Here is an 84,705-nt window from a genome sequence, read left to right on the forward strand (position 1 = left end):
GTTCTGAGTGCAATTTATCTCACTTAGCCCCAGTCTCCCATAAAATAGGTACTTTATTTCCGCCATGCTGTACTAGCATTGTCAGAATCCTGAGTGCGATCGCTATCTCCGAAACCCAATGCGGTTCGCCACTGATCGGGATGGCGCGGCATCAGTATTCGCACATCAGGATCGGGCAAGCCGATGCCAGCATCTTTGAAGGCAAGAACGATTGCCCCTCTCACGGCGGAGGTTGTCGCCACAAAGTCAGTACGCCGCGAGTCCGTCCAAAACCGCACCTCAACAAAGATGTCATCCTGTCCCAACTCTCGAATTCGCACGGAAACTGGCGGATCGTTGAGCACGGCTTCCGTAGCTTGCGCTGCCTCTGTCATCACAGTTACCGCTGTTTGCAAATCGCTATCGTAGCCGATAAACAGAGTCACGCTGCTGCGACGAATCGGGGCGGCGGTGTTGTTGGTAATGCGCGAGGTGAACAATTCCGCATTGGGAACCAATACCACTCGACCATCATAAGTACGGAGTTGGGTTGCCCGCAATTCGATCCGCTCGACATTGCCTTCAGTTTCCCCGACAACAATTTGATCCCCAAGTTCAAAAGGACGCAATACCAGAATTAAAATGCCGCTGATAAAGTTAGAAAGGATATCTTTTAAAGCAAAGCCGAGAGCAAGACCCGTTAAACCCAATCCGGTGGCAACTGCTTGCGGATCGAACCCAAAGGCATCCAGGGCCACAATAAAACCCAGACTCCAGACAACATAGTAGGCGACTTGTTTGATTAGGTTTTCTACCGTTAAGTCTTCTACAATGTGACGGAAAATCACGCGCATCAACCAGCGCACCAAAGCCGCGATCGCCCAAAATAATCCAATCACCAGTAATGCAGCTAGCGCGCGGGGAATAATCGCGATCGCAGATTCACCCAGTCGTCCAAATCCGGTTTGCACCGAGGATTGCACCTCTGCCACAAAGCGTTCCGAAGGGGAAAGACGGCGCTGACTGGCTCGCGTTAGGGCGGTAGTAATCGCCTCTGACCACTGAGTTGCCAGCGTATCAACCGTTGTCAAATTATCCTGAGCGTCTGCTTTAGTTACGGTGACAACAGGGACTCCAGCAATCGTAATCACCCGCTGATCGCTATCTTGAGTCGGTTCAATGCGGGGAGGTGCGATCGCCGTAGGATTCTCCAACAGTCGGCTCATGCGCCGCTCAATCTGCCGCGCACGTGCGGTTGCATCTACGTTTTCTACCGCACTCACCCGAAACATTGCTCGACCATCTAAACGCACTGTTACCCGTTCGTCTTGCGCGCCTGCGGAATTCGGGGTAATACACGTTATCGTTATGGCAATTAAGAGCGCGAGGAACAGAACCGACCGCACGCTCGATCGGGCTAAGCGCCTCCAATGAATTTTTATGCTTTGCTTGATTCGATGCACTACCGCTGTTGTTGTCTAACTTGGGCTAAAAGAAATAGCGATCGAGGATATCCTAAACGAATACCAATATCCCGAATCCACGGATTACTTTACAATAATAAAACAAAGCGATCGCTCAAGGATGAAAATCAGTATGTAAGTGCGATCGCTTTTAGGATTGATACTGCTTTAAAAATCAATTATGCTTTTTAGCAGCACTAGCAGGAAGGTATTTTGTAGCTTCCTCATTATTAGAGAGTGGTTCGCTCTGACCTAGATAAACCAAAGCTTGATGAATTAGCGCCGTAGCACTCCCCCGACTGAGCAACTCGGTTGGATTAACAACTCTGGGGTCTGGATAGTTGACCGGGATATTTGCTTTTGTCGCTGCTGCCACTTCATCAACCACATCTTTAGGAATTTTGTCGGCATCTTTATAATAGGATTTGACAACTTCTGATGCCGATCTCCCACAAGGTGCAGTTGCAGTTGTTACTGTTGTTGGGGGAGCACTTTTAGCAGGCGTAGACTGTGGGTGCCGCTATAATACTGGTAATAACGGCTGCATCAAATCGCAGCGATGCTAAACGAGAAAGCTAGGAAGGCTGCACTTATTAGCGACAAACGCCAGCAATTAGATAGGATAAATCTTCTCCTTTGTTTGCATGGCTAGTGATTTTTTAAGTTCGTATTTGCGCTTCAACGCTCATGTGGGCGAAGACAGCGCAACTACAAACCCTTGTTCAATTCATTCGCACTCTAACGCCCTTCTCTCTTCACGTCCAACTCTTCGCGACGCAGTGTTTCCGTTGCCTCAACAATCTCCGTTTCAACTTCTTTCCTGATGTTAACTTCTTCGCGCACGAAAGCTTCTTTTTTGATATCAGCAGTTTCTTCGTAAACTTCCATACGCATCACCTTTTCCTGCTTGAAGGGAGTATCCCGATTTACTGGCGCACCTGCCTTTCCTGGAGTTACACTCTCAATTACAACTCGCTCTTTTTCTGTTGGAACTGAAACTCGTGCCGTTTCGGTTTCAACTCGCTTGCCAATTGCTACCTCGCCAGCTTTGTGACGGCTTTTTTCTGCAACCAGTCGTTCTTCGTAGAGTCGGAATTTGTGATGCTCGCGCTCGTTCATCTGATACAAGTGAGGCTCTTGTTCGTAAGTGTAGGTGTTGCGGTCATAACCAGCAGCGCTAGCTTGGTTAGAGACAGAACGCGGCATAGAAACTGGTGCAGATTCTTGTACAGGCAATGAGGTTTCTAAAGGCAATGATGCTTCTACAGGTGCAGACCCTTCTACAGTTAGAGTACGATAAACACCCCGCACTTGTTCTTCATAATCGTAATCAACTACCATCCCATCCTCATACCTGGGTAGTCTTTCTGCTTGGTCTTTATTCCTCAAACCCGTCGCATAGATGCGCTCTGCATCAACCTCAACTCGACAAAGAGCAACTGGAACTAATACCTTCTTGCCAAAGATCCAGAAACCCGTGTCAACAACAAAATATCGGAAACGTCCTGTCTCATCCACTAGCGCGGTATCGATAGAGCCAATCTTCTCCTCTGTATTTCCAGCATAGATATCCAGACCTTTGATATCTTCGCCATTAAAAGCAGCTTCGCGGTAGTTGGGATTAAAATCTTCAATTTTGTAAAGTAACATAGGAGTCCTTCCCTTTCTATTTACATCAAGTTATGCCCTCATTTTAGATAGAACTCAAATTTGATGCTTCCTTCTTATGAAGGATTAAATGAAACAGAATAGTAAGATGAGTATATTTATTTTAATCTTTTTCTGTCTTTGGATAGATGACTTGTCATTTTTTATCCACCTTCCGCACCCTCAAGTTTGACAATCGGTTTTTAACTATTTTTATAAAAAAAAATTATAAATTCGACTTTGATACTTTACATTAACGGCTCAAAAATATCTACATAGGGCTTGCCGAAAAAGCCTAAAACCTCGACAGAGAAAGACTTTGAATGGTTTGAACGCTCCGCGTGTGCAAGCTTATGAGCTAAAATCTGTCCAAAGCCTAGTACAACATCACTTTCGTAATGTACCGAAAAGTTGACCCAACCCCAAACCCCCCATCCAACTTTGACTTGCCTTTTGAGGGGCAATTGTTAGAAGATAATCGTTGGGTAATCATGGCGAAACTAATTCCGTGGTCAGCATTTGAAGCAGAATATGCTCAAAACTTTTCCGTAGATATGGGAGCTCCAGCGAAATCTTTTCGGATGGCATTGGGAGCATTAATTATCAAAGAAAGGTTAGGAACCAGCGATCGCGAAACAATAGAACAAATCCGAGAAAACCCCTACTTACAATACTTTATAGGCATGACCAGCTATAGCAGTCAAGCACCATTCGACTCATCAATGTTGGTTCATTTTAGGCAGAGAATAGGTGTCAACCTAATCAATAAAATCAATGAAAAAATGGTCAAAGAGCAGACCGAAGCACCAGGCAAAGTAGTCGATAAAAAGTCATCGGACATCAGCGAGCCGAAAAATCAAGGAAAATTAATATTAGATGCAACCTGCGCACCAGCCGACATTAAATATCCTAACGACTTAGGAATATTGAATCAAGCCAGGGAACAAACCGAAACAATCATAGATGCTTTGCACACTCAAATTCAGTCACCCGAAAAAAAAAACCAAGAACTTATCGAAACCTAGCCAGAAAAGAATACTTGACAGTAGCAAAGAAACGAAGACCATCACAAAGAAAACGAAGAAAAGCGATTAAAAAACAACTTCAATATATTAAAAGAAATTTAGCTCATATCGCGGCCATGGGTGAACTAACGTGGCTGACTAAATATTATTATAAAATGCTATTAGTAGTCACAGAAGTCTACCGTCAACAGTTATGGATGTATGAAAATAAAACACATAGTATTGAGGACAGAATAGTAAGTTTAACACAACCACACATCCGCCCGATAGTTAGAGGAAAAGCCGGGAGATCCGTCGAATTTGGGGCAAAGCTGTCAGCGAGTTGTCGTAACGGCTATGTATTTCTAGACCGGATTAGTTGGGATAATTTTAACGAATCTGTAGACTTAAAAACACAAGTAGAAGAATTTAAATGGTTCACAGGCTTCTATCCCGAATCAATTCATGTAGATCGAATTTATCGAACTCGCGAGAATCGAGCTTGGTGCAAAGAAAGAGGAATTAGAATGAGTGGTCCCCCTTTAGGAAGACCCTCGACAAATATTAGCAAGTCAACGAAGAAACAAGCTTTAGAAGACGAGAGAATTCGTAACTCGATTGAGGGCAAATTTGGAGAAGGTAAAAGAAGATTCAGCCTCGGTAGAGTGATGGCTAAACTTTCTAATACTTCTCAAACCACCATCGCCATAACTTTTCTGGTGATGAATCTTTCGGCCCTGCTACGGCAGGCTTTTTGGCTTTTTTTATGTCTATTTCAGAATATACACTTTTTTTCCTGTTTTCCACCTGTGATGATTAATAAAGATTATGCTTGGGACAAAATATCGTAAACAAAGCTTATATTATCAAGGGATTCGCGAGTTCATTCATCTTTCTAAATGCTGTTTTCTTACTTTTTCAGCAAGCCCCAAGTATAGCACCGAAATTTGAGAAAAATCAGAGGTTTGAAACCGCATAAAAACGCAGACAAATGCCGATTTATTGGCAGTTTATCTGCGTTTATTTTGGTTCATCTGCGGTGAAAAATTAAATCTGATTATCTTCAGAAAAAAGTCCCAACAAAGGGCCGAGAATAGCGCCGAAAACAAAGCCGCCGGCGTGGGCCCAGTAGGCAACTCCCCCGGATTCCATGCCGACACTTGCCGGGGCATTTAAGGAAGCCAAGCCACTCAATGCTTGCTGTGCAAACCAAAATCCTAGAAAGAAGAAAGCGGGGACTCTGACAGTGGTAATAAAGATTCCCAAGGGTAGCAGTGTCAGAACTTTGGCTTGGGGATATCTGAGAATGTAAGCTCCCATCACGCCTGCGATCGCGCCGCTAGCACCTAGGGACGGAATGGCAGATGCTGAGGAAAAAAACCACTGAGTTAGTGATGCTAAAACGCCGCAAGTAAGGTAAAATATTATAAACTTGACGTGTCCTAAACGGTCTTCTACGTTGTTGCCAAAAATCCACAAAAATAACATATTTCCCGCAATGTGGAGAAAGCCTGCGTGCAGGAATTGGGAGCTAATTAGTGTTGTCCATTCGGGGAATGGCGAAACTGGCAGAGCAACCTGACACATATTGCTTAACTGGCAAGGAATTACGGCCCAAGAGTAGAAGAATTGGGTTAATTGTCGATCGCCCAAACTGAGTTCGTACAAAAATACTAATATGTTTGCGGCAATCAGCCCGTAGGTGACGTAGGGAGTGATAGTAATGGGATTGTCATCGCGTAAGGGAACCACAGCCTTTTTTTCCTCATCAAAATATTGGCAACACAGTAGCGCATTTATTGCCCAGATGTCTCCTGTCTAAAGGAAGAGGGAACAAGTCAATCGATTTTAGATTTTAGATTTTAGATTAAAGAATTGAATAATTAAAGAATTAAATAATTGAATAATTGAATAATTGAATAATTGAATAAAGCGACTTGACGGATGTATCCGGGGGCTGCTTATCGGATACTATATTTTTTATTTGTGCACGGATGAATCCGGGGGCTTGTACCGCCCCCGGATGCCGCAAGGTTCCTTCAAGCCCCGTGTCCCGCTGAAACAAAAATAGAACCCATTAAATAAAACCCTCCACCTTGCAGTTAGTTGAATATCTGCTTTTTAGTGTTGGGTTTTATTTTACCGCAAAGGCGTGTATTGTAGGATTGCAGAGCAAGTTTGTAGTGGCGATATTGGTACGGGTTTTCACCTCTCAACAAAACTACAAACTTATTTATCCCCTTGCTAATTACATTTTTACAGCGGGGCTAGTCGAAGGTTTAGGCGACTTAATTTCCTGGGAAACTGCACGGGCGCGGAAGAGTTTAGCAACGACTTGCTCACACTTAGACAAATCCGATTCTATCTCTGTCAAAATGGCCGTAGATACAGGATCTGTGAACTTCACCCGCAGGTTGTTGATATCGACAACACCGGTTTGCAACTCACCTAGAGTGCTCCGCAGCAAGAACGTTTCATCGGTTCCTTGCATCGAGGTTTTTAATTTAGCGTATTTGTCAGCAATTTGGGCAGGAATTGAGGGTTTTTCACCAAAATCGTTGAGGCGACTTTCGAGAGCGATGATGTGGTGCTGTTTGTTTTGAATCATTTCTCTCAAGAGCGATCGCAAATCGCTGTCTTGGGTTTTTTCCGCATAATTTTGAAAGGCTTCGCAAGCATAGCGTTCCCCTGCGAGGGCGGTATTCAAACCTTTAACAATGTCGCCTTGTGTTGAACCTCCCCAACCATTAGCTAGTTTCCACCATTCTGCATTTGTGTCAGTTTCTTCTGGCAAACCGACTTCTTTTCCGCCGTAACCAAGTCGAGCCAGAATTGCGGTGGTAAATATTGCTAAATCTCCCGGTTGGCGGGAAGTGATCAAGTTGCCGTCAACTACCAAAGCTTCGTTGATGTAGTTAGCTCCGGCATTGCTCATGTCTTTTTTAATTGACAAGAAACCTGTGGCTTTTTTGTCTTTTAACAAGTCGGCTTCAATCAAAAGTTGCGGGCCGTGGCAAACAGCAGCGACGATTTTTCCTTGCTCAAATGCTTCTCGTACAAAACGTACTGTATTGGGATTAGTCCGCATCATATCAGGAGCCATACCGCCGGGAATTATCACTGCATCGAATTCTGCGGGTACTGCTTCTGTGGTAGTTCCGTCAGCCTGCTGGGCAACTTTTCCTTGTTTCCCTGCATACTTTTCGTTTGTCCGGGAACCGAGGACAACTACTTCAAATCCTGCTTGTTTTAAGGCGTTGTAAGGAACTAAAAATTCGGAATCTTCAACTCCATTTTCGATGAGTATGGCAACTCGTTTGGTTTGGGCTTTGTTATCGGCTGTCATAATCAGTTTCCCTTAATGTAGCATTTTTTATTAACCTAATTCATTTGTTGCTGTTTTCGCGTCTGGCTAAAGTGATAAATTAGTTGATAGCAAAATGTGTGCTGGTGAGTCTTTGGAGGTAGGCTTCTGTGCGTAATACTCACCCTACAATGAGAGGTTTTCTGCAAGTTGTGCGATCGCCTCAATGCACGTAAGAGGCTCCATTAATGTCGATCGTTGTCCCGGTAGCGTGTGACGCCAAGCCCGACGCTAAAAACGCGATAACATTGGCAACATCTTGAGGAGGAGCGATTTTGCCGATCGGGATATCGCGAATAATATCAGCTTCGCCGAACTCCTGAATAAACTTATCTGCCATTTCTGTACTGACAAATCCCGGTGCAACTGTAAAAGCCAAAATATTCTCAGCCGCAAACCCTCTAGCAATGCTGCGAGTTAAAGCAACAATAGCACCTTTTGACGCGGCGTAGTGCAGATAATTCGGGTCATCGCCACGAAAAGCAGCGCGACTTGCTATATTAATAATTGTACCGCCCTTGCGAGTTTTAAAATAAATAATTGCTTCCCGGCACAAATCAGCCACCGCAACTAAATTAACTTGTACAGTTTGCTGCCAAGCTGACGACCAAATATCGAACTCGTCCTCTATACCTGCTGACTGCATAATCCCCGCATTATTAACTAAAATATCAATATGACCCCGCCATTTTAAACCATCTCGCCACAAAGTCGAGGCCGCGTTTTCCACCATCAAATCTGCTGCCAATAAATAACAGCGATCGCGCGCAACACTTGCTGCGATCGCTTCAGCTTCTTTTTGACTGCGAAAGTAATGCAAAATCACCTCAGCCCCAGCATTAACCAGAGTCCGCACCGTCACTGCACCAATCCCTTTCGAGCCGCCAGTTACTAAAATTACCTTTCCGGTTAAATCAATCATTTCTGTCTCTCTTTTCTCTTTCTCTGTGGCCTCTGCGCCCTCTGCGGTTAATAAAAAAAATAAATCGCCTTTACACCAAAAATATAATTGCTATATGATACAGCACATTCCATCTAATGTGTATGCCATTGCCTCATGCTGATAGATATTTGCAACACATATCTCCAAAAACTTCCAAATCTTTTCCCAGGTTGGTTTCTCTTGGAAATATAGCCACTGCTGAAAGCACTATAGCTTCTTTGTCCTTAAACTCGATAGCTAAAGTGGATTCGGCAGCAGAGGTCGAATCAGCTCCATAATTCGATCAGAATTAAAATTATTGATATAATCCGTTAGTGCCTTGGATAAACCTGCTTGAGATTCGGGAATTTGTACAATTAATTCGTTCATAACTTCGGTATCGAGATAGTAAGCGGCGTGATACATTTGTTCTAACCACTGAGGGGGCATCATGGATATATCTTCTACAGAAAGCGTTTCAACCAATAGTTTTTGTGGAGTTTGTCCTAGGACTTCGTAGATATATTGCACTCCCCAATATTTAGCAAGTTTGTCAAAGATGTCTCTCTGCTGAAATGGCTTGCTTATAAAATCGTTACAGCCAGCCCTAAGAACTTTCTCTCGCTCTTCTTCCAAAACACTGGCAGTTAAAGCAATAATGACAGTTTCTTGGCTCTGAGGGCCTTCTCTAATATATTTAATAGCAGTGTAGCCATCCACGATCGGCATTCGCAAATCCATCAGAATCAGGTGCGGCTGCCAACTCTCCCACAGTGAGAGTGCCTCCACTCCCTGTTTTGCTTCTCTTACCTCAAAACCAACCGAGGTAAGGATCTCGACTAACAAGCGGCGATTTTCTTCTAAATCTTCAACAATCAGAATCCGGTAAGTTGGTTGTCCGGGAGCTAAACCAATTACTCTTTGATTACTTGATTCTGGGGGTACGGATTCTGCTTGAGGTAACTTTACAGGAATCTCAAAGGAAAAAGTGCTACCTCGGTGCAAAGTGCTTTTAACGCGAATTTTACCGCCCATGAGTTTGACGAGTTTTTGACTGATGGCTAAACCAAGCCCGCTGCCTTGACTCAAATTATTCCCAGCTTGGGATTGCACAAATACCTTAAATAAGCTATCAATTTCTGTGGGCGCAATTCCTACGCCTGTATCCTCAACTTCAAAACATAGGTGACAGGATGTTTTGTCTCTTTGTGTTGCTTTTACCCGTAGGGTGACGCTTCCTTGGTTGGTAAACTTAATCGCATTACCGAGCAGATTGACCAAGACTTGATAGAGTTTTTTCTCGTCGCTATGCACAAATTTAGGAAAGTCGGGAGCTAGCTCGAAAATTAGTTGTACTTCTTTAGATTGGACTTTAACTTGGAACATTTCTTCAATAGAAGCCAGCAAATTTGTCAAATCAAAGTCAGAAAGATTGAGTGTCATCCGTCCGCTCTCTATTTTGGATAAATCTAAAATATCGTTAATCAAGTCCAATAAATGTCTACCGCTACGATTCACAATCTGTAAACGTTCTTGAAGAGAAGGAGTCAGATTGCTCTCATAGCTCATCAATTGCGTGAATCCCAAAATTGAGTTGAGGGGGGTGCGGAGTTCGTGGCTCATATTGGCGAGGAAGACAGTCTTCGCTTGGTTTGCTTCATTTGCCTGCTGAAATTCCAACTCAGCTTGTTTGCGATCGCCAATGTCAATTAAATATCCCAAGATTTCTACTGGTGTACCTGAAGCATCTCGAATTAGCCTAAGCTGACCCAGCATCCAGCGATAAACCCCATCGGAGCGACGAAAACGGTATTCGTGGAAGTAAAAATCATTAACGAATAAATTTGCTAAGCCATTAAGCACGGGTTCTACATCATCGGGGTGTAAGTGATTCACCCAAAATTTAGAATCTTCTAAAAACTCCCTGCTTTCGTAGCCCAATACATCTTTGATATTTTCGCTGATGAACGTTGCGCTATAATCGCCAGCAGGTTTACTGCTAAAAATGACAACGGGGCTGTAGTTTAGAAGAAAGTTAAGGCGATTTGTGGTAGCTTGCAAGGCTTGCTCAGCCAGTTTTAGCTCTGTTGCGTCCTCCTGAACGGCAACATATACAGTTCCGTATTCAGGATGCTCAAACATGGATGTATGAACTCTGCACCAAAAGAGAGTTCCATCTTTCTTTATATTGTGGACTTCATATTTCGCTTCCCCGCTCTGTTCAATTTGAGTGAGGATATCTAGAACGGTTACCTCTGGTGTAACCTTTGTATCGACATAATTCAAGACACCAACGGATTGACCTATGAGTTCGCCCTCTGTGTAGGCAAACATAGCGTCAAAGGTAGGATTGGTGTAGACTATCGTGAGGTCTGAGGCTTTAATCAAACACACTCCTCCTCCCATGTTATTCATGATAACGCTTTGAATTTCTAGCGTTTTTTGAGCTTCTTTTCGAGCCGTAATTTCTTGAATTTGAGAAATAAAATGCAGTGGATTTCCCTGTCCATCTTGTACTAGCGATCCATTAAGAATAATCCAAATAATATGTCCTTGTTTATGGAAATACCGTTTTTCCAGTTGGTAAGTTGAAATTGTTCCTGCTAATAGTTGATGTGCATAACTAAGATCCCCGTCTAAATCGTCAGGATGGGTAATGTCTTGGAAAGTTAACGCTAACAACTCTTCTGAGGAGTAGCCAAGAATCTGACATAAGGCAGGATTGACTTTAATCCAGTGCCCATCAAGTGAAACGATCGCCATCCCGATAGAGGCATCTTCAAACGCATGGCGAAACTGCTCTTCACTGTTTCGTAAAGCCATCTCAATTTGTTTGCGATCGCTAATATCGCGCAGAATAACAGTAAATACCGTTTCCTCTCCCATTTCCAGCCTAGAAATAGAGGCTTCAGCCGAAAACTGCGTTCCATCTCGACGACGGCCCAAAATCTCGCCTCGTTCTCCCATTCTTCGCGCTCTGGTAGAAGAGTGTGCAAATTGTTTGATATGCTGCGGATGTGCATCTCTAAACTGTTCTGGCAGCAGTAAATTCAGTGGCTCCCCTAAAATATCCTCCATTTTATAGCCAAACATCTTTTCTGCCCCTTGATTAAACAGGGTAATGCGTTGAGTGCGATCGACTGAAATAATTGCATCATTGGCGATTTCTAGAATTCCCGCAAAACGAGCCTGCGATTTTTGTAAAGCATCTGTTCGTTCAGCCACAAGAATTTCTAAAGTTTCGTTAAGTTTTTTAATTTCTTTTTCCGCTTGTTGGCGCTTGTAATCTATCTGGTTCAAAAAGCGAGCCGTCCCCAAGATGAGAATTGAGAACGTGAAAACCATAACAGTTGAACGCAATGTATAGCCAAAATTAGCGTTATACCAGCCTAAATTTTGTCCCTGAAGAGTGAACCAGTTCACTGTCACTGGAAAGATTGTCCCCCAAGGCAGCAACCACCGAACCATTACTCCGCCGACCAGGGGACTGGTTACTACTTGCATTAATCCTTCCTTGGGGCGGAGCCATAAAATTCCTCCATAGAGGATGAAAAAGGTGACGATCGTGTCTAGGGGTTGAGTCGTCCTAATTGTGACCAACCCTTCAAGAATATCGACATTGAATAGGTGTGCAAATAAAGCTAGTAGAGAAATTAAAGCTGCAACACTACTAAAAATTTGAGCCAACCAAGTGTCCCGTTGGGAATTTTGCCCTAACAGTAACAGTGCTAGTCCCATCAGCACAAAATTGAGGGCGGTATTTACTCCCATTCTTCCCGGATAAGGAGTCGCTGAAGACACGAAATCTCGGAAAAGCCACTCATCAATACCCAGCTTCCAACCAAAAATATACTGGCTCAGCGTCAGCACACCGATGATAATTATGAATCCGGCCATCCCTTGAGCGATGCGATTGTGCAGTCGGGTTCTTTGGTACTGCAACAATCTCAAGGATACTCCAGCCAGCAAAAAGCAAAGTGCCGTGTTTGCTTTCATGGTCGAAGTCATACCGGGAAAACCACTTTTGAGTAGCCAGATGTCAAATTGCCAACCAAGCAGCACGAGACATCCGATAGCAATGACGAGTAGGCTTGCCATTTGAGAAATGCGCTTGTTCATAAATCGGCTGCTTGGGTTGAAACACTCTTCTGATGTTAGGCGAAGCCAAGAAGGGCAACCACGGGGGGACTGCCCCTACTCGAACAATTCAGATTTGTAAAGCTGCGCCCCCTTGCCAGCCCACTATCTCGGGGATCGCAGAACTTCTTTCGGCGTAAAGTGACCTTTATAACGTAATAATTCAACTATACTATTTGTGCATAGGCTTATATTCCTCTAGCAGGAAACTAGGGAAATCTGTATGATTGTCGATAGAACTAGCGATAGGATTAGCGATCGAGCTACAAACTACCGAGGCAATATTTTAATTGTTGATGATTTGCCTGATAACCTGCGTCTTCTCAGGGATACTTTGAGGGCAGAGGGTTATAAAGTTCGCAGTGCTATAACAGGGGCAATGGCTATCCGAGCCGCCCAATTGCCATCGACGGAGCTAATTTTACTCGACATTAAATTGCCAGATATTGATGGCTATGAAGTGTGTAAACAATTAAAATCTGACCCTCGCACCGCCGACATTCCCATAATTTTTTTGAGTGCGCTAAATGAAACTTATAATAAGGTGCAAGGGCTTGCTGCGGGAGGGGTAGATTATATTGCTAAGCCATTTCAACTCGAAGAAGTATTAGCTCGTGTCGAAACCCACCTAACTATCGGAAGGCTGCAACAAAGACTCCAAAAGCAGAATTTACGTCTTTTGAGAGAAATTGAAGAACGGCAACGTCTCGAAGAGTCTCTCTTTGCCGAAAAGGAATTGGCTCAAGTGACACTGCAATCAATTGGTGATGGGGTTATCACTACAGATGCCCAAGGTAATGTGAGATATTTCAACCCTATAGCTGAGCGACTGACAGGCTGGCAAACTCATGAGGTTCAAGGACTTGCTTTCTCTAAATTATTCCTAATTGTTGATCAAGTAACGCGAGAGCCAGTAGAGAATCCTATAAACAAGGCTCTATTAGAGGAGCGAATTGTGACCTTAGCTAACAATACTATTCTGGTTGCTCATGATGGAACCGAGTATCCCATTGCTGACTCGGCTGCACCGATTCGAGACCGCCAAGGTCAAATTATTGGGGCAGTTATCGTCTTTCATGATGTTACTGAATCGCGCTATCTCACCCGTCAACTCTCTTGGGAAGCGAATCACGATGCCCTGACGGGGTTAATCAACCGTCGAAGATTTGAGCAGCAGCTAGTTGAGGCGATCGCCTCTGTTCAAGATAGCAATCACCAGCACGCTCTCTGTTATTTAGATTTAGATCAGTTCAAAGTCGTTAACGATACCGTCGGTCATATTGCTGGCGATGAGCTCCTGCGCCAAATCACCGCACTTATTCAACAGGGAGTCCGTGCTAGTGATATGCTGGCTCGCTTGGGAGGTGATGAATTTGGTATTTTGCTCACTCAATGTCCACTATCTCAAGCAGCTAAGATTGCGGAAAATCTCAAAGACCTAGTGCATCAGTTTCGGTTTATTTGGAATGGCAAAACCTTTATCATCGGAGTCAGCATTGGAGTTGTTGCTATTGACCAAAACAGCCAAGATTTGAGGGAGCTTCTGGGAGCGGCTGATGCCGCTTGTTATGCCGCCAAAGCTAGAGGCCGCAACTGTGTTCATATTTATAGTCTAGATGATAGCGAACTAATTAAACAACGTGGTGAGAGGCAGTTGATTTCCAAAATCAGCCGAGCGCTGGAAACCAATCGTTTTTGTCTCTATTACCAAAAGATTGTCTCTATTACCACTAAACCATTAGTAGAGCATTATGAGATTTTGCTCAGAATGCGGGACGAAAATGGAGAAGTAGTATCTCCCAATGAGTTTATTCCCGCCGCCGAGCGTTATGGCTTGATAACTGAGATCGATTGTTGGGTTATCGAAAAATTTTTCTCTAATTATCACAATTTACCGAAGAAAGATGTTGTTAATCAAGGCTTGTATACGATCAATCTTTCTGGGGCTAGCATTAGTAACAATCAGTTTATGAGGTTTTTAATCGAACAATTTTCTCGCTACCAAGTCCCCCCACAAACCATTGGTTTTGAAATCACGGAAACCGCAGCGATCGCAAACTTTGAGCAAGCCAGATATTTCATGAGCGAACTCAAAAAGATTGGCTGTTGCTTTGCTTTAGATGATTTTGGCAGTGGGTTGAGTTCGTTTGCTTATCTGATGAATTTACCAGTGGATTATCTAAAAATTGATGGTGCTTTTGTCAAGAATATTAGTCATAATTTGATTTCTCAAGCGCTGGTTGAAGGCTTTAATCGTATTGCCCATGCGATGAATCTGCAAACTATAGCTGAGTTTGTCGAAGACGAGGCGATCTTAGAAAAATTGCGGGAGATTGGAGTAGATTATGCTCAGGGTTATGGGATCGCTCGCCCTGTTCCTATTAACTTTAATCGCTAGCCATCGCACTCAGCCAGCGAACCCATTGCCTCACGCCTGCGCCCTGTCTGGAGGTCTCCAAGAGTCGATCGCCCGCTGCTACAAGGCTGGCTCAATTTACTGTGTCACATTTAGATCGAATGTGCTGTAATTGTAAAGGATTGAGTGTTCTATTGGAAATAAACCGGAAAATTTGCCATGAAAGCAGTTGCGTTCGATCGCTACGGTTCCGCCGAGGAGTTGCAGTACCGAGAATTGGAAAAGCCGATCGCCAAATCCAACGAATTGTTAGTGCGAGTTCGCGCTAGCAGCGTCAATCCCGTTGACTGGAAAATCCGGCAAGGACACCTGCAACTATTAACAGGATATAACTTTCCTCGAATAGTCGGTTCTGACATATCGGGAGTTGTCGTGGAAGTCGGCCGGGAAGTCACCAAATTTCAGCCAGGAGATGAAGTTTATACTTTCTTAAATCCCCTAACTGGCGGTGCTTGTGCCGAATACGCTGTCGTGCCAGAATCGAGTGCCGCAATTAAACCGAAAAACATCACTCATGCAGAAGCAGCAGCAGTACCGATCGCAGGTTTAACTGCTTTGCAATCGCTCAGGGATTTGGGTCAAATTCAAGCAGGAAACAAAGTATTGATTAACGGCGCTTCCGGCGGAGTTGGCACTTTTGCCGTGCAAGTTGCGAAAGCAATGAATGCGGAAGTAAGAGGAGTTTGCAGCGGTAAAAATAGAGAATTTGTCAAGAGTTTGGGAGCCGATTTTGTTCTGGATTACGCAGAAGTTGACTTTACTCAACAGCCCGAAAAATATGATATAATCTTGGATGCTGTCGGGACAAGAACATTTGCTGAATGCGAAAAAGTGCTGCAACCAGAGGGAATTTATATCTCGACTTTGCCGAGTTTAGAGAACCTCGCACCGATGTTAACAAGCTGGTTTATATCGGGTAAAAAAGCTAAATTAATTGTCGCCAATGCCAACAACAGCGATTTAAGGGCTTTGCGGGAGTTAATAGAATCCGATAAAGTTGAGCCGATTGTCGATCGCACTTACAGCTTAGCAGAAGTAGCAGCAGCCCACGTTTACAGCGAAACGGGCCGCGCGGTCGGCAAAATTGCGATCGGCATTGAATAATGAAGGCAATGCACGGATTTTGATACCCCTACACGGATTAATTATCGATCGTTCCTTCTGCTGCTGAAGTCAGAATGAAGAATGAAGAAGGAATTCGGAGCAATTATGAAATAACTATTCCCAATTACTAATTTCCAATTACCAATTTTCAATTACCCCTTCTCTCTTCCCAATTACCCCTTACCAATTACCCATTCCCTATGACTGCTCCCTCAAACTTGGAGACATCCGAACAAGGTTCCGACAACAACCTCGAAACAATTAGCCCGGAAAATAGCATTGCACCAATCGCAGGCGGTGCGATGGGTTCTCGCAACTTAGAAAACGAATTTCTCGACGAACTTCCCGACGAAGTTGAAATGTCTTTATTCGACCATTTAGAAGAATTGCGACAGCGACTTTTCTACTCGCTAATTGCAGTAGCAATCGCAGTAACCGGTTGCTTTTTCACAGTTAAACCCATCGTGCAACTGCTAGAAGTACCGGCCGGGCCCGTCAAGTTTCTGCAACTAGCTCCGGGCGAGTATTTCTTTGTTTCTATCGAAGTAGCGGGATACAGTGGCTTGCTCATCGCCAGTCCGTTTATTTTTTACCAGATAGCGCTGTTTGTTCTCCCCGGCTTGACTCGCAAAGAACGCAGGTTGCTGGGGCCGGTGTTTTTCGGTTCCAGTTTCCTATTTTTGGGCGGTTTAGTATTTGCTTACATCGCTCTGATTCCGGCGGCGCTTAACTTCTTTGTTACCTATGGAGCGGATGTTGTAGAGCAGTTGTGGTCGATCGACAAATACTTTAAATTTGTGCTGCTGTTAATGTTCAGCACGGGCTTAGCTTTTCAAATCCCGATTGTCCAAGTATTGCTCGGCGTTTTGGGCATAGTTTCTTCCAACCAAATGCTCTCCGGCTGGCGGTATGTAGTCTTGGGAGCGGCAGTTTTGGGAGCGGTGTTAACGCCTTCTACTGACCCTTTAACGCAAAGTCTTTTGGGAGGTGCGGTGCTGAGCTTGTATTTTGGTGGGGTTGGTTTGGTGAAGCTTTTAGGGCGCTAAAAACTCCACAGAAAGAGCGATCAACTCGCAGCCCAAAAAATATAGAGACGCGATCGCCCGCGCCTCTATAATTACTAAAAGTTAAAATTCCACACCAAAGTTTTGTCAAAACTTTGACTACATTCGGAACTGTTCTACTTCGGGAGTAAAGCCGATCGGCAAAACGTAATCCAGATTCTCGTGGGGACGAGCAATTATGTGATACGATAGCAACTTTCCGCCATCGACCTTTTTAACTGATTCAATTCCAGCAGCCACTGCTGCTTGCACTTCAGAAACATCTCCTCGCACTATAATTGTCCAGTAGGCGCGGGTTATTTTCTCATAGCGAACTAAAGTAACACTGGCTGCTTTCACCATTGAGTCCGCAACTTCTACTGCAGCGGGAAATCCTAAGACTTCAACCATTCCCAGTGCAACACCCATTACAACATTCTCCTAAATTTCACAAGATATCTGACACTCATTGTATGTGAAATTGTTGACAGAAATTGGTTCTGATGATTTTGGTCAGCGTCGCAAGTCCGATCGCCCAAAATTTAAAAAGCCCCACAAGCTGTTGCAGCATTTAAATCCCACAGCAGGGCCCGCGCCGGAAATCCCGCCACACAAGAGCTGGTTTAGCACATCACGATCGCTATAGTTTCCCAAAGCGAGGGGGGAGGCTCGCACTCCGGTATCATTCGGATGTAGCGCTTTGGTTTCCCTCGGCGCAGCCAAGGGGGGAGGCTCGCACTCCGGTATCATTCGGATGTAACTGGATTTGATATGACGGAGGACTGATGAGTGAGGACTAATGACTGATTCAAAACTCGTCTAGCAACCACTCCGAGGCTCTTTCACCCAAATCTAAGGCGACGCTGACAGCTTTACCCAAGCGGGGGCGATCGCGAGTAGTTATGATGTATTCTCTCACCTGTTCTGTGCTCCCCCAGCCGTTGAGGTAATTGGCCACCGCATCCAAATGCTCGAAATAATCAGCCTCCGTCATCGGAAAAGATGCCTGTTCTAGATATTTCCACATAACTTGCACAAAAATCTTGCCCCGCGTCCGCCGCAATCTGATATCGTAAGACTTTCCCCATTTTTCTAGCAGTAGCTGGTGTAAATCCTGGCCCGTCATGGTTGCTCCTGAGTTAATCCATTAAACAATAAAAGACAAAGTTCAAAAAATGTAATAATACTCTAATAAAGGCTGGAAGGCGCATTCTTAAAAGGAATTTTCGCGGCCTAAAATTTGTGCGAGCAGATTAACGGCAATTATCCTCCTTCCTCTGCACGTACAGGTTCGCTAACAGCTAACAAACAAACGTAACTTAAAACCGTAAAGGCAGGTCATGGCTCAATCTTCTGCTGGAAATCCCGATGTCCCCGATATGGGGCGTCGCCAATTTATGAATTTGCTGACGTTCGGTACAGTCACAGGTGTGGCACTGGGCGCACTCTATCCCGTTGTCCAGTATTTTGTTCCTCCATCGAGTGGGGCAGTTGGTGGCGGGGTGACAGCTAAAGATGCTTTGGGTAACGACATCATCGTTAGCGAATATTTGGCTTCGCACCCTGCGGGCGATCGCAGCTTAGCCCAAGGTCTCAAAGGCGACCCCACCTATGTTGTGGTGAAAGAAGACTTATCTATCGCCGACTACGGCATCAATGCAGTCTGCACTCACTTGGGTTGCGTCGTGCCTTGGAATGTTAGCGAAAACAAGTTTATCTGTCCTTGCCACGGTTCTCAATACAACAATGAGGGCAAAGTGGTGCGCGGCCCCGCGCCTTTGTCTCTGGCCCTGGCCCACGCCACTGTCGCAGATGACAAGATCGCTTTTACAACTTGGAAAGAAACTGATTTCCGCACCGGCGAAGCACCTTGGTGGTCTTAAACTATTTTGGATTTTAGATTTGAGATTTTAGATAGGGGGTGAATGGTGAAAACCACAGATAAGTGCATCCCTAAAGCAGTCTAATAATCCAAAATCCAAAATCCAAAATCCAAAATCCAAAATCCAAAATCCAAAATCCAAAATCCAAAATTGTCTGACCTTTGAGATTGAATACTCTAATGCCACAAACTAATTTATCTGCGATATTTCGCCGCAGTGCCAGGACGATCGCGAAAACAGCCTTAATTGCGATCGTAGCCGCAGGATTTTTCCTCACCAGCGACATCGCACTTCCCCAAGCAGCATTTGCTTACCCTTTCTGGGCTCAGCAAACAGCACCCGCTACTCCCCGCGAAGCAACAGGTCGCATTGTTTGCGCTAACTGTCACCTCGGTGCAAAACCGACTCAAGTTGAAGTGCCGCAATCTGTTTTACCTGACACAGTGTTTGAAGCTATTGTCAAGATTCCCTACGATACTAGCGTGCAACAAGTTGTCGGCGACGGCAGCAAAGGTGGCTTGAATGTCGGCGCAGTTGTGATGTTGCCCGAAGGTTTCAAGATTGCTCCCGCTGACAGAATTCCCGAAGAAATGAAGGAAAAAGTCGGCGATCTTTACTTCCAACCTTACAGCGAAACCCAAGAAAATATTGTTTTAGTGGGCCCAGTACCGGGAGAACAGTACAAAGAATTGGTATTCCCAGTTTTGTCGCCGAATCCGGAAACTGACAAGTCGGTTCACTACGGCAAATACCAAATTTATGTTGGTGGCAACCGCGGTCGCGGTCAGGTTTATCCTACTGGCGAAAAGAGCAATAATACTGTTTACAATGCTTCGGTAGCTGGCACCATTTCTAAGATTGCTCAACAGGAAGATGGCGGTTATCAAGTGACAATTCAACCTGCAGAAGGTGCAGCCGTTGTTGATACGATTCCCGCAGGCCCAGAACTGATTGTTACCGAAGGACAAACAGTTGCAGCAGGCGAACTTTTGACGAACAATCCTAATGTGGGCGGCTTCGGTCAAAAAGACGTAGAGATTGTGCTGCAAAGTGCCGATCGAGTTAAAGGATTGATGGCTTTCGTAGCTTTGACCATGCTGGCTCAAATTATGCTGGTTCTCAAGAAGAAACAGGTCGAAAAAGTTCAAGCTGCTGAAATGAATTTCTAAACGCGGCTGTAATTAGTTGGGTAAGGTGATCTGTGCACACCCAACTATTAGGTAAGTAGGGCGGGTATTCCCCGCCTTATTCTTTGATAAATAACCAGTAAAATAATGTTAATTGATGAGAAAATAGTTGAAGTAGGCCCGCTGCAATGGTTTTATCGGGAAACAAATCCGGTTAACGAAACTGGTAAACCCCCCGTACTGCTGCTGCACGGTTTGCCGTCCCAGAGTTTTACCTGGACTGTAATGATGCCGGATTTGGCGGCCCAGGGATTTAGATCGATCGCCCCCGATTGGGTGGGTTACGGGCGATCGACAAAACCAGACAAGCGCGACTTTGCCTACACTCCCGATGCTTTTATTGACGCCCTCGCTGGCTTTATTCAAGCTATAGAATTAGACCGATTTTACCTCGTTGTCCAAGGATTTTTAGCTTCAGCCGGCATTCAATACGCTTTACGCAATCCCGATAAAATTGAGCGTCTAGCTGTCATAAATACACCAGTGTCAGCAGATATCAAGTTGCCTTGGAAAATGCAGCAGTTGGGGCTGCCTTTTATTGGCGACATGATGACGCAAGACCCACTTTTGGTTGACAGAACTCTCGAAGGTGGCAGCCGCCAGACAATATCAGACAAGGATTTAGATGTTTACCGTCGGCCGTTTTTGAAGAGTTCGGATGCAGGTCGATCGCTGATGAATACAGTCCGCAATATTCAGTTGCCGCAGTCAATGGCCGAAATTGAATCCGGCTTGAAAGGATGGACTCGACCAACTTTATTTGTCTGGGGTTTGACAGATCCTTGGCTGAGTGTTGAACCTGTTCAAAAGCTAGTCGGTTCCCTGCAAAATGCAGAGTTAGTCACACTGGAACAAGCGGGGCATTATCCTCAAGAACATTGGTCAGAAAAAGTTGGCAATGCTGTGATCACTTTTCTGCGCCGCCAGGAGGTAAAATAATATTTTGTACATAACTCTCGGTGCTAGGTCAGTGAACCAGCTCCTCACCGAGCTGCATTCCCAGCCTCTGCCTGAGAACGAGAAATCTAAAATCTAAAATCTAAAACATTGATATGACTCGTCCCCGTTCAATTTTTGCCTTGATGATGGCGTTTTTGATGGCATTTCTGGTTAGTTGCAGCAGTGTCGAAGCAAAAGTTCCAACGACTTACACAGCAGCACAGACCCAGCAAATTCAGCGCTATGTTCCTACCCTGACAGAGTTCCGATCGCGCATGGACAACCTGGGAACCCTAATTCAAAAACGGAATTGGGTTGATACCAGAACTTACATTCACGGGCCTCTAGGCGACTTGCGGAACACGATGAAAACCGTCTCTGCGAGTTTGTTGCCTAGTTCTCAACAACAAGCTGTTGATTTAACTAAGAGTTTGTTTACCGAGTTGGTTAACATTGATCTTGCTGCTAAAGAGCTTGACTATGCAAAAGTCACGACCAGCTATCAAAAAGCTGTCAATGATTTCGATACCTTTTTACAGCTAATTCCTAAAGCTTAATAGCTTGAGGGCTTGGCATAGGGTACACACGGCTCACCGAGAAGATAATGTGCTCCGTGTGTACCCTACGAAAAACTACCAGAAACTTCTATAAAATCTAAAATCTAAAATCTAAAATCTAAAATCTAAAATTGAATGATTCGCGTTGCAATTATTGGTTGCGGTATTGTTGGGGGTTCGATCGCCTTTGAACTAAGTCAATTTCCCGAACTGAAAGTTACTGTGTTCGACAAACAGCCGCCGGCTCAAGGTTCGACTGGCGCTGCACTCGGTGTTTTGATGGGAGTTATCAGCCACAAAACTAAGGGTAGAAATTGGCAGTTGAGGGAAACCAGCCTTCAGCGCTACGAAACTTTGATTCCCAAATTGGAAGCAGTTACGGGGCGAAAAATTCCTTTTAACAAACAAGGAATTTTAATGCTTTGTTCGGAGGGAGAGGATTTAAGTAAGTGGGAAAAGTTGATAGCCACTCGCCGTTCTCAAGGTTGGCAATTGGAACTTTGGGATGTGGAACGAGTGCGCGAAGTCTGCCCTCATCTCTATTTAAATGATCAGATTATTGCTGCAATTTATTCGCCTCAAGACCGGCAAGTCGATCCGACGGCGCTAACTTTGGCTTTGGTTGATGCTGCTGAACGAAATGGGGTGATTTTTGAGTTTGGGGTGGAAGTTAAAGGAGCGGCGATTGCTGCTAGTTTGGAGTTCGACCGACTAATTGTGGCGGCTGGTTTGGGTTCTGCTGCTGTGACTGCATCGTTAAATCAGTTGGTTGATATTCGCCCGGTGTTGGGACAAGCGCTGCATTTGCGATCGCCCAATCCTGTAGGAAACCCAGATTTTAGGCCAGTAATTACTTGCGATGACGTTCACATTGTGCCTTTGGGAAATCAGGAATTTTGGGTGGGGGCGACGTTGGAGTTTTCAGAAAATGGCGGGGAAATTCAGGCGAAGGCTGATATGTTGGAGCAAGTGATGGCGAGGGCGAGTTTGCTTTGTCCGGCCTTAGCAGAAGCTGAAATAATCAAGGAATGGTCAGGATTGCGCCCGCGACCGGAAGGGCGGCCGGCCCCAATTATCGAGACGCTTCCCGGTAACGATCGCGTTCTCATCGCCAGTGGCCACTATCGCAACGGTGTTCTGCTGGCCCCTGCAACAGCGCGATCGATTCGAGAAATGATTTTGCAATAATTAACAAATGTTAATACAATCAAGATAGCCATTCATATCTTACATCTCAATATGTCCGACAAACCTTTAGGTAAACCGCGCTCTTTGTGGCGAGTAATTTTGCTGTCAGCAGTCAGTTTACTGCTATATTACGGATGGTACAAATGGATTATTCAAGAAGAATTGCGTCGCTATAACGGCAGCGGTTGGTCGGGAACTCTTTGCTTGCTTCCTTTTGTTTTAGGAGTAGCCGTCCCCCAAGCTTTGCGGATATTCGACCCTGACGTGCCCGGATGGTTTGGTTGGTTTTCCTTGCTCGGTATTGCCTGGATTTACATCGTGCAGTTCAAACTTTACAACGCAGTGAACGAATTGTACCGCCAAGAAGGAATCAAAGAACCGCTAACAGTTTGGTGGCTTTTTGTACCCGGTTTAAATTTAGTTGTCGGCTTGCGGCAAATTCACTTTTTGAGCCAGTTTTGGGCGAGAAAACAGGGAATTGAAGTTAAGGATAACTTAGCCGAAAGCATTCCTTTCCTCTCAGCTAACGCTTAAATAAATGGCTCTCCGGTACTTGCTATGCTAAAAAGTTAGTAGAACGACCCAAAAGCTAGCAAGCTTCGGAGTTTAAAATTTTCAAAATTAGCAAACCCATAAGCGGCTCTTTTAATAAGTTTTAGCTTATTGTTAATTCCTTCAACAATTCCATTAGTGGTTCGATTATCAAAATAATTCACAATTTCTCCAAACCATCTCATAATCGTCTGACTAGCTTTAGGAAAATACGCCACAGATTTTTCTAACCAATCCAGTAACTTTATTAACCCTTCGGCATTTTTTGCAGTTTCAAATATTTCCCTTAATTCTTCTTTAAGTACCTGCATGGTGGCTAGCTTTGGGAACATTTTTTTGACTTCTTTTAGCTTATGCTTTTGAGGTTCATTTAAATCTTTTTCATTTTTCAACAAGGCATACTTACTTTCTTTGATGGCTGCTAAATGGCGGGGGTTTTGGGTCTTCTTGTTTAAAGCTTCAGCTTCTCTTTTTTCACTTTTTCTTTGCTCGTCTAATTCTTCATTGACCTGTTTCATTACATGAAATCTGTCCGCCACTACGTCAGCATTTGGCATCAATTGTTGAACCAAAATTTTATAGGGTTTCCATAAATCTATGCTGACTTCTTCTATTTGATTTAGAATCTCAGAACCCCAACTCTGTAAGACTTTACGCAAATCTTCTATCCGTCTAGATTCGACAATAGCCAAGAGCTGTCTAGTCTCTATATCTACTAATACAGCACAATAGTTTCCCTGGCCTTTTACCAAGGCAATTTCATCCATGCCAAGTCTTCTAAGTTGTGAAGGTTTTTCTATTAATAACTCTTGGGCTACATCTTTTAACATTGTTTGAACTTCTTCTTCGCTCAACCCATTTCTTCGGGCTACACTCCGAATATTGCTGTCTAAAACTTCTTCAATAATTCGGCTAGCGAGCCTTTTCGTATAATGTCTATTTCTTCCGACATAATCTAAAGATTCACTAAAAGGTTTTTGACATTTTTCGCATTTGAATTGACGGCAGTTTACTCGCAAATAAACAAATCGAGCTGCTGTGGGTAAATCTTTAACTAAATGCCAATGATTTTGATGGAGTCTGTCACTTTTTAGGCCACATCTAGGACAAGAAGCTTGCTGTTGCTCTCCTTCTATATGTATAATTACTCCGATTTCTTTATGAAACTGATAATCCTTAATTAATACCCCAGGCAAGTCCAATAATTTGGCGAGGAGATTAAACTGAGCGTTGGAAGGCATAATTGACTTTTGATACCAAAATTTTTGCTTTCTACTTTATTTTATCGGCAACAAAGCTAAAAGTCAAGCTGGGATTAGCTTTCATCCAATATATGTACAACAAAAATTAAAAAACTTAGAAATTTACTAACTTTTTAGCATAACAAGTACCGGAGAGCCAAATAAATTAAGCTCCAATCGCTTGGCGCTGCGAGTAAATTTCTTCTATAAGCAGGTCACGCAGTTCATCCGCTATGTCGGTGGGAGGGTTGCCTGCGAGGGCGCGTCCAATCAGCCGTTCTGCTTCTCGGAGTTGGGCACACTCAAGGGCAAGTACGGCGGCGCTCCGATGCAGTATAGAACGAGTAGGCTCAAAATCCCATTCGTTTGCTACTAAATCTGCTGCGGCCCGTTCTTTCGCAAAGGCGGCTCTGGTGAGTGCAGTCACTTGGTTGATATCACCGCACTGACGGGCGAGAACTGCTCGATCGACCAGTTCCATTGCTTCATGGTGAAGGGCTTCTACGGTCTGCATTTTTTGACGATCCGTGCTTTGGGAGTACCGAACTCAATTACAGATACATAGCCAGGAGCTACGTCATCTGAAGGGCGGATTTGTTCTAATTTTATGTTAACTCTGGCTTGAATAATGCTGTCAGAACCTTTACGAATCCCGGAGACTTCTAAGCGGGCTTTACGCTGAAATAGGGTGCCTGGATCTTCGAGCGAACCAAGCCAAAAGTCAAAACCTAACCCTTTACCTTTGACAGAGCGTTCGATGATGGTGAGTCCAGTTAGATGAGGCATGATCAACGCCGCGATACCGTAGGCTCCATATTCAGTGGCAACTTCCCGATCGGCATTGAAGCGACGGATGGTATCATCGATCGCATCCCATTGAATTTGGATTTCACAGGGTTGAATCCCCTCGATGGTCAGCGTCACAGGGATAGAGTGTTCTCCATCGTCGAGGCAAACGGCGGCTGCATCTGCACAGATGGCTCCGAAGGTGAGTGACCAGCCTGGACGTTCTGGCTTGTTGTCGCGCAGGTCATTGAGCGAGAGAATTTTAATCGGGTTAAGGTGGGTCATCAGAGGAGATGGCATGGCGATCGCATCTCCCGAATCTTACTGCATATAGTCTTCAGTCATTTTGTTCTTTTAGCGGGTTCACCCGAATTTATGGTTGAAAACCAAAGTATTGGTAAACCCGCCCTTACCGAGCGACTCTTCACCAGAACCGATTCGGCAAATCCGCCAAAATGAGTTTGAGTTCCGGTTCATTAACCCGCTTAATTGCTTTAGGAATACTTACCCACTGCCGCTTTCTCTTGCCAGCTTCCGGCCAAATTTCTAGAACTGCTTGCACTTGCATTAAAAATACTTCTACCTGACAAGTATAGCCGGACTTTTGATACTCGTAAGTTCCCAGCAAATCCGGGAATACTTTACCCAACAAACCTGCTTCTTCCCAAGCTTCCTTGGCGGCGGAATCTTGGGGAGTCATGTCAGGTTCAATTAATCCTTTGGGAATCACCCAGCGCTTGCTAGCCGAAGAAGTAATCAGCATTACTTCAATTTCTCCGTCTTGAATGCGATAGGGAATTACCCCCGATTGATCGACCAGTAAAGCGATTTTTATACTCATGATTTCTGCAATATTTGTGGCTACAAAAGCTGCTGTAACCTCATGAACGGTTTACAACTAAAAAATAAAAACACCATCCTGATTCTCGACACTTCCCAAGTTGAGACAGCAATAAAGTGGAGAATAAACATATTTGGCTTTTCCTGTCTGTCGAAAATAGGAAATTCCCATGCACTCCCACTCAACAATAATATTATTATAATAACCGCGCACAATCCTCTACCGACAAGCAGATAAAAGCCGATCGCCAATATCTGCCTTTATCTGCGCCGGTATGGGGTTTTACACCTAATCTTTCTTCGCCTTAGCCTCCAAATTTTCCATCCGACTCCTCAAATCTTGATTATCCTTTTTCACCTGGTCTAATTCCTCCCGCAACTGCTTGACCGCTGCATCAGAACCAGCATTTTTCTGCACTCTTTGCACAGCTTCATCAGCCATGCGGCGGACGCGGCCATCGGGAGTTTGGTCAGCTAAAGAACGCAAAATGCGAATTGCTTTGCGAGTTTGCATTTGTCCTAATCCCGCTACTACAGAGACTTGAGTCAAGAAAAACGTCTCTTTAGATAATTCTGCCAATCGCTGCAAAATCCGTTCTAAATTGACCTTCGTTTGACCAGTCGAAATTGTGCCCAACGATCGAATTGCAGCTAAGCGCAAAGCTTGCGGAGTACCGACGGCTGTGTATTTCAAAATTAAATTCAGCGCATCTTCAGAAGTTTTCATTTGCGCCAAACCGGAGATCGCACCCGATCTCACTACCTCATTCCAGCCCTGACGCTCTTTCAGCACCAATTTTAACTCTTTCAGTACCTGTTCGTCGCTCGGTTTTTCGTCGGGGTTAGCCCCTGCAATGGAGCCCATAGCTGTCGCTGCTGCTGCTTCTACATAATAGCTGTCGTCGCCTTTTTCGACGATCGATCTCAGCGCTTTATAAGTTTCGTGAGTTTGGATTTTACCCAGCGCATTCACCACAGCGCGACGAACACGAGCATCTTTATCTTTTAAACCACTTACTAAACCTTCAAAAACTTGGTCGAGTTTAATTTCAACTAACTGACCGGCAACTTCGGCCCGTACTGCCCAGAACGGCTCTTTCTTGAGAACTTCTGACAGCGTTTTCACAGCTTCCAGTCCTCCCTTTTTCGCCAAAGCTTGGGCAGCGTAAATCCGGGAAACCGGGTCTGGATCTAATTGCAACTGAGCTTTTAGTTCTGCAACTCCATACTCTAACGCAACAGTTTTTAAGTATTTATTGCCGACATCAAAACTGATAAATGCAGGCTTCTCTTCGAGAGGAAAATAGAAGCTTTGCTCGCGTTCGTACACTCGCACTGTGAAAGTTTTTAGGTTCGGGGTTGAACGTGCAGAACTTTCATCGTCTGCCTCTTTTTCCGGCTTGTAACCGAAGCCGATCGGAATTTTCAGATCGAATACATCTTTGCTGTTGCCGTTGTCATTTTTGCTATCTTTTACCTGAGTTTGTGTTACAGTAACTTTTGCTAATTTGTTATCTCCGTCCCAAGAATAAGCAACCTTATAATCGGGATGGCCGCCGCGATAAACGTACTGGTCAAACAAAAACATGAGATTGCGACCGGTAGCCTTTTCTATCGCCCTGAGCAAATCGATGGTTTCTACAGTTTTGTGAGCGTTATCCCGCACAAAAGTGTGAATTGCTTTGTAAAATAATTCGTCGCCCAACTCGGCGCGAATCATGTGATAGACGCAAGCACCTTTTTCGTACAAGTGGCGATCGTACAATTCAATGGCTTCGCGGTAAACGTGAGTAACAATGGGGCGACGGTAGCGGGAACTATCTTCAGCTAAATAATTGCGGGCTTCATTTAACATATAGTAAGCCGCGTCTTCTTTGCCGTATTCTTTGTCAGTCCACAGCACTTCTGAATAAGAAGCCATGCCTTCTTTTAGCCAAGCATGAGACCAATGTTTAATTACTACTAAATCCCCGAACCACTGGTGAGCCAATTCGTGGGCAACTAAGCTTTCAGTGCCTCGATTGTCGAGGGTGGCGCGTTCGTCTAACAAGCACCTATCTGTCAGCAAAGTTGTCGAAGTATTTTCCATACCGCCGAAGATGAAATCATCGACGCAGACTTGAGCGTATTTGGGAAAAGGGTAAGGATAGCCAAATGCTTCAGAGAAGAATTGAATCATTTGAGGCGTTTTGCCCATGCTGCGCTTAGCGTCTGCTTCGCGGCTTCTTTCCACGTAATAATTAACTGGTTTGCCGTTCCATTCGTCTTTGATTTCGGCAAAATCTCCGACTGCTAAGGTCATTAAGTACGTCGGGTGTACCTGGGTTTGGGACCAGTGATAAATTTTATCGTCGCCTTCGTTTTTTGTACTAATTAATTCGCCGTTGGAAATAGCAAATAGTTGTCTCGGAACTTGCACTCTAATTTCCGAAGTTGCCAACTGTCCGGGATAGTCGAAACAGGGAAACCAGAAGCGGGAATCTTCGTCTTCGCCTTGAGTCCAAACTTGTGTTGGTTTGTCTGGATAGTGTTTGTCCGGGCCGACGAAATAGAGGCCGCGCTGGGGTTTTTCGACCGAGTATTCGATCGCAATTGTAATTGGTTGGTAAGCTTCGGTTGGTTCGTGTAGTTGAATTTGCAGCACTTCGCCATCGCTGTCGAAATTTTGCTCAATTTCGCCGACTTTTACTGATTTAATATTCAGGTTGACAGCATCTAAGGTTAATTTGTCAATACCGCTGCGGACTGGATTGATGCGGATGCTACAAGTGCCACGAAAGCTTTGTTTGGGAATATTCAGCACTAAGTCGAGGAAAATGTGCTCTACTTGACCGGGGCGATCGGGGTTGTAATGCGGCCTGGCACCGGGCATCTCGAAGGATTTGTTACCGTTTTCAGAATCAAAGTAAGTGTGTGACATTGTGATGGCAAAGTTGTGAGTCGATCGGCGATCGCTGGCAGCGCCGATCCGGCTGAACTGCCAGCTTATTATAGAGTAGCGCGTCCTAGCTGCTGTTGTCGCTAACTTCTTAAAAACTGGGTCGAGCGTTGACGGGATGGAAAAAATGATTTTTTCGCTACAATATCAGCAAGGTTAATGTCTGCAATCATCAGCCTGCAATTGAAATTGAGAGGGAAATCTGTATGACAGCTACACTATCAGTTCCCAGTTCGATCGAATCTTGGCTTGGCGACGAAGCCAAAGACTTGCTCACCCATCAAGCAAAAGTTTCTAAAGATTTGTTGCACCTGCCGGGGCCGGATTGGGTCGATCGCATTTTTGCTCAAACCGATCGATCTCCCCAAGTTTTGCGATCGCTTCAGCAACTCTATTCTAGCGGACGCTTGGCGAATACTGGCTATTTATCCATCCTGCCAGTAGACCAAGGAATCGAACACTCAGCGGCCGCTTCTTTTGCACCAAATCCCATCTATTTTGACAGCGAAAACATCATCAAACTAGCAATCTCTGCTGGCTGCAATGCTGTCGCGACAACCCTGGGAGTTTTGGGAAGCGTATCTCGCAAATACGCGCATAAAATCCCTTTTATTGTCAAGCTCAATCACAACGAGTTGCTAACTTATCCCAATCAATTCGACCAAATAATGTTTGCTTCAGTGGAGCAAGCTTGGAATTTGGGAGCGGTTGCAGTCGGAGCAACAATTTATTTTGGTTCTCCCGAATCGACGCGACAAATCCAAGAAGTCAGTCAGGCTTTTGCCCACGCTCACGAATACGGAATGGCGACAATTTTGTGGTGCTATCTCCGCAACGATATCTTTAAACAAGACAAAGATTATCACGTTGCAGCCGATTTAACCGGGCAAGCAAATCACTTGGGAGTGACAATTCAAGCTGACATTATTAAGCAGAAGTTGCCAGAGTGCAATAACGGTTACGAAGCTGTGGCTAAAGCTAGTGGCCACAGTTACGGCAAAACAGACAAGCGCGTTTATTCGGATTTGACAACGGATCACCCGATCGATCTAACTCGCTATCAAGTGCTCAACTGTTATGCGGGAAGGATGGGTTTAATCAACTCCGGCGGTGCTTCCGGGAAAAGCGATTTTGCAGAAGCAATTCGCACGGCGGTAATCAACAAGCGCGCTGGCGGCTGCGGCTTAATTTCCGGCCGCAAAACTTTTCAACGTCCCTTTGAAGAAGGTGTAAAATTGTTCCACGCCATCCAAGACGTTTATTTGTCGCCCGAAATCTCGATCGCCTAAAAATTTACCGCAGAGAGATTTGCCTCAATATCACAACCTAAACGTAGGTGTAGACGACCCACAAATGGTCGTAAACGTAGGGTGCACACTGTGCACCTTACGTAATTAAAATTCCTTAATCTAAGTTGCAACTTAGCTATACTATTAATAGTAGCTGAAAATATATAGAGACACAGTATATATAATTTTAAAATGCCCCACAGCCTTGTTTTAAACCTGCGACCAGTTGCACCAATTCCATCCCAGTTTTTAACGGGACGGCACCTCCACGCCTTATTTTTGAACCTTGTGAGTGCTGTAGACAGCGATTTGAGCGCGTACCTGCACGACCAATCTCATGAAAAAGCTTTCACTTTAAGCCCTTTTCAAGTAAGCAGAAAAGAGGCTTACAAAAGCAGCACGCCCCAGCCACAAAAGAGAGTTTTGCCTCCGGCTTCCCGCACAATTTCGCAGGCTGTACAGTGGGAACACAAGCAAGCAATTCAGGAAAATACGCCGATTTGGTGGCGAATTTCTCTGCTGGATGACGGTTTGTTCGATCGCCTAACTCAACTTTGGCAGCAACTTAATTTCGAGATCCCTTGTCATCTCGGCCCGACAAATATATACATTACTAATATTTTGAGCGAACCGCAATCAGACCAGCCTTGGGTAAACTTTTGTACTTACGGCGAATTGTTTGAGAGAGCTTCGGAAACTGAGCGCCAAATTGCTTTTACTTTTTACACTCCTACTAATTTTCGGCAAGGTGTATATGATAGTGCTATGCCCACTCGTGAAAGTATTTTCGGCAGTTTAGCGAATCGCTGGAACAAGTACAGCAGCCTTGCGATCGAATCTACTTTCACAGAAGCTATTTTCCCGAGTTTCTTCGAGATCCGAACCGAAGTTAGTACGGATTCTCGCAGTAAATTTATTGGCTGCGTCGGCGATATTAGTTACCGAATTATGGGAGATATAGCTCCTGCTACTATCAAGCAAATTAACACTTTAGCAGATTTTGCGCTTTACAGCGGAGTCGGGCGAAAGACGCCGATGGGTATGGGAATGACGCGCCGATTGCAGGTTTTTTAATTATTCAGTTGTCGGCTGAATTTCACTGACAATTTCATACACATCAGTGTCTGGTATTTTCGCAAACAAAGGCGTCATCTGCTTCAATATTTCCTGATAAGCTTCGTTTTGATTGGCTGCCATATCTTCTACGCTTTCCCAAAAAATGATGGCAATACCTTTGTCTGTATTGGGCAATTGCAGCAGGTATGCTCCCTTAAAACCTGTGGCATAAGTTGCAACGGCTTTTTCAAAAAGCTGTTCTGCAGCTTCAAATTTTCCTGGTTTAAATTCGCCAATGGCAACGTAGGCAAACTGATGTCTGAGAAAGTCGAGAAATTCTGACATATCTTTTTCCTCACTTAATAGCGCTACACCAAGTTATATTTTACCCGATCGCCCGAAATTTGTGAACTTCACAGCTTGGAGTTTCGCGCTTAGCTCATCGGCGGATTTATTAATTACACGTAACTGCGATCGCCACTCAAATACAAACTTTTTGAGTCAGGCGGCTGGAATCTCTCTTAAATAAACTGTTGAATCCCGGATTTTAGACGTTCACAATCCTAGGTACGCCGGAGCGACTTCTACCGCTACTACAGAAGGTAAAGCTGCTGATAACTCAAGTCTTGTGTGTAACTTCGAGCATACACAAAGCCGTAAAAAGTTGCCATTCAAAAGCGGTTTTTTGCAATAACCCTATTGAATTATTTAAAAATAACCTGTAACAATAATAACAGAGCAATAAAAATAAAGTAAAGAGCTACCTCAAACAAATGAAAAAAATATTAGTAATTGAAGACGATCACTTAATCAGAGAAACGGTATTAGAACTTCTGGAATCGCGCGGTTTTGAAGCTGTCGGTGCCGAAAATGGAAAAGTTGGTATCGAGTTAGCTGCCCAAATTCCCGATTTAATTTTGTCTGATGTCATGATGCCCGAACTCGACGGTTTTGAAGTATTCGCAGCCGTGCGATCGCACCCTGCAACCGCCAGCATTCCGTTTATTTTTATGACAGCCTCCGAAATGGAAAAAGCCCTGGAACTTAAAGCAGACGGCTATCTCAAGAAACCTTGCAGTGTCGCAGCAATGATCGGGGCGATCGCAACTCAACTAGAAAAATCGATAGTTACCAACCCACAACATCAAAAAGTACAGGACAATTCTGCGCCATCAAATCTTAGCTTGCGCGCCAGGAATCAAAAATGTCGGTTTGAGATTGCCTCGGTTTGCTGGCAATGACCTTCATCATCCAGGATACAAGCCCCCGGATTCATCCGTCCAGAAATAAAAAACTTGTATCCGATGAAACTTGCCCCCCGAATTTATCCGTGGGGTCAATGCTTCAATTCTTTAATCTAAAATCTAAAATCGCGCAATCGATTGACACGCACAGTACAGTAACGTTATTGATACATAAGTTGAGGGAATTTCAAATTGGTTCCATCCAGGGGTGGCTTAGACTGGGTATGTTGAATTTGGTTAAATATTTATGAACGCACAACCCAAAGGCCGCCTAGTTTGGAATCACTCTACCCACCTTCCCGGTTTGATACCAATTTTAGAGCGCCTCACCCTAAAAATCGGCATTCAAACTGTCACTCCGGGCGTCATCAACAAAGTTAAAGGACACATCCCCCGCATGACATTAAGAGTGTCAGTACCCATCCGCGGGGGATTTAAAATCATCGCCAGACAGGGCAAAACCGTACAAGAAGTCTTTATATTAACCACTCTCAGTCAAGGGGACTTGGAAGAGACGATCGCCCAAACCCTAGCCAAGTAACAATTTTTCCTTAGCAAGCAAAGCCCGGGCCCTAACCGAAGTAGTTTCATCGGTTTGGGTGATTTCCTCAAGTCTGGCCGAAACTTCGGCTAACCAATCAGGTTTAACAGTCGCAGCACCCGCCAAAGCTTGCAAACCCCCCGCTGCTGCGTAGCGAACCACCCATTCTGGATCACGGGACGCTTGCAGTAGCGTTTTCACAGCGCGAAGTTGAGCATCGGCAATTTGTTGTGCCGGCATCAGTTCCCAGCAAATCGTCCCCAAACCCCTAGCGGCCGCCCGCCGCACGCTCAAAGCAAAGTCATTCGCTGCTGCATCAAGCAAAATCTCCAAACCCCTGGGATCGCCAATTCCCGCCAAAGCCCGAACAGCCCAAGCTCTCGCCCCGTAATTGTAGCCGTCAAGCTGTTCTAGAAGCGGCAGCACCGCAGGTTCTCCGAGTTGAATTAGCCCGTCCACGGCGGCAACAGCGGCGCCTGGGTTGTTGTAACCGAGCACTGTAATTAAGGTAGGAATTGCTTGTTTTGAGGAAGCTGCCGCCAGTGCTTTGACTGCGTTTAACAAGCCCTCGGAAGAATCTGCTTGTTCGACAGCCTGAATTAGTTCTAATGCCATTTACTTATAGTATTTACAACAGGTTTACAAACAATTTGAGATTTTAGATTGCTAATTTTAACAATATTTCCTATGAACCTAAAATCCCTTGAAGTTGCGCTATCATCTCGGTGCGAGAACAAACATTCAGTTTGCGGAACATCCGTTTAAGAGCTTGCTTGACAGAATTCTGCGTAATCCACAGCGCTGCACCAATCTCAGCATTCGTTAGTCCTTGTGCTACCAGTTCCGCAATTTGTACCTCTCGCGGTGTCAAACGACTCGCTAACGGCGAAATGAATCTTGCCTCCGGCACCTGTAACTTTGCCAGACGGGCTGACAAGTGAAGACATAGCGCGCTCAAGCGAGCAACTTCCTCACCACCAAATGCAGGTGTATCACCAACGCGGGCTAAATTAACTGTACCAATAAGACGGCCGTCGCCTACAATTGGCCCAGTTATTATGTGTTCGTGATCGTAGTAGGCGCAACAGCGCTGATAAAGTTCGCAATGCTTCCAACCTCCCAGAGGTAGCACCATTTCTTCGTGAGCGGGAGCATGGCAGTCAAGCACGTAGCGCAACACCGGATCGACGGCTCGACCAACTTTTTCGTAGCGCTCTACAAAAGCACTAACATTGGGTATCCCGCGAACATCAATCTCGGCAATGCCGGAGTGTTCGCCAAAGAAATAGATTCCCCAGCGCTGTACTCCAAAATGCTCGCCAACTGCATCCATAAACCGCAGTCGAAGTTCGCGCTCGTCGCGAGCAGAGGCGATCGCGTCAAATAGGGCATAAAGAGAATTAGTCATTGATGGGTTCAAAGTGTACTCACTTGGGGACTATGCCATTTTGAGATTACTTCCTACCATAATCTCTAGCAAAGGTTCCAATAATTTGAAAAATGACAACTCAAGCAAAATATTACATTGGTCTGGTGATTTTTCCTGGCATGACTCAACTCGATATGACTGGCCCTTACCAAGTATTTTCCATGATGCCTGACACTCGTGTTCTGCTGTTGTGGAAGACTCTCGAACCAGTGACGAGTAGCGAGGGGATGACGATTTTACCTACCGCCACCTTCAATGACTGTCCGTCTTTAGATGTTTTGTGCGTTCCCGGTGGCGCGATCGGGCAGGTGGAAATGATGCAGGATGCGGAGGTACTGGAATTTCTGCGCCAACAGGGAAAAACAGCAAAATATATCACCTCGGTTTGTACGGGTTCTTTGATTTTAGCTGCTGCTGGACTCCTTCAAGGATACCGCGCTGCTTGCCATTGGGCATTTCGCGACCATTTAGCAATGCTGGGTGTTGAAGTTGGGACTCAAAGAGTGGTTGTCGATCGAAATCGCATCACAGGCGGTGGCGTAACTGCTGGTATCGATTTTGGATTGGTGGTTGTTGGCACACTCTGCGGCGAGGAAACTGCCAAAATGATTCAGTTACTTCTAGAGTATAATCCCGCACCACCTTTTAATGCTGGTTCTCCCGAAAGTGCTGGAGAGATTTTAGTTGAGCAAGTGAAGAAATTTGGCGAACAGCTAATAGAGGCATCCCTCGCAGCAACGAAGCAAACAGCGCTCGGATTGGGTATTAATCATTAAGTTAATAGTTACCTGCGCTATTTACAAAAGGCTATCCATTAAGTTCATAACTTGGATAGATTCATCTGATAAAGATAGTGATTCTTGTTGATTGAGGTGATGCTCCAAAACTCCTTTGAGCGCAATCAATTTCAGGCTATTTTCTGCTAAAGTTTCAGAAATAGCTTGTGCTCCCGGCAAATAGCCGATCGCCCCCAAGTCCATCAAAGCCGATCGCCTCAACTGCAAATTATCCCCATTCAAAGCTCTTACCAACCGCTCTCCGTAAATCCGCTCACCAGTTAACTGATACATCGCCCGCGCCGCAGCGTACTGCACTCGCTCCACAGAATGTTCTAAAAAAGGTGAAATTAGCGGTATTGCTTCTGTCGCTTTCAGCGTTCCCAAAGCTTCAATTACCGAGTCGTAAGGTTGCACGAGGTGCGATTTTCCGGGCACTCGCACAGCCACAGCTACGCCCCCATCCAATAGCTTCATTAGCGGCTCAATAGAATCGCGATCACCCAGCATTTCTAGAGCTTGAGCCGCCGCTTCTCGCACGTAATAATCCGCGCATTCCAAACAGCGAATCAGCGCTGGTAAGGCTTGTTTGTCGCCCAATTTACCTAGAGCCCGCGCCGCATTTCGTAATAGGGAATAGTCGCCGATTTTTGTTTGTTCTGACTCTTCTTCCAATGCGGCAATTAAAGCTGCAATAGCTGCCGGTTCCTTGACTCGAAATCTACCAATCCACCAAGCAGCATAATATCGGAGACTGTCATCTTGGGAGTGCAAATTTGCGATCGCCTGTTCAACTGTTAAAGACTCGCCCTCAGCTACACCCGCCGGCGGTGAGTCGGATTCGTAATAATCCATAGTTATTAGTTATTAGTTATTAGTTATTCGGCGATTGAAATCGCTGCTACACAGACAAAACCCCCCTGGGCGGGTTGGGGAAACTCGGCGATTAAAATCGCTACTAACTAAACAGACAAAACCCGCTTGCGCGGGTTGCATTAACTCTTAGTCCGCCTAGGCGGACTTCATTTGTGTAGGAGCGATTTCCATCGCCCCTTCTAGCTTGTGTAGGAGCGATTTTCATCGCCCCTTCAACCAAACTATTGGTGCTCACCCGATGATTCATGGGATGATTCATGGGATGACTCATGGGATGATTCTGCACCCGCGCTTAAAGGATGAATGCTGACAATTTTCCCGCCCATGCGAGTAATCCGCTGCATTTCTTGATTCATCCGATTGTAAGGCACGTTGATAAATGTACTCGCGCTCGATCGAATCGAATAATCCACATTATTTGTTTCATCGCTTTGGCGCAAGCCCACAACTTCATACCGAAAGCAGCGACCAGCCGAAGCTGTATTGCCACTTTTTCCACCTACAATTTGACCCAACATAAGCTTCTTGGTAATTGGTAATTCGGACTGTTGACTGTTGACTGTTGACTGTTGACTGTTGACTGTTGACTAAAAGCTACTAACTGCCAACTGCCAACTGCCAACTGCCAACTGACTAAATTGCAGTAATGCTGGCGATTTTGCCGCCCAGGCGTTGAAATTTCTGGATTTGCGACGACAAATCCTCAACAGGTACGATGAAAGCCTTGCTGCTGCGGCGCACGCTGGGATAGCCGCCCGTGCGAATGCCCGAAACTTCCACGCGCAACAGCCGCCCTTCTTTGCCGTAAGCTGCTGCGCCGCCGAAAGTGCTGCTGGGAGTTACGTTTCTGGCAGAAGGCCGATATGCCCAACCTTCGTTACCGCCGGAGGGACCGACTACAGGCGTAGCGGTGTTAGTGCCGAGTTCGACCGCTAAGCGAGAGTTATTGCCTTCTAGTTGAGATGTATCGCTGTTTGCATAGCCCCGATAGAGGCGAAACATCCGGGTAAAACCGACGGTTTTTTGACCGCGCTGGGTGTTAAAGCCGCGGTAGTAAGGCACGATACTTTCGCCGAAGTTTTCTTGATACTCTACTGAATCGATGTAAGAATCAATATCAGCGTCGTAGCCTTGTGTTTGATACAAATCTAAGTGCTCAACTACTTCAGATTCGTCGTAGGGAGCGCGACCGAGCAAGTGTTTGTAGTTTAGTTCGATCGTCCGAGTTTGGAAACTGTTGTAGAAAAACTTGGTTTTGTACAGTTCTGACTTAGCTACAGCGCGTACAAATTCTCGTACAGTCAAACTGCCATCTCGCAGCAAAGACTCGGAACTTGTAAGTCGCTCGGATTTCATTAAATAGTCGTTGCCCAGCACCTGACGGTAAACCGCACGAATCACAGTTTCAACGTCGTCTTTGCTGTAGTTCGGGCGCAATTCTACCTTCGGCGCATCGCTCAATGCGGAAGTTCCCAGTCTGGACGCTGCTGTCGTAATCGCCACCAGATTTTCTCCTAAATTAATGACAAAAGTTTAATGCTTTGTTGCACTTGAGATTTTTAGGACTAAGGCTAATATTTCTCAAACTAGGGTGCGCTGGGCGCGCCTGCTCAAAGTAGGGTGTGCACTGCACACCTTACCTATACACATAAAATTGAAGAATTTTTTAGCCTTAGTCCTAACTTGCTAAAGACGTTTCAAAAAAACGTCTTTACAAACTTTAAGCTGTGGTAATACTTACCACTTTGCCGCCACGTTTGTTGATTTGCTGCAAGCGGCTCGAAAGTTGCTCGTAAGGCACGAGATATTCGGTAGTAGTCCGCCGCACTTGAGGCGAAAACTTAGCCGAACCTTGCATTGCGGTGACTCGGTAGAGTTGGTCGCGAGAACCGCCGGAAGTCCCACCAAGGGCTTTTCCGGTGGAGGCCGTGTGTATCGGGGAAGCCATATTTCTCGCTACTTCCCAAGTCAGCCGGGCTTGGGTTTGGTTTTGCGATCGATCGCTAGAAGCAAAACCCCGGTACAATTGAAACATCCGGTTAAAACCGACCGTTTTTTGACCTCTTTGGGTCGCGAAACCGCGATAGAAAGGCACTATACTGTCGCCAAAATTTTCTTCATACTCAACTGAGTCAATGTAAGAATTGATTTCAGCTTCGTAGCCTTCTGCATTGTACAAATCAACGTGGAAAGCAATTTCCGACTCGTCGTAAGGAGCGCGGCCCAACAAATGCTTGTAATTAAGCTCAATTAACCGTGTTTGCGAGTTCGGATAAAAAAACTTTTTCCGATAAGTTTCGGAATGTGCAATTGACCGCACAAAATCTTTCACTGAAATCTGCCCTTGCAGCAGCAGAGATTCAGCACTGGTAAGTCGTTCGCTCGACATTAAATACTCGTTGCCGAAAACTTGGCTGTAAGCGGCACGAATTACTGCTTTCGCATCGTCTTGCGTCCAGTGGGGACGCAGTTCTACCCGTCCCGCTTCTTCAAATGCTTTTATTCCCAACCGTTCTGCTGCACCTAATCCCGCCATCTTCGCTTCTCCCTTTTTTGCTTTAAAAACTGATAACTGCTTAAAAAAAAGTATTTGCAAAACTAGGCTTTGATCGCAGATGCCCGGAATTCTAAACAACCGCTAACAATCAAGCTAACAGTAGCTTACAATTCCGGGCATCACGCAAATCTAGCTCAGAGCGTTGATTGCGTAGTCGATGTAGGAAGTCGCTTCAGTTGCAGCGTCGCCACTCAGACCGTGGTTGGCTTTGATGTACTTGAGAGCTTCAACGTACCAGCTAGGAGACAATTCAAATGTCCGGTTGATTTCGTCAACACCTGCAATCAGGTACTCGTCCATCGGACCGGTGCCGCCTGCAACTAAGCAGTAGGTGACCATGCGGAGGTAGTAGCCGATGTCGCGAGCGCACTTAGCTTTACCTGTTGGGGTAGAAGCGTAGTTCGGGCCTTGCATTTGTTGGGTGTACGGGAATTTGTTGTACACAGCTTGAGCTGCACCGTCGATCAAGCGCTGAGAGTTGGCGGTCAACGCTTTGGCTGCTTCCAAACCTGCTGCTGCTTGGCGGAAACGGCCGAAGGCTACTTGCAGTTCAGTGCTGCTCAGGAAACGGCCTTGAGAATCGGCTGCTGTTACTGCTTCAGTCAAAGGGGTTTTCATTGTTCTGGTTTCTCCCTAATGTTGTGTTGTTTTTGTACAAAAATGATTGTTTGCAAAAATGCGATGCTCGCTTCTTTACAAGAAATGTTCGCTTGGCTATTTTTAGCCGACTGCATTAGCTGCGCGGTCGAAGTAGCTGCCGATTTCAGACATCAGCGAGCTGCAATCACCACGGGTAACACCGTTGGGGTCGTTAGCGATCGCGATTGCTGCTTCCTTCATTTTTTGCACGCCGGCTGCAACTGAGCCACCGGGAACTCCCAGAGCTTGGTATGTTTCACGCAGACCGTTCAAGCAGCGGTCGTCCAAAACGCTGGCGTCGCCTGCAAATGTTGCATAGGTGACGTAGCGCAAGATGATTTCCATATCGCGCAAGCAAGCTGCCATGCGGCGGTTGGTGTAAGCATTGCCACCAGGAGCGATCAGTTGTGGCTGTTCAGCGAACAGGGTGCGAGCTGCATTGGCTACGATGCTGGATGCGTTGCCGGTGATGCGGTTTACTGCGTCAATCCGCTTGTTGGCGTCGGAAACCATGCTGCTGAGAGCATCGAGTTGGCCCTGAGCTAGAAATTCGCCCCGAGCGTCAGATTGGGAAACCACTTTTGTAAATGCGTCAAACATGAAAGAACTCTCCTATTTGAGTTAATTGAGTTTGGTTGCGGTATAAAACCGTTAAGTTAAATTTGTTCAGGCTACGAGAGCCTGCAAGGGTTGAAATTTGATGCCAGCTAATCTGCTGCTTCGATCGATCTCTCCCTTTCCGCTACCTGCACTATTGTTACATTGCAACGGAGGTTTAAGAAACCTTAGAAAATTTTACACCTTTTATGAGATGCGACAAACCTTGTCAATCAGTGTTTTTGTTAACTTTGGCCTGTCGTTTCAACCCTCTGATAACTTTATACAATGCTCGCCCGCGTTTGTTTATTACAAATTATTACAGGAACTTATCTCTCTTAGAAGGTAAATTCTGGTTGGGCGAGTGGGGGCAAATCTCATTCCTGCGGTAGATGCGTGAATGCAGCTGGAAACTCCAAGTCGGGTTCTGTAACCGTGCTGTGGCGGTGGAACCGCCCCAAACCATCAAGTCGGGCATCGCCTCTGTTGGCTTTCCTACGGAAAACCGAATTGTTAAGAAGAGTTAAGGAAATTAACGTTTGGCTAAAACAAGGCACGGGAATAGGGAAAAAACCAAAAATTCTGCCCCAGCCAGGATGCAGGCAGAATTCGGTAGGTAAAATCCAATCTTATTGTGACCCCGATCGCCACAGCTACAACTTTTGCCCGAAATATCACCATTTAAAGACTAAACTCAGCCGTTGGGCCTTGGGTAAAAGCCGAAGAAATTGCTAATTTTTAGTTAAGGTGGATAAGTGCTAGGAGCGGTAGGTCTACAAACGGCGCGATAGATCCGCCAGACGCAGTGAAGTTAAAAGCTTCCTGCCTTCCCGGCATCGAACCGCCGCATACGAGTCCCAAGTTAAACAGTTTTTGATTCAGAACTCAAAACTTAAAAGTCTCTGACTGTAATCAGCCACATCCATCGGCTGTATCTGTCCGGCCGCAGTCCCCTAATTGCCCCATGCTCGATCGTAATTTATGTCTTCAACTTCTCCCTCTTCTTGGCACACCGTAGCAATTGACCAAACTCTCAAGCAGCTAAGCAGCAACAAAGACGCTGGCTTGAGCAGCCAACAGGTGTCAGAACGCTTGCAGCAATACGGCCCCAACGAACTAGAAGAAACAGGAGGCCGCAGTCCGTGGTCGATTTTTGTCGATCAGTTCACCAACATCATGTTGTTGATGCTGATGGGTGTGGCCGTGATTTCGGCTTTTTTGGACATTCGGTCGAATACTTTTCCCAAAGATGCGATCGCCATTTTTGCGATCGTCATACTCAACGGCATTCTCGGCTATTTCCAAGAAAGCAGCGCCGAAAAAGCCCTCGCAGCACTCAAAAACCTCGCTTCTCCCCTAGTCAGAGTCCTGCGGGACGGCAAAACTTCGGAAATAGCAGCCAAAGAACTCGTACCCGGAGACGTGATGCTATTGGAGGCTGGGGTAAAAATAGCAGCAGACGCACGCTTGATCGAAACATCAAATCTGCAAGTCAGAGAATCTGCTTTGACAGGAGAAGCTTTACCAGTTACCAAGCAAGCCGATCTAGAACTTGCCGAAGATGCTTCGTTGGGCGATCGACTCAACCTGATTTTTCAAGGGACAGAAGTTGTTCAGGGACGAGCAAAGGCGATTGTTACCAACACCGCAATGCAAACTGAACTGGGCAAAATTGCCACCATGCTTCAGTCAGTAGAAAACGAACCGACTCCCCTGCAACAGCGGATGAGCCAGTTGGGAAATGTTCTAGTCTCCGGTGCCCTAGCCTTAGTCGCAATTGTCGTCATCGGCGGCATGATTACCTTCCAAAACGGCGGCATCGGTTTCGATACCAGCAGGTTTGAAGAGTTGTTAGAAGTTTCTCTAAGCATGGCTGTGGCTGTGGTTCCCGAAGGACTCGCAGCAGTCGTGACAGTTACTCTGGCACTCGGAACTAGACGGATGGTGAAACGAAACGCCCTGATTCGCAAACTACCTGCGGTAGAAACTTTGGGTTCAGTAACAACCATTTGTTCCGACAAAACAGGTACTCTGACTCAAAATAAAATGGTAGTTCAGCTAGTCTCTACGGGCGACTGCACAGTCGCCGTCGCAGGATCCGGCTATGCCCCGATCGGAGATTTTACCGATCGCCATACATCGACCCAAATTAATAATTTAGAGGAATATCCAGAACTCGAATCTTTATTAATTGCCTGTGCAGTTTGCAATGACGCAGTGTTGCAACAAGAACAGCAAGAATGGCAGATTTTAGGCGACCCCACAGAAGGAGCTCTGCTGTGTGTAGCAGGAAAAGCAGGCATTTATAAGGAAAAACAGTCTCAATTACTGCCGCGGACGGCGGAATTTCCTTTTTCTTCCGAACGCAAGCGGATGAGCGTGATTTGCGAAGTGCCCGGCCGATCGGGACATTCGGGATTTCCGGCAAAAGAAGGACAGCAGCCGAATTATTTGATGCTGACCAAAGGTTCTCCAGAGTTGACTTTGGAGCGCTGCAAAGGCATTATAGTCGGCGATCGAGTACAACCTTTAAATCAGGAAATGCGCGATCGCATCCTCGCCGAAAACAACAACATGGCAAGCGGCGGTTTGCGAGTCCTGGGGTTTGCGTACAAACTCTGGGAAAACGTGCCACCCGAAGGTTCTGAGGAAACCAGCGAACAAGAAATGATTTGGCTGGGACTCGTCAGTATGCTGGACGCCCCGCGCCCGGAAGTGCGCGAAGCAGTGGTCAAGTGCCGCGATGCAGGCATTCGGGTGGTGATGATTACAGGAGACCACCAATTGACAGCAAAGGCGATCGCCTACGATTTAGGTATTGCTAAAGAGGGCGATCGAGTGCTCACCGGTCAAGAATTAGAAAAGCTTAGCCAAGAAGAACTCAAACAACAAGTCGAACAGGTTAGCGTTTACGCCCGCGTCTCCCCCGAACACAAATTGCGAATAGTCCAAGCTTTGCAAAGTTGGGGCAAATTTGTCGCGATGACCGGCGATGGCGTTAATGACGCCCCCGCTTTGAAACAAGCCGATATCGGCATCGCCATGGGGATTACCGGCACCGATGTCAGCAAAGAAGCTAGCGATATGGTGCTCCTAGACGACAACTTCGCAACTATTGTCGCCGCCGCTGAAGAAGGGCGAGTAGTTTATAGCAATATTCGCCGCTTTATTAAATACATTTTGGGCAGCAACATCGGCGAAGTTTTGACAATTGCCGCCGCACCTTTAATCGGTTTGGGAGGAGTGCCGCTGACCCCGCTGCAAATTTTGTGGATGAACTTAGTAACAGACGGCGTTCCCGCTTTGGCCTTGGCTGTGGAACCGGGAGAACCGAACGTGATGAAAAAGCCTCCTTTCAGTCCGCGAGAAAATATTTTTGCGCGGGGTTTGGGTTCTTACATAATTCGGATCGGGATTATTTTTGCAATTTTGACGATCGCGATGATGTCTTGGGCTTACGGATATACCACCAACCCTAACCATGTTGGAGATCCCGAGGCTTGGAAAACAATGGTGTTTACAACTCTTTGTTTGGCGCAAATGGGTCACGCGATCGCAATTCGGTCTAACACTCAGCTAACTATCGAGTTAAACCCCTTCACTAATCTTTTTGTGTGGGGGGCTGTGATTGTTACTACTGCTTTGCAATTGATGCTAATTTACGTTCCGCCACTGAGAGCATTTTTCGGCACTCATTATTTAACGGGGTTTGAGTTGCTGGTTTGCTTCGGTTTCAGCGCTCTGATGTTTGTCTGGATTGAAATGGAAAAACTGTTTGTGCGCTTTTACAAATCTAGAAAATAGTGTTAATGGCTAACGGATAATGAGCGATGCTTCATTATTCGTTAGACTGCTCGCATTTAAGCAGATTCTCAACACTATAAAGTCATTGCAAGCGCAACGATCCGCAAAAACTCCAATTCCACAGATTCGCCATTGAATGGGTAAGGTACGCAATGGGCATCCTACAATAACTTTACTGCCAATTCATAATTCCGAATTTCCAATTCCCGATTCCCGATTCCCGATTCCCAATATTATGTATTTGAAAACGCTGCACTTACGGCAGTTTCGGAACTACTTCGATCAAAAGGTGGCGTTTGACGCTCCCAAAACTATTTTAGTAGGAAATAACGCTCAAGGAAAATCTAACTTGTTAGAAGCGGTAGAGTTGCTTTCTACATTAAAAAGCCACAGGGTAGGGCGCGATCGCGATTTAATACTCGACTCAAAGCCGATCGGGCAAATTGATGCTACACTCGAACGTCAAACCGGAGCGATCGACTTAGCTTTAACTCTTCGCTCTCAGGCGCGTCGCACACTGAAGCTCAACGGTGAACCGCTGCGCCGCCATTTAGACTTTTTGAGCGTCTTAAATGTAGTGCAATTTTCTTGTTTGGATTTGGACTTAGTGCGCGGCGGGCCCGAAGGAAGGCGCAATTGGATCGATCGCCTAGTTATCCAGTTAGAACCGATTTACGCTCACATTTTGCACCAGTATAATCAAATTTTGCGCCAGCGAAACGCTCTGTTGAAACGTTCTAAAGCAATCAGGAAAGCCGAATTTTCCGAAGGTTTTGACAAAATGCGATTTATCGGATCTGAAACTCCCGAAGACCAAAATATCGCAGAATTCCCAATGCCCAATGCCCCCTTCCCAATCCCCCATTCCCAATCCCCCATTCCCAGTTCAGAATTAGCTTTGTGGGACGCGCAGTTGGCGACAGCGGGGGCTCGCGTGATCCGCAGGCGCGATCGAATTTTGCAGCGATTGATGCCTTTAGCTCGAAATTGGCACCAGTCAATTAGCGGTTCAGCAGAAGTTTTAGATGTGAAATACGATGCTAATATTGAAGTAAGTTCGGAATTAATCGCTAAAGACAATCTTGAAGGAGTGCGGCAAGCATTTTTAGAGAAAATTCAAAAAAGGGCGATCGCAGAACAGTTTCAAGGAACCACTTTAGTCGGCCCCCACCGCGACGACATTACATTTACCATTAACAATACCCCAGCTCGTCAATACGCATCCCAAGGTCAGCAGCGAACTCTGGTATTAGCATTAAAATTAGCCGAATTGCAGCTTATTGAAGAAGTCGTCGGCGAAGCGCCTTTACTATTGCTCGACGACGTACTTGCAGAACTCGATCTGAGCCGCCAAAATCAACTTTTAGAAACAATTCAAGAACGATTTCAAACTCTGATTACTACAACTCACCTAGGCGCTTTTGATGCTCAGTGGCTGCGACAAACCCAAATTCTCTCCGTCGTTGCTGGACAAATCAATCGATTTTAGATTTTAGATTTTAGATTTTAGATTGACAAATTTTCTGTTTCATGGTATTAATGCAAAAATTTTGAAAAATTGGCATTATTACCTCAATTCGAGATAGGATAAAGGTTAATTTTGATTGTCGCTTTCCCTGCCATTTTTCTAAACCTTATGAAGCATTACATTTCGCGTCTGTTAGCCCTGGTATTAGTTGTTGTCATCGGCGTAGCGGGCTGTACCAATGTTCCAGCCACTCTGAGTGGAGATTATGGTCAAGACACATTAGCATTAGTGAAGAGCTTGAGAACAGCGCTCACTTTGCCAGAGGGCGCGCCCGAAAAAGCCGCCGCTCAAGCCGCTGCTCGCACCAGTATCAACGATTTTTTTGCTGAATACCGCCGCGATCCCGCTCTTACCAAGCTGGCCTCTTTCACGACAATGCGGACGGCATTAAACTCTTTGGCAGGACATTACAGTTCCTATCCCAACCGTCCCGTTCCTGAAAAATTGAAAAAGCGTCTTGAGTCAGAATTTCAGCAGATTGAAGCTGCTCTTAACAGAGGAGCTTAATCTCAAAATTTAGGATCAAGGATAAATTTTAACCATTCATCTTTCATCCTTGATATTGGAGTGTTAACAATTTTTAGTAGAAATATCAACTGCTTTTAGCGCCCACTATATCCAGGCGCTTTTTTATGCAGAATTTAGGGGAAAAAATACTGAAACATTGAACTGGATATGATTTCAAGTCCTGGCTTTTTACCCATTTTATTCTTTAGTATGTTATAGAGGGACTTCGTTTGTAGAATAGCGGTTTCAAGTGGCGAGTCTTATCTTTCCTGCCGTTATTCGATCGCACATAATATAAATAGTCGCCAGACAGAATTTGCATTGTGCGATCGACTTGTGCCATAACTAAGTCAACCGAAAAAAGTAGAAAATTTGTAGCTGCTTGTTGAGCGCGATCGGCAAAATGCGATCGCCAGCCAATTTAAACTAGAAAACCCCATTCAACTCTCCCATGAAAATTGCACCAACCCGCATCGCGAATTTTCAACACCAGCGACGCTTTTTAAGTGCGGTAACTGCTGTTTTAACCAGTAGCTTCATCAGCCAGCTTGTTTGGCCCTTTATCGGAAATCAACCAGCTTTTGGCCAAACATCAGCCTATTGCCAATTATCCCCTGAACAGGTCAATCAAAAAGAAGACTTGCGCCGCGCCGCCCTGTCGGGAAAACGGGAATCTCAGCAAGCATATTTTGCTGTTTTGAACAAACACGCGCGGGAAATAGCAGAATGTCGCCAAAAAACTTGGCCCGAAACCCAAGCAGTTTGGCTGCGTTTGTATCCCTGCGATGTCAGACCCGGAGAACTCGATCGAGTATTAGACAAAGTTGTGAATAAAGGCTACAACCAAGTCTATGTCGAAGTGTTTTACGATGGTCAAGTGCTTCTCCCAGCAGCCGACAATCCTACGGCTTGGCCTTCTGTTGTGAGAAATCGCGGTTACGAGAAATACGACTTGTTAGAAAAGGCGATCGCCAAAGGCAAACAACGAGGTTTAAAAGTATACGCCTGGTTATTTACCATGAACTTTGGCTATAGCTATGCTCAGCGTCCAGACAGACAGCAAACCCTCGCTATCAACGGTAAAAATCAGACAAGTTTAACAGTAAGCGAATACGCAGCAATTAACGAGGACTTCGGAGAAGTTCCGGGCAATCAAGCCTTTATCGATCCGTACAACCCACAAGCACGGCAAGACTATACTTTGTTAGTAAATCAAATAGTCAAGCGCAAGCCACAAGGAATGTTATTCGACTACATTCGCTATCTAAGGGGCATCGGGCCCGCTTCAGTTGCTACCAAAGTTCAAGACTTGTGGATTTACGGCCCAGCATCGCAGCAAGTTCTTTTGCAGCGGGCTAACAATCAGCAAGGGCGAGATTTAATTCAGCGGTATTTGACTAAAGGATTTATCAATCCTAATGATGTTCAAGCAGTAGTCAAACAGTATCCAACTGAGCGAGAACCTCTTTGGCAGGGCCGAATTCCGCAGGCGATGTCAGTAGCAACTCCACCTTCTAGAAGAGACAATGCCACATCCAGATCAGCCTCAACAACTCCCGCCGCTAACAAGCCAAACCCTGCAACTCCCACACCAAAACCAACACTGCGGCTTCCCGATACCGGCACTCTGCAAAAAGACCTCTGGAAACTGAGTGTTGCTCACGCAGTCCAAGGCATTTTAGATTTTTTGGGAATAGCAATTCAACCCGCTCAAAGGATGGGAATTCCTGTAGGAGCGGTATTTTTTCCCACTGCAAATCAAGCGATAAATCAAGGGGGATATGATTCGAGATTGCAGCCTTGGGACACCTTTCCGCCTGCCGTGGAATTCCACGCCATGTCTTACGGAAATTGCGGCGATGTAAGCTGCATTGTGCCACAGGTGCAGCGGACTGTAAGTTTAGCACCTGCGGGGGCAAAAATCATTCCTGCCATTGCTGGAGATTGGGGAAAACCTCTCAAAAATCGGCCGTCTTTGGAGATTCAAATGCGGGCAATTCGCGCCGCAACTCCCCAAATTAATGCGGTGAGTCATTTTGCTTTTGGGTGGCAAGAACCGGAGGATGAAAGGGCACGGCAAACTTGCAGATTGTAGATATATTCCTGGACGAAAAGGGTGTCATTACCTTGTTTTATGGTCGCCGCAAGAGCATGAAAGCGTAGATTTTTGAGCAATAAACCGGGTTTTTATATGGGAATCAGCGGCGAATCACGAGTGATTTGCCTAAGAAAACCCGGTTTTTGCCTAAGTCTTGCTTGAGTGCGATCGACCTTTTGAAAAAAAAAATTACCAAACTTTTAAGCTAGCAGAACAATCAGGCATAATGAGATGGTTCAAAATAAATCCTATACCTGATGAGTCGCAAACGCCATAAAAAATCGGTAATTAAAACCGTTATACTTATCGGATTGAGCCTCACAATTTCCCTGTTGTGGGAAAACAGAAAAACCGCCAATTCAAATCCGCTAATACCGATCGCACCCGTTGAAAATCCCCCGCCAAACCTCCTGAAACCCCGAAAACTAAAAACACCCCATTCTGCCCCCGCAGCTCCCTCTCCCAAACCTCCCGAACAACCTTTAGTCTTCGCACCGCCCGCGCACTTTCGCAGCCAAATTGTTTATAGAGCCAGTATTAACAACTCAAAAGTTATCGCCCTGACATTTGACGATGGCCCTTCGCCTGAAACTTTGAAAATATTAGAAGTTTTGCAGAAACAGCAAGTTGTGGCCACATTTTTCTGCTTGGGTGCAAATTTGCGGGAGTATCCAGAAATTGGGAAAAGAGTTGTGCAAGCGGGAAATGCGATCGGCAATCATACTTGGCATCACTATTCTCACAATGTTACCGAAAAAACAGCATCGAATGAAATAGATAATACTGGTGTTCATATTTATCGATCGACTGGGGCAAAAAGTTTCTTGTTTCGCCCTCCCGGCGGCCACTTAAATAACGGTTTAGCAGATTACGCTAAAAAGAAAAATTATGTAGTCGTCATCTGGTCGATCGACCCTAAAGACTTTCTGCAACCTTCGGTCGCTGCGATCACCCGTAGCGTGCTATCCCAAGCGACATCGGGGGCGATCGTATTGTTGCACGACGGCGGCGGAAATCGCCAGCAAACAGTCGAGGCGCTATCTGCAATTATTCCCAAACTCAAACAGCAAGGATATCGTTTTGTCACCGTACCGCAATTGCTGCAAATGCAAGCTGGACAAAAACAGCGAATTGCCAATCAAAAAACCCAATAAACAGACATCTCAGCCAAATCTGCTTTATCTGCATTTCATTTGCGTTCATCTGCGGTTAAAATCAACATTATGCTAAACTTATTAATCACTATAAAACCATTTATTAATCCTAATGCAAAAACTTCTCTCAAGAGATATCAACCTCCGCTATCTAATCGATAACTTCGGCTTGCAGCGAGTTCGCAACAGCGAATTTTTCCGAGAATGGCAAGAAAACTTACCCGAAGTAACAGACTCAGAAAAACAATTGCTCGATCGCATCCAAGACATATACTTCAACTTGGTAGACACCCCGCCTGTATTGGAAAATGCAGTCAAGCTAACAATTATCAGCCCCATTTTGTTTATTGCCGGTCTGTATGAGTCTCCTTTTCAAGTCAAAGCCGAAAAGTCTATCGCCATTCAAGAGGAAGACGAAGGCAGAATCATCGAAGGCAGAATAGATATCCTAATTATGAAAGCAAACTTGTGGGTGACAGTAATTGAATCCAAACAACTTTCGTTTTCAACGGACGAAGCACTTGCCCAACTCCTGACATATATGCTCGCCGATCCCGATCCAGAAACTCCTACTTTTGGCATGATTTCCACAGGTGCTAACTTCTCGTTTGTGAAGTTAGTCAGAGGGGAAACTCCCCAGTATGCCTTATCTCCAGAATTTGTAATCCGCAATCCCGGCAATGAATTGTACCGAGTTTTGCAGATTTTAAAACGCCTGAGTAAACTTTCAGACTAGCAATAAAAGCCATTTTGAGTTATCTTTCAAAGCAGACAATATCTAATATCTCAAATTTGAAACTGGTGCGAGCATGGTAAATTACTGGATAGTTGGCGCTGTGGCAATAGCTTCTGTCTGCTGGGCAGAAATAATACGAGACTTTTATCACGTCGTGTCCCATTATTGGGCACCCCTGCAAAAGCTGCACACTTGGCATCACCGCGTTTTCCGCCCGAATTTGACCGCCGTCAGCGAGACTATTTACAAGCAAGCACACTGGCGTCACGACGTGCCCGAAGCTGCGGCGATGATGGTTTTGGGCTTGTTGGTGTGGGTTGTAGCTTATTTTGGGCTGCCGGAATATCACTGGGGCGCAGCAGCGGGTTGTATTTATACTTTAGGCTTTTTGTTGAGCGCGATCGCCCGCGCGATCGGCATCAAAGGTGCAGACGAATTAACCGACATCACCCACCAACCGGGAGATTTCCTAACTCCCCCTGGCAAGTGGTTAGTTAATAAACCTTATCACTGGCGGCATCACTTCGACAATCAAAATGCTTACTATTGCGGTACTTTCACCTTAATAGATAAACTTATGGGTACAGCACTTTCTCTCAAAGGCAAAACTGTAGCCGTCACCGGTGCATCGGGAACTTTAGGGCGTTTGCTACTCAAACACCTCCACAAAGCTGGTGCAAAAGTGATCGCCCTCTCCTCTGGAAATGAGGAAATTACTTTGGATGTAGACGGCGAAAATTTACCTGTAAAAACCGTAACTTGGCAAGCTGGCCAAGAGGCAGACTTAGCCATATTGTTAGAAAAAATCGATATTCTCGTCATCAATCACGGGATTAACGTACAGCGAGAAAGAACAGGAGAGGCGATCGCAAAATCCTACGAAATTAACACTTTTTCCGCGTGGCGGCTGATGGAACTCTTTTTCTTAACAGTCCGCACTAACGAAAACATCGCTTGCAAAGAAGTCTGGATCAACACTTCCGAAGCAGAAGTAATTCCCGCTGTCAGTCCCCTGTACGAACTCAGCAAACGCGCCCTGGGAGATTTAGTCACCCTGCGTCGGCTGGATGCGCCCTGCATCGTTCGCAAACTGATTTTAGGGCCGTTTAAAAGCAACTTAAACCCGATCGGCATCATGTCTCCTGACTGGGTAGCGCAGCAAGTTGTCAAACAAGCTAAAGCTGATGCCCGCAATATCATCGTCACAATTAATCCTTTGACTTTTATCATTTTTCCAGTCAAAGAGTTTTTTGTTTCCCTCTACTTCCAAATGTTCAGCCGGAAAGCGATTTCCGAGATAACGGAAGCTGCGGCCTCTGAAAAATCTAGCGTTGAAGCTAAGATTAATTAATGAACAAGAAACCCGGTTTTTTATTAGATAAACCGGGTTTCTAACTTGGGATGTAATACCAAATTCGGCTTTAATACCCCTTTGATTCTTTTGTCCCTCTTTGCGGAGACCAAATTTTGTGTACGATCGGTTTCAACCGCCGCGTATTATTTAATTACTAACCTCAGCCATTTCAATGACGCGGCCGTCGTAATCCTTGACCAAAAAATTCAGTGGCTTTTCCCGGCGAATTTTATAACTAATGCCGCGAGTTTGTACCCTCATCAATAGCTGATCCAAACATTCGCGATCGAAACAAACGTGACGCTGGCGATTTTTTTCCCCTGCACCGGCCCCGCTAATAATGTGCAGTTGGGTATTTTTCATCAACTGATACCACAAACCCTCGGGACTCCCCAGCGTTTGAGAGGTCGTTGCCCTCCCGACATTCGGCGACAAATACAGCGGATCGATACCGGTTGTCCCCAAAGTTTGCTCGTAATTGTAGTAGTAGTGCAGCGGCACTTCTGCTACGGGCAGGTTTAGCATACCTTCATAGAACTCCCTCGCTTGTCCGAGATCGGATACCATGACCGTGTGTACCTTCGGAGCACTGGTGAGAAACATCCACATCGCCCCGGCATAGGCCGCCAGCAGCATTACCATAATCCCTTGAGTCGAAAATAAGCTGTCCAGGGGCAGGGACGGCAAAAAAGAGCTCAAGTACAAAGGCCGAAGTCCAAAAGCAATAAAACTAACTGCTAGAGTCATGAATTATAAGAAAGGTAAACAACGAAATTTAGGAAGATTGCAGTCGCGATCGCCCGCGAGACTTAAACTATTAGCTTAGCCATCTATGTTAGCAAAAACTAGCGGTTAGGCCCTACCCGATGAAAGTCTTTGTCTACGGCACTCTCAAACCCGGGCAGTGCAACTACCTCCGCTACTGCGAAGGAAAAGTTGTGGATGCTTGCCCCGCGATCGCCCGCGGTCAACTTTTTGCGCTGCCGATCGGCTATCCTGCGATGATGGCCGGAGATGGCACAGTCTGCGGTTTTCTCCTCTGTTTCGCAAACTCGGCTATTTTGGACGATTTAGACCGATTGGAAGACTATCATCCGCTGCGGGAACCGACACAAAACGAATATCAGCGGCAGGAAATCGAAATCTTCGATCGACACCTCAAACCTTTAGGCATGGCTTGGGCATACTTCATGTTACCCGATCGCGTCCGTTCCCTAGGAGGCATCTGGCTGCCCCACGGCAGGTGGGAAAATAGGTTTTTCACCAAATAAGGTGGTTAATGCCGATGAGCTTAGGAAATTGCCATTGCAGGGGGCGAAGGTGGCTCGAACCTGTAACCGTAACCTCGGATAGTTTTAATAAACTGCGATCCAGTAGCATCAACTTGAATCATTTTCTTGCGAATCTGACCAATATGTACGCTAACAACTTTCTCTTCTCCTGTGTTGTCGCAGTTCCACCCCCAAATTTTTTCAATTAGCTGTTGGCGACTCCAAGATTGACCGGAATGACTTGCCAAAAAATACAAGATATTAAATTCCAAGGCTGTTAACTTGATAATGCGATCGTTGAGTGTTGCTTCCCGGCACGCTGAATCGATCACGAATTGATCGAATACAATACGTGATGGAGTGACAGGACTCATGCGTCTCAACACCACTTCTATACGAATTGCCAACTCTGCCAAACCAAAGGGTTTACAGATATAGTCATCAGCACCGGCGGACAGGAGTTTAAGTTTATCAGCTTCGTCTGTGCGGCTGCTTAGCATTACCACAAAAGCATTAGTACGGCGCTGCATTTCCTGGCAGAGGTGATAGCCTGTAGTATCCGGCAAATTCCAATCGATAACTACTAGCAGTGGCTTGAATTTTTCAAACAATGTTAAAGCCGTCGCGCCATCTGCTGCCGACGTAAACCCTTCGATCGTAGCAAGTTTGCACTGCTGCAAAACTGCTTCGGGAATGGGTAAATACTCTAACTGCTCGACCCACCATAAAACTTGAGCAACACTCTTGAGGTCAGTATTTAGTTGAAGGTGAATCGTTTTAATTGGCTGGTTGTCACTTCGATAAATTTGGCGATTTCGTTGCCTTTTTCACCGCAATATAAAGCCATTTAAAAAGTCAATTACCGCTTAAAATAACCAGATTGAGGGCGAGGTTGGGGGTGGTATTAGACCTGGATGAATTTTTTTTTCCTTTTCCCTTCTCCCATCCTTTGAGCTTGCTCTTAATCGCAACCCTGAACGTTTCCTTGACCCAGCCCTTTACCTTGCCGTTAAATATACCTTTGACCCTGCTGTTGAACTTACCCTTGACCTTGTTCTTGACCTTGCCATTTTGCCTGTACTCGACGGTGCTATTGACCCTGCCCTTAGTCTTGCCCACGACATTCTTCTTGTCCCTGTTGTTGAACCTGAACTGATGCAACCACTGCAAGAATTTAAGAAACTACTACCTCACCCCGATGGTGAGAAGGAAATATTTAGGCAATGGTGGCAAGCTAACGGACAAGTTTGGACTAAGGAATTAAGACAAATCATAATTTCCTATCGCAATATAGGTCACGATTGGCAATTTAACGAACAGCAAAATTTATGACTGAGGAAGTATTATGATCCTAATAAATTGCTGGTATATTGCCTCAATAGCGCTTGTAATGTATCTCCTGCTGGGCGGCAGGAAATTGAGAAGACATTGCTGTTGCCGATCGCAAATCTGCAAAAAACCGAGGCCAACTGCGATCGAGTTTAATTGCTCGCCATCGCCTTCCCCTTCGCCTGGACACGGAGAGAGCCAGTGGAAATGATATAATGGCTAAAAGTTATTAGAAGTAAAGCGCATGAACATTACTCTAAAACCTGACCATAATAAATTTATTGAAGCGCAAGTCAAAAGTGGCAAATATTCTTCGGTGGATGAGGTAATTGCTGCGACGTTGGAACTACTCGCAGACAGAAGCGATCGGCAACAGAGCGATCGTTATCAAGAATGGGTCGATGAAACTCGTCCAAAAGTATCGGCAGGACTAGCTCAGCTTGAACGCGGGGAAGGAATTGATGGGGAAATAGTTATAGCTAGATTGCGGGAAAAATTTCGCAAAATGCGGGAAAATCAACAATGAGTCGCTACATTATTTCCCCTGAAGCCCGTCGAGATCTCAATGAAATTACCGATTACTTTGCAACTAGGTGACAAGTGCGATCGCGTGTTCTAATTCAACTAGCTACATACTCGGATATTAAGATGCGATCGCCCCACAATTCGTCATTCAAAGCCAGGAAAATGTCAAAGGATATATCCTACCTTGAAAAACTGGGAAAAACGGCAAAAAGCCCCCTTTTTTAGGGAGCTTCGCGACTTCCGTTATTGCTCAAAACAGAAATTCTACTGCGCCTTTGGCAATGACTTTTGAGGGGTTGCTAGACCAACTTTGGGAATATCCATTATCGGTGCATTCACCCCAAGCATCAAATCGTTGGGATTAACAATCTCCACCAGAGGCTCGTTCAAAGCTACAATCAAACCGTCAGATTCAGCAGGAACGGGCGATCGAGCAAACTGGGGAGCAAACAATTGGCGGCCGCCACCGACACCAGATACCACCGCAATCAACAAAGCTGCGATCGCACCTCCACCCAACATCCAAGTTTGTTTCGACTTGCGTTCCACCCGCTGCAAAACCTTCGTCGCCAACTCCTGTGCAGATTGTTCCGAAGCAGGCACCGGCATTGACTGAAAACCCCGCTGCATCATCAGAAGTCGCGAGTACAAACCCTTCGTCACAGGGTCATTTGTCAGCCAGTCCTCGACTTGCCGACGTTCTGCCGCCGTCACTTCGCCGTCGAGGTAGGCACTCAGCAATTCAAATCGATCGCGCATCATAGTAGTTACATTCCCCTGGGGATAATTCTTGTTAGCTTGAGTTTCAGCGAGTGAATCCCCGATACCTTGCTGATTCTGATTTTTATCCGATTCAAAGTTATAATTCATATTTCAAAATTGCTTTAATTGGAGGAAAGACGCACTCGCGATTAGAATGATTTACTGCTTTTTTATATTTTAAAAGATAAGTTTTGATGTCACAGCCAACATCACCACATCTTCTTGACCCGCCTCTCAAAGCACTCTTGCTAATTACCATCGAGATATTTTTGCAATTCCAACTGCAATCTTTGGCGAGCTCTAGCAATTCTCGACTTGACAGTTCCCAGAGAAACACCGGTCATTTCCGCTATCTCCTCATATGCTAAACCTTCTATTTCTCTCAAAACAATTGTCGTGCGGAATACTTCTGGCAAATCCGCGATCGCCACCCGCAACTGGTCGTAAAATTCTCGAGTCGTCAAATCTTCATCAGGCCCCGGACTGTCGGCGGGAATTTCCCAATCTACCTCGCCATCTTCCAGAGCACGGGGTACGTCCAGCGACAGCGGAGTTCGCACCCGCTTGCGCTTCCGCAACTCATCGTAAAACAAATTAGTGGCGATGCGGCTCAGCCAGCCGCGAAATTTTACCGGCTCTTGCAAGCGGTTAACATTGCGGTAGACCCGAATCCAGACTTCCTGAGCCAAGTCTGCTCGGTCTTGCCAGTCAGGAGCCAAGTGATATAGAACCCTGTCTACGTGAGACTGATAACGCTTCAACAGTTCTGAAAAAGCAGTGCTCTCAGGTCGATTTCCTTCCTGACAACGCAACACCAAGTCATAATTAGAGAGTTTTTCGGCTGGCAATTGCACTCTTTGAACGGTCGCCACAACCGCAGACCAGGACACGGAAATAAAGTCGCTCATCGGTGGAATTGGCTCATCGAACATTCCACATTTGTTGACGCTAGCAGATCCCGATGGGTTCCCGCACTCGGAAACTGCGATCGGCTTCACTCATCAAACAGTCAATGACTGCTGACTGCTTACTAATGCCCGACAACCTCGCACGCTCCTATACTAACCCAACTGCTAGAACCGTCGGCCCAATGTTCCTTTTTCCAAATCGGTACATTGTGTTTGAGCGTATCTATGGCGTACTGGCAAGCTGCAAAGGCCTCCCCCCGGTGCGGACAACCAACAGCCACCAGTACGCTGATTTCTCCCACCTGCAAGTGTCCGACGCGGTGGTGAATGGCGACCCGATTGACATCGACCCACTGGCGGCGGATTTCCGTAGCGATTTGCTGGAATACTCGCACGGCCATCGGTTCGTAGGCTTGATATTCTAGGGAAACTACAGCTTGACCGTCAGTTTGGTTGCGGACTGTACCGCTCATCATTACCACGGCTCCGTTCGCGGGGTCATCTGCCAAAGCGTATATTTCCTCTACAGACAACGGCGCTAAGGTAATGGCGAAGCTGTCTGATTCATGGCGTTGAGGAATTGTGCCGATCGAAAGTGCAGCGCTAGAGTTCATTGCCAAAGAAGTGGTGGTGGAGAAGTTAATTGATCTTGACACAAATCAAGTCGCGATCAATCTTGCATCCTTGTCCGGGAAACGGGGTGGCGAATGTTGAGACCCATCTCGTAGCACGGGCGAGAGCCAGACGCCATTGCCCCGAACTTCTGCACGAGTGCGATCGGCTACAATATAACTCGCCCGAACCAAATTAAGACCGTGCTTGAAGACGAGCAGGATGCTTGTTTTTTAGAATTAACTGCCGATATTGCTGTAGCAACTCAATAAATAAGCACACGCAAATAAGTAGTGTCATTCGCAACTCAGTACAAGCAATCTCAAACCCCAAGCGATAACTTCGTTCCCTTTTTAATGACATAGTTTAAGTTTAATTCTGCCCTCCAACTTATTGGCGTAGCCCAAATTTTTAGCAGCAGATGTAAACTTTATTTATTTTTTTGTTCCGGAAAGCTACTTAGATGGCATGATATACCTGTGCAGGATTCAGGAACATTAGCCAATACTCGCCAAAAGCCAGACCTTAACGCCCTTTTGTGGCTTTTAGGAAACATAAGTTAATAATTTGGGCTGTTAATCGAGGTTTTGACCTGAATCTCCATCAAAAAATGTTAAAAACAATCACGAGGAAACTATGGAAGCACTAGCATTGAGCCACTCTTTTGTTGCTTATGAATCTCCAGAGTCCGAACTCCAAGTCAAGTCGTTAGACCAACTGGGCTTGAAAATTCCTAATTCTGCATGGATAGGCGTTGCAGGTCTGGCAGTAGCTCTATCTGTTCTGGGTGTCGCTGGCGAAGCGCAAGCAAGTTGCCACTACTCCCGCTGCGGCAAGAAAAGTCATCACGGCCATCACAGCTACGCCAAAGTTGTCACGAATGGCGGCCGACTGAATATCCGCAACCGTCCCAATGGCTGTTCTCATGTAATCGGCAAGTTATATTATGGAGACCACATCAAATTGACCGGTCGTTACAAAAACGGCTGGGCCCAACTCAAAGGTGGTGGCTGGGTATCTGCGTCCTGGCTTTCCTAACTCTTAACTAGAGCACTTGACATTTCTAGAAAGAGTTTTAATCGTTACCCGGCTATACTGGGTAACGATTATTTTAAATATGCGATCGATCCTGAAAATCATCGAATATCCGAAATTCATGACTAACAACTAACAGCCTAAACTTTACCCCCGCCGATCAGGTAAAGTAATGCCATCCGCACCGCCACGCCGCTGGTAACTTGCTGAGAAATCAGGCTAAACTGGGCATCGTCCATCAAATCCGAACTAATTTCCACGCCACGGTTAACCGGGCCCGGGTGCAACACCTTCACATCCGGCTTGCAGAGTTTGAGCCGATCGCGCGTAATCCCGTACAAAGAATGGTACTCTCGTAAACTCGGCAGCAAATGGTCGCTCATCCGTTCCTTTTGCAGCCGCAAAGTCATCACAAAATCAGCATCGGCCAAAGCAGGTTCAAGCTGCCAATGCAAAAATAATTTGCCTTCCCTACCATCGCCACACTCAGCAAACAACAGCGGTAGCAAAGTTGGCGGCCCGGCCAAATGAACCTCTGCCCCAGAAGCCGTTAGACTCCAAATATTAGACCTAGCCACCCGCGAATGCAAGATATCCCCCACCACAGCAATTTTTTTACCCGCTAAAAGTTCCAGCCGCGGACGTTCGGTATCTAACAGAGCACAAATAGTAAATAAGTCTAGCAAACCTTGCGACGGGTGTTCGTGCTGACCGTCTCCTGCATTGAGAACGCTGACTCTTGAAGCCAAGCGATCCATTTCCGAAGCAATCGTGCTGGGAACTCCAGCTTGTTCGTGCCGGATCACCATCAAATCCGTTCCCATCGCCAGATAAGTCTTAGCCGTATCCAGAATAGTCTCCCCCTTCGTCAGAGAAGAACTTCCAGGGGTAAAATTTAGCGTATCTGCTGACAGCCGCTTCGCCGCCAACTCAAAACTATTGCGAGTCCGGGTAGAAGGTTCAAAAAACAAATTCGCGACCACTTGACCCTGCAGGGCCGGCACTTTCTTCGTGCGGCGGCCGAGCACCTCCCGAAAACTGGCTGCTGTTTGCAGCACGGTATCGTATTCGTCCGAGGTAAAATCAGCCAGAGTGAGAATGTGTCGCCTTGTCCAAGTCATACAATTTTAGATTTGAGATTTGAGATGTGAGATTTATTGAATCAAGACGGACGATGGGTTTGAAACTTGCCTGCTGGCCCGCGTGGGGCAGCCTAGAATGTTCGATCGACATTTAGGGGTGGCGATCAACAGTATCCAACAATTTTTGATCGCTTTTGCGGTGAGTAGAGTTATAATCAGTTTATCAAGGAGTTTATCAAGGAAATTGGGTCTAAAACCCTGTCCTTCTAGGACGGCTTTAATTTCTTAAATCCCTTCCTAAAAATCAAAAAATTTCTAGTATACTAGAGTAGTCAAGGTTAAACTCCTAAGCCATCGTGCATAAAAACAGTTAACGACACACTTTGGCGCGTAAACCGGGGGACAAAGAGCGGCGAAAACTCTATAAACAGCTAGGGGCTTAACACAGTTCCTTTAACCAAAGAAACAAACTATTTAGTCTTTTTAAGTAGGGTAGGGCATACCCGAACTCTAGGTTCATATCCTAGTACGCTTTTGGAGATAGACCCTCTGGGGTTGCTGTGAGTTGAACTCGTCAATTGGTATTTTGTACGGTTGAAAGGTTTAAGAAGTGCCGAAAGGACATAGCGCTTAAAGGTCAGTCGATGAATTAAGAATCCCCACGCCTTTAGGCTGGGGAGTGTCAAGTAGCTCAGACCCCACTCTCACAGCGAACCCAGCGTCGAAGGTGAAACAGGTGTGGTTTACGTGCAGGAAAGCGGAAATTACGCTGTAGCCACCAAATCGCAGTAGTTGCAGTTTCTCCTACGCAAACTCAGCCTTGTCAAGAACAAGCCGAACGCAGCCCTTGCATCTACCACTATGTGGAAACAATCAAGGCAGCAAACCTCCCACTGTCGATCGACAGCATATAGCGGGACATTTTAAAGATGATTAATTCTTTGAAGTCGGTCTTGACTCTTCAGTCCTGCTTATAGGCCCTTGTCAAAACGAACTCTGTTAAGATACAAGTTGAATATGTAGCTTCCCGACAAAAATCTACACGTATCTTGGCGAGACTGTTCTTGGCGAAACTGCGGTAAAAAGTGAGAGCTGGGAAGTGGTAATTACACAAGATTTAAACAATTCAAGAGGTATTATGAGCCAGCAGGTTATACAGCCGATGGTTAAGTTCCAGCGTCAGGTGCATTCTCTCGTCACGTCTGACATTATCAAGCCGACAGACAGTATTTGGAAAATTGCTCTGCTTTACGGCGACGAATGGCCGTACTGGAAACAGCAATTGCTAGAGTTTGATTTTTCTATGCAAGACCCCGTGAGCGAGTTGATAGCTGTAGAAGCTTGGGACGAAGAATAACAGAGGAGACGGAGGACTGGGGTGTCGGAGAGAAATTTCGAGGCGATCGGGTATATTTTCTCAATAAATTTTCCGTTGTTACCTTCTTCCCTCTTCCTTGTTTCCTCTTCCCTCTTGCTAGTGACGAATGACGAATGACAGCGGACTTTTTCCTTCTGACTAATGACGCATGACCAGTGACTAATGACTTTTGACTTCTATGAAAGGGAAGCTGCTAAAGCTCGAGCTAATTGTTGAGCAGTTTGAAAGCGATCCCCAGGCTTAGCTGCCGTGGTTCGCAAAATGGTGTCCCGCAGCTTGGGGGCGATCGTCGGAATATTTTCGAGCTTAAACCCGTAACCTCCAGCTATTTTCCCGTAAAAGTTTTGAGGGCTTTGGGCTGTCAGCAAAAAAATCAAAGTAGGCCCAATAGCATATAAATCCGACTGAGGGAGAGGCTGTCCCCGGTCTTGTTCTGGTGCGGTGTAGCCTTCAACGCCGATGCGAGTCCCTGGAGGAGTGCCGATTTCTTTAACGGCGCCAAAATCCAGCACTGTAATGCAATTGTCGCGGTGGCGCACCAGCAAATTAGCAGGTTTAATATCCCGGTGGACGATAGGGGGTTTTTGAGAGTGGATGTAGTCCAAAACCTCACAGGTTTGGATCATCCACTCTATTGCTTGTTGGGGAGCAACAGGTCCGCGGTTGTAGATGCGTTTTTCTAAATCCTCGCCGTGGAGCATTTCCATAACCAAGTATTTTTTGCCCCCTTCCACAAAGAAGTCAAAAAACTGAGGAATTCCCGGATGGTGCAGAGCCTTGAGAGTTTTAGCTTCACGTTCAAACAGTTCTTGAGCTTTGGCGATTTGAGCCATATCAGCATTCATTTCCTTGAGGACTACCAGAGATGCTGCGGGGGAACTTCCGGGTTGTTGAGCTTTCGCTTTGTCTCGATCCCAGGCTAAAGTGGTTGTTCCCATACCGCCTTGGCCCAAAGTTCGCAACACTTGGTAGTGGCGCACCGTGCGATCGACTTTAATCGGTTCGCCGCAGTGGATGCAGAATAAATTCCCCGGCGGGTTTCCCGCGTGGGTACACCTCGGTACCAGAAGATTGACGGTGGGGTTCGCCTCAATCTTGCCGCCGAGTTCAATAGTAATCACTTGGAAATGCAGAATTGGGCCGCCCCGCGCCAACTGGATCAGGGCACCGTCGGATATCCAACCCTGAGACATGAGAATACCGTTAACCAAAGTGCCATTTGTCCCCGAATTGACTAAGTACCACTGGCTGGATCTCCCGCTATTAACTCTTTGCAATTCCAGATGCTGCCGTGACACTAGAGCATTGGGGATCACAACGTGATTTTCAGGAGAGCGGCCGATGCGAATAATGGATTCGCTCTCGAAACTCCACTGTTGCAGGGGGGTTTGTTTTTCTGGATCTAAAAGAGTCAGCAGCATTTTCGATTGATGTGGTTGAACTCCCTGATGTGGCAGTGAGAGTTGGCGGGAATTTACAAATTTGGGGCGTAGGGCTTTGAAAAATTAGAAATTAAAAATTAATTATGAGCTTCACAGGTGAGTTTCAGGAAAACTTTATAATATCCTGATTATGATTAAAGATTTCATAAACAATTAAGTTATAAATAGTTTTTTGGGAACAATTATCCGTAAAATTTCTCAGGGGTCGATCGCTCCTCAAAACACAGTCGAGCGATTTAACACTTGAAACTAGAAAAAGTAGGTAAACAATCGCTAAACTTTTACCTAAATTTGCTGTAGCAGCAGGTTTTGATTTACCCCCACATCTATATGTAGGGCGGGCACTTCCTGCCTAGGCCCAAATTGCCCCGAGAGCGATCGGGTATAAAACTGATTTCGCATCAGCCAGCCTGCTGCCTCACTTCATTTTAGTTTAAGTTTTTTCATTAGACTAACTATTTTTGTAAGTGAAAGCTCTTTCAACTATGATGAATCCACTTACTATCAAGCAACTTTTTCCCGCCGATTCCCAGAACAAACTATCAAAATTAAAGCTACTGATAAATGGTTTGCCCTCAACAGCTTTTCTGCAATCGTATTGGGGCTGCAATCAGTTTTTGAGCAATCAAACGGAAGCTGTTTCAACATCGGATACCTAATAACAGAACCCGCAGTAAAGCCTTGCCCGGAAAAGGCAGAAGCTGTTTCCTTTCCCTGCAACAATTGCAGGTTTAACCCAGGCCGTCACGGGGGAAAGGCGCCACCTTTGAAAAAGTTGGCAGCATCTAAATTCTAAAATCGAAATGCGCCTACCTGGGCCCGAATGATAATTGCCGTGATATTGTCGTGACCGTTGCGTTTGTTGCCCAGTTCAATCAATTGGGCAACTCCCTGGTCGAGATCAGCTTGGGGATTGAAAAGGGGTTCGAGAGTGTTCTGCCAGTGAGTTTCCAACAAATCATTATCTGTCAGGCCGTCCGAAGCCAAAATTAATAAGGTATCTTCGCACAAGTCTAAAAACTGCACGTCAGGCTTGAGAAAATTACTGTCTCGCGGGCCGAGGGCTTGAGTTAGTTGATAGGCGTCGGGACGGGCATAAGCAGTTTCTGGGTCAACCCCGCGCTTAATTTCGCGCTGCCCTACTTCGTGGTCTGAGGTGATTTTTTCTAGGGCCTGTCCCTTTCTCAGTCGGTAGAGGCGGCTGTCGCCGACGTGGGCAACGGCGAAGTGGGTGTCTTGAACTAAGACTGCGACTAGAGTTGTACCCATGCGGGCGCTGCCGGAGCGTCCGTCCTTTTGATTGATTTCAAAGATGGCTTTGTTGGCTAGCAGGACTCCCTCGCGGATGGTGTCTGCCGGAGGTAGTTGATTTTCCCAACAGGTTTGAAAGAATTCTCTGAGAGTTTCAGCGGCTAGTTGACTGGCTACTTCTCCGCTGTCGTGTCCGCCCATGCCGTCGCAGAGAATGTAAAGCCCTTTGGTTTGAAAGATGCGACCGAAGGAGCTTTCGAGTTTGTTGAGCTGAGTCCAGATGCTGAAGAAGTCTTCGTTGTGGTCGCGCGTGCGGCCAACATCCGTCAGGCCTGCGTCTTCTAAGCTGTAAATCTGGAGTGGCATGGGCTGGGTTAAGACCTCGCCAACCTCGGGGGGGCACTCGTCGGGGCTGCGGTAATGCCTGCGCGTCGGGGTTGAGCTTGGTGAAGGTGCGGGTTGGAGTTCGAGGGGAACTGTTTCTAGGCGCGATCGCAATTCTTCTATTGTGTTAATCTCGCCTCTGTACATTTGTTGCAGCAGTTCGAGCAAGGCGCCCAACTGAGTGCGATGATGATCGGACTGGCTAAATATCACCTGCCACAGTTGCCCCAAATCTACCAGTTGCAGGTTTGAGCCGGCGGGTTCGGGATAGAGGTATTGCAGCCGCAAAGAAGCCAAGGAAAAGGAAGAGTCGGGGTTGACTCGCAAATTTGTCAGTTCCAACAAGCTTTGCCGACAGCGCCAGGGTTCTAGGGCAGCCCACAGTTCTGTCATTTCGTGCAGCCAGTATAAAATTTGCTGGATGGAAGTTTCGGGTTGATTCCACCGTTCTACCAGCAGCGGCCATTGGGAGCAGTCTTCTAGCAGCAGCACTGCCTGTTCGTTGTCTGACCAGCTATCGTGAATGACTGGCAGGTTTTGAGAGAATTGCCACCGGAGTGCCAGATAAGGTTCAGCTATGCCTTGGCAAAGCTCTGCTAAGGCGGAATTGGTCGAATTTTCTCCGCCTTTGATTGCTGCGGTATAGGGGGAGGTTCGTCTGGCGACGCTGGCAGAGTTGGCTGCTAGCATGGCTTTGAGGGGTGACATTTCCAGCGGCTGACAGTCCAATACTGTTACTGCTACTGTGTCTGAGAGTTTTCTCGGCGGCACGGTTTCTAGGAGTTGGTAGCGCTGCTGAGTGTCTAAATAAGCTCCTGCTTGCTGGGAAGGGATTAAATATTCTGAATTGGCGACGGGGAATTCTGGAGATGGGGGGGAGATGTCAGCTATGTTTGAGCTGTCGGAGTTCTCTGTTGCTTCCTGGATTTGTTTAGGCTGTGGTGCGGTTGTAAAATTCGGCTCAGATGGGGTTATTTCGCGCTCTGGTGCTGGAGTAGAGCTTTTTTCGGTTGTTTGAAAGGATGCTGGTGCGATCGCCCCCACGGCTACCACAGGGTCAATTTCTGTGCTGCTGAATTCGCCGTCGCTTGGCTGTGGAGAAGTTGATGCGACTGCTGTTGGGGGTTCGGGTGGGGTGGTTATTTCGGTTTTAATGGCGTCTGTGATTGGTTCAGGAGAGTTTTGGCGCGATGCGATTTCTGGAACCCTCTCTGGTTTTTGGGGAAACTCGGCTGGGGGTAGGGTTGACTCGTCTGCCTCGACTGCTGGAAAATTCGATCGACCGCAGATAATGGCCCGCCACACTTGACCTGTTGCGACGCCGCAATTCTGACATTCTTTGGCGCTAAAAGCGACTTGGGCACCGCATTCGTGGCAAGGTTTGTAAATTAGGGAATTTCCGCACTGTTGACAAAACTTGTTTGGATTGGGATTTTCAAATTGGCAGCGGGGACAGAGAAGCATAGGGGTTTTAAATTGGAGATGGGCGATCGAGTTTGGTGGTGGGGAGTTTTGGGTTTTGGCTTGTGAGTTAGGAGTTATGAGTTTTGGGCCTGACTCGCAACGGATAACTCTCATTGTCCTATGCCTTATTTTATCGGGATGAATTCAGAAGTAAGATATTTCTTAGAACTGAGATGTTGCATCCGTGTCAGGAATAGGCCTCTTAAGCCACATCTACAACAACCTCTCTCACTTCACAGGCGAGAAAGCCAGCTCCACCGGCGCGAGCGAGCGCGGGCCCCACAAGAAAAGTTATCTCATGAGTGGAACTCTCATCCTGCCTATGCTTAACAATGGTGGCAGATATCAGTTAGAAAAGATTTGCTGTAGAATCTTCTTGGAAAACGGTCTCTCGGGCGATCGATTGAATGGTTGAGAGGGGTACTTCACAGAAATATTTCCGCCGGAATTGTTCTTCGGAGACTGCTGCGAGGAATTGCGCTGCAAAACGGGCGGCGATAGGCGAATTGGGCACGGAGGATTGGATGGATTGACTATCTAATAACGGTTGCGGGATTTTCTCGGGCGCGTCTTCCTGCTGTCCGGTTTCGGGTTGTCTGGTGATGTGGAAAGCTCGATCGCGATAATTGATTTTGAAACCAAGATATGTTAGGGTTTTGAACCCCAGTTGCAGGGAGGTGTCGCTGATGCCGAGTTTTTGGCGCAGTTGCTGTCTGGTGACGGGTTTTTTGGTGCGGCTGAGGTATTTGGCGATGCCGATTAGCTGTTGGCAGATTTGCTGTGGGGGTACGAGTGGGGGTAATGTGTAGGCGATCGCGAGTTTTTTCTGAGTGTGCTGTGCTTGCCGAAACCAGATCCGCAGTTCGTCCCAGCTTGCGGGGCATTCTTTGAGGACGATCGAGTTTTCGCGATCGACCATTTCGGAATTGTAAACTAGATTGTCGATCGGCATTGGAGATTCTAAGTTTGTGCTGGCTGCTAACAACTCTTCATCATTATTTCTATTGCGCCAGTCTACGATCCAATCTATTTTAGTGGGCGAATTGATTTGGTTTTCTTCCGTGCGTTCCCGCACGGCTACGAGACGCACTTCATATCGCGATTTGTAAGTATTAAAATCGAGTTCAACGGTGACATCGCAGCGGCCTTGGGGAACTTCGTTTTGATTGTGTCCCCACCAAATGCCGGGAAATCCCGTATCGCTAGATTCGTCCCTAATTGTAAATTCTGTTTTGATATATTCTACTTTTTGCCCTTTCAAATCCTTAATTTTTTGATTCCACAGATTGTCAAACCAGCAGTTTTCAATCAGCAATTTGGGTGCGGGGTTGCCCATACCGCACGGTTCGAGCAATTTTAGTTCTTGAAATAAGTCCTTGCCTAATTCGGAGACAGTAATTTTTAGGTCGGCTTGAACGGGGGCGGCTGTTAAACTATCTGTGCTGTATTGTTGCCGCAGTTGCTGATTTACTGCATCTGTAAATAGGGGAATATTTTCAACGGGGAGACTTAATCCAGCAGCGAAGGGATGACCGCCAAATCTGTGCAATAAATGCGCTTGGTCTTTGACTAATTGGTAAAGGTCTATTTGATTGGCGGAACGCGCCGAGCCCCTGGCAATTTTGGATGGGGAAAGTGTTGGTGATTCTGACTCTAAGAAGGAGGTAAATTGCGTTTCTGGGGAATTTTCGTTAATTTCTTCGCTTCCTTCTGTGCTGAATAAAATCACGGGGCGGCCGTATTCTTGGGCGATTTGTCCCGCTACTAATCCTAATACTCCTATCGGCCATTGGGGGTCGCTGAGGACGATGACGCTAGTAGTTGAAAGGTCGAGTTTGGCTAATTTGGCGGCGGCATCTTTAGCAACATCTTTTTGTAAAGATTTGCGCCGGGAGTTGGCAATTTCGGTTAAATTTGCTAATTCTTCGCAGCGTTTTTTGTCGCGGCTGGTGAGGAGTTCTACGCAGAAGCTGGCGTCACCTTGAATGCGGCTGACGGCGTTGATTCGGGGGCCGAGTCCGAAGGAAATGTCGGTTGGGCGATCGCCCGATCTTTTGCACAGTTCGAGCAATTTTGCAACTCCCGGGCGCGTGGGATTTGCGATTTGTTTTTGCAGTTGCTGGATGCCGATTTGTGCTAGGTAGCGGCTGTCTCCTGTAAGTTGGACTAAATCGGCAATTAAGCCGATCGCTACTAATTCTAATAAATCTGTGAGCGGGCGCTGCGGAATATCCGGTAATGTGTGATATAATGCTTCAACTAATTTGTAAGCTACTCCAACTCCTGAAAGGTTAAATAGTTGGTGGTTTGGGGGAAAGTAGCGGGGATTGATAATGGCTGTCGCTGGCGGGCGATCGTCCGGTAATGTATGATGATCCGTGACAATTGTATCGATGTTTAAGCTGGTGGCGTATTCGATTTCGGCGATGTTTGTACTGCCTGTATCGCAGGTAATAATTAAGCTGATTCCCGCTTTTGCTAAGGCGTCTATTCCTGGGATATTGAGCCCGTGAGATTCGGTTAAGCGGTTGGGAATGTAATAAATTAGTTTGTCATTTTGAGCAAAAAATTCTCCCAGTCCATCCCAAAGTACGGAGGTTGAGGTAATGCCGTCGGCGTCGAAGTCTCCCCAAATTGCGACTTTTTCTTCGCTGTTTCGTGCTTGCTGGATTCTTTCTATCGCCCAGTTCATTTCTAGTCCGAATTCAAAGGGACTTGCTGGTTGGTAAAGTTTGGGATTTAAGAAACCAGGTATTTGTTCGGGGTTTTGAATCCCTCTATACCAGAGAAGTGTGGCGGCATAGTTTCCGGGGAGTTCGGGTGCGTGGTTCCTGACAGCTTGGATCAGCCAAGCTGGGGGTTGGGGTAAGAGTTGATTATGCCAGTTTTGAGGGGTTTCTGTCATTCGACTTTAGATTTTAGATTGTGACCACGGATCGACCCGGGCGCTTATTTGTATGTTAAATAGGACTTACGCCCGTGGCATATATGGTAAGGTGCGTCAGGGATCAAACCCTTAATTATCCAGTGATGACGCAACTCTGACGCACCCTACAAGTCGATCGCGCCTGTGACACTTTGCAGTAGTCCTGTTAAATATATATTTCGTCGATTATAGCAAGATTTGGTAGCCAATCTGTGGGAGTTTCTGCAAGAAGATTTGGTGAGGGAGTTTTTGTGTCTTGTGTGCGGTTGCAGCGAGTGGCGAATTGACAGGAATCGCACAAATTGGAACTAATTTCTACTTGGGGTAAGAATTCGCCGCCTTCGGTATAGCGCTGTCGCCAGTCAGTTAGCTGCTGCAATAGGTGGGTTAAATCTTGTTTTGTGCGATCGTGTTCTGTTTGGTTGTAATAAAATGTGAGTTTTTGCGGCGGTTCTTCTCCTTGCAATTGTACGAACCAGTATGTCATGGAAACTTGTTCGGGGAAATAGTCGCTGGTTTCTACTAAGACGTATAAATAGAGGCGAGTTTGCCAACTTTCGGCTATCCATTTTGATTTTTGAGGGCGGGGATAGGTTTTCCAGTCGAGAATTTGGGCGGCGTTTGGTTCTGCTATTAGCAAGTCATAGATAACGGTGAATAGGTAGTCTTGGAAAATTAGGGTGCGGGGGTGTTCGGCTTGGCGGAAAATTCGATCACTATTTTCTGAATTGGCGAAAAGTTCGGGTGCGGTGTTGATAAATGCTGCCACACAGCGTCCCAGTTCGGGGTCTTGTTGGATGATAAATTCAATGGGAAGTCCGAGTTCTCGCTGCTGCATCAATAGGTGAAAGTGGCTTCCCCAGGCGAGTTTTTCTTTGTGTTCTGGGGAGGCGGTGGTGGCTAAAAGTTCGAGGTAGCTGTGTTGGAATTTGCGGGGGCATTCTTCGAGAATTTTGAGTTGGGTTTGGGATAGTCGGAGCATTTTTTTATTATTTTATCTTGTATGTTTTTTATGATTGTAAGGGGTATATATCTTATTTTAACCGCAGATATCGGCAGATGGACGGAGATAAACACAGATAAATTAGGGCAATCGCGTTTTTGGAGGAGAGTGCGATCGCCCTTTTCTTTCTCAAGTGCGAATGCTCATGGATTTGTCTTGAGGTTTTTGTAGTGTAACTCTGCTAACTGCTCTTAACCCTAAGTTTGAACGGTTATCGTATCTGAAGCTTTGATCTGCTATGGATTTGAGAGTTTTAGTAAGTATTAAATTGTTTGTAAAAGTGATATATTTTTGATTTGTAACCGCAGAGGAACGCGGATAAATGCGGATGAAAGAAAGATAAATTGAGAATGAGTTAAGGGGAGATCGCCCTGCACATCAACATCACAAAATCACTCTTTTGTCAATACAAAAACACTTCCTTCATTCCCGCGCCCGATCCGCAAATCCTTATCTAAATAAGTAACATCCAGCCATCCCTGCTGTTCGCGACTATCAAACCCGAAATCTACAGCAGCGAACTTTTTACCCGACTCAATCTCCTTGATAAACTTGACAGGAGATTCATAGCCAATCAACCTGCTTAAACCGAAGATTGACCGTTCAAACTTCACCTGAACTCGCCGTTCCGAAGTCGCCTCAAATGTCGCAGCTACGCTGACAATTCCTTCTAAGTAAGGCAAGCCGTAAAGTTCAGCAATGTTGTAAATTTTAGATTCTTTGACGCGGATAGATTGAAAAATTTGACCCAATTTCACCAATGGAAAACCGTCAAGATTCAGCAGGGCGCGGCTGGTGGTGTACAATAAGCGCCAATCTCCATTTAAAAGCTCTGCAGCTTCGACAGGGCGTGTTGTGGGGTTGTAATCTTCCAATTGGGCGATCGCGCTTAAAATCGCTTGTTTGTCGGTAGGAGTAGCCAGCAAACCTCGATTCTTACCAGCAATTATCTCTAAGAGTGCAGATTTTCTAAGCATGATTTTTTAAGAAGTAATAAGGAAAAAGGAAGGGGAAAGAAGGAAGAAGGAAGAGGGAATTTGTTATTTGTAATAAGCTGTCTGGCATCTTGCGCTGGATTTTTCAGGCGGGCGGGACGCCCAACCCTACTCCCCACAAGAATTTCATCAAACTTGACTGTAAAATTTAGATGCGACTGGGCTTAACCCATCACCAATAACTAATGATTAATGATTAATCACTAATCACTAATCACTAAGATATCAAATTTCAACAAATAGAGTAGAGTCCGATAGAGGTCGGCTAATTCTTGCTCGTTTTTAACGTAGCGTCGGATAACTTCCCCCACGCTGATCGCACCTTCCTGCTTAATTGTATCCAATATCTCCATCTGAATGCTAACAGATCTTCTCCTATCCTCACCAAAACTGGTAAACCTAATTGTCTGTACCTGCTTTAAAAGTTCTGGTGTGGCGATCGCACCCAGACTCAGCATCATCTCATTGCTTAAACTTCTAGTCGCATAATTACCCAATACCCGAAACGGATCGTCGCCTAGGGGATAAGGCGGCTTCCCAGGTTTTAAAGGTGCTGACTCCGGTGCCGCAAGGCGAATTTCTGCTAATTCCCGCCACAATTGTTCGTAAGCAGCAATTACTACTTTCCAATCATAAATTTCCCTCGCCCTTTGTCTCGCATTTTCCCCCATTCGCTTTCTCAATTCGGGGTTTTCAATTAATTGGCACAACGCCAGGGTGCAAGCATCAATGTCAACTGCTGTGGCGAGGGAAGTGTGACCCATGTAAGTCGGCCAATTTAAGCTGCCGTCAAGATAATTTAGGGCTAAATCTAAACAAGATTCCGGGGGCGGGATGAGTGTGGGAATGCGGAAGCCGTCTATTTCGTGGCGTACAGATTCTTTGTATCCGTTCCAATCGGAGACTATGACCGGCAGTCCGTTCGCCATGGCTTCTATTGGTGTCAGTCCGAAGGATTCTTGAATGTTGTCGGACAGCGAAATGAAAATGTCGGCGGCAGACCAAATATTTATTCTAATTTCCGGCTGTCTCCCATCTAAAAAAATAGCATTCACGGAGGGACAAAATATTTGCGCGCTATTTTTAAAGTCGGGTTCTTCTCTCGGATCTTCTATCCAACCGGCTTGAATTAAGTGGATTTTGGCTTTTGTCTGTTGTGCGGCCCGTTCTAGGGCGATGTACATGGGTACCGGATGAGCTTTTGCAGAAAAAGTCAATCGACCGACAAATAACACAACAATATCTTCGGGAGAAATGCCGAGTTCTTGTCCCATTTGGCGGCGACTATTAACTGCTTCCACACCCTGCGGAAACGCGCTGCAATCCACTCCTAGGGGAATAACGGGGAATTTGACCAAAATTTCCGGTTTACCGCCGTTGCGCTGGGCTAAATATTCAGACCACTCCCTCATAACTCCTTCTACTGATGTTTTCACGGCTGCAGAGGTGCAGATCAGGGCGTCCCAAGGCTGCATGGGTGCGGTGATCAAATCGCCGATCGCCCCCATGATGTATTTTGTACCGATCGTGTGAGTAACGCCGCAAACGCTGTAGGCCCGCTGATCGACAAATCTGCGCGCCCAAACCATCTGCGACAAAACCGGATCGGGTCGGTAAATTGTGCCCGGTTGAGATAGCAAATCCGGTCGTTCCATCGGAATCCAGCGGACTTTCCGAGGTGTTTGCAGCCAAGGTTGGATGTGCGAACAAAACTCCTTAAAGGTTGTTGCGCTATCGGCGCAACAGTAGAGAGAGTCAGCGGTTCCGTGTTGGACTAAGCTTTTGAGAAACCCTTCTCCGGCTGAATGACGCCCCAGAAGTTTTTGCCCTCCGGTGTGGTAACCCTCTTTGTTGTATAAAACCGCTGCCGTTATATCCATTCTGAGATTTATTGCTTGAGAGTTGACTGAAGAAGCCAGAGGGCATTCGGCATAAGGCTTTGATGAAAAATCAGGAGACTATTCTGAATCCACCCCTTAGCGTTAGGCAAGCTTGCAGAATATGATCGCGGCGTGTCCCGCGATATCTTAAAGACGATCGTCTCAGATTACAATGCTTAGGGCTAAAGAAGGATTGGCAAGAGCGGATTTTAGTGTTATCCTGAGGCCCATGCTTGGGGGCGATCGCCTTTTGGGTCTCCCATCTTATCCGATCCGGAACCAAACAGTGCCTGTGGTATAATGCTTTAGCCTTGCTAAATGCCCGATTTGCAAGTGCTTGATCAAAGCAGCAGTCCGTCGGCAAAACGTTACCTCTACTCGATCGCGTCTTTGTCTTTAAAAACCGATAATCATGTACAACCCATCTCTGCGTCAAATTCCTCGCCACTTACCTGCGGATGTAATTCCATTAAAGCAGCAATCTTCTCTTTTAGACTGGTTGGAATCTAACAATCGCCTGTTAGCAAGGGATGTCCAAGAACCCGACTATCTGCACGAAGAAGAAATTTCTGAACTTATGGCAGTTGACGACAGTCCTTACGATGATTTAGAAGAGGAAGTAGAAGAGGATGTGAGTGTAGGCGAAGAATAACTGGGACAAGGGTGAAGGAATCAACAGGAAACAGGGAAAAAAACTAATAGATTTCTCAATCTTCTGTATCGCACCCTATTCCCCCATTGTCAATTGCTTATTCTCAAATAGTGTGTGGTGAGGAGTGTTATGGATAACTTTGTGGATGAGAAAATCCCTTTTAGTCTGCCTTTCAAACTTACAGGCAAGAATTTATTCCTGCTGCTGGGTTTGGGACTCGGCATTGTAGCGATCGGTTTAGATGTAGTAGCGGGTAGACTTTTAAATACGCCTGCATCCCTATTTATGCCGCTAGCTGTTTGTGCAGTAGTTGCATCGGTTTTGGGCTATGCAGTTGTGCCCGTACTTCAGCAACTAAAAGCAGGACAAATAATTCGCGAAGACGGCCCCCAAGCCCATTTGAAAAAAGCGGGAACGCCGACAATGGGAGGCATATTTTTTATACCTGCAGGGGTAGCAGTCGCTTTACTTTGGTCTAAGTTTAACTCAGATGTTGTTGCCGTATCGGCTTTAACTTTAGCTTACGGTTTCATTGGCTGGATTGATGACTGGCAAATTCTGCGACGTAAGTCGAACAAAGGTATTTCACCTCGGATGAAATTGGCTTTGCAAATAAGTTTTGCTGCTCTATTTTGTCTGTGGCTGATGTTTCATCAACCTGCAATTTCTACGAATGTTGCTTTGCCTTTCGGTTGGGTATTGCCCTTAGGTTTGCTGTTCTGGCCACTGGCGGGTTTTGTGCTAGTTGCCGAAAGCAATGCTACTAATCTTACCGATGGTGTTGACGGGTTGATGGGCGGTTTGGGCGCGATCGCACTTTTGGGATTGGGCGCATCTGTAGCCTCAACTTCGCCAGAATTAATGATATTTTGCGCTTGCATCAGCGGCAGTTGTTTCGGTTTCTTAGCTCACAACCGCAATCCAGCCAAGGTGTTTATGGGCGATACAGGTGCTTTAGCTTTGGGCGGTGCGTTGGGTGCGGTAGCTTTATTAACAAATAGCCTTTGGATATTATTAATTATCAGCGGGATTTTCTTTATTGAAACGCTGTCAGTAATTGCTCAAGTAGGTTATTACAAAGCTACAAAAGGGCCTGATGGAATCGGCAAGCGTCTGTTAAGAATGGCTCCACTGCACCATCATTTAGAGTTGTGCGGCTGGTTGGAAACTCAGGTTGTTGGCATTTTTTATTTAACAAACGGGGTGTTAGTGTTAATGATTTTGATGTTGGCTAGCAACAGTTGAGAACTGATGGGGTGACGAATTGCACAGGGGATGTAAGAGATATTTTCTACTATTTCAAAGAAACAGGCAAGATGCCTGTTCCACAACTGGATTCAGTTCTTGTGGAACAGGCATCTTGCCTGTTTAAGGCTCGGAACTTATAATTTCGAGAATTGATATCCCCAGTTAATGCAATGGAACTTAATAACGCTTTTTAACTATTTGAAGAACCGCGAAGACGCTTATAGGACAAAGGAAGAACTACATTTGCTTATTTATCTTCCTTCGCGTCCTTCGCGCCTTCGCGGTTCGTTTAATCTGACTCAATATTAGTTATGCTATCGTTTACGGTTGTTTGTGAATGACTAAAACGTTTTTACCGGAGGTTTCGGTGATTGTGCCTGTTTACAACGGCGAGATGGATTTGCCGGAGTTGATCGAGTGCCTGCGATCGCAAACTTATCCGATCGACAGTGTAGAATATCTCTTAGTAGACAATAACAGTCGCGATCGCACTTCAACCATCCTCCAAACAGCAGCCTCTAACCCGCCCTCAGTCCCCCCTTTGGTAAGGGGAGGAAGCAATTTCAATCAAATAACCATTCGCCACCTCACCGAAAATCAGATTCAAAGTTCCTACGCCGCCCGCAATCAAGGAATTCGCGCATCCACAGGCGAAATCATTGCATTTACCGATGCAGACTGTCGCCCGGAATCTGACTGGCTGGAAAATTTAGTTAAGCCATTCGTTGACTTAGAAATAGGAATTAGCGCTGGGGAAATACTCGCATTGCCCGGTAAAACTATCTTAGAACAACACGCCGATCGCCAAAATACTTTATCTCAAAAACATACTCTCGCTCACCCTTTTTGTCCCTACGGTCAAACCGCCAACTTAGCTGTACGGAGGCTAGTTTTACAACAAATAGGATTATTTCGCCCTTACCTCACCAGTGGCGGCGATGCTGACTTGTGCTGGCGGATTTTGCGGGAAACATCCTATAAAATGTATTTTGCCGAAAATGCGATCGTCCGACATCGCCACCGTTCTACAATAAAACAGTTGCAAAGTCAATGGTATCGCTACGGCGAATCTAATAAATACTTGCACGAACTCCACGGTGTCGATTTGATGCGAGAATTGACAGCACAGGAATATTTTTATCGGCTGGCTAGATGGCTGTTCAAAGAATTTCCGGTTGCTGCTGCCAAAAGTGCGATCGGCAGAGCCGAGCTGGTAGACTTGTTCAATACGCCGATCGGTCTTTTGAATGTTAGGGCAAGGGCGATCGGGCAGCGCCAAGCCAAACTTCCCGAATCAGCTTGGGACATTGAGCGGTTTTAATATTTTACAACATAAGCCTTTCAAGGGCGGGCTCTCCGGCCCAACCCCTACTCCCCACAAAAAAATTGAACTGTTGTGGCACAGTCATCTTGCCTGTTCCTCAAAATCGTGCAAGATGTGCGATCGACAAAGATTCGTTTGTCTACAATCCGCGCCTATAAATACCTATAAGTGCAGTTTATTGGTGCATATAGATATGCTGAATTAGAAATATGAAAATTTAACGTAATCCTTAATATAAAATTAATAAGTCGATTCTGATGCGCTCGGTTTGACGACGGCAAGGAAATCAGAGGCAAACCCCAAAATTTTCTTTACTTCTGCCTTCGGGCTTTCCACTGCTGTTGTCAGCGCGATCGGAATAATTCTCAGAATTTTAAATTTTTGTAACCTTTACAGGTAATGCCAATGGCTCAAATCTTACTCCAGACCGTTTGGTTTATACCTTGCTATCCACTCATCGGCGGAGTTCTGTCAATGCTGTGGTTTCCGGCAGTTACCCGCCGCACGGGGCCCAGACCATCCGGTTACGTAAACGCCATATTAACCTTCTTCGCTTTCGCCCACGGCGTCATCGCCCTGACAGCTATCTGGAACCAACCGGCGAAACACCAGTTCATTCCCTGGCTGAATGTAGCAGGTTTAGACTTAACCATTCCCGTAGAAATCTCTGCTGTCACCGTCGGCGCGACAGTTTTGATTACCGGACTGAACTTGCTGGCGCAGATTTATGCTTTCGGTTACATGGAAATGGACTGGGGCTGGGCTCGGTTCTTTTCCCTGATGGGGCTGTTTGAAGCGGGGATGTGCGGGTTGGTACTGTGCAATTCCCTGTTCTTCAGCTACATGATTTTGGAAGTTCTGACTTTGGGCACTTACCTGCTAGTCGGGCTGTGGTTCAATCAGTCTTTGGTGGTGACAGGAGCCCGCGACGCTTTCTTAACAAAGCGGGTGGGCGATTTATTCCTGCTGATGGGAGTAGTCGCCATTCTGCCGCTGGCTGGAACTTGGAATTTTGACGAGTTGGCTGTTTGGGCAGAGACTGCAAAGCTTGACCCCACTGTAGCGACACTGCTGACTTTAGCTTTGATTGCCGGTCCGATGGGTAAGTGCGCTCAGTTTCCCTTGCACCTGTGGCTGGATGAGGCGATGGAAGGCCCGCTGCCGGCGACGATTTTGCGGAACACCGTAGTTGTGGAAACTGGTGCTTGGATTTTGATTAAGTTGCAGCCAGTGATTGCTTTGTCGCCGATGGGGATGACGACAACTATTATTGTAGGCGCTGCGACGGCGGTTGGTGCTTCATTAATTGCGATCGCCCAAATTGACATCAAGCGCACGCTTTCTTATATAGTCAGCTCTTACATGGGCTTAGTATTTATCGCCGTCGGCACCGGACAAGCCCAAACAGCCCTGACATTGATATTTGCCTACACCTTGGCAATGGGTTTGCTGGTGATGAGCATCGGTTCGGTAGTTTGGAACAGCATCACTCAGGATGTCCGAGCTCTCGGCGGTTTGTGGGGAAAGCGGCCGATATCGGCCATATCGTTTATTGTCGGTAGCGCTGGATTGGTGGGACTCCCGCCCTTCGGCTGTTTCTGGGCTTTAGAAGACTTCACATCCGGGCTTTGGGAAACTCACCCTTTCTTGTTAGGAATAGTGCTGTTTGTAAACGGCGTCACTGCTTTTGGCTTGGTGCGTGTCTTCGGTTTAGTTTTCGGCGGCAAACCAAAGCAAATGACCGAACGTTCGCCAGAAGTTCACTGGCCTTTCATCTTGCCGATGACTGTTTTAATGGGCTTTACTTTGCACGTTCCGCACTTGCTGGCTGCGTGGCATTTATTGCCTGGGGCAAGTTTGAATTATACCGCAAGTGGACTGCTAGTTTTGTCAACGGCGATCGGCATCGGTGCAGGAGCATTTGTTTACCTGAACGAGAAATGGGAAAAACCGGTGCGAATTGGTTCTCAAGCCCTGCAAGACTTTTTTGCCTACGACTTTTACACCGCCCAACTTTACCGAGTGACAGTGATATTTGCAGTTGGTTTGGTTTCGCAAATCATCTCCTGGGTCGATCGCAATATTGTGGACGGATTCGTAAATTTAGTCGGTTTTGCAACAGTTTTCGGCGGGCAAAGCCTCAAATACAACGTTAACGGTCAAACTCAGTTTTACGCCTTGACAATTCTGTTCGGAGTAGCACTTTTGGGACTCCTCATAAGCTGGCCTTTGCTAGCTCGCCTGTCGCTGATTGTGGGCGGGTAAAGAAATATAAGCTTGAAGATTTTAGGTGACAGTTTTAATCTAAAATCTTAAAAACATGAAGTCTTGAACAAAGATTTCAAACTAGATACAACAAGGCAAAATCAATGAACCAAAATCACAGACAATTCAATCTTTCCCGCCGCAATTCGCTGAAATTTGTCGCCGGAGCCATTGGTACAGGAATACTCGCAGCACGAGCAGGCGCTGATTTGGCTGCACCCGAACCAGTAATTGCTCAAAATGACTCGACTCCCGAGGCAGCTCTGCAAAAATTAATGGACGGCAACCAGCGGTTTGTTGACAAAAAACGCCAAAGTCCAAACCAAGACTTACCCCGCCTTCTCGAAGTTGCCGTAGCTCAAAAACCCTTTGCTGCTATTCTCGGCTGTGCAGATTCCCGCTTTCCTTCGGAAATTATCTTCGATCAAGGATTGGGAGATTTATTTGTCTGTCGCGTGGCCGGAAATGTTGCTACTCCCGAAGAAATTGGCAGCCTGGAATTTGGCACGCTGGTATTGGGAGCAAAAGTGCTTGTGGTAATCGGGCATAAACGGTGCGGTGCGGTAGACGCAACCATTAAAGGAGCTCAAGTTCCCGGTCAGATTGGCAGTTTGCTCGACGCGATTAAGCCTGCTGTAGAAAGCTCTAAAAACCAAACGGGCGACAAGCTAGAAAATGCTTCAAAAGCCAATGTTGTGCTCCAAGCTAACAAGTTGAAAGCCTCTCCAGTTATCTCTAAGTTAATTGCGGAGAATAAACTGAAAGTTGTTGGTGGGTATTACGATTTAGACACGGGAAGAGTCACTATTCTTTCTGAGTCGTGATGCAATTTGGAATTGATAATTGGGAAAAACTTTAACATCTAAACTCTCAAATTATCAAAGACAAGAGGCTGCAAAATTGATTGTTCACTCTTCACTCTTCACTTCACACATTATGCTTAGTGCCTTGCTCTGGTTGCCCGCGTTGGGCGCTGCGGTAGTCGGGTTCCTGCCCGGAAATATCAATGGGATGCGTCTGCGTTCAATAGCCTCGGCTTTTGCTGCTGCTGTTTTCCTTTTGAATATCTGGCTGTTGACTCAATTCGATCCAGCCAATTCGGGACTGCAATTTCAAGAATATTTGCCTTGGATTCCGCAATTAGGTTTGAGCTACAACTTGGGCATTGACGGTTTGTCCTTGCCGCTACTGGTTTTAAGTGCTTTGCTGACGCTATTAGTCATTTACGGCACTGGCGAAAAGATGGATCGCCCCCAGCTTTACTACGCTTTGATTTTGCTAATCAATGCTGGTATTGCCGGAGCTTTGATGTCTCAAAATTTGCTGTTGTTTGTACTGTTTTACGAAGTAGAATTAATTCCTTTTTACCTGTTGATTGCGATTTGGGGCGGAAAGCAGCGGGAATACGCTGCCATGAAGTTTTTGATCTACACGGCAGTTTCGGGACTTTTAGTGCTGGCAGCATTTTTGGGTGTGGCTTGGTTGAGCGGTTCTTTAAATTTCGATTACAGTGCGATTACCACTCAAGAATTGCCGAGAAATGTGCAGTTAATCCTGCTAACAATTTTGCTAATTGGGTTGGGAATTAAAATTCCCTTGGTGCCGCTGCATACTTGGCTGCCGGATGCTTACGTCGAAGCTTCGCCAGCAACAGCAATTTTGCTGGGAGGGATTCTGGCGAAGTTGGGAACTTACGGTTTAGTGCGGTTCGGCTTGCAGATGTTTCCCGAAACTTGGTCGATTATAGCTCCCGCTTTAGCGATTATCGGGACTGTGAGCGTGATGTACGGGGCTTTGAGCGCGATCGCCCAAAAAGATATCAAGCGCATGGTAGCCTATAGTTCGATCGGCCACATGGGCTACATCCTCGTTGCCTGCGCGGCGGGTACGAAGCTGGCATTAATCGGTGCTGTCGGGCAAATGGTAAGCCACGGCTTAATTTTAGCTTTGCTGTTTTATTTGGTAGGCATCATCGAAACCAAAGTTGGCACGCGGGATTTGGACGTGCTCAACGGTTTGATGAACCCGATGCGGGGTTTACCCACTGCTAGTTCCCTGTTAGTTTTGGGCGGCATGGCAAGCGCCGGAATTCCCGGTTTGGTGGGTTTTATTGCCGAATTCTTAGTGTTTCAAGGCAGTTTCTCGATCTTTCCCATTCCAACTTTACTCTGCATTTTAGCCTCTGGTTTAACAGCAGTTTACTTTGTGATTTTGCTCAACCGCACCTGTTTTGGGAAGTTGGACAACGCCACGGCTTACTATCCTCCAGTTACGTTTGGCGAAAATATGCCGGCGCTGGTTTTGGCCGGTATCATTTTTGTTTTGGGAATTCAACCTGCTTGGTTGCTGAAGTGGAGCGAATCGACTACAAATGCGATAGTTGCCACTCTTCCGACTGACAGAAATGCCCAAGTTGCTATTAGTTATCCCGTTGAGAATTCGGCGATAAAAATCGCTTCTACACAAACGAAGTCCGCCAGGGAATGAATTCCACGGGGCTTATAGCGAAAGTCCTCGCTATGAGGACTAATGAGTTTTCTAGTCCTCATAGCGAGGACTTTCGCTTTGAGGCAGGGGTTGAAACCCCGGCCGGACTTCTGGACTATCGGTTTTACGTTAAGTTCTCACCAATAGGCAGAGCCGGGAAGTAGATAAATCTTCAATTTCACTCAATCAAAGGAAAAAACAATGGTACAAACCCCTAATAAACCAGCAACTAAACTACCTCCTTCAAAACACGAATTTGCCGAAGTAATTCACAGACTAGAAGCGGGCGGCGCGATGATTCCAGATACGCCGGAAAATCTGATGCAAATCATCGCTATTTGGAAAGCTTACGCAGTGCCCATGGACTTTTACTGGCGAGATTTACTTTACATCGCCGAACGAGTATTTTTACACCCGCTTCCCTTCTTTAAATACTTCTTGCCGCAGGAGTATCTAGACTTGCAAAATCACTATTCAGGCGACGGTGCAGATTTGCGGATTTGGCGCGGGACAGGAAGTGTTCACCCGGAACTTTTGGAGTTCATGGAAAAGGGAGAAACTGGGAAAAAGCCGCGGCTGTTTCACCATTTGTGGCACGATCGCATTAACATGGAATTTGCCGAAGAGTGCATGAGGTCAATGCTTTGGCACCGGGGCTTATACGTGCCTACCAATCAATTCGATCCTTATTTGGACAGTGACGAATATAAGGCTAATGCCGATCGGGCAATTAAAGCTTACTTCAAAAAAGACCCCTTCATGCTGGCACTTCACAAAGCATTTCCCGAAATGTTTTTAGAACAGTGCCGCCAAATGTCTTATTACAGCAATCTCGGTTTATTTTGGGAAGTCATGGCGCCGGTGTTTTTTGAGGTTTCGGATCTTTACGATGAAGGGAAAGTTACCACAGTCCCGCAGGCGATGGATTTCCTAGTAAATGGCATATTTGCGATCGCCGGTCGCCCGATTTACCACCACGTTCAAATCGACGGTGAAACCTACGAAATCATCCCCAAATCTAAGGGTTTCACTTGGCTTTACGAAGCAGCCTTACCTTACGTGGAAGCTGTATTTTACCGCACTTCGCCATTCCGAGGAACCAAATCTTACAACGCTCAAGCTAGGGAAGTTCCTGACGACCAAAAAGACTTCCACTACGGAGTGCTTTATGCAGACAAATTCCCGGTAGGTACGGCGGGGATTCCGCCGACTTTGCTAGCACAAGATATGCTGCATTTCCTGCCGCCTTATTTGATGGATTTCTACAAACAGCGCTGTCGCGGCGAAGATGATATCCTCAATCAAATTGGGGTGACATTTCAGCGATCGATGTACTGCGTTACTTCGGCGGTGTTTCAAGCTTTGCGGACTGCTCTTTTGTATCCTTTAGATGACCCGAATCCAAAGCATTTGAAGGCAAATCGAGCTTTCTTTGAGTCTCAAATCGATCGCTTCTGTCGCCCGGAATACGGCATGAAATATGCTGCGAAGTTGAAGAATATTCAGACTTCCGATTATAGGTAAAGGATGTTTGCGGGAGGCATCTTAGCTGAACAGTCCGCCAGTCCGTTAGTCCGCCAGGGGTTGAAACCCCTGGCTCAAAGCTCAAGTCGGTTGAAACCGACTGGGAAAAATCAGATTTTTTTAAAGCCGTTTCAAAAGTCCTATAATATTAAGCCCGTTGGCATCGTAATTATTCATCACTCTCTCTTCTTTTCCTCTGATTTCTCTGCGTTCTCTGCGTTCTCTGCGGTTTAATCATTCCGATACAACCGGAAATGATTAAACCAATAACCAATAACAAATAACTATGGACAGCAAAGATTTAGCCAAATATATCGAAGCAACTGACGGGATTTCCAAACCTTGGCTGTTGGTGCAACTGCGGCTGAAAAAATTGCAAGAAAGGCGATCGGAGATTTCTGCTGAAGAGTATATGACAGAACTTACGGACATTCACAAAGATTTAATGAATCTGGGGGAGTGGTGGCTGGGAATCGAAGATGAGGTTTTCTAGGCGATTTCAAGAATGCTAGGTGCGGGGATGGGTTCACCTTCTTCCTGCCAAGCTTCTAGATACATTTCGAGCACTTCTTCGCCATGTCGGATGGCTTCTGAGCGGGTTTGGCCGTGGGTACAGGGGATGACAACGCGCTCGGCCAACTCTGGAATCGTCACGAGGAAAAGTTGATCCTCGGACGATCATACTGTATCGATTCATGAATCTTCCTCCTTTAACTCGTCTAGTTCCGCTAACAATATTGCCAACTGCTTGGGATGGGTGAGATAGTGGGTGAGGAGTCAACCTCCTCTGTAAACTTCCTTCCGATGTTGGCATTGCAACAGCAAAATCCTGAGTTCTTGATCTTCAATTTCATAACGAACGCAATAATCACCGATGCGAATACGGTATTCATTTTCAGAACCTTTCAGTTTAACCACTCCATCTGGGCGCGGGTTTTCCGCAAGTTGCTGGACTTTGGCAGCGATACGCTCGTAAACATCATCTGGCAAGGCATCTAGCTGCTTTTGCACAGCTTTGGGTATAATGATGGTATAAGTCATGTTGACTTTCTTGCCCGTTGAGTCGTGTATTGGTGGAACGTGGTGTATTCACCGGCTTTGTAATCAGCACGGGCGGCGTCAATTTCAGCAATATCTTCTGGAGAATCTTCGTCATCCGGGAATAATTCAGCTTCCAACAGTTCCCAAAGCTTCTGTTTTTCTGCAATTTCCAGTGACGCAATTGCTTCTAGCAGTGATTGAAATGAGATCTCTACTTTCACGGTATTCTCAGCCCTTCAAACTTTTCTCTATATTTAGTTTTACATTTTTAATTGTGCCTGTACCCATTCTCGAAATTGCTCGTCGGGGCGATCGCACTTTAAAATTTTTCCATCAAATCTTTTTCTTGAGCATAGACATCTCGTAGCTGTTGCAGCCCCACTCCAGAAATGACCGGTTTAACTTTAGCTACCAACATTCCCCACTCCAGCAAGCTGTCAACTGAAACAGCTTTTTTGAACTTGTACGTGTAGAATTTAGTCCAAAATGCAGGTGCTTGCTTGCTTTTCCAGCGCTTGTACCATCTGCCAAAATCTTGAGGTGCGATCGGCTTTACTTCCAAAATAGGGGGAAAATCTGCGTAACTGACAAATCGACTAATGCCTTTGGCGTGCACGTACACCATGTAGCGACAGCATTCTATGCGGTAAATCTCGTCTGCTGCGATATTGAACAGCAGTGCCACTGTTTCTTCGGTAACGAATCTCGCCAGGGGATGAAGGATTGGAGATTTATGAATTATTCTGGATTCTGCGATCGTCCGCGATTTTGCCGGAGTTTCTGATATCATGGCTAGTACACCTCTGGATATGGTTAGTAGACTTCTGGATATGGCAAATGCACTTTTTGATAGAAAGAAATAATCTGTCCAGATTAGGTTTTACAGACGATCGCCCCTTAGTTTTCCAGGCCGGGGGGCGATCGGTTTTTAGATAAATTTATTCTAAGGTGTTATAGCACCCATTGTCAAGCATGGGTTTAGTAAGAATTAAAGTCAGAGAACTAGCTGCAGAGAAAGGTTGGACATTCAAGGAAGTTTCAGAACGTTCTGGGGTAATGTACAACACAGTCAAGCATTATGCCCGTTGTCCAGGGCTGACAACGGTTGACTTTACTTTGCTGCGGAAGTTAGCTCGCACTTTTGATGTGATGATTGAGGATTTGGTTGAGGTTTTGGAGGAATAGGTTGATCGGCCTTAAGTTGTCTAGACTGGGGGCGATCGCTTTTTTGTATTTTTTACACTATAGCATGATTAACTGTACTTATTCAAACATTATTGTACTTAATTGGATTGAGGATGGTAACATCAAGGAAAGTTATTAATCGTTGATTATTCTTCGTGGCTAAAACTAATACTGCGATCGCGGTCAGTTCTGTGATTAAGGAAGTCATTCAAAAACAAGCGCTAGCGACCAGGCTAACTCAGAAGGAAGTCGTGTACTTGGGAATGCTGGCAATTGATGCACTCGACGAGGAAAGCCGCCAAGAGTTGGCCGATAAGGTACATCAGATGCAGATGAATGGTGAAATTTGAGGGGATAAGGGCGATCGCCTTTTTGGTGAAGTGAGGTTCGGGGTGCTCGATCCTACAGCCACTATAGTTGTAAGAACCATGCCATAACCTTTCGCTTCAACCATCACAGATACCTTATTGGTTCCAACAGACAACCTTAATGCGGTCGGGTGCAAGCGGGTTGTTAGATTCCCTGTACCTCTCGGTTATTACGAACCGAGTAACTCCAACCCCTATTGACATATCCTTTACTTTCCTTACTTTTTCTACTTTCAGTTGTCTCCTCTGAAAAATCGATTATCAATTCATCTTCGTTTTGGTGAGTTCGGGCCTCATAATACTCAGCAGCAAAACGATTTAGCACATTATCATATGTTATAAATTTCTTTTGTCTGTCAACAGCAGTGGCCAGTATTAAGATGTCATTGATAGTGTTACGAATATTGCTTTTGCAGTTATGTTTAGCAGCAAACTCTGAAAACAGAGTCAACCCATTTTCTATTGTCGCTCTAGTTAGAGAGTAACAACGATAATTATTATCCAAAAAGTATTTCAACCGTTTTTTGAGGTACTTCTGCTTTTGTTTAGATAAATGAGAAACACTGAGTTCATATACCCCATAGTTTTTTTTATTAATAACCTCAGCAATTGCTTCGTTTCCAAACTCACGATATGCAGAGAACTGACTGCCAAAGTCGATAATCACTTGGTCTGTCCGACAAGCACCTCCCTTGGCCCATTTAGGATTTCCAAAATGCTCGGGAATACCAAAATCACGCTCTTCTGAATTTAGTACCGAGTATCTAGCTGGATGAAGAATGTAGTAGTCAGGTTGCTTTGAGTCTCTGGGCTGAGCCAGTAAAAATTCATTAGCTGTAATTGATGAAATAGCATGGCTTCCGTCGTGGACATCGTTCTCAATCTCCTTGAAACGATATGAAAGCACTTGTGTTTGAAATGCTCACCGTCCTAAAGGAGCGGTGATTCTTGACGCTTCATCGGGATTTGCTACCGAAGTAGTCTGACAA

79 protein-coding genes and 1 pseudogene are annotated in these 84,705 nt (G+C 45.9%); 38 read left to right on the plus strand and 42 right to left on the minus strand.

Annotation, left to right across the window (positions count from 1 at the left end; translation table 11 throughout):
• Positions 1–53 precede the first annotated feature (53 nt).
• The 3 genes from QUA74_RS16165 to QUA74_RS16175 all read right to left on the minus strand — a co-directional run bounded on the left by QUA74_RS16165 (position 54) and on the right by QUA74_RS16175 (position 3,092).
• Positions 54–1,292, minus strand: a complete 1,239-nt coding sequence (locus tag QUA74_RS16165; protein ID WP_333330781.1) for a mechanosensitive ion channel family protein — start codon at positions 1,290–1,292, stop codon at positions 54–56.
• Positions 1,293–1,617: 325 nt separating this feature from the next.
• Entirely contained in the window at positions 1,618–1,830 is a 213-nt protein-coding gene (locus tag QUA74_RS16170; RefSeq protein WP_333330784.1) for a hypothetical protein, read from the minus strand.
• A 350-nt stretch (positions 1,831–2,180) separates the two neighbouring features.
• Complete coding sequence (locus QUA74_RS16175; RefSeq protein WP_333330786.1) at positions 2,181–3,092, minus strand: DUF2382 domain-containing protein; 912 nt, start codon at positions 3,090–3,092, stop codon at positions 2,181–2,183.
• A 395-nt stretch (positions 3,093–3,487) separates the two neighbouring features.
• Between QUA74_RS16175 and QUA74_RS16180 the strand changes: the two genes are divergently transcribed.
• Positions 3,488–4,944, plus strand: a protein-coding gene (locus QUA74_RS16180; RefSeq protein WP_333330788.1) for an IS5 family transposase whose coding sequence is annotated in 2 segments (ribosomal slippage) — positions 3,488–4,082 and positions 4,082–4,944 — 1,458 coding nt in all. Because the reading frame shifts where the segments join, the coding sequence is not laid out codon by codon here.
• 196 nt (positions 4,945–5,140) lie between these two features.
• On the opposite strand, the gene QUA74_RS16185 is transcribed toward QUA74_RS16180, so the two are convergent.
• The 4 genes from QUA74_RS16185 to QUA74_RS16200 form a co-directional block, all read right to left on the minus strand.
• On the minus strand, positions 5,141–5,845 hold the full coding sequence (locus tag QUA74_RS16185) for a rhomboid family intramembrane serine protease (protein WP_333330790.1): 705 nt from the start codon (positions 5,843–5,845) through the stop codon (positions 5,141–5,143).
• Positions 5,846–6,341: 496 nt separating this feature from the next.
• The gene (locus QUA74_RS16190; protein WP_333330793.1) at positions 6,342–7,439 is read right to left on the minus strand and encodes a DJ-1/PfpI/YhbO family deglycase/protease; all 1,098 of its coding nucleotides are present in this window, start codon (positions 7,437–7,439) and stop codon (positions 6,342–6,344) included.
• A 181-nt stretch (positions 7,440–7,620) separates the two neighbouring features.
• Entirely contained in the window at positions 7,621–8,379 is a 759-nt protein-coding gene (locus QUA74_RS16195) for an SDR family oxidoreductase (protein WP_333330796.1), read from the minus strand.
• Between the two features lie 258 nt (positions 8,380–8,637).
• Positions 8,638–12,498 carry a PAS domain S-box protein gene (locus QUA74_RS16200; RefSeq protein WP_333330799.1) on the minus strand — a complete coding sequence of 1,287 codons (3,861 nt, stop codon included), beginning with the start codon at positions 12,496–12,498 and terminating at the stop codon, positions 8,638–8,640.
• Between the two features lie 241 nt (positions 12,499–12,739).
• On the opposite strand from QUA74_RS16200, the gene QUA74_RS16205 reads away from it, so the two are divergent.
• The 3 genes from QUA74_RS16205 to tatC all read left to right on the plus strand — a co-directional run bounded on the left by QUA74_RS16205 (position 12,740) and on the right by tatC (position 17,082).
• Positions 12,740–14,914 (plus strand): EAL domain-containing protein, encoded by a 2,175-nt coding sequence (locus QUA74_RS16205; protein WP_333330801.1) that lies wholly within the window; start codon positions 12,740–12,742, stop codon positions 14,912–14,914.
• 177 nt (positions 14,915–15,091) lie between these two features.
• Positions 15,092–16,036, plus strand: a complete 945-nt coding sequence (locus QUA74_RS16210; RefSeq protein ID WP_333330803.1) for an NAD(P)-dependent alcohol dehydrogenase — start codon at positions 15,092–15,094, stop codon at positions 16,034–16,036.
• A gap of 200 nt (positions 16,037–16,236) precedes the next feature.
• On the plus strand, positions 16,237–17,082 hold the full coding sequence (tatC, locus tag QUA74_RS16215) for a twin-arginine translocase subunit TatC (protein WP_333330806.1): 846 nt from the start codon (positions 16,237–16,239) through the stop codon (positions 17,080–17,082).
• A gap of 117 nt (positions 17,083–17,199) precedes the next feature.
• On the opposite strand, the gene QUA74_RS16220 is transcribed toward tatC, so the two are convergent.
• The 3 genes from QUA74_RS16220 to QUA74_RS16230 all read right to left on the minus strand — a co-directional run bounded on the left by QUA74_RS16220 (position 17,200) and on the right by QUA74_RS16230 (position 18,205).
• Positions 17,200–17,508 (minus strand): carbon dioxide-concentrating mechanism protein CcmK, encoded by a 309-nt coding sequence (locus QUA74_RS16220; RefSeq protein ID WP_333158710.1) that lies wholly within the window; start codon positions 17,506–17,508, stop codon positions 17,200–17,202.
• Positions 17,509–17,592: 84 nt separating this feature from the next.
• Positions 17,593–17,829: a hypothetical protein gene (locus QUA74_RS16225; RefSeq protein ID WP_333330809.1), complete on the minus strand. Its 237-nt coding sequence runs from the start codon at positions 17,827–17,829 to the stop codon at positions 17,593–17,595.
• Between the two features lie 58 nt (positions 17,830–17,887).
• A complete protein-coding gene (locus QUA74_RS16230) occupies positions 17,888–18,205 on the minus strand; it encodes a DUF3067 family protein (RefSeq protein WP_333330812.1) in 318 nt (105 codons plus the stop codon).
• Between the two features lie 214 nt (positions 18,206–18,419).
• On the opposite strand from QUA74_RS16230, the gene petC reads away from it, so the two are divergent.
• The 6 genes from petC (at position 18,420) to QUA74_RS16260 (ending at position 23,367) form a co-directional block, all read left to right on the plus strand.
• A complete protein-coding gene (gene petC, locus QUA74_RS16235; protein ID WP_333330815.1) occupies positions 18,420–18,962 on the plus strand; it encodes a cytochrome b6-f complex iron-sulfur subunit in 543 nt (180 codons plus the stop codon).
• Between the two features lie 179 nt (positions 18,963–19,141).
• Positions 19,142–20,131 carry a cytochrome f gene (gene petA, locus QUA74_RS16240; protein ID WP_333330818.1) on the plus strand — a complete coding sequence of 330 codons (990 nt, stop codon included), beginning with the start codon at positions 19,142–19,144 and terminating at the stop codon, positions 20,129–20,131.
• A gap of 105 nt (positions 20,132–20,236) precedes the next feature.
• On the plus strand, positions 20,237–21,088 hold the full coding sequence (locus QUA74_RS16245) for an alpha/beta fold hydrolase (protein ID WP_333330820.1): 852 nt from the start codon (positions 20,237–20,239) through the stop codon (positions 21,086–21,088).
• A 113-nt stretch (positions 21,089–21,201) separates the two neighbouring features.
• A complete protein-coding gene (gene psbQ / locus QUA74_RS16250) occupies positions 21,202–21,645 on the plus strand; it encodes a photosystem II protein PsbQ (RefSeq protein ID WP_333330823.1) in 444 nt (147 codons plus the stop codon).
• Between the two features lie 135 nt (positions 21,646–21,780).
• Positions 21,781–22,833, plus strand: coding sequence for an FAD-dependent oxidoreductase (locus QUA74_RS16255; RefSeq protein WP_333330827.1), 1,053 nt, complete (start codon positions 21,781–21,783; stop codon positions 22,831–22,833).
• A gap of 51 nt (positions 22,834–22,884) precedes the next feature.
• Complete coding sequence (locus QUA74_RS16260) at positions 22,885–23,367, plus strand: hypothetical protein (RefSeq protein WP_333330830.1); 483 nt, start codon at positions 22,885–22,887, stop codon at positions 23,365–23,367.
• Between the two features lie 35 nt (positions 23,368–23,402).
• Here QUA74_RS16260 and QUA74_RS16265 read toward each other — a convergent pair whose 3' ends face one another.
• From QUA74_RS16265 to QUA74_RS16285, 5 genes are all read right to left on the minus strand, one after another.
• Positions 23,403–24,626, minus strand: coding sequence for an ISL3 family transposase (locus QUA74_RS16265; RefSeq protein WP_333330832.1), 1,224 nt, complete (start codon positions 24,624–24,626; stop codon positions 23,403–23,405).
• A 166-nt stretch (positions 24,627–24,792) separates the two neighbouring features.
• Complete coding sequence (locus QUA74_RS16270; protein ID WP_333330835.1) at positions 24,793–25,140, minus strand: hypothetical protein; 348 nt, start codon at positions 25,138–25,140, stop codon at positions 24,793–24,795.
• Positions 25,128–25,712 carry a hypothetical protein gene (locus QUA74_RS16275; RefSeq protein ID WP_333330838.1) on the minus strand — a complete coding sequence of 195 codons (585 nt, stop codon included), beginning with the start codon at positions 25,710–25,712 and terminating at the stop codon, positions 25,128–25,130. Before QUA74_RS16275 ends, QUA74_RS16270 begins: the two co-directional genes overlap by 13 nt.
• A 124-nt stretch (positions 25,713–25,836) precedes the next feature.
• On the minus strand, positions 25,837–26,253 hold the full coding sequence (locus QUA74_RS16280) for an NUDIX hydrolase (RefSeq protein WP_190661653.1): 417 nt from the start codon (positions 26,251–26,253) through the stop codon (positions 25,837–25,839).
• A 288-nt stretch (positions 26,254–26,541) separates the two neighbouring features.
• The gene (locus QUA74_RS16285; RefSeq protein WP_333330841.1) at positions 26,542–29,172 is read right to left on the minus strand and encodes a M1 family metallopeptidase; all 2,631 of its coding nucleotides are present in this window, start codon (positions 29,170–29,172) and stop codon (positions 26,542–26,544) included.
• Between the two features lie 224 nt (positions 29,173–29,396).
• Here QUA74_RS16285 and QUA74_RS16290 point away from each other — a divergent pair, with 224 nt between their 5' ends.
• On the plus strand, positions 29,397–30,479 hold the full coding sequence (locus tag QUA74_RS16290) for a class I fructose-bisphosphate aldolase (RefSeq protein ID WP_333330844.1): 1,083 nt from the start codon (positions 29,397–29,399) through the stop codon (positions 30,477–30,479).
• Between the two features lie 192 nt (positions 30,480–30,671).
• A complete protein-coding gene (cas6, locus tag QUA74_RS16295) occupies positions 30,672–31,553 on the plus strand; it encodes a CRISPR-associated endoribonuclease Cas6 (RefSeq protein WP_333330847.1) in 882 nt (293 codons plus the stop codon).
• Here cas6 and QUA74_RS16300 read toward each other — a convergent pair whose 3' ends face one another.
• Complete coding sequence (locus tag QUA74_RS16300; RefSeq protein WP_333330851.1) at positions 31,554–31,880, minus strand: antibiotic biosynthesis monooxygenase; 327 nt, start codon at positions 31,878–31,880, stop codon at positions 31,554–31,556. It lies immediately after the preceding gene.
• Between the two features lie 428 nt (positions 31,881–32,308).
• Here QUA74_RS16300 and QUA74_RS16305 point away from each other — a divergent pair, with 428 nt between their 5' ends.
• Entirely contained in the window at positions 32,309–32,776 is a 468-nt protein-coding gene (locus QUA74_RS16305; RefSeq protein ID WP_333330854.1) for a response regulator, read from the plus strand.
• A gap of 250 nt (positions 32,777–33,026) precedes the next feature.
• Positions 33,027–33,320, plus strand: a complete 294-nt coding sequence (locus tag QUA74_RS16310; protein WP_190732612.1) for a DUF2103 domain-containing protein — start codon at positions 33,027–33,029, stop codon at positions 33,318–33,320.
• On the opposite strand, the gene QUA74_RS16315 is transcribed toward QUA74_RS16310, so the two are convergent.
• Both QUA74_RS16315 and QUA74_RS16320 read right to left on the minus strand, forming a co-directional pair.
• Positions 33,309–33,935: a HEAT repeat domain-containing protein gene (locus QUA74_RS16315; RefSeq protein WP_333330857.1), complete on the minus strand. Its 627-nt coding sequence runs from the start codon at positions 33,933–33,935 to the stop codon at positions 33,309–33,311. The two genes, QUA74_RS16310 and QUA74_RS16315, sit on opposite strands and share 12 nt — an antisense overlap.
• A 70-nt stretch (positions 33,936–34,005) precedes the next feature.
• Positions 34,006–34,728, minus strand: a complete 723-nt coding sequence (locus tag QUA74_RS16320; protein WP_333330859.1) for a LuxR C-terminal-related transcriptional regulator — start codon at positions 34,726–34,728, stop codon at positions 34,006–34,008.
• Between the two features lie 92 nt (positions 34,729–34,820).
• On the opposite strand from QUA74_RS16320, the gene QUA74_RS16325 reads away from it, so the two are divergent.
• Positions 34,821–35,525 (plus strand): DJ-1/PfpI family protein, encoded by a 705-nt coding sequence (locus QUA74_RS16325; RefSeq protein WP_333330861.1) that lies wholly within the window; start codon positions 34,821–34,823, stop codon positions 35,523–35,525.
• Between the two features lie 21 nt (positions 35,526–35,546).
• Here QUA74_RS16325 and QUA74_RS16330 read toward each other — a convergent pair whose 3' ends face one another.
• From QUA74_RS16330 to QUA74_RS16355, 6 genes are all read right to left on the minus strand, one after another.
• Positions 35,547–36,380, minus strand: coding sequence for a HEAT repeat domain-containing protein (locus tag QUA74_RS16330; protein ID WP_333330864.1), 834 nt, complete (start codon positions 36,378–36,380; stop codon positions 35,547–35,549).
• A gap of 242 nt (positions 36,381–36,622) precedes the next feature.
• Entirely contained in the window at positions 36,623–36,919 is a 297-nt protein-coding gene (locus QUA74_RS16335; protein WP_333044054.1) for a phycobilisome linker polypeptide, read from the minus strand.
• A gap of 115 nt (positions 36,920–37,034) precedes the next feature.
• A complete protein-coding gene (locus tag QUA74_RS16340) occupies positions 37,035–37,904 on the minus strand; it encodes a phycobilisome linker polypeptide (protein WP_333330868.1) in 870 nt (289 codons plus the stop codon).
• Positions 37,905–38,121: 217 nt separating this feature from the next.
• The gene (locus QUA74_RS16345) at positions 38,122–38,937 is read right to left on the minus strand and encodes a phycobilisome linker polypeptide (RefSeq protein WP_333330871.1); all 816 of its coding nucleotides are present in this window, start codon (positions 38,935–38,937) and stop codon (positions 38,122–38,124) included.
• Positions 38,938–39,087: 150 nt separating this feature from the next.
• Positions 39,088–39,576, minus strand: a complete 489-nt coding sequence (cpcA, locus tag QUA74_RS16350; RefSeq protein ID WP_172185445.1) for a phycocyanin subunit alpha — start codon at positions 39,574–39,576, stop codon at positions 39,088–39,090.
• Positions 39,577–39,678: 102 nt separating this feature from the next.
• The gene (locus QUA74_RS16355) at positions 39,679–40,197 is read right to left on the minus strand and encodes a phycocyanin subunit beta (RefSeq protein WP_333037001.1); all 519 of its coding nucleotides are present in this window, start codon (positions 40,195–40,197) and stop codon (positions 39,679–39,681) included.
• A 393-nt stretch (positions 40,198–40,590) separates the two neighbouring features.
• Between QUA74_RS16355 and QUA74_RS16360 the strand changes: the two genes are divergently transcribed.
• The 8 genes from QUA74_RS16360 (at position 40,591) to QUA74_RS16395 (ending at position 51,372) form a co-directional block, all read left to right on the plus strand.
• Positions 40,591–40,929 carry a hypothetical protein gene (locus QUA74_RS16360; protein WP_333330875.1) on the plus strand — a complete coding sequence of 113 codons (339 nt, stop codon included), beginning with the start codon at positions 40,591–40,593 and terminating at the stop codon, positions 40,927–40,929.
• A gap of 246 nt (positions 40,930–41,175) precedes the next feature.
• The gene (locus QUA74_RS16365) at positions 41,176–43,998 is read left to right on the plus strand and encodes a cation-transporting P-type ATPase (RefSeq protein WP_333330878.1); all 2,823 of its coding nucleotides are present in this window, start codon (positions 41,176–41,178) and stop codon (positions 43,996–43,998) included.
• Positions 43,999–44,233: 235 nt separating this feature from the next.
• On the plus strand, positions 44,234–45,487 hold the full coding sequence (locus QUA74_RS16370) for a DNA replication/repair protein RecF (RefSeq protein WP_333330982.1): 1,254 nt from the start codon (positions 44,234–44,236) through the stop codon (positions 45,485–45,487).
• 147 nt (positions 45,488–45,634) lie between these two features.
• Entirely contained in the window at positions 45,635–46,033 is a 399-nt protein-coding gene (gene psb27 / locus QUA74_RS16375; RefSeq protein WP_333330881.1) for a photosystem II protein Psb27, read from the plus strand.
• 451 nt (positions 46,034–46,484) lie between these two features.
• Entirely contained in the window at positions 46,485–48,128 is a 1,644-nt protein-coding gene (locus tag QUA74_RS16380; RefSeq protein WP_333330884.1) for a family 10 glycosylhydrolase, read from the plus strand.
• Positions 48,129–48,388: 260 nt separating this feature from the next.
• Complete coding sequence (locus QUA74_RS16385; protein ID WP_333330887.1) at positions 48,389–49,285, plus strand: polysaccharide deacetylase family protein; 897 nt, start codon at positions 48,389–48,391, stop codon at positions 49,283–49,285.
• 112 nt (positions 49,286–49,397) lie between these two features.
• Positions 49,398–50,021, plus strand: a complete 624-nt coding sequence (locus QUA74_RS16390; protein ID WP_333330889.1) for a restriction endonuclease subunit R — start codon at positions 49,398–49,400, stop codon at positions 50,019–50,021.
• Between the two features lie 73 nt (positions 50,022–50,094).
• Positions 50,095–51,372 carry a bifunctional sterol desaturase/short chain dehydrogenase gene (locus tag QUA74_RS16395; RefSeq protein ID WP_333330892.1) on the plus strand — a complete coding sequence of 426 codons (1,278 nt, stop codon included), beginning with the start codon at positions 50,095–50,097 and terminating at the stop codon, positions 51,370–51,372.
• A gap of 150 nt (positions 51,373–51,522) precedes the next feature.
• Here the strand turns inward: QUA74_RS16395 and QUA74_RS16400 are convergent, their stop codons facing one another.
• On the minus strand, positions 51,523–52,122 hold the full coding sequence (locus QUA74_RS16400) for a glyoxalase-like domain protein (RefSeq protein WP_333330895.1): 600 nt from the start codon (positions 52,120–52,122) through the stop codon (positions 51,523–51,525).
• Positions 52,123–52,241: 119 nt separating this feature from the next.
• Between QUA74_RS16400 and QUA74_RS16405 the strand changes: the two genes are divergently transcribed.
• Positions 52,242–52,646 (plus strand): gamma-glutamylcyclotransferase, encoded by a 405-nt coding sequence (locus tag QUA74_RS16405; protein WP_333330898.1) that lies wholly within the window; start codon positions 52,242–52,244, stop codon positions 52,644–52,646.
• A 20-nt stretch (positions 52,647–52,666) separates the two neighbouring features.
• Here QUA74_RS16405 and QUA74_RS16410 read toward each other — a convergent pair whose 3' ends face one another.
• Together QUA74_RS16410 and QUA74_RS16415 are read right to left on the minus strand one after the other, a co-directional pair.
• Positions 52,667–53,326: a response regulator transcription factor gene (locus QUA74_RS16410; protein ID WP_333330901.1), complete on the minus strand. Its 660-nt coding sequence runs from the start codon at positions 53,324–53,326 to the stop codon at positions 52,667–52,669.
• A gap of 175 nt (positions 53,327–53,501) precedes the next feature.
• Complete coding sequence (locus QUA74_RS16415) at positions 53,502–53,765, minus strand: hypothetical protein (protein WP_333330904.1); 264 nt, start codon at positions 53,763–53,765, stop codon at positions 53,502–53,504.
• 36 nt (positions 53,766–53,801) lie between these two features.
• Here QUA74_RS16415 and QUA74_RS29890 point away from each other — a divergent pair.
• Both QUA74_RS29890 and QUA74_RS16425 read left to right on the plus strand, forming a co-directional pair.
• Positions 53,802–54,131, plus strand: a pseudogene (locus tag QUA74_RS29890) (NACHT C-terminal helical domain 2-containing protein).
• 88 nt (positions 54,132–54,219) lie between these two features.
• Positions 54,220–54,501 (plus strand): type II toxin-antitoxin system ParD family antitoxin, encoded by a 282-nt coding sequence (locus QUA74_RS16425; RefSeq protein WP_333330911.1) that lies wholly within the window; start codon positions 54,220–54,222, stop codon positions 54,499–54,501.
• 263 nt (positions 54,502–54,764) lie between these two features.
• On the opposite strand, the gene QUA74_RS16430 is transcribed toward QUA74_RS16425, so the two are convergent.
• From QUA74_RS16430 to QUA74_RS16440, 3 genes are all read right to left on the minus strand, one after another.
• Positions 54,765–55,370 carry a zf-HC2 domain-containing protein gene (locus QUA74_RS16430; protein ID WP_333330915.1) on the minus strand — a complete coding sequence of 202 codons (606 nt, stop codon included), beginning with the start codon at positions 55,368–55,370 and terminating at the stop codon, positions 54,765–54,767.
• Between the two features lie 140 nt (positions 55,371–55,510).
• Entirely contained in the window at positions 55,511–56,170 is a 660-nt protein-coding gene (locus tag QUA74_RS16435) for a sigma-70 family RNA polymerase sigma factor (RefSeq protein ID WP_333330917.1), read from the minus strand.
• Positions 56,171–56,292: 122 nt separating this feature from the next.
• On the minus strand, positions 56,293–56,784 hold the full coding sequence (locus tag QUA74_RS16440; protein WP_333330920.1) for a molybdenum cofactor biosynthesis protein MoaE: 492 nt from the start codon (positions 56,782–56,784) through the stop codon (positions 56,293–56,295).
• A 634-nt stretch (positions 56,785–57,418) separates the two neighbouring features.
• Between QUA74_RS16440 and QUA74_RS16445 the strand changes: the two genes are divergently transcribed.
• Positions 57,419–57,820 carry an SH3 domain-containing protein gene (locus tag QUA74_RS16445; protein ID WP_333330923.1) on the plus strand — a complete coding sequence of 134 codons (402 nt, stop codon included), beginning with the start codon at positions 57,419–57,421 and terminating at the stop codon, positions 57,818–57,820.
• 137 nt (positions 57,821–57,957) lie between these two features.
• On the opposite strand, the gene QUA74_RS16450 is transcribed toward QUA74_RS16445, so the two are convergent.
• Positions 57,958–58,938 carry an aspartate carbamoyltransferase catalytic subunit gene (locus tag QUA74_RS16450; protein WP_333330926.1) on the minus strand — a complete coding sequence of 327 codons (981 nt, stop codon included), beginning with the start codon at positions 58,936–58,938 and terminating at the stop codon, positions 57,958–57,960.
• A gap of 1,099 nt (positions 58,939–60,037) precedes the next feature.
• Here QUA74_RS16450 and QUA74_RS16455 point away from each other — a divergent pair.
• The gene (locus QUA74_RS16455) at positions 60,038–60,256 is read left to right on the plus strand and encodes a DUF4327 family protein (protein ID WP_006631282.1); all 219 of its coding nucleotides are present in this window, start codon (positions 60,038–60,040) and stop codon (positions 60,254–60,256) included.
• Between the two features lie 197 nt (positions 60,257–60,453).
• On the opposite strand, the gene QUA74_RS16460 is transcribed toward QUA74_RS16455, so the two are convergent.
• From QUA74_RS16460 to QUA74_RS16485, 6 genes are all read right to left on the minus strand, one after another.
• The gene (locus tag QUA74_RS16460; protein ID WP_333330929.1) at positions 60,454–61,698 is read right to left on the minus strand and encodes a protein kinase domain-containing protein; all 1,245 of its coding nucleotides are present in this window, start codon (positions 61,696–61,698) and stop codon (positions 60,454–60,456) included.
• Between the two features lie 813 nt (positions 61,699–62,511).
• Positions 62,512–64,818, minus strand: coding sequence for a serine/threonine phosphatase (locus QUA74_RS16465; protein WP_333330932.1), 2,307 nt, complete (start codon positions 64,816–64,818; stop codon positions 62,512–62,514).
• Between the two features lie 349 nt (positions 64,819–65,167).
• Positions 65,168–67,723 carry a DHH family phosphoesterase gene (locus tag QUA74_RS16470; protein ID WP_333330935.1) on the minus strand — a complete coding sequence of 852 codons (2,556 nt, stop codon included), beginning with the start codon at positions 67,721–67,723 and terminating at the stop codon, positions 65,168–65,170.
• A gap of 187 nt (positions 67,724–67,910) precedes the next feature.
• Positions 67,911–68,726 (minus strand): PD-(D/E)XK nuclease family protein, encoded by an 816-nt coding sequence (locus tag QUA74_RS16475; protein WP_333330938.1) that lies wholly within the window; start codon positions 68,724–68,726, stop codon positions 67,911–67,913.
• Between the two features lie 413 nt (positions 68,727–69,139).
• A complete protein-coding gene (locus QUA74_RS16480; RefSeq protein WP_333330941.1) occupies positions 69,140–69,724 on the minus strand; it encodes a PAP/fibrillin family protein in 585 nt (194 codons plus the stop codon).
• A gap of 221 nt (positions 69,725–69,945) precedes the next feature.
• A complete protein-coding gene (locus QUA74_RS16485) occupies positions 69,946–71,622 on the minus strand; it encodes a glycosyltransferase family 4 protein (protein ID WP_333330944.1) in 1,677 nt (558 codons plus the stop codon).
• Between the two features lie 412 nt (positions 71,623–72,034).
• Between QUA74_RS16485 and QUA74_RS16490 the strand changes: the two genes are divergently transcribed.
• The 8 genes from QUA74_RS16490 (at position 72,035) to QUA74_RS16525 (ending at position 81,615) form a co-directional block, all read left to right on the plus strand.
• Positions 72,035–72,274, plus strand: a complete 240-nt coding sequence (locus tag QUA74_RS16490) for a DUF3134 domain-containing protein (RefSeq protein ID WP_006631296.1) — start codon at positions 72,035–72,037, stop codon at positions 72,272–72,274.
• A 129-nt stretch (positions 72,275–72,403) separates the two neighbouring features.
• Entirely contained in the window at positions 72,404–73,519 is a 1,116-nt protein-coding gene (gene mraY / locus QUA74_RS16495; protein WP_333330947.1) for a phospho-N-acetylmuramoyl-pentapeptide-transferase, read from the plus strand.
• Between the two features lie 340 nt (positions 73,520–73,859).
• On the plus strand, positions 73,860–74,843 hold the full coding sequence (locus QUA74_RS16500; RefSeq protein ID WP_333330950.1) for a glycosyltransferase: 984 nt from the start codon (positions 73,860–73,862) through the stop codon (positions 74,841–74,843).
• Positions 74,844–75,251: 408 nt separating this feature from the next.
• Positions 75,252–77,111: an NAD(P)H-quinone oxidoreductase subunit F gene (locus QUA74_RS16505; RefSeq protein WP_333330954.1), complete on the plus strand. Its 1,860-nt coding sequence runs from the start codon at positions 75,252–75,254 to the stop codon at positions 77,109–77,111.
• A gap of 104 nt (positions 77,112–77,215) precedes the next feature.
• Positions 77,216–77,935, plus strand: a complete 720-nt coding sequence (locus QUA74_RS16510; protein WP_333330957.1) for a carbonic anhydrase — start codon at positions 77,216–77,218, stop codon at positions 77,933–77,935.
• 112 nt (positions 77,936–78,047) lie between these two features.
• Entirely contained in the window at positions 78,048–79,598 is a 1,551-nt protein-coding gene (locus QUA74_RS16515; RefSeq protein WP_333330960.1) for an NADH-quinone oxidoreductase subunit M, read from the plus strand.
• A 201-nt stretch (positions 79,599–79,799) separates the two neighbouring features.
• Positions 79,800–81,122 (plus strand): CO2 hydration protein, encoded by a 1,323-nt coding sequence (locus tag QUA74_RS16520; RefSeq protein ID WP_333330963.1) that lies wholly within the window; start codon positions 79,800–79,802, stop codon positions 81,120–81,122.
• A gap of 286 nt (positions 81,123–81,408) precedes the next feature.
• Positions 81,409–81,615 carry a hypothetical protein gene (locus tag QUA74_RS16525; RefSeq protein ID WP_333330966.1) on the plus strand — a complete coding sequence of 69 codons (207 nt, stop codon included), beginning with the start codon at positions 81,409–81,411 and terminating at the stop codon, positions 81,613–81,615.
• Here QUA74_RS16525 and QUA74_RS16530 read toward each other — a convergent pair.
• The 4 genes from QUA74_RS16530 to QUA74_RS16545 all read right to left on the minus strand — a co-directional run bounded on the left by QUA74_RS16530 (position 81,612) and on the right by QUA74_RS16545 (position 82,953).
• The gene (locus tag QUA74_RS16530; protein ID WP_445302152.1) at positions 81,612–81,776 is read right to left on the minus strand and encodes a type II toxin-antitoxin system HicB family antitoxin; all 165 of its coding nucleotides are present in this window, start codon (positions 81,774–81,776) and stop codon (positions 81,612–81,614) included. The genes QUA74_RS16525 and QUA74_RS16530 overlap by 4 nt on opposite strands.
• 123 nt (positions 81,777–81,899) lie before the next feature.
• Positions 81,900–82,163, minus strand: coding sequence for a type II toxin-antitoxin system RelE/ParE family toxin (locus QUA74_RS16535; RefSeq protein ID WP_333330969.1), 264 nt, complete (start codon positions 82,161–82,163; stop codon positions 81,900–81,902).
• A complete protein-coding gene (locus tag QUA74_RS16540) occupies positions 82,160–82,384 on the minus strand; it encodes a hypothetical protein (protein WP_333330971.1) in 225 nt (74 codons plus the stop codon). The genes QUA74_RS16535 and QUA74_RS16540 overlap by 4 nt, the downstream gene beginning before the upstream one ends.
• Before the next feature lie 98 nt (positions 82,385–82,482).
• Entirely contained in the window at positions 82,483–82,953 is a 471-nt protein-coding gene (locus tag QUA74_RS16545; RefSeq protein ID WP_333330974.1) for a hypothetical protein, read from the minus strand.
• A gap of 182 nt (positions 82,954–83,135) precedes the next feature.
• On the opposite strand from QUA74_RS16545, the gene QUA74_RS16550 reads away from it, so the two are divergent.
• Complete coding sequence (locus tag QUA74_RS16550) at positions 83,136–83,348, plus strand: helix-turn-helix domain-containing protein (protein ID WP_242717445.1); 213 nt, start codon at positions 83,136–83,138, stop codon at positions 83,346–83,348.
• A gap of 155 nt (positions 83,349–83,503) precedes the next feature.
• Positions 83,504–83,698 carry a hypothetical protein gene (locus QUA74_RS16555; protein ID WP_333330977.1) on the plus strand — a complete coding sequence of 65 codons (195 nt, stop codon included), beginning with the start codon at positions 83,504–83,506 and terminating at the stop codon, positions 83,696–83,698.
• A gap of 163 nt (positions 83,699–83,861) precedes the next feature.
• On the opposite strand, the gene QUA74_RS16560 is transcribed toward QUA74_RS16555, so the two are convergent.
• Complete coding sequence (locus tag QUA74_RS16560) at positions 83,862–84,623, minus strand: hypothetical protein (RefSeq protein ID WP_333330979.1); 762 nt, start codon at positions 84,621–84,623, stop codon at positions 83,862–83,864.
• Positions 84,624–84,705: the final 82 nt, after the last annotated feature.

Origin of the sequence: Microcoleus sp. LAD1_D3 (genome assembly GCF_036702135.1) — a bacterium.
Lineage (GTDB): Bacteria > Cyanobacteriota > Cyanobacteriia > Cyanobacteriales > Microcoleaceae > Microcoleus.

Coding starts and splice junctions, on each gene's coding strand:
- QUA74_RS16175 (WP_333330786.1), bottom strand. CDS start 3,092: ATGTTACTTTACAAAATTGAAGATTTTAATCCCAACTACCGCGAAGCT.
- QUA74_RS16190 (WP_333330793.1), bottom strand. CDS start 7,439: ATGACAGCCGATAACAAAGCCCAAACCAAACGAGTTGCCATACTCATC.
- QUA74_RS16195 (WP_333330796.1), bottom strand. CDS start 8,379: ATGATTGATTTAACCGGAAAGGTAATTTTAGTAACTGGCGGCTCGAAA.
- QUA74_RS16200 (WP_333330799.1), bottom strand. CDS start 12,498: ATGAACAAGCGCATTTCTCAAATGGCAAGCCTACTCGTCATTGCTATC.
- QUA74_RS16205 (WP_333330801.1), top strand. CDS start 12,740: ATGATTGTCGATAGAACTAGCGATAGGATTAGCGATCGAGCTACAAAC.
- QUA74_RS16210 (WP_333330803.1), top strand. CDS start 15,092: ATGAAAGCAGTTGCGTTCGATCGCTACGGTTCCGCCGAGGAGTTGCAG.
- tatC (WP_333330806.1), top strand. CDS start 16,237: ATGACTGCTCCCTCAAACTTGGAGACATCCGAACAAGGTTCCGACAAC.
- QUA74_RS16220 (WP_333158710.1), bottom strand. CDS start 17,508: ATGGGTGTTGCACTGGGAATGGTTGAAGTCTTAGGATTTCCCGCTGCA.
- QUA74_RS16225 (WP_333330809.1), bottom strand. CDS start 17,829: ATGATACCGGAGTGCGAGCCTCCCCCCTTGGCTGCGCCGAGGGAAACC.
- QUA74_RS16230 (WP_333330812.1), bottom strand. CDS start 18,205: ATGACGGGCCAGGATTTACACCAGCTACTGCTAGAAAAATGGGGAAAG.
- petC (WP_333330815.1), top strand. CDS start 18,420: ATGGCTCAATCTTCTGCTGGAAATCCCGATGTCCCCGATATGGGGCGT.
- petA (WP_333330818.1), top strand. CDS start 19,142: ATGCCACAAACTAATTTATCTGCGATATTTCGCCGCAGTGCCAGGACG.
- QUA74_RS16245 (WP_333330820.1), top strand. CDS start 20,237: ATGTTAATTGATGAGAAAATAGTTGAAGTAGGCCCGCTGCAATGGTTT.
- psbQ (WP_333330823.1), top strand. CDS start 21,202: ATGACTCGTCCCCGTTCAATTTTTGCCTTGATGATGGCGTTTTTGATG.
- QUA74_RS16255 (WP_333330827.1), top strand. CDS start 21,781: ATGATTCGCGTTGCAATTATTGGTTGCGGTATTGTTGGGGGTTCGATC.
- QUA74_RS16260 (WP_333330830.1), top strand. CDS start 22,885: ATGTCCGACAAACCTTTAGGTAAACCGCGCTCTTTGTGGCGAGTAATT.
- QUA74_RS16265 (WP_333330832.1), bottom strand. CDS start 24,626: ATGCCTTCCAACGCTCAGTTTAATCTCCTCGCCAAATTATTGGACTTG.
- QUA74_RS16270 (WP_333330835.1), bottom strand. CDS start 25,140: ATGCAGACCGTAGAAGCCCTTCACCATGAAGCAATGGAACTGGTCGAT.
- QUA74_RS16275 (WP_333330838.1), bottom strand. CDS start 25,712: ATGCCATCTCCTCTGATGACCCACCTTAACCCGATTAAAATTCTCTCG.
- QUA74_RS16280 (WP_190661653.1), bottom strand. CDS start 26,253: ATGAGTATAAAAATCGCTTTACTGGTCGATCAATCGGGGGTAATTCCC.
- QUA74_RS16285 (WP_333330841.1), bottom strand. CDS start 29,172: ATGTCACACACTTACTTTGATTCTGAAAACGGTAACAAATCCTTCGAG.
- QUA74_RS16290 (WP_333330844.1), top strand. CDS start 29,397: ATGACAGCTACACTATCAGTTCCCAGTTCGATCGAATCTTGGCTTGGC.
- cas6 (WP_333330847.1), top strand. CDS start 30,672: ATGCCCCACAGCCTTGTTTTAAACCTGCGACCAGTTGCACCAATTCCA.
- QUA74_RS16300 (WP_333330851.1), bottom strand. CDS start 31,880: ATGTCAGAATTTCTCGACTTTCTCAGACATCAGTTTGCCTACGTTGCC.
- QUA74_RS16305 (WP_333330854.1), top strand. CDS start 32,309: ATGAAAAAAATATTAGTAATTGAAGACGATCACTTAATCAGAGAAACG.
- QUA74_RS16310 (WP_190732612.1), top strand. CDS start 33,027: ATGAACGCACAACCCAAAGGCCGCCTAGTTTGGAATCACTCTACCCAC.
- QUA74_RS16315 (WP_333330857.1), bottom strand. CDS start 33,935: ATGGCATTAGAACTAATTCAGGCTGTCGAACAAGCAGATTCTTCCGAG.
- QUA74_RS16320 (WP_333330859.1), bottom strand. CDS start 34,728: ATGACTAATTCTCTTTATGCCCTATTTGACGCGATCGCCTCTGCTCGC.
- QUA74_RS16325 (WP_333330861.1), top strand. CDS start 34,821: ATGACAACTCAAGCAAAATATTACATTGGTCTGGTGATTTTTCCTGGC.
- QUA74_RS16330 (WP_333330864.1), bottom strand. CDS start 36,380: ATGGATTATTACGAATCCGACTCACCGCCGGCGGGTGTAGCTGAGGGC.
- QUA74_RS16335 (WP_333044054.1), bottom strand. CDS start 36,919: ATGTTGGGTCAAATTGTAGGTGGAAAAAGTGGCAATACAGCTTCGGCT.
- QUA74_RS16345 (WP_333330871.1), bottom strand. CDS start 38,937: ATGGCGGGATTAGGTGCAGCAGAACGGTTGGGAATAAAAGCATTTGAA.
- cpcA (WP_172185445.1), bottom strand. CDS start 39,576: ATGAAAACCCCTTTGACTGAAGCAGTAACAGCAGCCGATTCTCAAGGC.
- QUA74_RS16355 (WP_333037001.1), bottom strand. CDS start 40,197: ATGTTTGACGCATTTACAAAAGTGGTTTCCCAATCTGACGCTCGGGGC.
- QUA74_RS16365 (WP_333330878.1), top strand. CDS start 41,176: ATGTCTTCAACTTCTCCCTCTTCTTGGCACACCGTAGCAATTGACCAA.
- QUA74_RS16370 (WP_333330982.1), top strand. CDS start 44,234: ATGTATTTGAAAACGCTGCACTTACGGCAGTTTCGGAACTACTTCGAT.
- psb27 (WP_333330881.1), top strand. CDS start 45,635: ATGAAGCATTACATTTCGCGTCTGTTAGCCCTGGTATTAGTTGTTGTC.
- QUA74_RS16380 (WP_333330884.1), top strand. CDS start 46,485: ATGAAAATTGCACCAACCCGCATCGCGAATTTTCAACACCAGCGACGC.
- QUA74_RS16385 (WP_333330887.1), top strand. CDS start 48,389: ATGAGTCGCAAACGCCATAAAAAATCGGTAATTAAAACCGTTATACTT.
- QUA74_RS16390 (WP_333330889.1), top strand. CDS start 49,398: ATGCAAAAACTTCTCTCAAGAGATATCAACCTCCGCTATCTAATCGAT.
- QUA74_RS16395 (WP_333330892.1), top strand. CDS start 50,095: ATGGTAAATTACTGGATAGTTGGCGCTGTGGCAATAGCTTCTGTCTGC.
- QUA74_RS16400 (WP_333330895.1), bottom strand. CDS start 52,122: ATGACTCTAGCAGTTAGTTTTATTGCTTTTGGACTTCGGCCTTTGTAC.
- QUA74_RS16405 (WP_333330898.1), top strand. CDS start 52,242: ATGAAAGTCTTTGTCTACGGCACTCTCAAACCCGGGCAGTGCAACTAC.
- QUA74_RS16425 (WP_333330911.1), top strand. CDS start 54,220: ATGAACATTACTCTAAAACCTGACCATAATAAATTTATTGAAGCGCAA.
- QUA74_RS16430 (WP_333330915.1), bottom strand. CDS start 55,370: ATGAATTATAACTTTGAATCGGATAAAAATCAGAATCAGCAAGGTATC.
- QUA74_RS16435 (WP_333330917.1), bottom strand. CDS start 56,170: ATGAGCGACTTTATTTCCGTGTCCTGGTCTGCGGTTGTGGCGACCGTT.
- QUA74_RS16440 (WP_333330920.1), bottom strand. CDS start 56,784: ATGAACTCTAGCGCTGCACTTTCGATCGGCACAATTCCTCAACGCCAT.
- QUA74_RS16445 (WP_333330923.1), top strand. CDS start 57,419: ATGGAAGCACTAGCATTGAGCCACTCTTTTGTTGCTTATGAATCTCCA.
- QUA74_RS16450 (WP_333330926.1), bottom strand. CDS start 58,938: ATGACTTGGACAAGGCGACACATTCTCACTCTGGCTGATTTTACCTCG.
- QUA74_RS16455 (WP_006631282.1), top strand. CDS start 60,038: ATGAGCCAGCAGGTTATACAGCCGATGGTTAAGTTCCAGCGTCAGGTG.
- QUA74_RS16460 (WP_333330929.1), bottom strand. CDS start 61,698: ATGCTGCTGACTCTTTTAGATCCAGAAAAACAAACCCCCCTGCAACAG.
- QUA74_RS16465 (WP_333330932.1), bottom strand. CDS start 64,818: ATGCTTCTCTGTCCCCGCTGCCAATTTGAAAATCCCAATCCAAACAAG.
- QUA74_RS16470 (WP_333330935.1), bottom strand. CDS start 67,723: ATGACAGAAACCCCTCAAAACTGGCATAATCAACTCTTACCCCAACCC.
- QUA74_RS16475 (WP_333330938.1), bottom strand. CDS start 68,726: ATGCTCCGACTATCCCAAACCCAACTCAAAATTCTCGAAGAATGCCCC.
- QUA74_RS16480 (WP_333330941.1), bottom strand. CDS start 69,724: ATGCTTAGAAAATCTGCACTCTTAGAGATAATTGCTGGTAAGAATCGA.
- QUA74_RS16485 (WP_333330944.1), bottom strand. CDS start 71,622: ATGGATATAACGGCAGCGGTTTTATACAACAAAGAGGGTTACCACACC.
- QUA74_RS16490 (WP_006631296.1), top strand. CDS start 72,035: ATGTACAACCCATCTCTGCGTCAAATTCCTCGCCACTTACCTGCGGAT.
- mraY (WP_333330947.1), top strand. CDS start 72,404: ATGGATAACTTTGTGGATGAGAAAATCCCTTTTAGTCTGCCTTTCAAA.
- QUA74_RS16500 (WP_333330950.1), top strand. CDS start 73,860: ATGACTAAAACGTTTTTACCGGAGGTTTCGGTGATTGTGCCTGTTTAC.
- QUA74_RS16505 (WP_333330954.1), top strand. CDS start 75,252: ATGGCTCAAATCTTACTCCAGACCGTTTGGTTTATACCTTGCTATCCA.
- QUA74_RS16510 (WP_333330957.1), top strand. CDS start 77,216: ATGAACCAAAATCACAGACAATTCAATCTTTCCCGCCGCAATTCGCTG.
- QUA74_RS16515 (WP_333330960.1), top strand. CDS start 78,048: ATGCTTAGTGCCTTGCTCTGGTTGCCCGCGTTGGGCGCTGCGGTAGTC.
- QUA74_RS16520 (WP_333330963.1), top strand. CDS start 79,800: ATGGTACAAACCCCTAATAAACCAGCAACTAAACTACCTCCTTCAAAA.
- QUA74_RS16525 (WP_333330966.1), top strand. CDS start 81,409: ATGGACAGCAAAGATTTAGCCAAATATATCGAAGCAACTGACGGGATT.
- QUA74_RS16535 (WP_333330969.1), bottom strand. CDS start 82,163: ATGACTTATACCATCATTATACCCAAAGCTGTGCAAAAGCAGCTAGAT.
- QUA74_RS16545 (WP_333330974.1), bottom strand. CDS start 82,953: ATGATATCAGAAACTCCGGCAAAATCGCGGACGATCGCAGAATCCAGA.
- QUA74_RS16550 (WP_242717445.1), top strand. CDS start 83,136: ATGGGTTTAGTAAGAATTAAAGTCAGAGAACTAGCTGCAGAGAAAGGT.